Source organism: Pedobacter rhizosphaerae (assembly GCF_900111155.1).
Lineage (GTDB): Bacteria > Bacteroidota > Bacteroidia > Sphingobacteriales > Sphingobacteriaceae > Pedobacter > Pedobacter rhizosphaerae.
The window spans coordinates 147,368-262,710 of the sequence record NZ_FOGG01000002.1; the positions used below are offsets into that span (position 1 = coordinate 147,368).

Sequence of the window (115,343 nt, forward strand, 5' to 3'; positions counted from 1 at the left end):
GGTTGCTGGTTATTAACAAAAGGAGCATATTGCTCACTGGCATGAAATTCGGGAATCAGAGGGCAGGTATCAATAAAAACCATCAGTACTTTTCCTTTACCCTTAATCGAGATTTCCTTTGAATAATATCTCGAGGGCATCTTCCATCTTCTACTGATTTTGCTATAGCGTACCTGCGACTCGGGATCAGAAATATAATCGTGGTTACCTAAAATCGGATACCAGTCCCATTGCAAGGCAAACTCCGTATAAATATTCTCATAAGAATAATGCCATAAGGGATCATGTTCACTTACCACGCCCTTAGGATAAAAATTATCGCCTAAGGAGATTATAAAGTCATTTGGATTTTCGGTGGCCCACTTCCCCATCTGGCGGGCAACAGGAATTTGGTGGTCGGCACCGTTACGTCCCCAATCGCCAATGGCCAAGAAATGAATGGGATAATCGTCTTTTAACTTACTTCGTTCTGATAAATCTTCACTTTCCAGCTGCGTTTCAGGAACATCAGCAATAGCCTGTAAAGGAGCCAGCATGCTGGCTCCTAATGCTGTAAGGGCTGTTCCCTTTACAAAATCTCTTCTCTTCATTAATCTAGTATCCCGTGTTTTGTTTTAAATTTTTATTGAGTACCAATTCTGTTGCCGGGATGGGAAAAATATCGCGGGATGCGCCTTCGCCACCATTTTTAAAGCCCCATTTCCCCTGGTATTTACCAAAGCGAATCAAGTCATTGCGTCTCCATCCTTCCCAGGCCAATTCTCTACCCCGCTCCTCTAAAATTTGATCCAGGGTTAGAGTAGTTACTTCAGGAGCCTTTGCCCTAAGCCTAACTTTGTTAAACCATTTCAGGGCTTCTGTTAATGAACCTCCAGTTCTTAAAAGTGCTTCTGCTTTTAACAGATAAACATCTGCTAACCTGAAAATTGGCATATCATTGTTCTGGAATCGGGTACTGCTATTGGTATTGGGATCTGGATAGAATTTAATGGAACGAATACCTCTTGATACACCATTTACTTCCGGCCCCACATCCATCGTTTCCTGATTGGTAAGTACAATGTCTGCTGTAAAATCTAACTGTCCTGAACCATTCATAATTGGCGTTGTTCCATCATTTAAAAATTGTTTTCCTACTAACCAATTCGCATTGCGTACATCATTTGTAAGGTTAAACAGTGTATGAAATTCTTTTAATGTACATTGCGCATTACTCGGACTAAAAGGCAAATTGTATTTTGCGCGAAGTGCGCTGTGCAAGGTAAACCTGGTCATGGCATTTCCTCCCGAATAGTTAGCATCGTAAATGGCGGCAAAAATAGTTTCGGTATTGGCTCCATTATTTACTGCAAAAAGCGTGTTATAATCACTTACCAAAGCCATAGAACTATTTATGATCTTATCCGCATAAACATTGGCTTCAACATACATCGCTTTTCCAATATATTGCTCTGCGTTCATGTACAGTTTCTGAAGCATCGCATAAGCCATCCATTTGGTTGGTCGGCCATAAAATTCTGCAGTTACCGTTGCAGGTGCAGAAAGCCCTTCGGATACGGCTAAGAGTTCCTTTTCGATGTAACTGAACACTTCTGCGCGTGTAGATTGCTTAGGGCTTTCTGCCGTACCAAAACTGGTAATGGGCACATTACCAAACATATCCATCACATATAAATAGTATAATGCACGCATGGTACGGATTTCATTTAAGAATTGGGTTTTGGTTGGGCTATCGACCGATTTTTCTAAAATATTGAGTACCCGGTTACAATCGCTTATTCCAGCATAGCCCCATTGCCATGCGCTTAAGATAATCGGGTGATCCGGAGCCCAATTGTGTTTATGTAAGGTTTGATATCTTCCCTGATCGTAATATCCGCCATTGCGTGCAGTGATAATCACTTCATCGCTGGTTAGCTCGTACATACGCCAGATATCTACACCGAAGCCAGCATTAAATTTTTGATAAACCGTTCCGGTTGCTGCTACGAATGCATCAGGTGTTATTGGAAAATTTCCATTGGTTAATTGTGATTCAACATCAACATCTAATTTGGTGCAGGCGCCTAATGATAAGGTAGCTAAAAAAGCTGCTGCTATATATTTTTTCATTTGCGTTTTAATTTGAGGTTAAAGATTAAAGTTCAGTCCGAAAATTGCCGAGCGGGTTTTAGGATAAAAGTTACGGTAATCGATACCCGGTGTTTGTCCAGCCATATTAATTTCCGGATCTACTCCCTTATATTTAGTAATGATGAATAGGTTGTTGCCTGAAGCATATACACGAAGCGTTTTGGTTCCTTTAATCTTAAAGGTGTAACCCAATGTTGCATTATCTAAGCGCAGGTAAGAACCACTTTCCAAATAGCGATCAGATACAAACTGTGCCTTATCATCATTAATCGATTCGGTAAGTGTTTGCGCTGCTATATTGGTCTGAAATGCATAAATAGGTGCATTCATATCTGCAATGGTAGCATTGAGAATTTTATTTCCATATACACCACGGATAAAGAAGTTGAAATCAAATTGCTTATACCTAAACGTGTTGTTCCAGCCATACAACAATTTCGGCTGTGCCGAACCGGTTACCGTAAAATGTTCAAAGCCGGTGTTGGCTGTAGAAGCCACCCCATTTTTATCGTAGAAAGTCGATTTTCCATTAGCATCTTTTCCGGCATATCTCAAGGTGTAGAAAGTTCCCAAAGGCAAACCTTCTTTAATTACCTGGTAACCCAATGCACCTGATTGTCCCCTACCGCCAACATTAGCCGTATAAAATTCGTTGGCCTGGAATAAATCATTTGAAATTGAAGTAATCTCGTTTTTGTTATGGGATAAGTTAATCGCTGTATTCCAGCTAAAATTATTTGTTTTTACTGGTGTGGTATTTAAGCTTAACTCAATCCCTTTATTGGTCATTTCGCCCACATTGGCCGTTAGTACATTAAAAGGGTATTGGGTAGTAGACACCTGATAAGGGGCAATTAAATCGGTTGTTTTCTTATTATAAAAATCTAATGTACCTGATAACTTATTTTTAAATAAGCTAAAATCTAAACCAATGTTTACCGTTGCGGTACGCTCCCATTTCAAGTTTGGATTATCATTTTGAATCGGACCAATTGCCGTTAACCATTTGCCATTGGAGTAAAAGTATGAGCCACTTTGTGCTCCATACACTAATCTGGCTGTGTAAGCATCAAAACCTACAGAGTTTCCTGAAACGCCATAGCCCGCACGTAATTTCAAATTGTCTACAAAACTCACATTGCTCATAAAACTTTCACGATCAATATTCCATCCTGCAGATACTGAAGGGAACATTCCCCATCTGTTATTTACACCAAATGCAGATGAACCATCTCTACGAATGGTAGCTTGCAACAGGTATTTTCCTTTGTAATCATAAATTGCTCTTCCGTAAAAAGAGATTAACCTTAAAGTAGAGATATAGATGCTACCGTAATTCACTACTGTTGATCCGTTACCATTACTTAACCCGATATTGTTCCACAAAAGATCATCAGACACGAAATTTTGTCCCGAGGTTTGGAAACCATCGCCATTGCGATTCTCTTGCCACGAATAACCGGCAAGAAGCTTTAGGCCGTGATCACCAAAGTTCTTATCATAATTAAAATATCCTTCAAATACCTTTTGCGTATTTTTAATCGATGAGCGCTCAGCATAACCGTTAAAGCCCTGTTTGAGCATCGAATACCTGTTATTGTATAAGTTCTCATTAATTTGTTCGCTCTGCATAGAAACCATGGCATTGAAATCTAATCCATTAAGGATATTAACCTTGGCCGAGCCATTAATTAAATACAAATTGGTTTTACCCTGATAGGTATTGTTTTCGAGTAAAGCCACCGGATTATAATAACCACCTGTTCCAGTAGTTCTGGTCGGATCTTCATAGAAAGTACCATCAGCGTTGTAAACACCTACTGTTGGCAGGTAAGTAAACATATTATTATAAACCTGAGGTGCAATTCTATCATTTGTAGTATTGCTGTTGGTGAGGTTGATGTTCAATTTCAAGCGGTTATCAAATAAACGTTGCTCCATATTGGCCCGCGCAATAAAGCGTTCCAATCCGGAGGTTTTGATAATCCCCTGGTTATCCAGGTAATTTAAACTGGCTCCATAAGAGGAATTTTCGCCCCCACCATTAAAATTGAGGTTGTGGTTATGAGAAAAGCCTGTTCTGGTTACCTCATCCAACCAATTGGTATTACTTCCGTTATCACTTACTTTATCAAGCACTTTACCATTGTCTTTTAGGTATGTCCGCAATTGGTCGCCGGTAGCCATCTGGATACTGTTAGAAATACTTTCTGATGCAGCATAGGCACTGTAAGAAAGTTTTCCCAGACCTTTACCGGCATTTCGGGTAACAATCATAATTACACCATTGGCAGCTCTTGAACCATAGATTGCTGTTGATGAGGCATCTTTAAGCACTTCCATACTTACAATATCATCTGGTGCAACCAGATCTATTGAAGCACCGGGAACCCCGTCAATCACGTAGAAAGGTTCTTGTGCCCCCTCTCTAAAGCTTGATGGTCCTCTCAGGATTACTGCCGGCTTATCATTTGGATTTCCGCTGCGCGTGATGTTTAATCCGGCAACTTTCCCCTGTAATAGCTGACCTGGTGAACTAACCACGCCTCGGTTAAATTCATCTTGCTTAATAGAGGTTACAGATCCGGTTATTTGATTTCTTTTGCTCTTTCCGTAACCGATGGTTACTTCCTGAAGGGCATTTGACTGCTCTTTAAGCTTGATATTTAGCGCTACCTGTTGCCCTGCGGTTAACGTATAACCAGAGAGTGTATCGGCTTGGTAGCCAATAGAGGTAAAGATGAATCGGTACGGACCGCCCATGGCCAATCCATTAAAGCTGAACAAGCCTTTAGAGGAAGAGGTTGTAACGGCAGTTTTTCGGGTGTTTTCATTTTCAGCCTTAACGGTTACGCCAGGAAGGGGTTGTCCGGAGACATCCCTAACTAAGCCTTTCACAGGCGATTCCTGGGCAAAAACCGGGCTAACTGAGCATATTATGCCCAGGCATAATAAACTCTTCAGTAATTTTTGTTTTGTTGAGTGCATAATGTTCCTTTATATGTTTGGTTTCTATTGATTGCTTTTTTGGATGGTAAATTCTTGCTCCGATATTTTAATCAGCGTCATATTGTTAATCAGACAGATATCTGATAAAACCTGCCCGGCATCTTCTTTTTGTATATCTACCTGCCCGGTGTAAGTAATCTGTTTAATATCTTTTTCAGCTGCATTGATGCAAAGGCCATATGCTTCGTTTAACAAACCGATTACTTTTCGAAGTGGTATATTCTTCATTGTAATCAGACTTCCCTTACGGGATAAAAATGTACTTGGCAGCGTACCCCTTTCTGTTGCCTTGATGATTTTGCTGAGTTGCTGTGCCGAATCATATACCAATACGGTACCCACAGTAGAAATATAAGCAGGTGCCTTATTGGCATTTACCTGTGTAACCTTGATTTTTCCGGTGTGGAGTTTTACCCTAACGAAATGCTTTCGTGCTAATGTATTGATGGTAAATGAGGTTCCGAGTGCAGTTGTTTTTAAGCCGCCTGCGTATACACTAAAAGGTCTATTAGGGTTTTTCCTGACTTTAAACCTGGCTTTCCCATCAAGATATACGGTTCTTAACGGCCCTTTAAATTCAGTTTCGAATTTAATCTGTGATTTAGGATAAACCGTTGCCAGGGAAGAATCAGGAAGCCTAACCGTTTTAACAGTTTCGTGGTTATTCACCACTGTTTTCCAGATGGGCTTACTGTTGATGGTTTGACGAATTACAGGGTTACTGGCCTGAAGATGCTGTTGCTGCACTCTCTGTTTATTGGAACTGTAGGATAACCATAAAGCTGCTCCAACAAGCATCACAATTGATGCTGCAGACACATATTTAGCTAATTGTATGATTTTTAGCTTATGACTTTCCCGATTCCCTTCTATTTCGGTAATTCTCTTCAGAATATGCTGGTGCATCTCCTCCGATTTACCTTTTGGAAGTTCATTTTCAGACCGGAAGGCTTTCCAGTCTTCATCATTGAAATATTGATGTATAATTTGTTTCAGGTTTCCCAATCGGGAAAGCCTCCCTTTTTTAGGCTTCATATCAGTATTACGCACACCAATAACGCTACCCTTACGGCTTAACAATTATTTAATATTGAAAAAAATAAGTTTAGGCTTTAGAACAAAATATTGAACATATATTGCTTTAACCTGGAGAGTACTTTTCCGATGTGGCTTTCGACAGTTTTGGTAGATATGTCCATGATTTCTGCAATCTCTGCATAAGAAAGACCATTATTCCGGCTTAAATTGAATACCGTTTTTCTTATGGGTGGCATGGCGGCAATCTCTTGCTCAAACTGTTTCAACATATCCTTGCTCTCAATCATGTTCATCAGATTATCAGTAAAAGGATGTTGATCAGATTGTTGGTTATAGCGAAAGCGCGTAGCCTCCTTTCTAAGCTGATCGATCATGACCTGTCGAGCCATTCCAAAAAGCTGAATGTTTAATTCGAGGTTGTCAACCAGAGCTGTTCGCCGCTCCCACAACCGGATAAAGGTGAGCTGAACTACCTCTGAAGCAATGAAATCTGATTGTGTTTTGTAAAAAACAAAATCATAGATTGGCTTATGATAATTGAGATAGGCGTTATTGAAAACGGCCATATCTCCAGTTTTGATGCCATATATCATATCCTTCCCCATTGCGTGGGCAAAAATATCAGCTTTAACATCCTGCTAGTTTAAATTAACGTTATCAATACATGAATTTTTGTTAGGCTTTGATTGATGATTTCTCTTTACAAGGCAGGGGTACCGTATTAAGATGCTGAAACAAGTTCAGCAAGACGGGATTTTTAATGGGATTTATTATTAGATCTCTAATTATGCTCGTCACCCTGAACTTGTTTCAGGGCCTTACACTAAAGATGCTGAAATAAATTCAGCAGGACGATTATGAAGAAGTTCTCTTCTAAAATCCACTCCAAAATCCGTCACCCTGAACTTTTTTCAGGGCCTTACAACTAAAGGTGTTGAAATAAATTCAGCAGGACGATTGTGAAGAAAATCTCTTCTAAAATCAAATCCAAAATCCCGTCATCCTGAACTTGTTTCAGGGTCTTACACTAAAGATGCTGAAATAAATTCAGCAGGACGATTATGAAGAAGTTCTCTTCTAAAATAAAATTCAAAATCCTTCACCCTGAACTTGTTTCAGGGGCTTATACTAAAGATGCTGAAATAAATTCAGCAGGACGGTTGTGAAGAAAATCTCTTCTAAAATCCACTCCAAAATCCCGTCACCCTGAACTTGTTTCAGGGTCTTACACTAAAGGTGCTGAAATAAATTCAGCAGGACGATATGAAGAAAATCTCTTCTAAAATCAAATCCAAAATCCGTCACACTGAACTTTTTTCAGGGGCTTATACTAAAGATGCTGAAATAAATTCAGCAGGACGGTTGTGAAGAAAATCTCTTCTAAAATCCACTCCAAAATCCCGTCACCCTGAACTTGTTTCAGGGTCTTACACTAAAGATGCTGAAATAAATTCAGCAGGACGGTTACCGAGAATCGCCTTAGAGATTAAATTATATTAACGCAGGGTTTATATGGGGCCAGTAGTTTTGCGGCACCTAAGGGTTTAGGACAAATAAACTAAATCGGTTTACGAACCGAGAAAAACTAATTAATTAACAAATGAAAAAACCACTACTGCTCATGCAGAAAGTTGTACTTTGCTCGTCATTGGCTTGCTTTCTGACAAGTGCAATTACGGCTCCTGTTATGGCGGCCGAGAATTTAAAAGGCAACTTTGCTACATCAAATCAGCAAGAGTCTGGAACCATCAGCGGTAAAATTGTTGATGAAAAGGGAGAACCCCTTCCCGGAGCCAGCGTTTTAATTAAAGAACTCAATAAAGTTGTTCAAAGCGACCTCAATGGTAGCTTCAGTGTAAACGTACCTACCGGCACTTATAATCTGGTGGTAAGGTTTATATCTTACACCACAGTTACCTTCGATAAAGTTGTGGTTAAGGCCAAAGAAAACACGTCGTTAAACATTACCTTAAAAGGTGAAACAGGCACACTTAATGAGGTTTTGGTTGTGGGTTACGGTACTCAAAAAAGAGAAAATGCCACTGGTGCAGTAGACCAGATTACTTCTAAAAGCCTCGAAAACAGACCTATTACCAATCTTACCCAAGGTCTTCAGGGTTTACTACCTAACTTAAACCTTAAAATGCTAGACGGTAAGCCCACGCAATCGCCAAAGTACAACATCAGGGGTACAACTTCCATTGGCCAGGGTGGTAACGCCTTAATCCTCATTGATGGATTTGAAGGTGATCCAAGCTTACTTAATCCTAACGATATAGAAACAGTTTCTATTTTAAAAGATGCCGCTTCTGCAGCTATTTACGGTGCCAGAGGAGTATTTGGTGTAGTATTAATTACAACAAAAAAGGCAGAGAAAGGACGTACAAGCATTAATTATTCTACCAACTATGCGCTAAAGAGCCCTTTACAAGTTCCGGAGTTTGTAACAGACGGTTATACCTGGGCTAAAATGTTCGCCGAAGCTTTCGTTAACGGTGACGGGGCTTTTCCTCAAAATGCTAACAAAACACAAAAGTTTTCTCAAGCCTACTTAGATGAATTTAAGAGAAGATCCGAGTCAGGACAACCTTATAACCAAATCGAAGTAAACCCAACAACTGGTGAGTATACCTATTACGGTAGCACCGACTATTACGCAGAACTTTATAAGAAAAACACCGCAGCATTTGAAAATAACCTTTCGGTAAGCGGGGGTAGTGATAAAGCTTCTTATCTGGTATCGGGTAGATTCTTAAAGCAGGATGGCTTATTCCGTTATAACAGTGACGATTACGAAATGAAAAACATTCGTGCTAGAGGAACTATCCAGGTATTTCCCTGGTTGAGTATTGATAACAATGCCGATTACTCAGTAATGAATTACCACAACCCTATTAACGTTGGTGAAGGAGGCGGAATCTGGAGAAATATTGCCGATGAAGGTAAACCAACAATGCCTATTTTTAACCCGGATGGTTCTCTCACCTTTGCGGCGGCTTATACCGTTGGTGATTTTATTTATGGTAAAAATGGTATTGATACCCGCCGGGAAGTTTTCCGCAATATTACCGGATTGAGAAGTAATTTCTTCAACAATAAACTGAGGGTAAATGCCGACTTTACATTTAGAAACACCAATGAAGATAAAGATCAGAAAAGAGTTCAGGTACCTTATAGCAATACAAAAGGCGTTATTTCTTATGTAGGAACAACAACCAACGACTTGCTATTCGATCAGCGTGAAACCAATTACCTGGCCACCAACATTTATGCGGAGTTTGAAGAGCGCTTTGGTAGCGATCATTACCTGAAAGCAATGGTGGGTTATAACTATGAGCAATCTACTTACAACCGGGTAGCCGTTCAACGTAACGGTATCATTTTCGAGGATGCAACAGACCTTAACCTGGCCCAGGGCCAATCGATTACAACCGGTGGAGGCTATGAGCAATGGGCCATATTAGGTGGTTTTTCCAGATTGAACTATTCCTTCAAAGACAGATACCTATTGGAGATTAATGCCCGCTATGATGGATCTTCCAAATTCCCTTCCAACCAACGTTACGGTTTTTTCCCTTCCGTTTCTGCCGGCTGGAAAGTAACCAAGGAACCATTTTGGAAAGTGTCTGACAAAATCATCTCAGATTTGAAAATAAGGGGCTCATATGGTTCTCTGGGCAACGGAAATATCAACTCTTATGAGTTTCAGGAAATCTTCAATATTTCTCAATCCAATATTATTTTAAACGGTGTTAAGCCTCAAACCACGAGAATACCTCTGGTATTACCCGATGGATTAACCTGGGAAACTTCGACTACTACCAACTTAGGTTTGGACCTGACCATGTTCTCGGGCCGTTTATCTTTTACAGGCGATGCCTATATCCGTAAAACCACAGATATGTTCACCTTAGGGCTTACTCCACCAGCTATTTTTGGTGCTACCCCACCAAAAGGAAATTATGCCAATTTAACTACCCGCGGTTGGGAAGCTTCTGTGAGCTGGAATGATAGAATTGGTAAGGGAGACAAACCTTTACGATATAATGTACGGTTAACCTTGGCAGATAATAAAACGAAAATAGATAAATACAATAACCCTGATAAAGTGCTGACTGATTACTACGAGGGGCAAACTTTAGGAGAAATTTGGGGCTACGAAACCGAAGGTTTCTTTATTGATGATGCTGATATTGCGGCTCATGCCAAACAAGATCCGCAAATGCGGGCTTCTCCTAGTGGCAAATGGTTTCCTGGCGATATTAAGTTAAGAGATCTAAACGGAGATGGGTTAATTAACGTTGGCGAAAACAAAGTGGGCAAATCGGGCGATAGAAGAATTATCGGAAATTCTGCTCCAAGGTATATGTATGGTATTAATTTGGGTGCAGATTGGCACAATGTTTTTTTCTCAGTATTTTTTCAGGGTGTAGGAAAGCAGCAATGGTATCCAAGCACAGAAACTGAGATGTTTTGGGGTCAATACAACAGACCTTACAACAACATTCCTACTTTCCATTTAGGCAACATGTGGACACCTCAAAATACTGATGCTTACTTTCCAAGAACCATGTCGAGGGCAGCATCTAATAATACCAACCGTACTTTGGGGGTTGCACAAACACGCTATTTGCAAAACGTAGCCTACATCAGAATGAAAAACATTCAGGTTGGTTATACCTTACCAGACAAATGGGTACATCGTATTGGTGGACGAAGCGCCAAAGTTTTTTTCTCAGGAGAAAATTTATTCAGCTACTCACCTATGTATAAAGTTGTGAAAAACACCATTGATGTTGAAAATGCTGTTCCTTCTGATCAGGATTTGAATCCAAATAGTACAAATGGCGATGGGTATAACTATCCTTTGATGAAAAGCTTTTCACTGGGATTAAACATCGGATTTTAATCCATTAATAATTAAGAATAACATAAGATGAAAAAACAATATATACTGATGCTATTGGGTTGCTTAGGTTTTGCTGCCTGTAAAAAATTAGATCAGCAACCACAATCTTCAGCATCTAAACAAGCTATTTTTGGCACCGAAAATGGGTTAAAACTCTATACAAACTCCTTTTACAGTATGGATTTTCTCCCTAGAAATTCTACGAGCCAGGATGCCATGTCTGATTATCTTGCGGTAAGGGCTGTGCAAGACTTTATCCGTGAGGGTGGCTTTGGAGCCAATAACAGTTCTGGCTGGGACTGGAGAGACTTAAGGAACATCAACTATTTTATTGTCAACTGTAATGATCAGGCGGTTCCGGCAGCAGTAAGAAACAACTATTTAGGTATAGCACGTTATTTCAGAGCTTATTTTTACATGGAAAAAGTTAAGCGCTTTGGAGATGTTCCCTGGATAGGTAAACCACTTGATATTGATGATCCTGCCTTAAATGCGAGAAGGGATAAACGTGCTTTGGTAATGGATTCGGTTTTGGCAGATCTTAATTTTGCCTGTGCCAATATTCAGGCTACCAATGATCCTAGCCGTACAACCATCACCAAATGGGTAGCTTATGCTTTAAAATCGAGGATCTGCCTTTTCGAAGGTACTTTCAGAAAATACCACACTTATCTGAACCTGGCTTCAACGGCAAATAAATGGTTAGAGGAATCGGCTTCAGCGGCAGATGAAATTATGAAAAAGGGAGGTTATTCTCTTAATACAAGTGGTGGCCCTGGTTCATCATACCGTCAGGTGTTTACCAGCAACACTCCTGTGGCTTCAGAAGTTTTACAAGCAGCTGTATCTGATGTTAATTTAGGGGTATTAAATGAAGCTAACTGGTGGTGGACGAGTGGCACTTACGGTGCAAAAGCTAGCTTTACCCGTACTTTTATCAACACTTATCTGAAACTTGACGGGACACCTTTCACCAATGATCCGGCTTATCCAACCATGCTGTTTAAAGATGAGGTTAAAAATCGTGATCTCCGGTTAAAACAAACCATCCGTTTGGGCGATTACAAGCGTATCAGCAATGGTCAGCAGATTCCTGCACCACCAGTTTTCTCTTACACTTTTACGGGTTATCAGCCCATTAAATGGACGCTTGATGATATTTATTTTGATGCCGGCGCCTTAAATACCAATGCTATTGCTTTATATCGTTATGCGGAAGTATTGCTTAACTATGCAGAAGCAAAGGCAGAACTGGGAACTTTAACGGATGCTGATTGGGCTTTAACTATTGGGGCGCTAAGATCTAGAGCAGGTATTACCGGCGGATTGACCACCAAGCCTACAATTGTAGACAGCTATTTGGTCACCAACTACTTTCCAGGAATTTCTGATGCTACCCTATTGGAAATCAGAAGAGAAAGAGGCATTGAGCTCAGTCTGGAGGGTTTACGTTTCCCTGATTTATTGAGATGGAAAAGAGGCCCCTTGATGGAGCAGGAATGGAATGGCTTCTATGTGCCAGCATTAAATACACCAATGGATTTAAATGAAGATGGTATCCTGGATGTGGCTTTCTATCAAGGTACGCGTCCAAACCCAGGTGTGAGCGGTGTAACTTATGTAGATGTTTCAGCAACTGTTGGAAACGCTGTAAACTCTCAATTACTGAAAAACGGATCATCGGGCGAATTGACCTGGATGAAGGAAATACCAAGAAAGTGGAACGAAAGGAACTATTACTATCCTATTCCCCTAAGTGATCTTCAACGCAATCCGAATTTAAAGCAAAATCAAGGCTGGGAATAATACTTCCCTGATTGATCACAATTATTTTCCGCAAAGAAACGAGACCACGGTGTACACTGTGTGTCTCGTTTTTGTTTTATGAGGTTTCAGGTATACTAATGTACTTAAAAACAATAAGCTACTAATGCACAATTGCTCCCAGGTTAAGATGTGAACCCTCCAGATTTTTTATAGCCTTAACATCTACTGCCATTAAACCAGATTCAGTTAATTCGATTTCATACTCTACTACATCAAATTTATTCAACAGATCAAAAAGTTGTGACTGACGAAATCTGATCTTTTGATTATTGGGGTCTTTTATTATCCCAGATCCAGCAAATCCATTATAGGAGATAACTATTCCAGTTCTCATGTTGGGGATGATTTTAGGTTAATAATTCAATTTAGCTAAGAGGGCTCTATGAAGTTAAGAAGATCTTTTGGTCTTAAACGAATTAGGAATAAAATTGTAAACCAAGTTCACACAAGTAGCTTTTTATTATACAGGAAAAGTGAATGAGAGGATGAGTGAAGGATGGAATGAGTGAATGTGCAGGCGTAGTAACCATTCAAAACTCACTCATTCAAAATTCAATCATTAAAAAATGAGAGGATGAGAGAAGGATAGAATGCATGGGCGTACTTACCATTCAAAATTCACTCATTCAAAATTCAATCATTACCAAAATGAGAGAATGAGAGAAGGATGGAATGAGTGAATGTACAGGCGTACTAACCATTCAAAACTCACTCATTCAAAATTCAATCATTACCAAAATGAGAGAATGAGTGGAGGATAGAATGAGTGAATGTGCAGGCGTACTAACCAAATCATTCACTCATTCAAAATTCACTCATTCAAAATTCAATCATTAAAAATTAAAAAGTTACATCAACCAAAATTGGGAAGTGATCGGAAACAAACTTGCCATGATAAGTATCGGTTAGTATTCCCCAACGGTTGGCTACGATGCCTTTTGTTACGAAAACATGATCGATAATTTCGTAACCATCAACATTTTTCCCCCAGGCATTGAATGAAGAATTGTTAACATAGGGATTTTTAACCTGAGTATAAGTATCTGTTAATGAACCCGAATTAGCGAGGGTTAGATACCATTCACTTTTGTGTCCGCCATTAAGATCTCCGGTAAAAATAGCTGGGGTATTACCGGCAATTTCCTTGATTTTCTTAACCATCAACTTCCCGCTTTCCACCCGGGCAATCTTTCCCTGATGATCAAAATGTGCATTGAAGTAATAGAATTTCTTTTTGGTGCTTACATCTTCCAGATAAACCCAGCTACAAACTCTGTTGCAGCAGGTGGCATCCCAACCTAAACCTGGTTTATCTGGTGTTTCCGACAACCAAAAGTCTCCTTTTTTTAATAGTTTAAATTTATCTTTTTTATAGAAGATGGTCGAATGCTCGCCGGCATCTTTACCATCATCTCTACCTAAACCATAGTGCTCAAATTCGGGCAATAGCCTTTGTAAATCATCTACCTGATTTTTTAGTCCTTCCTGAATACCAAAAACATCATATTGATGAAAGCGAACCAAATTGGCCGCTACCGGCGCTCTTTGCTCCCAGCGGTTCCCGATATCGCCGGCATTGTCATAGCGGATATTGAATGATCCGACGGTGTAGTGTTGTGCAAATCCGCTCAAACCTATTGTACTGAGCAGTAATAAAGATATAATTAATTTAATTTTCATAATAGATACAGTTAATCGCAATGGCTTTTAAATTTTATGGATAAAGTGCTGAGGCATTTCTGCCGCCTCCAGCATCAGGTTATGTATTTCGTAATTCTTTATAAATGGCTTTAATTTCTCTGAACCCGGACCAAACATAGTGAGCTCAACATAATCTCCGGTATGGTTCATCCCTGCCCATTGCACATCTGTGTATTTCCCCATCAGTCTGCCATATTCGTAAAAAGGTAAGTTTGATTCGTTATAAAGTGCTCCAGGAACAATGTCCTTAAAATGAACCATTAGTGAGTTTACATCAGCTGAGCTCATCGCTATACCTTGATGCTCATAAATCAATTCTTTAATCTTTTGTTCTGAAAGTGATTGATTGAGCTGAGCAAGCAACCAGGTATTGCTGTGTTTAAAGTTTTGTAAGCTGTCAAATTTCTTATCGGCTTCATCAGCATAAAATAAACCAGGATTGGCATTTCCATGGTCTGTGGTGATGATGACCAAAGTTTCTCCATCCTGCTCAGCAAATTCAATTACTTTACCTACAGCCTCATCAAAAGCCAATTGATCGAAAATCAGTCCACTTACATCATTAGAATGAGCAGCCCAGTCTACCTTTCCACCTTCAACTTGAAGCACAAAACCTTCCTTATGCTCTTTCATCAATGAAATTGCTGTCATAGCCATCTCTGCCAAAGAAGGTACCGCATCCATTAACCTCTGATCGTGCTTACGGTCAACTTCGTAAGGTAATCCATCCTCGGCAAACAATCCTAATACGGGTTTAGATTTATCGAGTGCTAGCATTTCTTTTTTATTTTCGGCCACCTGAAAACCTTTAGCCAGGTAATCAGGAATAATTGTGCCATCCTTTCTTTTTGCACCAAAATATTTGCTTCCACCACCAATCATCACATCAAAACGAAGATCGAGATACATTTTAGCAATGATGGCCTGCCCGTCGCGGTCATCAATATTCACACAAAATCCGGCAGGCGTAGCATGGGTAATGGGTACCGTAGTTACGCAACCTACTTTTTTGCCTTGTTCTTTGAATTTCTGAAGTATAGGTTGTGGTTTTTCACCTTTAGCTCCAACATTGAGTGAGCCATTAGGTACACGCATACCTCCACCCCATGACGAACTTGCGGCAGCCGAATCGGTAACCATAGAACTGGCAGAAGCGGTATCCATTAAGGCACGAACGGCCTTATTTTCGCGATATAAGCCCAACCATTTACTGCCTTGGCCCCAAGCCCTGTTTGCATAGAGATCGGCCATGTTTAATGTTCCGGTACTCATACCGTCACTCACCATCATAATGATATTCTTAGCTTTCTTTCCTTTACCAACAGGATTTGCAATAACTTCTTTCAGGTCTAAAAATGGCAATCCAATTCCTGCCAGCAAACCTCCCTTCAATAAGGATCTTCTATTCATATGTATTGTGTTTTAATAGGAGGCGTTAAACTCCGGCGAAAATAGCCCTGCTATATTAGCATAATGTCTGGTGCAGAATACCTTATTATAAACTGTATGGCAAAACGATGGTTACTAGCTTCCGTAGCTCTTACGAATGCTTTCTCTTAACAGAATAAATTCTTGTGCAGTTTCCGGGACTGTTCTTCTTAATGCCTTCAATTTTTCGGGCAAAAAACGAAACTTCACTTTGTAATAAAGATCCTGATAAACGGCTACCTGGTCGCAAAGTTCCTGAATCAGTTTCTCATACTTACCAAACACCAGAAAGAGCTCTTCTCTAATTTCCTTTAACTGGTCGCCTTGTTCGCTTTCTACATCCATTGCAGTCTGCAATCGCTCCAAATAGTTAAGCGCCTCTATCAGGTGCTCAAAAGAATTTTTATTTATTCCCCGTATACTCATTAATGATCTCTAGCTTTTTGCAGCGCGCAACAGATACACCATTGACTTATTCGACATACAAGCTTAAAAACGAATTTAGAAATTATAGTTCCCCTGAAGGTTAATCCATTGTTATCATTAAGTTAATAATCCCCGCCAATTAAGGTTATACACGCAGAATTAGCATACATACAGCACATTACAATTTTTAATTACTATCCCTAACAAGCGGTTAAATGGTTAACTTTGCCAAATGTCGATTTCAGAATTAGAAGAATGGTTTGCAAATGCAGCCAAACCCCAAATGCCCGTTTATTTAAGTCCTGCCGATAAGGTAAACGATTATGCCCAATTCTTAGAAAGCCACTTTGAGCCTCTTCGCGCAAATCCGACAAGTAAAGTAAATGCCCCACTTTTAGATAGGCTGATGAAGATGAAATTGGTAATTGAGAGTAATGCTTAGGCGTTACGTTCATCACCAAGGCACCAGGGTTTAGTTACCTTCCATTTACCCAATTTACATTTTTAACCACCTTAGGCACCTAAGAAATCTAAGTTGGGCGAATAAGCTAATTTTCGTATTCGGTCCATCTTACATCCATCCATTTTACATTTCTAACCACCTTAGGCACCTAAGAAATCTAAGTTGGGCCAGCAGTAATTTTTAGCCTTCCGTCCATCTTACATCTATCCATTTTACATTTTCAACCACCTTAGGCACCTAAGAAATCTAAGTTGGGCCAGCAGTAATTTTTAGCCTTCCGTCCCTCTTGCATCTATCCATTTTACATTTTTAACCACCTTAGGTACCTAAGAAATCTAAGTTGGGCGAATAGCTAATTCCGTTTTCCCTGCATCTTACATCTATCCATTTTACATCATTCTAATTTCTTATACTATCGGTTATCTGAATGTCAAAACACATTTAAATGGCAAACATTCCGCTGAGATGCCGGTTAAAACAGTAAGATTTAACAACAATAAATTATGTCATTATTAAAAAATAAAGTGGCCTTGGTTTCTGGAGCAGGATCTGGAATTGGCCGTGCAATTGCCATAACCTATGCAAAAGAAGGAGCCAAAGTTGTAGTAGCCGATATTAACGAAGAACATGCCGATGAGACTGTTAAAATTATTAAAGAAAATGGTGGTGAGGCCATTACGGTAAAGGCCGACTCTTCTAAAGCAGAAGAAAACAAAAGATTGGTAGAAGAAGTAGTATCAAAATATGGTCGTTTGGATATTGCCTGCAACAATGCCGGAATTGGAGGCCCGGCTAAACCAACCGGACGATACGAGTGTGAAGAATGGGATCGCGTAATTGACCTGAACTTAAATGGTGTTTTTTATGCCTGCAAATATGAAATTGAACAGATGGAGAAAAATGGTGGAGGCGCAATCATTAATATTGCCTCTATCCACGGACAGGTTGCGGCTCCAAATAGTCCGGCCTACACCGCCTCTAAACATGCAGTAGTGGGGCTTACCAAAAATATTGCTGCAGAGTATGCCACCAAAAACATCAGGTGCAATGCCGTTGGGCCGGGTTATATAGAAACCCCTCTTCTTTCTGCTAATCTAAGTGATGAAGCGAAAAACGCAATCGCAGCAAAAAGCCCCATCAATAGGTTAGGAACTTCCCAGGAAATTGCAGATCTGGTTGCTTTTTTAAGTTCAGATAAATCATCATTTACCACCGGGAGCTACATTATAGCAGATGGAGGATATACCGCAATATAAATAGCGTTGGAAGCTGGACTAAACTTCGGTTGAGCTCCATCTTCCATCATACTCCCCTACGTTTAAATTAATGTAAAATGTAGTGATGGAAAATGGCCCCTGCACCCCCATCCCACACATCTTGCATTCTTAACGCGTTTGTACTTCTAACAATGGAAAATGTGGTGATGGAAAAGGGAAACTGCTATCGCTATTAAGTCCATCTTCAATCCTCCCATCTTACATCTAGCCCACCCTTTCCTCTTACATAATCTGCGTGATAGAAAATGGGCTTTGCAATCGCTAATAAGTCCATCTTATATCCTCCCATCTTACATCTAGCCCACCCTTTCCTCTTACATAATCTGCGTGATGGAAAAGGGATCCCGTAATCGCTATTAAGTCCATCTTCCATCCTCCCATCTTACATCTAGTTCGCCCTTTCCCCTTACATAATCTGCGTGATGGAAAAGGGATCCGGCGATCGCTATTAAGTCCATCTACCATTCTTCCCTCTTACATCCTTCCCTCTTACATCTATCCTATCAAAATATTTTTCTATTTTTTCAAACCTTATAGTTGTAAACTTCGTATATTAAGTTCAAAACTAAACTCTCCTCGCATGAAAAAAGGCAAAATACATTATCTATCCAGGTAGAATTCTGATTCCAGAGATTATTAATCAGGCATAACTTGGGTTGCCAGCCCTCATTATTTCACCTGCAGCATTTAAATTCATCCCATTAAATTATGCAAACAATTATTTCGCCCCTAAATCCGCTGATATCGTTTTTTAAACAATATGGCACCATTTCAAGTGAATTCATCCATAAATTAGAGGAAGAATGTAGCTTTGTTACGGTAAAAAAAAACAAGCATATTTTATCTCCCATTGATAGCAATGCAGCGCTTTATTTCGTTACCAGTGGTATTGTTCGTGGCTTTATTAAAGAGGGTAGAAAAGATATTACTACCTGGTTTAGCTTTGGCAACGAAATTATCGGAGCCATTCGTCATCCACATGAAAACCCCGGACACTCGGTAGAATATCTCCATGCCTTAGAGGAATGTGAACTGATCAGAATTCCTTATACGTTAATCGATTTCCTTTACGCAAACTTTCAGGAAACCAATTTAATAGGCAGAAAACTTCTGGCACTGCAATATCACGAGGCTTCAGAGCGCTCAATACTGGCCAGAATCCCTACAGCTGCCGGACGATACGATCGATTACTAAAAAATATGAGTGTTAATCTTAACCAAATCCCTTTGCGTTATTTGGCCAGTTTTCTGGGAATGCGGGTAGAAACGCTGAGTAGAATCAGGACTAAAAGCCACATGAACGATAAGGTAAAGCTGAATCAGGCCTAGGCATCCCCAGCTTTCAGAGTACCAACCTTTCACCTAAAATTAACTTGGTGTTATTTGGTGGTTAAAAATGTAAGATGGAGAGATGTAAAATGGAAAAAAACAAAGCTTAGTGGTAAAGTGAAACAACCTTATATTTCTTAGGTGCCTTAGGTGGTTAAAAATTTAATACTAGTAAATGTAAAATGGCAATTAACCTGTTTCAATTGTCAACTTAATACTTTCAAGCAAACAACTTTACCTAATATTAGGATAATTTTTATAGTTTTAGGCTTTACAAGTATAATCTACATGCCATTTACCCCATTGTCCAGAGCGCAGTTATCCGCCTTCAGAACTGAACTACAAGAACAGAAGAGCAGTCCGAGCGAGTGCTTTGCTACACTGCGCCGATTACAGGAGAGTTTTTCCAGAAATGTGGAGGAGCTGGCCATTATGGACTACAGTACATCGTTATTAGGTGCAGAAAGTCAGTACAACGAACTCAAGGGTGAATGTAAATCGGCATACCAAGCCTTAAAGCAGCAGCAAAAACAACTCGATGAACGAATATTAGCTGTAGAACAGAAACTTTATCTGGGCTTGCCTGAAGATTTGGTGGAAATGGAAAAAGTAATTACCGAGCAGGAATTTATCGTAGCGGATCAGGAAAGAATTAATCAGTTAGAGGAAAATATCCTGGAAGAAATGCGAAAGATTGATATTGATCATGGCAAACGCCTGGCAGTACTCGATCAATCTAAAGAGAACAGATCACTGCCTTTAAAATCCAAGCAAGAAGCTTTCCGTTTAAAGATTGATGGTGCAGAAAAGCAGTTGAGCTTTAAAACCAAGGTCTTTAGTTTGGCTCCAATTATTCTTATACCCATTTTAATTGATTTTATTGCTGTTAAAATTGGCATACAGCAATCGGGAGAAAGTCACTTCATTTTTTCACATTATGCATTTTTACTAAGCTTCCTCATCCTGGAGATATTTTTTGCAGAACGCCTTAAGCATTTTGCTGCCAACCGATTAAGCAAAGGGATTTGTTTAACTTTGCTATCAGAACTCGAAGCCTCATTAATAGAAAATGAACGTGAAATACAGAAGCTGGAGCAAAAATGCGGTATCAGCCTTCATGATGTATTAATGGCTTATGAGGATCATTAAATAAGCCTTCACTATTTAAAATTAAAGGCTTCAGAAAAATGAAGTTTTCATGAAGAAATAAAGAAAAAGCACTCAATTTTTGTAGGTATACGAAAGTAATGTTACCTTAGCGCTTGAGAGCGTTAATTTAGATACGGGCGGAAAGGCATTAGTCTTCTGCCCGTTTTTTGTTTCAACATATTTCCCAGCCTGATAACCACTACATCTCTAAATGCACGATCATTTATGCCTATTCTTCAGAACAAACAGGTAAACTTCTATTCATGTGCCAGCCAATCTAATCTCCATTCCGTTTTTTAGAGAGCCTGAATCTTACTTATTCTTAATTTCTTCCAGCAGTGCTGCAAGCGCTTTTACTTTATCTGGATGAGCTGTGGCCAGATTGTTCTTCTCCTCCTTATCCTTGCTTAAATCATATAGCTGTGCCGAACTCAAATTTCCTGTTTCAATGCCTACGAACTTAGCGTAAGCTGGGCCTGCTTGTGGGGTAATATATTTCCAATTATCTTTTATAATGGAAAGTGCCCCACCCTGCTCAACATATACCGATCTGCCTATCCTGTTTTTACCAATAAAAGCATCCCATTGGTTTTCGCTATCTGTAGCCATTCCGTTAGGAATATTTTGTTGAAAAAGTGCTGCAAAAGACTTTAGAAAATCAATTTGTGATACCAAGGCACCAGAAACAGCGGGTTTAATACCAGCAGGCCAATGAATGATAAAGGGTACGCGTGTTCCTCCTTCAAGCGCACTGTATTTTCCCCCTCTGAGAGTTCCGGTGGGCTTGTGTCCGTTTAAACGTGTTACTGCCTCATCCTGATAACCATCATCCAGTACCGGGCCATTGTCGCTGGTAAAGATGATCATGGTATTTTTAGCAATACCCCTGTTTTCCAATTCCTTCATAATTTCACCTACAGTCCAATCCAATTGCAAAATAGCGTCTCCCCTTGCGCCCAAACCACTTTTATCTTTAAACATGGTGGCTGGCATACGGGGAACGTGTGGCTCCGTTAAGGCAAAATAAAGAAAAAACGGATCTTGGTTTTTAGCTGCTATAAATTCCTTTGCCTTGGCTAAAAAGGTAAGGGAAAGTTCCTCATCTGTCCACCGGGCCATCTTGCCACCGGTCATAAATCCAATTCTGCCTATGCCATTCACAATGGTATTATCATGCCCTTGCTGTGGCGAGCTTTTCATTTTTAGTAATTCCGGATTTTCCTTTCCTGTAGGCTCATTACCAATCTTTTGCTGATAATTAACGGCAATTGGATCTGTTTTATCCAAAGCCAATACACGATGATCTTCTACAAAAACGGTTGGTACCCGATCGGCTGTGGCCGGAAAAATGAACGAATAGCCAAAGCCCACCTCGTTAGGTCCTGGTTTTATTTCTTCATTCCAGTTTTTCTCTACCTGCTCGCCCAAACCCAGGTGCCATTTACCTACAATAGCTGTTTGATAGCCAGCATCCTGAAAAACTTGAGGTAGAGTTTTACGGTTTCTGGGAATAATCAAAGCTGCATCACCCGGCAATATTCCCGTTCCCTTTTTACGCCATGGATATTCTCCTGTCATTAAAGCATACCTGGAAGGCGTGCAGGTGGCCGAAGTGGAATGTCCATTGGTAAAGCGTACTCCCCCAGCAGCCAGCTTCTCCAGATTAGGAGTTTTGATTTGGGTAGCCCCGTAGCAGCTCAGGTCTCCATAACCCAAATCGTCGGCACAAATTAATATGACGTTAGGCTTTTTCTGCGCGATGCCTTGCAGACAGAAAAAAGAGAGTAGAAGGAATAATGGAATTCTCATTTAATTCAGGTTAGGTTAAACATGACAACTACTGGACAGCGCTTTTAAAAAAAATTACCCCTCATAGGATAAATTACTCCTGGCCAATTCCAGTTGTTTACAACCAATATAAAGGATTCGCGGAGAATAAAACACAATGCAAACAGATAATTGCTGCGCAAACGTTTGATATAGAGCATGAGGAAGAAGGAGCAAGGAGCAAGGAACAAGGAGCAAGGAGCAAAGAGTGAGGAGGAAAAAGGAGAAATTCTGGCCGGAAGATCAGGTATTCAAAAACTGATAAATATGAATCGTGCAAAGAAAGAATTTTAACCTTTTTGAGCATCTTTGTTCATTATTAAAATTATTTGGAGATGATTAGAACATTCTCTAACTTTCTTAAAGAAACCAAACATTTGTTCACCCTTATTCTGTAAAAATTTGCATCCCATAATCGTTAGAAACAATGTAAACGTCATTGGTGAAGGAAGCCAAGTGATTGTTTTTGCTCATGGTTTTGGCTGTGCCCAAAACTCCTGGAAATTTATTACAGACGCTTTTGTAAAAGACTACCGCTTAGTATTATTTGATTACGTAGGTTCTGGAAACTCAGATGTAAGTCAATATGATTACCATAAATATTCTACCCTGGAGGGTTACGCTTGTGATGTGGTAGATATTATTGAAGCACTAGACCTCAAGGATATTATTTTTGTTGGACATTCCGTAAGTAGCATGATCGGCATGATTGCGGCGCTGCAAAAGCCTGAGATCTTTAAAAAATTAGTCTTTATTGGGCCTTCTCCCCGTTACCTCAATGATAAAGAATATGTTGGCGGTTTCGAGATGAGCGATATTGAAGCGATATTCATGCAAATTGCCCAGGACTATGTTGGATGGACCAAAGCCATCTCTCCTGCAGTGATGCAGAACCTGCATCGGCCGGAGCTTAGCGACTTTTTGCAGGAATGTTTTGAGGCTACAGACCCGAGCATTGCGCTCGCCTTTGCTATGGCTACATTTAAATCTGATAGCAGAGCTAAATTAAAACAGCTGAAAGTACCTAGCTTAACTTTACAGGGTGTAGATGATATTATGGTGCCACTTTCTGCGGGCGATTATATACAACAACATACCCCTAATAACTTTTTAAAAGTGATGAAGGCCACCGGGCATTTTCCGCATATTAGCGAACCAGAAGAAACCATTAGAGAAATTAAAAGTTTTATTGAAGGCAAATATGAAAAGAAAGCCAACAGAAATGTACTAACTTAAAAACCAGCAACTTTTAGATTCCATAAAAATTTAATCACCTCCATTTTTGCTGCTTCACAAATGTGATTGAGCTCGGATAATTTCAGACTAGCTTCTTGCCAGCTTAAATCCTTTTGACAGAGGTATTGAAGAATGATTTCTACCTGAATATCTAAACCCATAATATATAAGGTAGAGCGCAAATGATGTAGGGTTTTGTTAAACAATAAGTGATTTTCCTCATGTAAATATTGTTTGAGTAACTCCAAATCAGTATTTACATGGTGAATAAACTTCTCTGCCATCTCCCTTTCATAATTCCTGTCACCCAAACTCAACTCTTTCAAATAGCTTAAATTGATGGTGCTAAATGACTGATCAATCTCCTTAATCACAATTTCAGGATAGCCCAATTCCAAAAATTGAGTTAATACGCCTACAAAAGCAATTTTATCTATGGGGTAGGTAATGCAGGCATTCATACCAGCGATAAAGCATTTCTCCTTTGTTTCACTGATAGCATCGCGGGTAATCGCCACAATAGGCGTTACCAGTTTGTGCTTAAAACGTAAGCGGTTAGCTACAGCGTAGCCATCCCCTCCCCCTAATTCTGTGTTTAAAAATATCAGCCTGAATTGGTATATTTTCAGTGCATTTAAAGCTTCATCCTCACTGTCGACAAGTACAAAACCAGTTTCATATTCGGTCAAAAATCGGGATATAAACAACTGATCAGCAACATCATCCACAATAACCAAAACCTCTATATTCTTCTTTATCGACATCTGCCAGTTTGCACTAAAGTATTTGCATCCGTTTATTTAAAGCTGCCCTGTAAGCATCAGAAACAGGCACAAAACCCTTATTTATAATTACTGTACTGCCTTCCATGGTGTCAATTTTATTTAAATTGATGATGAAAGAGCGGTGTATCCTGAAAAAAATATCGGCCGGTAATTTTTCCTCCACAGATTTTAAGCTGGAGTATATGGTATAAGTTTGATTGGATAGATAAATTTTTACATGATCTCCTTTAGCTTCCAGGTAGTCAATATCCTTTAGCTTCAATCTTCTAATGGTTCCCGAATCACGAATAAAAACAAATTCATCCTGAACTGAACCTCCAAATAAATTTTGATTCCTGAATATTTCTTTGGCTTTAAATACGGCCTTCAGAAAACGTTCTGCGGTTACCGGTTTGGTAATGAAATCGACCACGTTTAAATCAAAAGCATCAGCAGCATAATCACGATTAGCGGTAATCAAAATAATTAGTGGTTTGTTTTGTCCTAAAGCTCCAACCAGATCCATCCCCGATAGCCTGGGCATTTCTATGTCAAGAAGCAATAAATCTATCTTAACCCTATTTAAAACCAGAAGCGCTTCGATCGCATCTTCACACTCGGCAACAAGATTTAACTCACTGTCAATCTTCATTAACTGTTTTAATATACTTCTGGCAACCTCATTATCGTCAACAATAAGACAGTTCATTTCTAGCGCGTTTCTAAAAATTAAATCTAAGTATATGTGATTAGTATTATTAGAATGAATAACAATGAACAAAATGAACAAATAATTATATTTGCAAAATCCAAATCACTCTCCACCACGTAAGTATGCCCTTTCACAGTGGCACAATGGCTTTACAATGTGTTTTAATGGCAATTCATTTTGTTCATCACTAAATTTATTCAATAAAAAAGAAAATTAAAAAACAGAGTACAATGCACTTATTCAAAACAATTTTATTATCCTCACTCACTGTTTTGGGCAGTTTGAGCGTAAAGTCACAGGAATTTAAAGAACCTGTAAACTTCAAATTAAAGAATGGAATGAACGTAATCGTTTCTGAGAACAAGCATTCTCCGAAAGCTTACGCCAGCTTCACCTTAGATGCAGCTGCATTCAAAAATGAGAAAGACGGAATCGTTGAATTATTAAATGCCGTATTGAATGAGGGAACTCAAAAAAAATCGCCCATCTCTTTTAAAGACAATAGCGGAAAACTGAACACTTCTTTCGCTGATTTCGATCAGGACTTCACCCATTTTGCTGCTTTAATTCAATCTGCAACAATCAATGAGCAATCTTTCAATAATGGAAAGGCGAAGTTACTGATGAGTTTAAAAGCTCAGGATTATGACTACGATCAACGTGTTAACGAGAACAGCATTGCCGCATTAACCATAGATGATGTTAAATCTTTTTATCATTCGATTACACCTGCTAAAACTTATTTAACCATCGCGGGGAACATTGAACTAGCTACTGCAAAATCTGCGGCTAAGAAAGCTTTTGGGAACTGGGCCGTTGCAGAAACAGAAACTTCAGTTTTAGCACATTCAAAATAATTGCCTTTTTTAAATATTAGTTCGGAAGCCTCTTGATGTTTTTCAAGGGGCTTTGTTTTGGCTATAAATTAAAACTCAATACTGAAGCGCAATTAAAGGCGAAGAGGCAAACATTTATTGCGTATCATTGTTTCTTGTTCCAAAATCCGATCATGAAATTTAAACCCGTAGCTTTTATCATTAACATAGCCCTTACATTGGGCATTGGAGCGCTTGCCAGCTATGCAACAGCATCATCTGTAAAAACCTGGTACCCCACCATCAACAAACCTTCTTTTAATCCGCCTAACTGGCTATTTGCTCCGGTGTGGACTACCCTCTATATTTTAATTGGGATTGCAGCGTATTTAGTTTGGATAAAAAGGGATAGCATTGTACACTATCCGCGTACAGTTGCCATCTACTTTATTCAGCTCATTTTAAATTTAGCCTGGTCATTCCTTTTCTTCTATCTCCATGAAATAGGACTTGCACTAGCAGAAATATCTCTATTATTGCTATCCATTATAATCAACGCCATTGTTTTTTACAAAATTGATAAGTGGGCAGGACTACTCTATATCCCTTATATTATTTGGGTAAGTTTTGCAACTTTTTTAAATTATAACCTATTCATTTTAAACTAACTTTAAAAGAAAAGCCTTATTTTTAGAAGGTGGTAACCTTTGATAGAATTTTGCTGATCCTCTTCGTTCTGTGCTGTACCCAATTACACGCGCAAAAGGTGGGCCTTGTTTTTAGCGGTGGTGGAGCAAAAGGCCTGGCACATATCGGAACATTAAAAGCACTTGAAGAAAACCACATCCCCATCGATTATATTACAGGGACATCGATGGGTGGAATTGTTGGGGCCATGTATGCTGCCGGATATTCGCCAAAAGAAATTGAAAAAATAGCCACCAGCAACGAGTTTCAAAATTGGGTAAACGGCCGCTATACCAGCGATTATACTTTTTATTTCCAAAAAAATGCGCCAAACGCGTCCATGTTGGCGGCCAAAGTAGCGATTGATACAGGTTTTCATTTTAGCTTCCGGTCCAATTTAATTAATGACATCCCCTTAAACTTTGCCTTTCTAGAGCTTTTCTCACAGGCTTCTGCTGTGGCAAAAGATAATTTCGACAATCTTTTTGTCCCCTACCGGTGTATGGTGGCAGACGTACTTTCTCAAAAAAGTATTACGGTTAACAAGGGGAGCTTAGCTGAGGCTGTAAGGGCCACTATGACCGTCCCAATTATATACAGACCAATTAAGCTGGATAACAAATATGTATTTGACGGGGGCCTTTATAATAACTTCCCTGCCGATGTAATGGAACGAGACTTTAAGCCCGACTACATCATCGGTGCCAATGTATCGTCTAAAACTTATAACGAATACCCTAAAAACATCGACGACAGATTAATGAATCGCTTTTTAATCTACATGTTTTTATCCAAATCAGATTCCACTATGATTGGCAAAAATGGGGTTTATATCCAGCCTGATTTGGCCAATTACAGCGTTACCAATTTTTCTCCTGTAGAAGACCTGATTAAAAAAGGTTATGATGCTACAATGGCTGATATGCCCCGAATTAAGGCACTGATAAAAAAAAGAGTTACTGATGAAGAACTTCAACTCAGAAGGGAAGATTTTAATTCCAGAAAGCCTAATTTAAAATTTAGCAATGTCATCGTTACCGGGGTAAACGATCAGCAGAAGAAATATGTAGAACGACTTTTTAAAAGCGACAGAAAGAGTTTCAATCTGGCAGACATTAAAAGAGGGTATTATAAATTGGTTGCCGATCAAACCTTCGAAACCGTTTATCCTAAAATCTCTTATGAGGCTGCTTCGGATAGTTATACTTTTGAAGTTGTAGCGCAGCCTAAAAAAAGCTTTAAGCTGGAGCTCGGGGGGAATATTTCCACCCGTCCAATCAGCAATGTCTTTTTGGGTGCGCAGTACAATTATCTAAATCGCAAATCGTACACCTTCGGAACCAGCTTCTATTCGGGGCGTTTCTACGAATCGGTACAAATTAATGGAAGAGTAGATTACCCCACTAAACTCCCGATATTTTTAGGCGCAGAACTCACTTATAACCACTGGAATTTCTATAACACCAGTCAGATATTCATTGAAAATCCAAAACCCATTTATATCGAACAATCAGATCGGAAGATTGACCTGATGATGGGAATGCCGCTCAATTACAATACTAAAATCGTTTTGCATGCTACGTTTATCAACAATAATGACCGATACAGCCCTAACAATACTTTTGCTGTGGGCGATGTGCTGGATCAAACCATTTTCAATGGCTTTAGGGGCTCTTTAAACCTGGAGAAAAACTCGCTGAACAGGAAGCAATACCCTACCAATGGCCAAAGCTTTTCATTGAGCTTTAATTACACCACCGGACGGGAGAACTACAATCCAGGCAATATTTTCCGCAATACCCCGGGCTTTGTTAAAGTTCCCGGTCAAAGTAATCTTCATCACTGGGGAAGCATAAAATTAACCCAGGAAAATTATTTCTTACACCTGAAGAAGTATACTTTAGGATACATTGTTGAAGGTGTAATTTCTAACCAGCCTTTGTTTAGCAACTATTACGCTACCCTGCTGGTTGCTCCAGCATTTTACCCTATACAGGATAGCCGGTCACTATTTTTAGATAAATTCAGGGCAACCACCTATGCCGCCGGAGGTTTAAAAAACATTTACAATCTGAAGAAAAATTTAGACCTTAGGTTAGAGGGATATCTATTTATTCCACACAAGGAATTCGAACTCAGTAATTTTCAAGACGTTAATTACGCCAAGGCGATTACAAAAATGCAATATGCAGGTACCGCAGGATTGGTTTACCATTCTCCCTTAGGTCCTGTAAGCTTAAGTTATAATTTATATAACGACGCAGTTAAAAGAAATGGTGTATTATTGCATATCGGATATTTAATTTACAATAAACGTTCTATCGAATGAAACGATCCTTTTTACTCTTATCACTCTGCCTAATCAGTTTAATTGGTTTTGCTCAAAATGCGGCCATCAATAACTTTCTGGTTAAGGAAAACCTGTTAAAGAATAACAAACTGGCCATTATTGCCGCCGATACGCTCAACAACCCAAATGAAAACATTAATGGAACCTATACCTTTAGTGTGAGTGGTTTTACGCAGATTTTAAAATTTCATGATGGAATTGCAGTACTGCCCTTACCTATTGATAAATCTACTTTTGTATATATCAAACACCAAAACGATACGGGCACACACAGCAAACTCGTTTATGTTTACAAAAAAGACACTGATCTAAGTCCTTATTCCATTAATAGTTTATGGCTTTTTATTATCCCAATTGCATTAATTATTGTGGCCATCGCCTTTCGGAAACTGATTATTTTTGTAGTTATCGCCTTCTTAATCTTTGTTTATTTCAATCACAGCAACGGGCTTAATATTTCTACTTTCTTTGAGAGTATTTTTGATGGACTTAAGAATTTGATTTGAAGGGGGTAGAGTGGGAAGTTGAAAGTGGAAAGTTAAAAGTTAAAAGTGGAAAGTTGAAAGTTGAAAGTTGAAAATGCAAGCGCCATTAAACAGGCTCGGTAGTAGAGCCAAGTGCAGGCACATCGGTCTTGCTACTCATTACTCGATACTAAATACTAACTACTCGATACTAAATACTTGATACTAAATACTCAATACTAACTACTTGATACTCGATACTAAAAAGGCATCCCAATACCAAAATTATATTGCACAAACCGGTAGTTATCAGGTCCGTGGGTGGCATTGTAGTTATTTTTAAAGTCTCTGGCTCCAGAAAGGAACTTACTAATTACCCATTGATCCGAGCCACTAAACTGCGGGTCTTTTAACTTCAATCCGATATCAAATCTGAACACAAAATACTGAACATCGTATCTTAAACCCACACCAGTGCCTACCGCAATCTGTTGTGCTAATTTACTAAACTTAAATAGCGTTTCTTCGTTATTTGTAGTAATACCATCTACAGTGGCAGTAGTCCTATTCACATTCCAAACGTTTCCAGCATCAAGAAAAGCTGCTCCCTTTAGAGTGGCTCCGAAAAACTTCTTGGTTAGGGTAAACCTATACTCCATATTCGCTTCAATACGCATCTCACCTAATTGATCCAAGCCAAAGAAAGCTCTTCGCTGTTCGTCATTGGCAAGCGTTTCTCTATTGTAGTTCCCTGGCCCTACTGTTCTGGCTTGCCAGGCACGTACACCACTGGATCCCCCTGCAAAAAACAATTTTTCAAATGGAATTCCAGAGGTAATTGAATTACCATAAGCTACCCCAATTCCCGCATTTAACCGGGCAACAAACTGTTTTTCACCAGCTATATGCTTATACCACCTAATATCAACTTCTGGTCGTACGTACTGATTGAAAGGAAGGCCCAGGATACGGGCATAGTCGCCATTTGCCGGATCATGTTTTTCGCCCGATAATCGTGAAATTCCCTGCAAAAGATTTCCCGCTATATCAATGTTCCCCCTGAAATACACAAAACTTCTAAACTGATTTAGTTTGTCGGCATTTAATGAATAGGTATATTTCATACCCAAAGTAAAGTCCTTACGATCTAGCAAGCGGATATAATAAAGGTTATTCTGCAAAATACTATCCGCTATATTAGCCCGATCCAGGTTACCGAAACGATACTCAAAATTTAACGGTGTGAAGGAGTGCAGCTTTGACTTCGTCTCAAACCAATCGTAGGTAATGGAGTTAATGAAAATCCTCCTTACAGATACATCCTTTTGCAAGGCGTAAATATAACTACTGGAAAAAGTGGTGTGTGGCATTCCATTTCCACCAAGTACGGGGTTATAAAAGGGAATCATTAACCTGGGCACGGTGATACTTGCACTGATGGAAAAATCACGCTGATAAATATCTTTAAATGGTGTTTGCCCACCACCGATTCTCGACTGCAAACCACCTTTAACCTGCAACTCAAATCGCTCTGCTCCCCTAAAAAGATTATTGTTGGTATAGGTATTACTTAAGTTAAAACCCACGGTACCGCCATTAAAAGGCACCTCTCCTTCTACCCGGTTACTCATCACCTTTTGTGGAATTAACTGGATTGCCGCATTGATCTTATTGGAAGTACTATCCCGGTTAAAGTAATCTATTTTAACATTCTTGAAAATATTAAGTTCGTACAGCCTATCGTAAGTTAAATTTTCGTTCCTGATATCGAAAACTTCACCTTGTTTAAGGAAATCATATCTTACGATGGGGTTTCTTCTGTATCGTCTGGAAAAATCAGTAAATATGATTCCATTTACCGTATCCTTACTTAATTTATAACGTGCAGAATCAGGAAAACCATCAGGGTTAGGTGCAATAACCATATGTGTGTAGCCAATGGTGTACTGTTTATGCGGTCCTGATGCAGGATTGGTTACATTTAATTTTACATCTACTTTGTGGGTTTTAGAACTGGCATCTGCCCCAATCACATCAAAGTTGATATAAGGCCTTAAAAAATAGAAATATCCATTTTCCTTCATTAGTCTGTAAATCTGCTCCCGTTCATAATTAAGTGAGTCAGAATCGTATTGCATGCCAGTACGTAAATGGGTAACAGCAGGCTTATTGGCATTGTATACGGCTTTAATATTGGCACTTGCTATAGAATCGCTTAGCTTATCGATAAAATAAGCAGGGCCTGGCTGTGCTTTGAAGTTAATCTCGGCCTTTTTATCCTTTACCTGAATATTCGCCGTAACCTTAGCCTGAAAGTACCCCTTATTGTTAAGGAATTTCTGAATCTGTGTTCTGGATATTTCTACCAGCGTACTATCCAAAATAGCAGGCGGTGTTCCAAATGGTTTTATATTATTGGTTTTGTAGCGCCCGTCTTTCGTATTGAATAAATTGTATAGCGGAACATTAATACTAAAGGCAGATACAGGACGGATATCTTTTTGAACATAATTGTACGCTTGCTCTTCAAATTTAGCATCTACGCTATCTATTGTAACTTTTTTAACAATGGCTTGGTAATCGGCTATGTACTTTGTTGATGAACAGGCCTGCATTAAAACAATAATTAATAGTAATATTGCAGGGCTTTTCAGTTTAATATTTATCAAGTATTGGTATGCTTTCAAAATCTCAGATTAGTTTTGTTAAATCGTTACATCAAAAAAAATATCGCAGGGAAAATGGTTTGTTTCTGGTTGAGGGCATAAAGTCAATTAAAGAATTTATCCAATCAAGTTACCAAATTCATACCATTTTTTACACAACCGAGCAACGCGAAGTGTTACCCCAACTGCCCGCAAATATAAACTTATTTGAAGTAAACAACGCTGAACTGGCTAAGATTAGTACTTTGCAAACACCTCAGGGTTTTATGGCTTTAGTTTATATCCCTAAAAATAAATCAGTCAGTACCGAATCATTGGCCAATCAATTTACGCTTGTACTAGATGGTGTACAGGACCCAGGGAACATGGGTACTATTATTAGAACAGCAGATTGGTTTGGATTTAAACAAATTATTTGCTCTGAAGATACAGTTGAAGCGTACAACCCCAAGACTGTTCAGGCAACTATGGGATCGCTGGCCAGGGTAAATATTTCATATGTAAATTTGCTAGATTTCATTTCTGAAAGTAAAATTCCCGTTTTTGGGGCCTTACTGGAAGGAAAATCTATTTATAAAATTGACTGGAAGAAAGAAGGGTTGATTATTTTAGGAAATGAAGGCAAAGGAATTACTCAGGAAGTGATTTCAAAAGTAAATCAACCAGTTACGATTCCAAACTTTGGCGAAGCTGAATCTTTAAACGTTGCGGTGAGTGCTGCAATCTTCTGTTCGGAGATTAGAAGAACAAAAAATTAACACAGAAAAATGCATTATTATTTGCGAGCTAATTATTAATTGCTATTTTTGCAGCCTGAATTTCAGGGTCGAGTGGCCGAGTGGCTAGGCAGAGGTCTGCAAAACCTTCTACAGCGGTTCGAATCCGCTCTCGACCTCCATTTGTACAAAATATAATTAATAAAAGGTTATTACCATGGCAGTTACCAGATTAAAAAGAAAAGACAGAAGAAATAAAAACTTTGCAAAACAAGAGGTTGATTTCTTAAAGAGAGCAACTAACATCGAATTAGGAAGTCGTTCTGCACAATCTAAAAAAGATCAGTTAGCTAAAAACAATGCTGTTTTAGCTTCATTGGCAAAATAATTTTTAGATCTTCTTCTAAAAGGCTTAAAGCATCCTTCTGATCAAAGGATGCTTTTTTTATGCATTAAACTTTATGTCACTGGTTTTAATACTTAACTTCAGTATCACAAAAAACCTCAATGAAAAAAGCCATCATACTCCCGCTCTTACTCCTATCGATTTCAACCTTCAGCCAAACATCCAAAGCCGAGCAAATTTTAATTCAAAAATTCCTCAGCATCCAATACTGGAATGATAAGCTACTCAATGAGCCAAAAACAGCGTTTAATGACTCACTGATCAGAAGCAATGAAATATTCAAGCTGAGCCTCTTAAAATACACCACCGAAGGAGCCAGTCTTAACTATCCTTTTAAACAATTACAAAAAGAGGGAGTGCACATCGCATCAGCTAAGGATGGACGTTTCAGAATATATTCATGGGACACGCTCACTGGTGGAAGCATGCACTTTTTCGACAATATCTATCAATTCAAGGAATCGGGAAAAACCTATTCAAAAACCATCGTTGCCCCACAGGGAGATGCAGGAGGATGGTACTCTGAAATTTTCAACTTCGAACGTAATGGCCAAACGTATTATTTAGGCTATTTTAATGCCATCTACTCTAACAGTCATTGTGCACAAGCCATCAAGCTTTTCGGAATAGACACAAAAGGGCTTCACGACGATGTTAAATTGATTCAAACAAAAACCGGTATTAAAAACTCACTTCGTTTCTCCTTCGATTTCTTTTCTGTAGTAGACCGACCAGAAAGACCTGTTAAACTAATCCACTTCGACTCAGAAAATAAAAACATAAAAATCCCTATCGTGTTAAACGAGGGATTAGGTAAGGTAACCAACCGGTTTATCACTTACCATTTTAATGGAGAATATTTTGTGAAATCGAACTAGTGTTCTACAAGATCTTTACAGATTTGCTTGATTAAGCCTGGCCCCTCATAAATAAAACCTGTATAAAGCTGTACCAAGCTTGCCCCTGCTTCCAGTTTTTCCCGGGCATCTTTTGCCGAATGAATACCGCCAACTCCAATAATCGGAAAAGCTTTATTTGACTTTTCGGCAAGATACTTGATTACTTCTGTAGAACGCACCTTAACAGGTTTTCCACTTAAACCTCCCATTTCAGCAGATAAAACCTTATCAGTGATCAGATTTTCGCGACTTATAGTGGTGTTGGTTGCAATGATACCCGCTATTTTGGTCTCTGCTACAATTTCGATAATATCATCAAGCTGTGCATCTGTTAAATCAGGTGCTATTTTAAGTAAGATCGGTCTGGAGATATTATTCTTAAGATTGCGTTGTTGTAGCGTATTTAAGATATTCTTCAGGGGTTCTTTTTCTTGCAGTTCACGTAAACCTGGTGTGTTAGGAGAACTCACATTCACCACAAAATAATCTACTACATCGAAAAGGCGGTCGAAACATTTGATATAATCGCTTACAGCATCTTCATTAGGTGTGGCTTTATTTTTACCAATATTTCCGCCTACCACAATATCAGGATGACGATCTTTAAGCAACCTTAATCGCTCAGCCATCACATCTACCCCTTTATTATTGAAGCCCATGCGATTAATCAGGGCCTCATCATTCGGCAAGCGAAACATCCTCGGTTTATCATTTCCCGGCTGTGGCATCGGCGTAACCGTACCTACCTCTATAAAGCCAAAGCCCAAATTACTTAAGGCCTCCACGTACTCACCATTCTTGTCGAACCCTGCAGCCAAGCCTACCGGATTTCTAAATTTTATTCCAAAAACCTCACGTTCCAGACCTTTAATATGTACATCAAAGCTGCTCCGGATAATTGTTTTGCCTAGTGGAAATTTATCATTAAACCATTTTAACCGCTTTACTACGAAGTAATGCACGTTTTCTGGGTCAAACTTAAAGAATATAGGTTTAATTAGACGATACATGCAACGAAGATAAATAAAATATGGAAAATGTAAAGCAGGAAAAACGTGGTTGAAGATGGAAGATGGCACAATGGAAGAGGCGCAGCAAGCTTTTCCATCTTACTTAAAATCCCTCTTCCATTCTTTCCCCTCTTCTATTCCCAGCTAGTATGCAGCTGTAAATTGCTCCTGATGGTAATTATTATTTTCCAATTCATCAGCGATAACGATGGCCAGGTCTTCTACTGATAAAATTGAACGGCCTTCCTCATTAAAAACAGGCGAAGTTTTACCTAAACGATACTCGCCTGTGCGACCGATGGTAATGCCTTGATGCATTTCGATAGCAGGGCTAAAAAACAACCAGTCTAACTCTTTTTCCTGCTTTAAGGTATTGAAATAATCTCTTACCGCAGTGGCTCCTGGCTTAATCTCTTCCGGGAAATCTGGCCCATCTACCAATTGGTTTCCGTCAATTTGCAAAGTACCTGCACCACCAATAAAAATATAGCGCTTAACACCAGATAATTTAACCGCAGCCTGAATAGCTTCTGCCCCTGCTATTGTATCGGCATAAAGATTGGGGTTTGTCCAACCGGCATTAAATGCACTTACAACCGCATCTGCGCCCTTCAAGGTGGCAGCAAGTTTTTCTGTATCTAACACATCCGCAGCAACCTTGGTTACCTTTTCACTGTCAATTTCAATTTTAGTAATGTCGCGGGCAATGGCAATTACCTCGTTACCACGACTAACTAATTCATTTAAAATGGCTTTGCCGACAAATCCTGTGGCGCCGATTAATGCTACTTTCATAATTTATGTTTAATTGTTGAACTGTTTAATTGCTTAATTGTTAGCGGCAAGCGCTTAACTGTAACTCTCGATACTTGTTACTCAATACTTGATACTTACACCTCGATACTTGCTACTTAATTCTTGATACTAAGCAGATTTGTAACATATTTCATTACAGTTATGAATAAATTTTTTTACTTAAACTTTCCCGTAAAATCTGCCAACGTCTGATTTCCCAGGCTCTTAAGCAATGTATCTTCCACCTCCTGATATAAATCCTTTAAATGAGTATTAATCTGTCTGCCAACAGGGCATTTAGGGTTGGGTTGATTTTTACTCTCACCCAAAAAACTTTTATCCTTTACAGCCAAATAAACATCTGCCAAATTGATATCTGCCGATTTCTTAGCTAAGGTAGTACCTCCGCCCTTTCCTTCCCTACTTTCTACGAAACCATGTTTACGCAGATTAATAATCTCTTTACGAACCAGAACGGGATTAATATTGATACTGCCAGCTATCAGATCAGAATTGACATATTGTCCCTTCATTTGATCTAAAAGGGTCAAAATATGCAGGGAGATCGGGAAACGGCTATTGTTCATTCTGTAATTATTTTTATTACAGTACAAAGGTAAGTAAAATTTTAGGCTATCAAAAAAATGTTAATTTTTTATTCCTAATTGTTCTAAAACATATCTTTGCATAATTTTTCCCGCCAAACAAACACATTGAAAAAGTTCTTCAAAATATTAGGCATTAGCCTGACTGCTGTAATCGCATTACTGGTAATCATCCCATATTTAATCCCTCAAACCATCAAAAAAGGGGTAACTCAGGTCATCAATCAAAATATAAAGGGCGAGGTGAAGTTTGAAAGCACCAGCATTTCATTTTTTAATCACTTTCCATCCCTCACACTCAATCTGAACGAGTTTTTACTTAAAGGCTCTGCACCCTTCCAAAGGGATACACTAATTTACACCAGGAAGCTGGCCTTAGGCATTAACCTGCTTTCCTTATTTTCTAAACAGGTTAAAATTGATGAATTTTATCTGGATGATGCCAGAATCAATATCCTAACCGACGAAAAAGGGCATGCGAATTACAATGTTTATGAAAGCAAGCCTGCCGAAAAAACTTCAAAAAACGAAAGTGAAACCGCTTTAAAAATTGAGGGGATCTTCATCAACAATAGCAATTTAACTTATAGTGATAAATCCATCCCCATGTTGATTCGTACTAAGGGTTTTAACTATACTGGAAAGGGAGATTTGAGCCATGCCATTTTTGATTTAAAAAGTAACCTCTCCATTGCAGAAATGGATGTGCTTTATGCCAACACGCCCTACCTGTTAAAGAAAAAAATTAATGCCAGGCTCATCACCAAAGTAAATACAAACTCGCTAAACTTAATTTTCGACGAAAACAACTTAGTGATCAATTCCCTGCCTATACGTTTTGTGGGTCATTTTTCCTTTTTAAAAGATGGATATGATATTGATTTCAGAACTACAGCAAAAGAAACAGATTTACACAATATTTTTACTGCCCTACCGCCCGAAATAGCCGATAGACTGGCGCGCACCAATATTAAGGGTTACGCGGAAATAGATGCCTCACTTATTGGTAAGTATATCGCCGCCACACACAAAATGCCTACCCTTTCTTTTAACATGAAAGTAAGAGAAGGCTTTATTTCTAATCCAAATGCTCCAGAACCCATCAGCAATTTGTTTTTAAACTTAAAGACAAAACTGCCTGGCTTAAATACCGACAGCCTGACCATTAATATGGATAGTCTTTATTTTTACATCGGGAAGGATTACTTTGCTTCTATTACAAGGGTTAAAGGTTTCAAGGAACCCTACATTTACACCGATACCCGTTCTAATATCGATTTAGAAAAGTGGTCAAAAGCAGTTAATTTAGATAGTTTAGCCTTAAAAGGCCGATTAAACATCAACCTAAAGGCAGATGGAAAATATGGTAAAAAAGTAGTTCATTCGGGCATCAGGCAGGTTGACACGACTACAACTGTACCTAAATTCTCGTTAAAAGCATCACTCAACAACGGCTATTTCAAGTACCTCGCCATGCCCACGGCAATTAGTAAAATAGATTTTAGGATCAACGGTGTAAACACAGATGGCGAATATAAAAGTTCTAAATTTTCGATAGAAAATATCAATATTGAAGCCCTCAATAACTTTATAAAAGGTTACGCCAAGCTGCAAACAACCGAAAATATGTCCCTGGATATCCAGCTCAAATCGCTGATTGACTTTGCGGATTTGAAAACCATATATCCGATTAAGGGTTATGAATTAAATGGTATTTTGAATATTAACCTGCAAAGTAAAGGCCCCTTTAATAAAGCGAAAAAGCTTTTCCCCATTACAACAGCGGCCATTAAATTGAACAATGGCAGACTCAAAACACCAAATTTCGACCAGCCTTTAGAAAAAATTGAAATTGATGCAGATTTAATCAACACAGACGGCACCTTAAAGAACACTAAACTCAACATCAAACCCATTTCTTTCCAAACGGCCAATCAGCCGTTTACACTTAGGGCCGATGTAAGTAATTTTGAAAATATTGCGTACCATGTTAGCTCAAAAGGAACTGTTGATATTGGCAAAATGTATCAGTTATTTGCCATTAAAGGTTATCAGGTTAGGGGATTAATTTTTGCAGATGTGGTTTTCAAAGGCCTGCAGAGCGATGCCATGAATGGAAGATATGCCAAACTACGAAACAGCGGCAGAATGACTGTTAAAGGCCTGAATCTTCAATCTGATTTGTTTCCAAAAAGCTTTTTGATCAAAAACGGTGTCTTCTCCTTTCATCAGGACAAAATTAGATTCGATGAATTTAATGCCAGCTACGGACAATCAGACTTTAAGTTAAACGGAAATTTAAATAATGTAATTAACTATGTGTTGAACGATAAGGCCAAACTGACCGGTAATTTTAAACTCAGCAGCAACAAAATTCTGGCAGACGAATTTATGGTTTACGCTGATCCTGCTCCAAATGCAGTCACACCGGCAGCAAGTGGCGTTATCCTTATCCCCAACAATCTGAATATTACTTTTTCTGCAAATGCCAATGATGTAATTTACAATGGACTAAACATTAAGCAGGCAAAAGGAACCATCGTGATTAACAATGGGACTTTGGCATTAAAGCAAACTGGTTTTAACATTGCTGGTACACAAGTGGGTATGGATGCCAGTTACAAAAGTACAAGTACGAAATCCGGGCTTTTTGATTTCCATTTAACCGCCAAAGAATTTGATATTGCAAGAGCCTATATGGAAATTAAACTATTCAGGGAGATGGCCAGTTCAGCGTCAAAAATTAAGGGGCAGGTTGGTTTAGACTATCAGCTTTCGGGAAAACTGAATGCTGAAATGTTCCCTGTTTTTCCTTCCTTAGAAGGTGGTGGTGTACTTAGCCTAAAAAAAGTAAGCTTAATGGGTTTCAAAATGATGAATGCGGTAAGTAAAGCAACTAAGCGTGATAGCCTGAGCAATCCAGATTTATCTGATGTCCAGATCAAATCTACCATCAAAAACAATATTATTACCATTGAACAAACCAAAATGAAAGTGGCTGGCTTTAGGCCCCGTTTTGAAGGGCGGGTAAGCTTCGATGGCCGTCTTAACTTAAGCGGTCGCCTGGGGCTTCCTCCTTTTGGTATTTTCGGCATTCCTTTAAGCATAACCGGAACACAGGAAAAGCCGATAGTAAAACTGAAGCGGAACAAGGCTTAAATTAGTCCTGAGTCTGAAGTCCTTAGTCCAGAGTCTTATAAAAGCGCCTGATTAACTTTGCTCAACCAATCCTGTCCGTCGAGTTCCGAAGGAGTTCTACGGATTGTTTAATGGAGGAGAGTCTTGGACTCGGTTTAAGTAATGTTGAGTTATGAAACTCAACGGTATGCTGTAATCCGTAGAGGCGCTGCGCTTAACTCTACGGACAGGGCAGGGCTTAAATTAGTCCTGAGTCTGAAGTCTGTAGTCCAGAGTCTTATCAAAGCGCCTGCTTAACTCTCCTTAATTCCTTAATGTTTGCTTAAAAAATGGAGAGTTGAAAGTTAAAAGTGTAAAGTTGAAAGTGAAACAGACTTAACTTACCTTAATGTTAGCTGAAAGAATGGCTTAAATTAGTCCTTAGTCCAGAGCCTTATAAAAGCGCCTGCTTAACTTTTCCTTAATTCCTTAATGTTTGCTTAAAAAATGGAGAGTTGAAAGTTAAAAGTGTAAAGTTGAAAGTGTAACCGACTGAATTTCCCTTGTTCCTTAATATGTGTTGAAAGAATGAAGAGTTGAAAGTGCTACACACTTAATCTAATTCCTTAATAATCGCTTCAGAACCAAATTTGGGTTAAAAAGCAAAGAAACAGAGGCTAAACCCCTATTTGATTTTAGAAATAAAAAGCCCTTTAAAATTCGTACTTTTGCAGCCGAAATGATTTCAATAAATAATTTAACATTTTTAATAGGCTCCAGAGCCTTGTACGACGAGGCGAACTGGCATATTAAACCAGGAGATAGAGCGGGGTTAATTGGTGCTAACGGAACAGGAAAGTCTACTCTTTTAAAACTTATTGTAGGAGAATACGCACCAAGTTCGGGTACCATTTCAATGTCGAAAGACCTCAGAATTGGCTATTTAAACCAGGATTTACTTTCTTACGAATCACACCACAGTATTTTACATGTAGCCATGGAGGCTTTTGACCGCCAAAACAAGTTACATGATGAGATTGAAGAACTACTCAAAAAAATTGAGACCGATTATAGTGAGGAGGTTTTATATAAACTGAGCGACAAACAGCAAGAATTTGAGGCACTTGACGGTTACAACATCGAATACAGAGCCAATGAAATTTTAGCGGGTTTAGGTTTCAGCACGGCAGATCAGCAGCGTCCGTTAAACACCTTTTCGGGAGGATGGCGTATGCGTGTAATGCTGGCTAAAATTCTATTACAAGATCCAGACATCCTGCTACTTGATGAGCCAACCAACCACATGGATTTACCTTCCATCAAATGGTTAGAAAATTATCTGGCAAGCTTTGAAGGAGCTATTGTCATCGTTTCTCACGATAGGTACTTCTTAGATAAAATTGTAAACCGCACGGTAGAATCCCGCAAGGGAAAACTGACTGTTTATGCTGGTAATTACAGCTTCTATGTGGAAGAAAAATCTTTAAGGGCCGAAATCCAAAAAGGAGAATTTAAAAACCAGCAAGCTAAAATTAAGCAGGAAGAACGTTTAATTGAACGTTTTAAAGCTAAGGCCAGTAAGGCAAAAATGGCCCAATCCAGAATGAAGGCCTTAGATAAAATGGAACGTGTTGAGGATGTAGATGATGATAACCCAACAGTTAACTTCAGCTTTAAATTCACCAAACCATCTGGCCGCCATGTTGTGCGTATTGAGCATGTAACCAAGCGTTATCCTAATGTTCATATCCTGGATGATGCCGAAGCAGTAATTGAAAAGGGAGATAAAATTGCCCTGATTGGTGCCAACGGTAAAGGTAAGTCTACCTTATTGCGGATTATTGCGGGAACTGAAAAAGCTGACGGAACCTGCGAAACAGGTCATAATGTAACTACAACCTTCTTTGCGCAGCACCAGTTGGAGTCGCTTCATTTAGACAATGCTATTTTAGAGGAGCTGCAAGCTTTTGCACCTAAACATACAGATACCGAGTTGCGTAGTATTTTAGGCTGCTTCTTATTTACGGGCGACGATGTTTTCAAAAAGATCAAAGTCCTTTCAGGAGGTGAAAAATCTCGTGTGGCCCTGGCCAAATCGTTAACTACAGATTCGAACTTCCTGATTCTGGATGAGCCTACCAACCATCTGGATATTCAGTCGGTTAACATCTTAATCCAGGCTTTACAACAGTTTGAAGGTACTTTTATTGCTGTATCTCACGACAGGTACTTCCTGGATAACGTAGCCAATAAAATCTGGTTTATCGAAGAAGAAAAAATTAAGCAATACCCAGGTACTTATGCCGAATATGAAGAATGGAACAGTAAACGTGTTGTTCCGATATCGAAGCCTATTCCAGTAAAAATGCCTGAAAAAGAAAAGCCTGCAGCAAAACCTGCCTCTACCCCTAACACCGCCAGCCAGTTGAAAAAATTGAACGACGAGCTTAAGAAAGTGGAAGAAAACATTGCGGAACTGGAACAAAAGGTTAAAGAAATTGAAACCGAACTGGCAGATGAGCAAGTGTACAGCAAGGCCGACAAATTAGCCGAAACAAACAAACGTTACTTAGCAGTAAAACAAGATTTGGATACCAATCAAACCAAATGGGAAACTTTAGCTGCAGATATTATGGAGTTAGAAGGTTAATCTAACCTTAAGTAATATAGATTTAGAAGCCGTTGATAAACATCAGCGGCTTTTATTTTTCATACAATTTAGCCAAAGTTTTGTGGCTTCGACTGAAACCTTTACTTTTAAAAATGCAAAAAATATTATTTCCGATCTTATTTTTCATCTCTACCTTATCCTTTGCACAAAGTAATGGCGCTTTCAGCTACGAGAATAAAATTTACCTACCCAATATTAAAACCGCCTTGTGCTACAATAGCAATAAGGAGCAAAGCTTACCGGTAATCCAATTAAACTCAGCAGAAACACTTAGCTTTTCTTTTGATGATTTATTGGGTGGTACCAAAAACTATTGGTATACAGTTGAGCATTGCACTTCAGACTGGAAGCCCTCCAAAATTTCGAGCATAGATTACCTGGAAAGTTTTAACGAAGACCGGATTATCAATTATAGATATTCTGCTAATACCACCAGAAAATATACCCACTATGAACTTACGCTTCCTAATCAGCAAGTTCAGCCTAAGATTGGGGGCAATTACCTGTTAAAGGTTTACGAAGATGGAGACATTAAAAAGCCTGTAATTTCTCAGCGTTTCTATATTGTTGACAGCCAGGTTGCGGTGGCGGCCCAAATTACCAACTCCATGCAGGTAGAATTTAGAAACTATAAGCAGAAAGTTAATTTCACACTCAATCATGCCATTCCGATTGCTAACCCTTACCAGGATTTAAAGGCTGTAGTGATGCAAAATTTCGACAGTAATACTTCACAAGTTAATCAACGTCCTTCTTTCGTAAAACCCAACCAATTAATCTACAACGACCTCAATACCAACGATTTTTGGGGAAACAATGAATTTAGAAAATTCGACACCCGCAGTCTGCGTTTCAAAGGTGACAATGTGCGCGACATTTTCCGTGATAATGAATCCGTAAACGTGATGTTATTCCAGGACATCAGTCGCAATAACAGTACTTTCGCCAATCAATATGATGAAAATGGTAATTTCTTCATCCGCAACACAGATGGCAGGGATGATAAAACAGAATCAGAATATATGGGTATTTTATTCACCTTGAATGCCCCTGCCCCTACAGCCAACGGCGAAGCTTATGTTATTGGCAGGTTTAATAACTATACCCTTAATGCAGACAATAAGTTGCTTTATGATGCTAATAAGAAGCAATTTTACGGCAATATCATGCTTAAGCAGGGTTTATACGATTATGAATATGCCTGGCTCGATAAAACTACCAATACCGTAGAAACCAGGCCATTTGAAGGTTCCTTTTTTCAAACAGAGAATAGCTACCAGATTTTCGTTTACTACAGAAGACCGGGAGCCAGATGGGAAACTTTAGTGGGATACACTAACCTAACTAATAAGGTCTCAGAAAGATAGACAACCGTTTGCGCAGAATTAATTGTCAATCATACCTTTATTGTTACAATATTTTTCTTCCCTTTTAAGCAGGGTTAATTACTTTAGTATTTCAGATTTGAAATAATAAAATTGCTTATCCCAAAATAAGCAGGCTAACCAAAAAATATGCTTAAACAACTCCTTGCTATAACGGCGATATCCATTTCTTGCGTGCAGCTAAATGCACAGACTAATCTTAAACCATATACGCAAAACATTGAAGGTACCAAGCTCAGTTTCGACATGCAGGCTATCCCTGCCGGAACGTTTAAAATGGGCAGTAACAATGGAAAAGCCGATGAAAAGCCAGTACATGAAGTAAAATTAGATGCATTTTGGATGGGTAAATATGAAGTTACCTGGAACATTTTTGAGCCTTTTCTCTATCGTGATTATGAACTGAAAGCCAGCGAAGGAAAAATACCCGCAGAAGTAGATGCGGTAACCCGACCTACCAAACCTTATCTAGACATGACCTTTGGCATGGGCAAAGAGAATCAACCGGCCTTAGCCATGACTCAATACAATGCCATACAATTTTGTAAGTGGCTATATGTGCGTACTGGAGTCTTTTACCGTTTACCAACAGAAGCGGAATGGGAATATGCCTGTAAAGCCGGTACCAGCACCAAATATTCTTTTGGAGAGAATGCTGCTGACTTAAAACAGTATGCCTGGTATCAGGATAATAGTGAAAACAAAACGCATCCCGTAGGACAAAAGAAACCGAATGCATGGGGCTTATATGACATGCACGGGAACGTAAGCGAATGGACTTACGATGAATACCTGGCAGATTTCTATGCTAAAAGTGATGGAAAAGTAGCTGTAAATCCTGTATCTGTACCCAGCAAACTCTACCCCAATACAGTTCGTGGCGGTTCTTATGATGAAACGCCTGAAAATTTAACTTCTACTGCCAGGCTAGCTTCAGACCCTGCCTGGAAGCAATTAGACCCACAAATCCCCAAAAGTAACTGGTGGTTTCCAGAAGCCCCTTTTGTGGGTATGCGTTTGGTTCGACCAGCCAAAACGCCTTCAAAAGCCGAAATTGATGCCTATTACAACAAACAACCTATAAAAGACCTATAATCTACCCTTAATCAAACTAATCCACAAATGAAAAAAGAACCAATTACCCAACAACGAAGAGATTTTTTAAAAGCTTCTGCCCTCATAGCAGGTGGCGCATTACTGAGCAGCATTCCATTAGCAGGAGCCTATGCATCAGGAAGTGACACCATTAAAATAGCGCTTGTAGGCTGTGGAGACAGAGGAACCGGTGCTGCTGTGCAGGCATTAAGTACTAAATTTAATTTAAAATTAGTGGCTATGGCAGATGCTTTCCAGGATCGATTGGAAGTCAGCTACACCAACCTAAAAACTAAATTTGCCGATAAGGTAGATGTTCCAAAAGATCGACAGTTTGTTGGGTTTGAGGGATATTTAAAAGCCATTGCTTTGGCAGATGTAGTATTATTGGCAACCCCTCCGGGATTCAGGCCCATGCATTTTGAAGAGGCCATAAAACAAGGCAAGCATGTGTTTATGGAGAAGCCCGTAGCAGTTGATGCTGCAGGGATCAGAAAAGTAATCGCTGCTGCTGAAGAGGCTAAAAAGAAAAAATTAAACGTGGTAGTGGGGCTACAACGACGCTATCAAACCAATTACCGCGAGGCCATAAAACGTATTCAGGATGGTGCCATAGGCGATATTGTTTCGGGTCAGGTATTCTGGAACAGTGGCGGTGTGTGGGTTCGTCCACGTGTTGCAAGCCAAACTGAAATGGAATATCAAATGAGAAACTGGTATTATTTCAACTGGCTTTGCGGAGATCATATTGTAGAGCAGCATGTTCACAATATTGATATTGCCAACTGGGTTAAAGGAGATCATCCGGTATCCATTCAGGGAACAGGAAGCCGTGCCTGGAGAACAGGAAAAGATTATGGTGAAATTTATGATAACCACGCAGTAGAATTAACTTATAAAGACGGTTCGGTGGTGTATAGCCAATGTCGCCATTTTGAAGGCATTAGCAACCGGGTAGATGAGACTTTTCAGGGTACAAAAGGTAAGGTCTATTTATCGGGCAGCAATCAGGCAGTATTGTGGGACGCCAAAGGCAATGAAATTTATAAGCACAATACCAAAGGTAATGCCAATCCTTACCAAACAGAGCACGATGAATTATTCGAAGCCATTGCTAACGGTCAGTATAAATTCGCTAATGCAGACTATGCTGCTACCAGCACATTAACCAGTATTATCGGCCGATTGGCCACCTATTCTGGTAAAGTTATCAAGTGGGATGAGGCTTTGGCTTCTGATGAAGTATTAATGCCGGATCGTTTGGCCTGGGATGCTACGCCAAAGGTATTGCCAGATGCGAATGGTTTATATCCTTACGCCATGCCCGGAAAAACCAAAGTAATCTAAGCCTGCTAAGATGTACATCCGTTACCTGATCTTGTTCATACCCTTTTTTATGGCCTTCTTCTTTAAAGAGGAATTTAAACCCTATAAAATTTCGGGGTATGCACAGGGTACGGATTACACCATTACTTACTACGCCAGGGATAGTATAGTAACCCAAAAAGGGATTGATAGCTTATTAGATGTGATCGATCAATCGATGTCTTTATATAAAAAGGAATCGCTAATTAGCCGGTTTAATGCCTCAAATAAAGGTATCCAGGTAGACGAGTTAATGGCGAATGTACTTAAAAGGAGCTTTGAGATTAATCAAGATACTAAGGGGATTTTCGACATTACGGTAGCCCCCTTGGTTCAAATTTGGGGATTTGGGCCAAAGCAACAGCAACAAGAACCTGATAGTGCTGCCATTAAGCAGATCTTGAAAAATGTGGGGATGCAGTACATCCATATGGATAAAAACCACCTCAGGAAAGCTAAAGCTGAAATAAAAATCGATTTAAATGGCATTGCACAGGGATATAGCGTAGACTTAATTGCTCAATATCTCGAACAAAAAGGGATAAAAACTTATTTAGCCGAACTGGGTGGAGAGATCAGGGTTACCGGACGTAAACCCGATGGCAGTTTGATGAAAATAGGAATTGAGGGACCAGATGAAAATGGAGTTCCCGGTATCCGACACATTGCCAGTCTAGATCAGGGTGCCATAACTACCTCCGGTAACTACCGTAAATTCCACCAGAATGGCAATAAAAAGATCACTCACCTCATTAATCCTAAAACGGGTTATCCCCTAGATAACGAAATGATCAGCGTTACGGTATATGCTCAAAATGCGATTACCGCCGATGGTTACGACAATACACTGATGGCCATGTCATTAGAAGAGGCTTTGGCCTTTGTTTCCAAAAGGAAATACCTTGAAGCTTACTTTGTGTATCATCGAAAAGATGGAACAGTAGCCGATACCCTGACCACAGGTTTTAAAAAGTTATTAACCGACCCAATTAAACCTACCACAACACCCTAATGAAAAGAAGTGAATTTATAAGAAATAGCCTGCTTACCGTTGGCGCAATCACTACCGGATCGGGAATAACAAGTGCCTTTGCAGCTGATCAGGTTTCTGCTGTAGCTGCCGATCAAACCTTCCATATGGATTATGCCCCACACCAGGGCATGTTTGAGCAGCATGCAGGTAAAAGCTTTTTAGATCAGATCCAGTTTATGTACGATAAGGGATTTCGATCTATTGAAGATAATGGCTACCTGAACCGCGCTGTTGAGGAGCAAGAAAAAATAGGGAAACTATTGGCCAAGCTAGGTATGCGCATGGGCGTTTTCGTGGTTGATGGGGGCGACAACTGGAAAACTTCCCTCACTACAGGGAAAAAAGAGTTTAAAGATAAATTTGTTGAAACCTGCAAAAAATCTGTTGAAGCCGCCAAACGTTGCAATGCCAAATGGTTAACCGTTGTACCCGGTTTTTACGAACGCAACCTACCTTATGGCAACCAGTTTGCCAATGTAATAGATGCTATGCGGGCGGGCGCAGAAATATTCGAGCCCCATGGCTTAATTATGGTATTAGAAACCCTGAGCGACACGCCAGAACTGTTTCTGCAAAAAACGAATGAAACCTATGCCGTGTGCAAAGCCGTACAAAGTCCTTCGTGTAAAATTCTGTACGATATTTACCACATGCAACGCACCGAAGGTGATTTAATCAAAACCATCGACCGCTGCTGGGATGAGATTGCTTATGTTCAAATTGGCGATAACCCCGGAAGGAAAGAACCTGGAACCGGCGAAATTAATTACAAAAACCTTTTCAAGCACCTGCACAAAAAAGGATATAAAGGCGTAATGGGTATGGAGCATGGTAATTCCAAACCGGGCAAAGAAGGCGAATTGGCCTTGATTTCTGCCTACCGCGAAGCAGATAGCTTTTTGTAAAACAAAAAGCTATCAAAACCAACGAAGTTTGCCTGGGCCCTGGGCTAGTTAAACTTCGTTGGTTTTAGCCTGGCCCTGAACCGATTGAACTTCATTTGTTTAAGCCTGGCCCCCGAACTGGTAAACTTCGTTGGTTTATTCGCTTTGAACCCAAACCGAAACGCTTTTGCCGTGGCAGTGAAATTCGGCAAAGCCGTTCTCATCAATTACAATTCCTTCAGGATGTTTTCCTAAGGCATCAACGAAAGTTTTGCCTGCGAAATGCTGGCCTATTTCCATTGTTTTCCATCCTTCTTCTCCAGTGCTCAGCAGTACTGCCAACCCACTATTAGGATGTTCCTCATCTCCTGCCCGGGTCCAGCCTACGCAATTTCCATGATCAAAATAATCACGCTGTTCTCCATAAGCCAAATTTGTTCTGATTTTACTCATCACTTCCAGTTCAGGTAAAATGGCAAGTTCAATATGAATATCTTCTCCCTCTGGATTCTTGTCATCGTAAATACCACCATATAAATCGGGGAAAAATAAACACGGAATCCCTTGCATCCTTAGCAAGATAATGGCATAAGCCAAAGGCCTGAACCAAAACTCTACATAAGATTCTAGTGCCTGCAAGGGTTGCGAATCGTGGTTATCAACAAAAGTTACTGCCAGTTCGGGAGTGATTTGAATTAGCGTATTGTCGAAAATAGTCCGCATATCAAAATTTGAATCTTCTTTACTGGCGAGGAAAAAATTATGGTGAAGCAGCGAGTCAAAAATTTGCGTTCTTCCTTCGGTAAGTTGAATATATTCTTCTTGTTCTGCCGTATTAACCACATCCCAATTTTCGGCAACCACAAAAAACTGACGGTTATACTTTTGGTTGAGGTGATCAATCCATTCTATAATAAAATGCGGATTAATGTGTTTTACAGCATCTAACCTGAATCCATCCACCTTGGTATGCTCCACAATCCATTCGCCCCAATAGTTAAGTTCCTCCACCACGGCCCTATTTCGAAAATCAATATCGTTGAACATAAGGTAATCGTAATTCCCTAATTCTGTTGAAGGAACCTCTTCAAAACCTTCACCGGCAAAATTCTGAATAGAGTAAATGGCTGTTTCTTTTAAATCCTCAGCCCAATCTACCCCACTGAAACACTGATGGTCCCAAATAAATTGCGAATACTGCCCTTTTCTGCCGGGGAAAGTAAATTTGGTCCAGGCCTCTATTTCAAAAACATCACTAGTAAATTCATTTCTGTTTTCCTCATTCACTGTTCTCACTTCAATTCGCTCTAATTCATCACCACCAGCTTTATGGTTAAACACTACATCAGCTAAAACGGCTATTTGCTGTTCATGCAGGGCATCAATGGCTTTAATGTATTCATCCTTTGATCCATACCGGGTATTCACACTTCCCTTTTGGTCAAACTCTCCCAAATCAAATAAATCATACACATCATAACCCACAGAATACCCTCCGGTACTGGCCTTGTATGCCGGTGGAAGCCATACTGAGGTTACACCAATTTCTTTTAAACGAGTAGCTTCGGTGGCAACTTTATTCCATAAATTTTGTTCTTCGTTATAATACCAATGAAAATATTGGATAATGGTTTGGTTTTGCATGCATCTATTTTTTATGCTAACATAACATCACTTTTAAAGAATTGTTCAGGAATCTACTTAAAATAAATAAGCACCCTTACCTCAACAGGCATTTATAGTGTAAATTTCCTTACTTTTGCGCCTAACTATGAGTTTGAAAAAGAAATTTGCGAAAGAGAGTTTTACAATTATGAACGAGTTGGTGCTTCCAAACGACACCAATACATTGAATAATTTAATGGGTGGCCGTTTGCTTCACTGGATGGATATTGCTGCTGCCATTTCTGCTCAAAAACATTGTAACCGCATTGTGGTAACGGCCTCTGTAGATAATGTTTCTTTCAAACAACCTATTAAACTAGGCGATGTTATCACTATTGAAGCTAAAGTTACCCGCGCTTTTAATACTTCAGTTGAAGTACGACTTGATGTTTGGTCGGAAAATATTCCGAGTGGATCACGCCAGAAGAGTAACGAGGCCTACTACACTTTCGTGGCGGTAGATCAGAGTGCCCGAACTATTCCTGTGCCGGAGTTAATCCCAGAAACACCAGAAGAATTTGAACTCTTTGAAGGGGCTTTAAGAAGAAGGCAATTAAGATTGGTGTTAGGTGGAAAAATGCATCCAGACGATGCTTTAGAGCTAAAGGCTTTATTCTCTAAATCATAATTTTTACAGAAAACGTTTACAGTCTTATTTTGTTTCTGTTATTTTAGCCGTTTAGACTAAACTAAGAAACATGACTACATATACCATCCTCATTATTTTAAGCGGATTAGTGATCTTCTCCTATCTGTTTGATTTAGTGGCCAGTAAAACTAAAATCCCCTCAGTTTTATTGCTGCTGATGCTGGGAATTGGACTGCGTTTTTTAGTAGACTACCTTAAAATACACACCTATAATTTCTTAAACATCTTACCTACTTTAGGTACCGTAGGGTTAATTTTAATTGTTTTCGAAGGTTCATTAGAGCTTAAATACGATAAGAATAAGAACAAAATTATAAAAAGTGCTTTTTTATCGGCGCTATCTATTCTGCTACTTACCATTGTAGTGATTACCTTTATTATCTATCAGATTACGCACCGAGATCTTTATACTTGCATAGCCAATGCTGTTCCTTTTAGTGTAATCAGTTCAGCTATTGCCATTCCATCGGCCGCCGCTTTGAATGGAAAAGATAAAGAGTTTGTTATTTACGAGTCTTCTTTTTCTGACATCCTGGGCGTAATCGTCTTCAATTTTGTAGTTAGCAATGCTTCGGTATCGGCTTATTCTTTTGTAAGCTTAGGATTCAGCACTTTTCTAATTGTGCTGCTATCGGCTGTAGCCTGTATAGTATTGTTATACATTATGGGAAGGTTGGTACATCACATTAAGTTCTTTCTGATCATTGCCATACTAATTCTGGTTTATGCAATCGGACAATCCTATCACCTCTCGTCGTTAGTGCTGATTTTAAGTACCGGCTTATTTCTAAACAATGTAGATACTATTCAAAATGCCTGGTTTAGGGGAGTTTTCTTATATAAAAACCTAACAGCAGATCTCTCGCAACTCTATCAGCTGTCGGCAGAGAGCGCCTTCATTTTAAGAACTTTTTTCTTCGTGATTTTCGGTTTTACCATGAATCTTTCTGAACTTAACGATCAGCCAGTTTTGGCCAATGGATTCTTCATTTTAGCGTCCATCTATATAATCAGATTGGTTTGCCTGAGATTCTTTAAGAAAGATAGCCCTATCCCTTTTCTTTACATCGCACCAAGGGGATTAATTAGCATTTTGTTGTATCTAAATTTACCTGATTCGCTAAAGTTACCGCAGGTGGGTACATCCTTTCTATTTTTAGTGGTACTGGGTTCGAGCATTGTTATGACGCTTGGCATTACCTTGAGCAAGCGTAAGGCAGCAGAAATCAGGGCTTAAAGGAAGCTGAAATGGCTTTCATCTTTTTAAGTTCCATTAAAACATCGGGATGTGTTTGGTAGTAAATTGAATAATAGGAGAGTTCGTTAAGCTTAGACCTATCCTTACGCAGATTAAAGTTAGCCTGATTGGGATTAATTTTATGGATAGGCCATACAAGCATATTCGCAATCCCTGTACCAATTACGGAAAAAAATGTGGCCGCCAGCTCCTCTTCAACGGTAGGTATTTCATGTCCGTTTTTATCGACCATTTTCCCATGCGAATTCATTTTATATTCCTGGGAATCGGATCCGATTTTCAGGAAATCTACAGTCTTGAAACCTTTTTTAGGGATACGAATCTGGATCCGCTTGATATCTGCAACAGCAATCTTATTAAAAGTACCTTCATCATTTAAAATAACATGGGTAGAATCTACCTTGTATAAAATCCCTTTTTGCTTATCCGATTGGGTTTTAACAACCGCCAGGTAGGGTTTGACATGCTGGCCCTTTGCGATATTCAAAATTAAAACGAGGATGATTGTAAAATAGCTGGCTTTCATATTAAGAATCGTTTCAAGGGCTTAACTTATTTCGTTCGAGGCAGTTAAAAAGAATGATCCTCAGAACAAGACATTAAAAAGGCAGTTAATTAACTGCCCATTTCTAAAATTTTATCAAATTCTTCTGCCTTCAAAGGCATTACCGATAAACGACCCTGGCGAACCAGCGAAATATCTTTTAGGGTTTCTTCTGCTTTAATTTGCTCTAATGAAACCGGATTTTTTAGGGAATGCACCGGAGATAGATCAACTACCACCCAATTGGTATCCTCTGTTGTTGGATCCTGATAAGATTCTTTAACTACTTTAGCTACACCAACCACGTTTTTACCTTCGTTACTGTGATAGAAAAGGACTAAATCTCCTTCTTTCATGTCTCTGAGGTTATTACGAGCCTGATAGTTGCGAACACCATCCCAAAAAGTGCGTCCATCTTCGTTAAACTTCTCCCAGCTGTATTTAAATGGTTCGCTTTTCACTAACCAATATTGTGTGTTTTTCATTATTAAATCTTGTATGGTGCAAAAATAACAATCTCTGTGAAATGGGATGTATCTTTCTACTGGCCTAATCCAAAAAAGAATGGAAACTGTGAGAGGGATTTGTTCAGTGTTTATGCGCGTAGAACTCTTGATTCCCTGCTCCAAAAAGGTTTAGCTGGCAAGGGTTAAGTTGGTGAGTTGGGCTTATAGGTACACCCAAGACCAGGAACACCTTGCGGAAGATTTATTGATAGGTTACATGCCCAGGACTCTTTCCCTAATGTTACAAAAGTACAAACAGGTTTATTCTAAAATTAATCTTCCACGAAAGATTATACTTTTATACTATTTTCCGGGAATTGTTTAGAAATGACTTCCTTAAGCTGATCCTGATGCTGATCTCCCCAAAGACCAATGGTATGGATTACAGGTATCAAAGTCTTGCCAAAATCAGTTAAATCATACTCCACTTTAGGCGGCATAACCGGAAAGATCTTTCTGGTAACCAGTTCATGCTCCTCCAGTTCCTTTAACTGGATATTCAACACCCGCCTTGATACATCTGGTATCTTTCGCTGCAATTCACTCGGGCGTTTGTGTCCCTCATGGATAAACCATAGAATGCGGAGCTTCCACTTTCCATAAAGCACTTCAGCCACCATGTCGAGCCCGCAATTCAGGTAAGGTATGATCTTTCTTGTATACATCAATACAAATATAGGGCAATGGCTATCAACGCGCAATAGGGATAAATTTCTCCCTATTTGAATCGTAAGCCCGTACTTGCTGGAACCTTAAGTACTACCGAGATTTGTACAAAACAATTAAGAAATGGAAAAGCAATTTAATTACGGTAACGAGCTAAGCGGCAAGATAGCGCTGGTAACAGGTGGCACAAAGGGTGCAGGAAAAGCTATTGCTGAACGACTGCACGAAGCTGGAGCAAAGGTTATTATTACAGCGAGAAATCAACCTGAGCAAAATGAGCACAACCTCTACTTTATCTCTGCCGATCTGAGTACACCGGCGGGGATCGAAACATTGGTATCCCAAGTGATGGAAAAATTCGGGAAGCTGGATATCCTGATTAACAACCTCGGAGGCTCTGAAACACCAGGGGGTGGCTTTGCAGCGCTAAGCGTATCAGACTGGGAATCTTCCATCCGCACAAACCTACTGGTACCAGTTAGTCTGGACAGAGGTTTTCTACCACAAATGTTAGATAATAAAAGTGGGGTAATCATTCATATTGCTTCCATTCAGGGCAGGCTTCCCCTGCACGATGCTACATTGCCTTACGCCGCAGCAAAAGCCGGCCTGATCAACTACAGTAAAGGACTATCAAAAGAAGTAGCTTCTCAAGGAGTACGCGTACTTACCGTATCGCCAGGCTGGATAATGACCGAAGCATCTGTACGTTTAACCGAACGAATTTCCAAAAGCGCTAACATTACCATTGAGGAAGCTGAAAAAAGTATCATGAATGCTTTGGGCGGCATACCAATGGGCAGGCCTGCACAACCGCAAGAAGTTGCCGAACTGGTTGGTTTCCTGACTTCGCCAAGGGCTGCCTATCTCAGCGGAACAGAGTTTATTATCGATGGTGGAACCATCCCTACAATTTAATCACTAAATACAGCATATCATGAACTTACCTGAAGTAATCAAAAATTTAATTAAAGCACAAAATGCTCACAACCCAGAGGACTATGCTGCATGTTTTGCAGAAACTGCTGTTGTTCACGATGAGGGTAAAACCCATCGTGGTAAAGTAGAAATCCGCCAATGGAACCAACACTCGAACCAGGAATATCAAACCTCTTTAAAACCCCAAGATTATGATCAAACAAAAAGAGGAGATTTGCTAACCGCCGAAGTATCAGGCGATTTTCCGGGTAGTCCAGCAATTTTGAAGTTCCATTTAACACTGGATAATAACCTAATCAGTTCTCTGAAAATTACGGGATAATTCCCGTAATCAATGACTTGCAATATTTCATAGAAAATAAAGGAAAGTTTGAAACATCATAAATATATTCTTCTGGTATAATTTCTTTGCATTACAGTGAAGAGTTGGAAATTAACAGTTTAAAAAAGCAAGGAAATTTTTGCATTAATGTTAGTTTCGTAAATTTATATTTAGACCTGAGGATTTACTGATGCCTATTGTTTACAAGTCTATAAATGATCATATTTAAATATTCATGATAAAATTCAAAGAACAGCATACTATTGTTGATCAGAAATACCTAATCATGCTAATGCAGTACCTGGCACCGAAGGGTATAAAATCCTTTAGTGGAAGGTTATCAAAATGATTAGAGGCAAACAGTCATGAAAACAAAATCAGCACTTCCAACGCATTTCCTTACGCAAACAAATTTTGCTGCCAGCGATTCGTCATTGGTATTTGGTGAGCATTACATAGAGCACCGGATTAATTTCTATGCAATAATCTGGTTTACGCAAGATCAGGATATTCATTTTATAGACTTTGAAGCCTATCCCATTAAAAAAAATACAGTTTATTTATTGGGTAAAAATCAAATACATGCTATACCATCTCAACAACTTCCAACAGCTAAAGTTTTGGTATTTTCGAGCGACTTTTTTGAGGAAATTGAAGAAATATGGTTAAGACAGCTTTTTCTTCCTTTCGATAATCATGGTATAGCCATACCTGATCATATGGTAGCCAATATGGAAAATCTCTTCTCACTGATATTGTCCGAATGTGCCGAAAATCAAGAACAGCGTTTAGTGGTTAAATACACCAGTGCCTTATTGCTATTGCTACATCGGTTTGCAAAATTTAATCAACCAAAATACAACATTGATCAGCGCATGGTTAAGCTTTTGCACCTTATTGAAAAGCATTTTAAAGAACAAAAGCCTGTTTCCTTTTATGCTGAAGAAGTTGGCCTTTCGGCAAAGCGAATTAATGAGATCCTGAAGAGAACCGCAAACGTCAACATTAGTCAACTCTGCCATCAGCTTCTACTGGTTGAAAGTAAAAGGGCGCTTTATCATAACATCCTTTCCATTAAGGAAATTGCCTATGATCTTGGCTTTACCGACCAGTCTTATTTCGCCCGATTCTTTAAAAAGCAAACCGGTACAACGCCTGAACGTTTCCGGATTAAGGAGATATCTAAACCGAACAACCTGAGGTGAATTTGTTAAAATGTTCGAATTGTGCTAAATTTTAGCCCAAAAGTACCACTCATTATCTACCTGTTTCCTCAACTTTATCGTCAACACATTGTTTATTTATAAACATGACGGATAGTGCCATAGGGGCAATATCTTATTGATTAAAAGAAAATGGAAAAGTTAAAGAATAAGGTAATTTTAATTACCGGTGCTGCAATGGGATTGGGATTCGCAAGTGCCTTAGTAGCAGCAAAAAATGGCGCATTATTATCATTGGTTGATTACAATGCCGAGTCGCTTGAGAAAGCTAAAAATGAAATTGAGTCGAAATACCCTGAAACTCAAATCATCACAGCTGTTGCTGATGTATCAGATGAAGAATCAGTTAAGAAATATGTACAAGAAACAGTGGCAACCTTCGGCAGAATTGACGGTTTTTACAACAATGCAGGGATTGAGGGAAGACAGGCTCCACTGGTAGATTATGATTTAGATGTTTTTAAAAAAGTAGTAGACATCAACCTGATGGGGGTTTATTACGGTCTTAAGTATGTGATACCTGTAATGCAAAAGCAGGAATTTGGCAGAATTGTTAATGTGGCTTCTGTTGGTGGCATTCGCGGCGTAATGAATCAAACTCCTTATGTTGCTACCAAACATGCTGTATCGGGCATTACTAAAAATGCGGCACTGGAGTATGGTAAATTCGGTATAATGACCAATGCAATCGCGCCTGGAGCTATATTAACCCCTATGGTAGCGGAGGCTTTCAGACAAGTTAACCCTGCCGATCCACAAGCTGCCGAAGATAACTATGCGCAAGCTAATCCAACCAAAAGACTAGGTAGACCTGAAGAGGTGGGTAATTTAGTTGTTTTCTTACTGAGTGAAGATTGCAGCTATGTAAACGGACAAGTGATTGCTATAGATGGTGGCCAGTCTAACGCCTATGGAAATGTTTAGGGATAAAGAATAGTTTGCATGTCTAAGCGCATTTTAGCCCTGAGAGGAAAACAAGTGCATCAGGTAGCAAAGTCATCAGCTTATAATGGTAATGGTTTTAATTATTAAAGGGGCATTTCGTGCGGAAATGCCCCTTTTTTATAACCAGATAGAACCTGTTTGTGTATTTGACTATTAGATCAAAACACATTATTTCTTTGAATACCTCATAAAACAGCCCGTTAGTCACAAGCGGGACGCTTGCGCCAGAGAGGTATATCTTTTATATGCAAGCAGCAATAAAGTTAAAAGGCCATGAAACCTGGACTTGAGTTGGAGATATATTATCCATAATCTAGCTAACGATTATGGAGTTAAAATAAAGATACAAATAATGGTTTAAATATTTATCCGTCGCTAATTCGACGTGTGTTTTAGAGTTTCATACCATTACAATAGATATATTTAATGATTTCCGCCTGTGGATGTCAAAGAAGTCCAGCCCAGCACACGCTACAATACTCATTAAAAAATGTTATGTAAAATTACATAACAACATCTTTAATGTTAATTTATTAAGTATATTGTTATGTAATTTTAAAGTATGAGCGAGAACGGTTTTATCAACGAGTTTTATAAACTGCTAAATCCTGCAGATCCCTGGACTGGGGATGAGCAAAGCTTGAAGGCGCTATTCGAGACCAAGCTTCTACAGTACGGACTAACGATGAACCAGGCTGAAAAATTGCTTTCCATGCAGAAAAGAACATTGGAGGGCATTCTGGATAAATCTGCGAAGCGAATAGATGTGGTGAGCTTACTGAAGCTCGGGCAATTTCTTGGACTAAATACCGATGCCCTGTTTAAACTGTACCTAAAAGAAGCTTCACATGACATTATTGGCGAACTTGAGGATGCAAAACGAAAGAGCTTTATTGTATCTAATTTCGATACCAAAAATTTGTACAAATCAGGTTTTATCAAATCAAAGACAGATTTTGATGAAATCGAGAAGAGGATTGTCTCTTACTTCGGAATCAATTCGATTTATGAATATGGAACCAAGAGCTATATTCCCGCCTTTAGCAGAACGAAAAGAAGTGCAAATATTTTAATGAAAGAATTCTGGGTACGTTCTGCGTATTCACATTTTGAGAAAATAAACAATCCTAACGCATTTGATCGGGAGGCACTGGTAAACCTTATACCAAAGATCAGACCTTATACGATGAACGTTGAGTCGGGCTTGAAGATTGTTAGCCAGGCATTGTACAATGCCGGGGTCACCGTTATCTATCAGCCGCATTTACCCACTACCCAGGTTAGGGGTGCCACTTTTGTCATCAATGGCAAGCCCTGCATAGTGTTGACCGATCTCAATAAACGCTATGCCAGCATCTGGTTTGCGCTAATGCACGAACTCTATCATGTGCTATATGACATGGAAGAGATTGAAAAACAGGTATTTCATTTGACCGGTGAACCAGATCTATTTCTTTTGCAGGAAGATCAGGCGAACGATTTTTCAAGGGAATACTTATTTGGTAAGGACAAAGTAAAATACATAAAGCCATACATCGATAGCCCGGTTGTGGTGAAGGAATTTGCCAGAAAAAGCCAAGTCGATCCATCTTTGGTCTACGCCTATTTCTGCTACGATATGGAAGCAGAAGGAAAAGGGAATTTTTGGGCAAGATATAACAGTTACCAGCCTGATGTCAAAAAGGCACTTCGAGAACTCAATGTTAATACTTTCGATAAGGAGAGTATTGATGAAACTATTAAATATCTAAATGACCACGTTTTTAACATTTAAATATGGCAAAACAAGAAAAAAGTACAGGTAAAAAAACAAGGCCGAATTGGCTAAGGAGGAAGAAAAACTAAGGATTCTTGCTAAGACCGATGAGACCAAAGGTGAGCAGCTAGTCTTTACCGCAGAAGGCAAAGCCAGCTCGCAGCCAGAAATAAAGGATTTTAACATCCCAAGCATTGAAAATCCTGAACTAAAGTTTGACCTTTATTATAAGGGAATTCAGCGCCTGTTGATTGCTAACCTACCCAAAGGCAAAGAACATAAAAAATCCAGAAATTATATCTACGAGGAAAAAAACACATTTCTAACCCGAGGAAAACGGATCAATGAAAAAGGAATTCGTGGAGGAGATGGTCGAATGGGATACATTATTGATGCAGAAGAAATGTTACAGATCGTGATGGACTGGATTATGCAGAATGGATCGATGGTGGAGCTTTACAATACCTTGAGAGACCTCAACGTTCAGAGAGGGCATGGTACATCGCGACTTTAAGTTTTTAATTCTTCGCAAATGACGAAAACTGATATTTTTTTTCACAATCCCAGTAAAGAGGAGAGATTTAACTTCTAGCTTAACCATTACCTTATCAATTTGCTGCAATACTATCACCCAAAATACTAAAAGTAATAAAGCCAGGCTAAAATTTCTGTTTAGCCTGGCTTATTTATTTAGGACGATTTGTTATATTTTATTTGTTTATAAACATCAAGAAGACATAGAAAAACATTTCATGACATAGAACGCACTCAAGTCTCAAACAAGTTACGCAACACGGTTGCATTTAATAAAAATCTTTTCAATCTTTGCTGCATACTTAGGTTGAGTTGATGTTCGGGGGAGAGTGGTTCCTCCCCCTGTTCTTTACAACCTGGCTTCTTAGTCAAATACCCCACTACCAGTTTAATACCCCATCTTCCATTTCTCCCTTTTAAATTAATTTCCTGGCTTACAAAGCACTTCCAGGGTACCACCTTTTAATGATTTGCCTGTTACCTTTAACTGGGCTGTTCCCCCTTTTTTATCTGCCTGCACCACAACCACCAGCTTGCCGCTAAACAATTTCATGGTAGGTTTAACAAACGATTCTAATGAGGTGGCATCGCCATTGCATACGGCTTTAAATTTTCCTGCGCCTTTCACCTCAAAATTGAGCTGGTTATCTGCTGTCGGACATACATTTCCATTTTTATCCACTACTGAAACCGTTACATAAGATAAATCCTTACCATCGGCAGTTATTTCCTTACGGTCTGCGGTAAGCACAATCTGATGGGGTTTTCCGGCAGTAACTACCTGCTCTTCAGCTACAGGCTTTCCGTTGCTATCCAAAGCCACAACCTTTAATGTTCCAGGTTCGTATTTTACATCCATCCACATCAGTCTGTAACGATTCTGGGGAGAAGATTGATCTTTTTTCCTTATGCCTAAGCTCTTACCATTTAAAAACAGCTCGGCACTCTCGTAATTGGTGTATACAAAAACCGGAGTGGTTTGCCCCTCTCGTCCTTCCCAGTTCCAATGCGGAAGAAGGTGTAGCGTTGGCTTTTCCTTGTTCCAGCGGCTTCTGTATAAGTAATAACGGTCTTTCGGCAAGCCTGCCAAATCAGAAATACCAAAATAAGAACTCCTCGAAGGCCAGCTGGTATCATAAGGTGTGGGTTCGCCTAAATAGTCAAAGCCTGTCCAAACAAACTCCCCTATTACCCAGGGTTTATCATCCTGCATTACGAAATCATCGTCTGGCAGATTGGACCAGCTGCAATATTCCAAATCGTAAGACGAAGACTGAAAATCGCTATACTGCTTATCTATGCCTTTCACTACGGGAAATTTATAAATACCCCGGGAACTTACCGTAGAGGCTGTTTCTGAACCCAGGATAAATCCCTGCGGAAATGCCTTATTGGCATCTGCGTATAAATGTACCCTATAATTTAGACCTGGAACATCGAGTAAGGCGCCAAAACCCGATTGCATGGTGGCTTTAACCTGATCCATCCCTACAGTTACCGGGCGGGTTGGATCTTCACGGTGGAAAATTTCCTGAAGCCACTTGGCTCTTTTTACACCTTCGGCGCCAAATTGATCCGGCACTTCATTTCCCGAGCTCCACATCACAATGCAAGGATGGTTTTTAGTGGCACGAACCAGGTTAACAATATCCTTTTCTGCATCGGTATTAAAGTATAGGTGATAGCCATTTTCTACCTTGGCCTTGGCCCACTCATCAAAACTTTCGGCCAGGAACATAAAGCCCATTTCGTCGCACAGTTCCAGTTGCTCTGGCGAGGGCATATTGTGCGAACTGCGGATGGCATCGCAACCCATTTCTTTTAAAATGGTCAATTGTCTTCTTAATGCAGCGGTATTAATTGCCGTTCCCAATGGGCCAAGATCGTGGTGTAGGCACACCCCCTTAAATTTTCTCACCTCGCCATTAAGGCTGAAACCTTTTCCTGCCAGATAACTGATGGATCTTACCCCAAACCTGGTTTTTACTACATCCTTTAATACATTGCCCTCGTATACACTGGAAACAGCAGTATAGAGATAAGGACTTTCGGGGCTCCAGAGATGTGGATGGCTAAGCTGGATATTTTGATCGGCCTCATTGCCGAAGGTCGTTTTGGCCGTATCCAGAGCAACCTGTTTTCCAGATCTGTCTAAAACCTGGGTAACCAAACGAATGTTATTACCACTGAGTTTAGTTTTGATGTTGAGCTTGGCAAATTCTTTATTCACCACAGGTGTAGTTACCGTAATGCCCCACTGATCGATACTTTTTTCTTCCTTTATAATCAGATGTACATTTCGGTATAATCCAGCGCCAGGATACCAGCGTGAAGATTTCGCCATATTCCGGAGGTGAATAGCCAATTGATTCTGTCCAGGCTTCACCTCGTTGCTCAAATCAAGATAAAAATAATTATAGCCATAATTCCATTGTCCAACCAATTTTCCATTCAGGTAAACCCGGGGTTCACTCATTGCCCCGTCTATTTGAAGCAACACTTTCTGGCCCTGCTTAAGTACAGGAATATCCAGTTTTTTCCGGTACCAGCCCTCGCCAATATAGGGCAATGCGCCCGTTCTACCCGTTTTTTCGCTCGGACGGGTTTCTCCATTTTGCGTAATGGCAGTTACCTGTTTATCTATTTCTTTATCAAAGGGGCCGCTAATGGCCCAATCGTGAGGAACGCTAACGGTTTCCCAGCGGGTATCATTAAACCCTGTCTGGGCAGCATCTGTAAAGTTTCCTTTGGAAAATTTCCAGTCTTCATCCAGGAGTATTTCGGACCTTTGTGCAACGGCATTTAAATAAGCGCAAGCGGCTATTAAAAGGCTGAGGTATGTTTTTTTTGATCGAAGCATGTATTTTGATAATTATTTTAGATAAATAGATTCTATAACAACACTGATGGGCATTTTAACCTGCCCGTAGCCAAAAGTAAATTCAAACTTCTCAGTATTTTTTAAATTAAAGGTATTTTGTTGTGGCGATTGGTAATAAAGAGGTAAAAAGCCTGGATATGGCCTGGGCAGTAAAAGCTGGCGATCACTCTCCAGCTGGTTAAACGGAATATCGAGTGTTTGAAATCCTGCCTTCAAGTTTAGCGTTTTAGAGAAAAAGCTACCATCCCTATCAATTAAACCAATCTTAACCTTTGTCTGGTCAACATCTGATTTAATTTTAACCACCAATGTTTTAAAGTTTCCTATCTCCGTTTCTCTTCCCGACATTTTATCGGCAAAGAAACTTTGAAAACCCATCAACTGGGTGGCTTTGGGCTCATTAATGGTAAGTTTTAGATTTAACTGAGCTGGATTTTCTTCCGAAACATATGTTACTTTATTGTGCGCCCAATCTGGATTATAAATATTGATATTTTCGCCATCAGTCCCGGCATTGAAAATCTCGAGCATCGCATCCTTTCTGGCTACATAAGTCTGATAACTAGCTGATTCAAGTCTATCCCAGGCGTAAGGACTTCCTTTTATATTTGCTGGAAAGGTGATGTAACCGCCTCCAGACTGGTGAACAATAATCTGATATTTCAACAAGCCATTTTTAACCCATTCGGCCGGAACTTCGGCCAGATAATTATAGGCTTGCATTTTCCGCATCTCAATATTTTTCCAGCGGTTAGCTGCATTCACTTGAACAAAAACAGAATCATTTGGCCCTAAGCCTGCAATTTCTGCATTGATTTTTAAGGGTACGCCTGCTGTAACGGTTGATAATGCCTGGTGCTTCAGCACAACTTCTGAAACAGCTGCTTTAGGGGCAACAAACGCTCCAAGAGTTATATCCTGATAAATGCTTTGTGCATTCAGGTTTGTTTTCAGGTTCTTTCGGCTAAGCAGATAAGTGCCTGGTGAAACCTGAAACTGACCTTTGTCTGCGCTACTGACCAAGGTATTCCCCTGGTTTAAGCCCTTCACGCTAAAATCTAAGCCCAAATCTGGCAAATGTATAGCTATGGGCAGGTTAGCCCAATAAATGGCTGTTACCGCCTTTTGTGGTGATGCTTTTTCAAAAGGATCTTGCGTCTGAATAGCATCAGGCATTACCTCTAACCGCCAAATGCCCGCAGCAACCTGATCTATAAAATATGCGCCCTTTCCTTCATACTGAATAATTGGAGAGCTTCCAACACCGGCAATATGCTTTAATTTTTTAATGTTTAATACCTTTGAGGAGGTAGAACTGGTATAATAAAAGTGCTCATTGCTGTTCATCTCGCTTAGCTCATGATGGTAGTCTATCTTAAACGGACCAAAGGTTTTATCACCACCCAAACTGTCTAATCGATTGTGCAAATGGAAAACCTTTGAGGCGATTAACAGACTAATGGCTTTTGCAGGTGTATAAGCCAAATTAAGGTAATGCGTTTGGTATTCTGTATTGGCGTAAGCGGTAGCCATGGGGTCGTAGGCAAACTGGGTTGCCCATTGAAATCCGGCAGTCCTAAAACTTCTGGCCATTGCCGGATACATTACCGGTGCCATTACATCTCCGGCATCAAATTCATACACTACCTTTGCGCGCTTATTGAATGCAGGAATCGTATCAAACGGAATTTTATACTTCGCTACATTTGGCAAATAATTACCCTTTAAAGTATGTCCTGCCACTAGCCCTGTTGGGTACCACTGAAAACTATGTCCGCTTACCCCGGCCTTTACGATAGCATCGGCATACCATGGCGATTCACTGATATTGTAAAAGATGGGCTTGGTCCAGCCCGTACTTTTTATGGCGGCCACCATGCGGTTAACATAGGAAGTAACCTGTTCTTTAGGGCCACTGTGCTGTGGCTCGTTATTCATTTCGGTAGCTAAAATACTTGCATCTTGCTGATAGGTTAAACCAGTGTAAGGGTTTTTATGCTTAAAAAATTGTTTTAGGTAATTCTCCTGTGCTTTAAAGGCTTCCTCAGTTACCAGGGCCTTTTGTTTGCCATATTTATTGGAAAAGCTTCCGGTTAGGCTATCTTTTTCGGGATAACCATTTCCCCAAAAGGCGATTGGGGTTACAAGCGTTTTTATCTTGCGTTTCTTAAGTTCAGCAATCAGAAAATCGAAAAGGCGCAGGTGCTCGTTATTGATTAAATTTCCCTCGGCATCAGATATTTCCTGGTCCCAAACATGAACCCGAAAGGCATCTAAACCCAGCCGAGAAAAGTGATAAACATCATCCTGAATGGCCTGCTCTGGCGTTTGCCCCGTTCTGATAATGGCCCGATAGCCATAAGCAAAGGGAGCAGTATAATTGGTACCGAAAAATGCAGCTTCTTTATTGTCCTTTTCCCAGCGAATTACACCCTTCGCATCCACATAAATTCCCTGTTCATTTTGTGCTGAGGAACACACAGCATATAGCATCAGAACAGTGAACGCATAGTATCTTAACAGGTGTATTGGCTTTAAAGGCCTGAAGTAGAATTTCATAAAGGCAAGTTGGTAAAATACATTTAATTTTAAAGCCCTGATGAACAGATTTCAGTAGATCAGGGCTTTTTTTATGGCATCAGTTTTAAGGTAGAAAACCATCCATGGCAACCGTTGGCTTACCAGAATCGTCAAAAGCACCCAGTTTATAACCACTCCAGCTGTTGTAAGATTGTGGCTCCCAATAGAAAACGCCCAATCCCTTATTATTCGGCAATGATTTATTCTTGGCAATCAGATCTTTAATGAAGGCTTTACAGGCCACAGCCTCCGAAACCGGCATTCCTAATTCGCAAATCATCACTTCTGATCCATAACGTGTAACCATATCGGTCATATTTGCCAGGCATTGTGTATTCTTTGCCGACCAATCTGTTGCCGAGGGGTACATAGACATGCCCACTACGTCCCATTTTGCGCCATTATTCTTCAGTCCATCGAATATCCACCTAAACAAACTGTTATCATACCCGTTAGAGATATGTACCACTACTTTTGTTGCCGGATTTACCGCCTTTACTCCGTTGTAGCCGGAAAGTACCAAATCTGCAAAGTTCTTCATATTTACTGATGCCTTACCCTCATTCCACAGCATCCCGTTATTGGTTTCATTACCCACCTGTACCCACTCCGGAATAATTTTGTTCGTTTTTAAAACGTTTAGTACCTCTACCGTATGATTATAAACAGCGGTTTTTAAGGTGGCAAAATCATGATTTACCCACGCGGCAGGCTTATTTTGTTGCCCCGGATCTGCCCAGGAATCGCTATAATGAAAATCGATCAGCAACCGCATATTCATTGCCTTTGCCCTTTTTGCTTTGGCCAGAACATCTGCTGTATTGCAGTAGCCCGAAGCCGGATTTACCCAAACCCTGAGGCGAATGGTATTGATGCCCTTATCTTTTAATATTTTGAGTAAGTCCTGCTGTTCGCCAGCAGCATTATAAAACTTCTTTCCGTTGGCCTCCATTTCTGTTAACCAACTTACATCGGCACCCAGTGCATAGGTTCCTACCGGATCTGGTAAGGGGTAAATTTGTGTTTCGCCTTTTACTGATTTTTTGCAACCACTGCCCGTTAAAATGAGTAATAAAATCAGGCTTAGCCATTTCATGCTTTTCAATTCTATTTTTGTTAACATTGCTACCTTATTTAATTGAATATGTATAGTTTCCATCACCTGCACTCAGATCTAAAGTAACGGTGAAAACGCCTGTTTTAGTAACGGGGATATTAATACCGCCCCAGGTAGGTGCTCCTGCAAAAACCAGCGCACCACTTCCATCTACCTTATAACTGATATCGTAACCACCATTTGCAGTAAACACAAATGTTTTTCCTGCTGTTAATGCTACATTAGCGGCTACCCATTTCATGGTAGTGGCATTGTAAATCAGTGGTGTAGCTGAGGTACTCCAACCATTATCATCACCAGAAATAAAGAACTTAACTGGAGTATACGTTATCGTCAGCGCATCTACATCGGCATTTACCTTCATGTAGGCAGGTGCTGGTGTAAGGTATAAATTACCTCCGGTAAGGCTCATGGTTGTTGATGTTCCGCCCCAGCCATAAACTTTAGATACATCTTTGGATGATACCAGCTGAAAGGCATCACCTCCGTACCCATCGGCATTTGGCAGGTTTAAATAACCTTCATACTTGCCATTAAATTTGGCAGAGGTTAACACAAAACCATTGGATCTGGCTGCAGGAGTTTTCCACGAATTACCACCCTTAACTATAAGCGCTGGGTATTCTATGGTTGCCTTGTAAGGGTTTACCGTCATGCTGAGGCTCGAATAGATGGGTTTAATGGATGAACCTGCACCTGTATTTTGCGTTACTTCTGCCTTTAACCTGATGGCCAGGGTGCTGGCCACACCGGTTGGCAACATGAGCTGATTGGCTAAAAGAGAATTAAAGTCTGCACCTAAATAGGTTTTTGTCAAGGTACCTGCCGGAAGTTTTACCACAACGGCATTTGCCCAGGCGTTTGCACCCGTAGTATCAGCGGGCAAATCAAACTCCAGTGAATAGGTAGGCACTACCTGAACGCCGAATTTTGCAGCATTAAAACTAAAAGTAACCACATTGGCAGCATCTGTAGCAGCTGTTAAAACTACGTTTGCAGCAGAACTTTTAAAGGCCAGTGAACCTGCACTTGGTGGGGCAACTATATTCTTGCTTGCCTCTTTCTTGCAGCCTAGAAACAAGGCAACAAACAGAAAGGCATGTATGATTGGAAAGGATATTTTTTTCATTTTGTTAAGGATTAATAGCCTGTATTCTGACGAAGATTAGGGTTAGCCGAAAGATCGGTTGGTGGCAATGGAAAAAGATTGTATTTGGTATTTACTGACGTACCTGCCCTAACACCACCTTTCCAGGCCCATAAATAGGCTGCTGTGGTAAACTTACCAAAGCGGATTAAATCTGTTCTGCGGGTAGCTTCATACCAAAGTTCACGCCCGCGTTCATCTAAAATAAAATCTATTGTTAAGGCACTCGAAGTAATATTCCCAGCCAAACTACCATTGTATGCCCTTGTACGCAGTTTATTGATGTAATCTAATGCAGTTATTAAATTGCCTCCAGAACCCCCACGTAAAACCGCCTCAGCATAGGTGAGATAGGTCTCTCCCAAGCGAAAAAGTGGAAAATCGATATCAGAAAAGTCTTTGGCTACATCCTGGTGAGGTGCCGGGCCACCAGATCTGGTTTTGTTCCTGAACTTTGTACTGGAATAGCCATCATTGGATACATAAAGATCATTTACTTCCAGGTTCTGTCCTGTCATGTAAAACTGTGCCCTGGTATCTGTTAAACCAGTTTTATCGGTAAAAAGATTGACAAACTGCTGGGTAATCCTCAGTCCGCCCCAATCGCCGTTAGAGCCCGAAACGTCTGCCGGAACATGTGCCGGACCGTGCATCAGGTAGGTTGTACCACCAAAATTTTGAGTGCTGGTACCATCGTAGTTAATGGTAAAGATATTTTCATCGGTATTTAAATGATTATCGGCTATGGTGAGCTCACGGTAATTGCTATGGAGCGTATACCCTGCAGTGATAATCCTGTTGCAATAGGTGATGGCATCGGTATACCTGGCCGTTCCAGTATATACTTCAGCGTTTAAATAAATTCGGGAAAGTAAAGCCCATGATGCTGCACGGTCTGCACGGCCATATTCATTTGCTTTTGGTGCTGCTAAATCATTTTCTATGGCTTTAAGTTCTGATTCAACATAAGCGAACAAATCTTTACGGGCAATCTGTTTAGGCAAATCTTTTCCCCCAATCTCGGTAGTTTCGGTTACCATTGGCGGATTACCATAAATATCCATTAGCACCGCGTATTGGTAAGCCCTGATGAAACGCGCTTCGGCCCTAAATCTGCGTACCTGATCGGCATCAGCACCCACAATCCCTCTTTTGCTTAGGTTATCGTCTGATGACTGATTAATAAAATCGTTGCAAAGCGTGATCTGGAAAAATGAACGATAGTATAAGCCGTTGATGATGGAGTTGATGGACGACCAACTTAATTCGTGCAATCCCTGGATACCCGCATCATTCTGCCATGACCATACCGCCTCATCGGTAGTCAGTTCTTGTAAATTCCAGTATAAGCGCAAAAAATCTGAGTTTCCCTCATCTTTAATTATCTCTGCCGGAATATCGCCCTGCCCAACAGAGGCATTTCCTGTTAACGCAAAGGCACCGTAAACCTTTGCTAAAGCTTGTTTGTACCCTGCGGCCGAGGTATAAACCTTATCGGCTGTAAGATCGTTAGTGGGTACAAGATCCAACTTGTTGCACGATGAAGTAATGATCGCTACTGTACAAGTCAGCATAAATAGTTGTAAGACACGTAGTTTCATATATTTTTTGTTAAAGCAATCCATAATCTTAGAAATTAACATTTAGGCCCAAAGAGAAAATACGGGGTCTTGGATAGATGTTATTATCCACACCTGAAGATACTTCCGGATCTAATCCCTGGTAATTGGTAATCACAAATACGTTCTGTACACTCGCAGTCAGCTGTAAATTTGCCCTGGTTTTTAAGATCTTTCCGAAAGCATATCCCAGATTAACATTATCCATTCTCAGGAAAGAGGCATTCTGCACATAATAATCGCTAAGCAGTTGCTGCGCTTTAAAATTTGTAGTGAGGTAGTTTGGCGAAGCATTTAAAATGACTGCCGTACCCAGGATCTGGTTTAAATTACCGCTCTGGCTGTAGTTATTGTTATAAACATAGTTACCCAGATTGGCTCTTAGCGTAAAAGATAAATTCCATTTTTTGTAGCTCAAATTATTGCTAAAACCCAGGAAGAGCTTGGGGTCTGCCTGCTTTCCTTTTTTGAAATCACTTTCATTAATTATCCCGTCGCCATTTTGGTCTACATAAACACCTTCTATTGGATTGCCGTTACCATCATATGTTTGTTCGAATAAGTTGAAAGTGCTTTTCGGCCCGCCAACGGCATTAATGAATGCATTCTGACCGCCTACTCCACCTGCAATGGTTCCACTTGGGAAACCAGCATAATTTGGATCATTCGGTACCACGGTTAAATTGGTAATGGTATTTTTGTTGTAAGTAGCATTGAAACTGAAATCCCAGTTAAAATCCTTTTGCTTTACCGGGTTAAAGCCTAAAGTAAGCTCAACACCCTTATTTTCCATATCGCCTACGTTGATAATGGCATTGGCTGCAAAATTTGTTCCCGCCGGCTGAGGAATCAGGTTTAATAAATCGCTGGTCTTCTTTTGATAAAAATCTACACTACCGGTAATGCGGTTATCTAATAAACCGAAATCTAAACCAATATTTGTAGTAGCAGTTTCTTCCCATTTAATATTAGAAATGTAAGCACTTGGCCGATACATCTGATAGAAAGTATTGCCAAACTGATAAGAGGCGTTTAATGAACTCAGACCGTAGGTAGACATATAACTGTAATTACCAATACCGTCCTGCTGTCCGGTTATACCATAACTGGCACGTAATTTTAATGCCGAAATGGTTTTATTTTCCTTTAGGAAAGATTCATTTTTAACAGTCCAGGCTAAGGCTACCGATGGGAAAACCCCATACTTAAAGGCTGGTCCAAAGCGAGAGGAACCATCGCGACGGATTGTACCTGTTAACAAAAACCGATCATCATAGGTATAATTTAATCTTCCGAAATAAGAAATCAATCTGTATTGGGGCTTATTAAAGGCAAAAGCGGGATCAGAATTGGCCAGTTTATTTCCGTAAGCATCAAAAACAGGATAGTAATATTGGGTAGTTAAATAATCGTTGTAGGAGTAACCAGCTGTTGCATCTACCCTACTTTTAATTGATTTAAATTCTTTAACATAGTTGAGGTAAAAATCAAGAACTGTATTCCGTCTGTTTTGCTTGTATTGATTGTTTACACCATTGCTTAAAATAGATTCTGCGGCATTTGGATCTACATAAACCGTTCCCTTACCTGTTGCTACATCGTAAGCAGCATTTAAGTTGGCGTGCAACTCGGGCAGGAAATGGAATTTATAATCCAGCTGAACGTTACCGATACTACGCATAGGCTTGGCCCTGTCTTCTCGTTGCTCCAGTAAACCTACCGGATTACGGCCTACCAGGTTAACCAATCCTGTTGGTGTACTTGCATCTAACCATTCCCAATATCCATTATAATCTGACCTGTTGGTATAAGTGGCTTGTGTTGGATCGAAGCTAACTGCCCCACCAATGGCAGAGGTATTGGCAAAACGTGTTTTCTGTATACTTCCCTTTAGGTTAACATCCAGTTTGAGATGGTTATCGAAAAATCGGGGATTAAACACTACCGCAGCAGATGTTTTCTCCAGCTGATCGGTTCTTAATACGCCTGTTTGGTTTTGGTAACCGATAGATAAACGGTAAGGGAGTTTTTTCACTCCGCCACTAATGCTGATATTGTTATCTGTAGAAAAGCCATCCTGATAAATCAGATCCTGCCAATTGGTATTAAAGCTACCCAACTGTGCCTTTTGTGCAACCGTTCCCTTGGCGTTTACAATGGAACGGATTTCATCGGCACTTAACACATCAAGTTGTTTGGTTAGTTTAGAAACCGAGTTAACCGAGTTGAAACTTATTTTCAGGGCATCGCCCAAACCTTTTTTTGTGGTGATGATAATTACGCCATTCGCAGCTCTGGCACCATAAATTGCGGCTGCCGAAGCATCTTTTAATACGGTGAAACTTTCAATATCATTTGGATTGATAAAGCTTAAGGGATTAGCTGCTCCAGAAACACCCCCATTTTCTAATGGTACACCATCAATAACAAACAAAGGATCGTTACTTGCATTTAATGAAGAACCACCACGAATACGAATGGTACTTCCGCTTCCGGGTTGCCCGCTATTGGAAGTAATGGCTACACCCGAAACCTTGCCCGATAACATTTGCTCTGGCGTGCTGATGCTTCCCTTCTGGAAGTCCTTAACACTCACCACTGCTACCGAACCTGTTAAGTCTTGTTTTCTGGTGGTACCGTAACCCACAACTACCACATCGTTTAAAGTAGATGCGTCTTCATTTAAGGTAACATTCAGTGTGGTGCTTACAGACACCGGGATTTCCTGCGTTTTATAACCTACTGAGGTAAATTCTAAAATTCCTGCCCTGGCCGGAACCTTAATCGTAAATTTTCCTGATCCATCTGTAGAGGTTGCAATAGTAGTTCCCTTTAACCTCACGCTTACTCCCGGCAGACCCAAATTGTCGGGCGCAGTTTTCACTACTCCCGTAATGGTAGCCTGCTGTGCAAAAAGATATCCGGTGCTAAAGATCAACAGTAAAAGCATTACCGTACGCTTGTTACTCTTGAGAAAAGATGTAAAAATGTGCATATAATATATGGTTAGAATTAACAGTACAAATCAAGTCTATTTCTATATTTTCCACTTGTGCTATCGTTCATTTTTTTAGTGCTATCTGACTTTTATCTTGCTCAAATGCCCGTTAATTGCATTTCCACCTCTTTTGTAAAATAAAACGCATAACTTTATACGCCCTTAAAAATTTAATGACTGTACTATCCAAAACACTGCTGTTTTTCTTTTCGCTGCTTGTTATTGAGCACGCGGCTGCGCAAGATTTAAAGTTCAGGCACATCAGTTTAGAAGATGGTTTGTCTAACAGCACTATCGAATGTATCTTTCAGGATCATCGTGGGTTTATCTGGTTTGGTACGCGAGATGGCCTGAATAAGTACGATGGAAACCAGATTACGGTGTTCAAAAACGATGGAAAAGCAGGCAGTTTAAGTGACAATTTCATCAGGTGTATTTTTGAAGATAGTAAACACAGGCTCTGGGTAGGTACCTCTGATGGGCTGAACCGGTTTAATGCCGAGAAGAACAACTTTACCGCATACAGGGCTAAAAAAGGAAATAGAAATACCATTACTGCTATAGGAGAAACCCAATCGGGTGTTTGGATTGGCACCAATGGTGGAGGCCTAAATCTGCTAGACCGAGATACCGACACTTTCAGTCCTTACCCCTTCCGTTTAGCTATAGGCGCAAACAGATCTGCATTTATCCAGGCCTTGTATACCGAGCCCTCTGGAAATATTTGGCTAGCTACAGCGGCCGGAATGCAGGTACTAAACCCCAAAACAGGCATTTCCCAACCCATAAAAGGATTGGAGAAATATACCATCAGGGCAATTAAGAAGGCTGATGATGGAACTTTCTGGTTCGCAACAGAGGAAAGTGGGCTCATCCGTTTCAATGCTGCATCAAATTACATCAAAGTATATCGCTATCAGGGTAAAAACAAAAACAGCATTGGAAGCGACCTGGTGAGGGCAATTGCTTTTGACCGGCATAAAAAGTTATGGGTTGGTGGTATTAATGGTGGCCTGGATATTTTAGATCCCGTTTCTGAACAATTTAGCCATTATCAAAACCAGCCTGGAGATGCCTCCAGTTTATCGCAGCGAACGGTATCTTCCATTTTTGTAGATAGGCAGGGGAACTTATGGATTGGTACGCACCGCGGAGGAGTAAACCTTTATAGTCCACAAGCAGAGAAGTTTAAATTATTTCGCCAGGAGCCCAATAGAAACAGTTTAAGCTATAACGATGTCAGGGCATTCTGCGAAGATGACCGGGGAAATATCCTGATTGGTACGGATGGTGGCGGGTTAGATCTCTATAACCAGGCCAGCAATACCTTTAAGCACCACCGAAATAACCCTTTTGATGCTAAAAGTATTGGAGCAGATGCCGTGCTGGACATTACGCAACTCCGTAATGGAAAAATTTTTGTTGGCACCTGGGCTGGCGGGCTAAACTTAATGAATAAGGATGGTTCTTTTACCCGTTATAAACACAGTGCAGCTCCAGGTACAATCTCTTCAGATTATGTACAGAAAACTTTTGAAGACAGCAATGGAAACATTTGGATTGGAACGTACTACGGAGGATTAAATCTTTTCGACCAGCAAACCGGGCAGTTCAAGCGTGTAGAAACAGGGAAAAACGGCACTAAACTGAGTGGAAACAACATAGTTTCTATTGCTGAAGACCGGCAAAAAAACCTCTGGATTGGAACCGATGACGGTGGGCTTAACTGCTATAACCTCCATACACAAACCTTTAGCCATTACTTTACCAAGGGAGGTAAACTACCTGATTTAAGGATTATATTTTTAGATAGCAGAGGAGATTTGTGGATCGGGCAAACGGGGCTTTATCGGTTCGACCGGACAAAAAACAGTTTTTACCTGTATACCAGCAAAGCAGCACTGAACACTGAATTTATTAAAGGTATTACTGAGGATGATAATGGGAATTTCTGGATAGCAACCTCACAAGGATTAACCCAATTTAATCCCCAAACCTATAAATTTAAAAAATACAACACTGGTGATGGTTTGCAGGGACTTGAATTTGAGACCAATTCTTACCTGAAGACTAGAAAGGGTGAAATGTTTTTTGGTGGAGTAAACGGTTTCAACTCTTTTTATCCGGATGATATTGAGACGAATAGATTTGCTCCTCCAGTTTATATCACTGAGTTTCAAATCTTCAATAAGAAGATCAGCCCAGGTGAAGGATCTGTTTTGGAAAAAGACATCAGCTATACGCAGGAGATAGCGCTTGATTATGATCAGGCCACCATTTCTTTCCGTTTTGCGGGCCTAAACTACGTTTCTAGCGAGAATAACAATTATGCCTACAAATTAGAGGGTGAAGATAAAGACTGGATCAGTGTTGGAAATGTGAGGCAGGCTTTTTACACCAACTTAGATCCGGGAAGCTATACCTTTCGGGTAAAGGCATCCAATAACGATAATGTATGGAACAATGAGGGAACAGCGATAAAAATTTTAATTTCTCCACCCTTTTGGTCTACCTGGTGGTTTAGGATTTTTGCTGCTGTACTGGTATGCTATACGGTTTATTTGGCCTTAAGCTTTAGAAGAAAGTTAGAACTAAGAAAAATTGAGGAAGAAAAACGGGAGGAAATCCATCAAACACAGCTTCAGTTTTTCACCAATATATCACATGAATTCCGTACGCCGCTATCCCTCATATTGGGCCCAATTGAGCGTTTGCTTAAAGAAGACGGCAGGGAATCTTTTTTGAGTTATTACAACACCATCCACAGAAATGCCAATCGCCTGTTAAGGTTGATAAATGAACTGATGGATTTTGGTAAAACGGCCACAGGCGCTTTAAAACTGAATGTGAGCAGCGGAAACCTGAACCTGTTTATTGAGGAGATTGCAGAAGAGTTTTCAGAGATGGCGCTAGAGAAAAACATTGGTTTTGTTGTTGAAAAAGAGAACCTCCCCACTGATATCTGGTTTGACAGGCAGGTTATCGAGAAAATTATACTCAATCTGGTAAACAACTCCTTAAAGTATACCCAATCTGGTGGTAAGATGAAACTTCAGGTACTCAGCTCATTGGAAAATTTTTCACCTGCATTTGAAAACAGGATTACCATCAAAAGCGATTATCAGGCGAGTGCCTACATCTATTTCAGGGTTATTGACAGTGGTATTGGCATTTCCAAAGAATCTATTGAACACTTATTTGAACGCTATTACCGAATAACAGAAACCCACCTGGGATCGGGCGTTGGATTGGCATTTGTAAAGAGCCTGACGCTACTGCATAAAGGATTTATTGATGTTTCCAGTGAAAGAAACCAGGGCACAGAAATTATTATCGGCATTCCGGCTAAGCGCACAGATTACACTTTGGAAGAACAGTTTAGCCAAAATGCAGCGCCTGGCGGTACAAGGTTAGAAAGCATTAATTACAATTCGGAAATAGTAGTTAACAAACCCTTAATTGAAGAAAAAACCGAAAGACCTGAAACTACAATCCTTATTGTTGATGACAATGAAGAATTAAGAGCTTTTTTAAGAGAAACCTTAAGCCCATATTATAAAATCATTGAGGGTACCGATGGTAATTCGGGGTTAGACCAAACCAGAAAAGCATTACCCGACCTGATTATCAGCGACGTGATGATGCCCGGAATGAGCGGTACGGAATTTTGCAAAATGGTCAAAGATGATATGGAGATCAGTCATATTCCCTTTTTAATGCTAACAGCCAAAAATGGCGTTGAAGCGGAAATTGAGGGTGCCATATCTGGTGCAGACCTCTATTTCACTAAACCCATTAACATCGACTTGCTACTCATAACCATCAAGAACATATTTGAGCAACGGCAGAAAGTAAAGGATCATTACCAAAAAGACAAGGAAACCGATCCACGGGAGCTGGCCTATTCGGAGAAAGATAGAATTTTCATTACTAAACTGCAGGCGATTATTGATGATCAGATGATTAATCCAGAGATGGACATTGATTACCTGTGCAGGGAAATTGGTATGAGCAGAACGAAGGTTTACCAGAAGATAAAAGCCATTACCGGGCAATCTATTGGTGAATTTGTGAGGTCTGCCAGGTTAAGGAAGGCTGTTGAAATCATGAAATCTGAGGATGTGCTGCTCACGGAAGTGATGTATCGAATAGGTATTCAAACACAATCCTATTTCACCAAGGCTTTCAAAAAAGAGTTTGGAGTTACACCCACTGTTTATTTGCAAAAAAATAAAGGTAAGGCAGAATAATATTTAAGGATAACCAAATGATGCTGTCCAGTAGTTATGGCTAAAGCCAAAGCCTGCTTCTCTGCTCGCACTATCCATCATTGCCTTGCAATGGCTAACACTGTTTTTCCAGGCTAAAAGCACGACTTCTGGGTTAACATATCCCCGTCCAATATTTTCCGATCTAAAGTGCCCTTGGTAGCCTGCTTTCGCTGCCCGTTCTGCAGGAGTAGTTCCCTCAGGCGATAAATGGTCGAAATAAGCCCGCTGATACATATCCAGGACATGTTTGGTAGCCGCAGCCCCCAATTGGCTATTTAATAACAAAGGTTCAACCGGAGGCATATAATCGGCTCCGCACTGGCAGCCATTTAATCGGAGCTGATTAATTTTTTCAAGTAAAACATCACTGTTCAGCTCGGGAATATCAATTTCATCCTTTTGGCATCCCGTAAAAAGCAGGCATACCAGCAAGGCCATCAGCCAGGAATTTCTATAAGGGTGCCCTATTTTCATAATTTAAAAGAAAAGGAGGCAGCCAATATCTGCCTCCATATTAACTCTACCAACACAAAATTAGAAAGCCCGCTCTCTGCCCAGGTAAATATTCTTGGCGGTATATAAGGTATTTCCAGCCGGGCCTGGCGAGCCGCTGTCTCCTTCCATCTGCATATTAATAATTAACCACATGGGCTTATTTACCGAGTTGCTCATTACATGTCTGGCCACCCAGGCATTATCGATGTAATAATGACACTCTACATCTGTGGCATTGATTTTATTGTACCAGCATTTATAATTGTGGTAGTTGCCGGCATTTGAAACATTGGTTAATTTATTCTCCCAACCACCATCGTAGGTATTCTGCCAGTTGGTGGTGCTTCCCTTAAACTCCATAATATCACTTTCGGGCGGCCATGAATTAACGCCTGTAATCCAGAAAGCCGGCCAGGTTCCCCTCACTGTAGGTACAGCAAAATCGCCGCTAATGGTATAGCTTGGAAACTGGTCATTGATTAGTATCTGCTGTTTAGCATGGCAGGCACCAGAATTATACCAAATGGCTACATTCGTAAAACCATTGGCAGTACTGTTACCAGGAGAGCTACTGAGCCGCGTTGCTTTAATGGTTAATACTCCAGCACTTAAGGAAAGCTGATTGTGATTGGTTGGACTTCCAACCATACGGGCGGAACCATTGTGATCGGTACCCCAGGGATAATTGTAATTCCATGCGGCTTCAAAACTACTATAACTGGCCAGCGAGTTTCCATCAAGTAAGGTCTCCCATGCCCGTACTTCCCTTTTTTCTGTTTGCTCTGCTTCTGCATCTTTTTTACACGACAGGAATGCCAAAGAAAGACACATGATCAATAGCATTGATTTCATTTTTTGATTGCTCATTGTTTTAAATTTTGGTAAATATTTGGTTATTTATAACTGATGGTGTGTTAACCAAGCAGTTTTATCGTTACTATAATTGCTATCTCAGCAACCTATAGTGCATACTTCAGCCTTACTATCGTCTACTTAAAGCACATTAAATGAATATTTAATTAGCAATACACGTATTCAAATGTAGCTATACACAGTATGATTAATAGGGGTATAAATAGTAAAAATGCAGGGGTAAATTAACAATGTGTATTAAATATAAACCCATCGTATAAACTTTATCCATGATCTCTTAAAAGCAGGATATCCGGGCATTCCGTTGATAAAATAATAAGGTAAGCCAGATAATTTTATGAAAAACTTAAAAAGCTCCAATCATAAATGTATCTTTGTTGCATTGAAGGCTAGAAACAATAAATATCGAAAAACCAGCTTCATCCAGATTTGGGCTGCTTTGCTATTGGTCTTGTTTTCCAGCGTCTTTCTTTTTGAAAGTTTACACCATCACGATCAGGATTGTACCAATACTGAAAAAGTACAGGCGAGTTCACAGTTAAAAATCGCCAAAATAAAGTGTAGCTTTTGCGAACTGATTAAGCACCAGTCGCATCATTATATTGTCCCAGAAAACGACTTCATTTCAGTAAATACGGATGTTCCACAAAGCGGTCTATCCTTTTATAGCATAAAATATCCCCTGGCCTATATCCTTGCTGCGACCAATAAAGGACCGCCCAGCATTTAGCCTAAAATTCCAAAAGGGATTTTTTTAAACCTGTATTCTAAATTAGATTATCATCAGGAAGCTCAACCTGACTACGTTGAAGAGGTTAATTGATTAATGATCTAACCTGGTTCAATGAGTAGACATGTTTGGGCCACATCTTTTTACTTTTTATTTTTTTATGCTTCAAGCTATTTCACTATCCAAAAATTATGGATCGTATCAGGCATTAAAGCAGTTAAATCTTACTGTAAATGCAGGAGAAGTTTACTGTTTGCTTGGCCAAAACGGTGCCGGAAAAACGACGACAATTAATCTCTTCCTGGGTTTCATAACCCCTAGCGAAGGAAAAATCCTGATCAATAACGAAGAAGTTTCGGCAGCAGATGACTTGCGCAGGCAGCACCTTGCTTACATCCCGGAGGTGGTTATGCTATATGGAAACCTCAGTGCAATTGAAAACCTTAACTACTTTTCAAGGCTGGCAGGTTTTGAGTATACCGAAGACAAGCTGATTGATTTCCTGAATGCCTGTGGTTTACAGGCTAGCGCACACCGCAAGCCTCTTGCTGGTTTTAGTAAGGGCATGCGCCAAAAGGTTGGTATTGCCATTGCCGTGGCCAAGGATGCCAAAATCATATTAATGGACGAACCCACCAGTGGACTAGATCCTAAGGCAACAGCAGAATTTACCGAACTGGTGAAAAAGCTGGCCAGTGAAGGCAGGTCTATCCTCATGGCTACGCATGATATTTTTAATGCGGTGAGTTTGGGTACCCATATTGGAATTATGAAACAAGGAACATTAATCCACACCCTTAAAGCAAGTGAAATTTCTGCAACGGATCTTCAGGAGCTTTACTTACAAACCATTTAACTCAACCATTTAATGTATCACCTATATATATCCCGCATTATCTTGCGGACAGGCTTTCTGTTTTTGATCTTCTCGCTATTCACTACACTTGCCATGGCACAGGTTAGCGTGAAGGGAAAAGTAACCGATAAACAGGGCAATGCCATTCAAAAAGCGACCATCAGATTCAAAAGCGGTAAGGATTTACTTCATACCAGCAGTGACACTTCAGGGAATTTTGCAATCATACTCTCCAAACCCGGCAATTATCACATTACCCTATCTGCTATAGGCTTCAGCACTATTTCCGAATCTCAGGTAATCACGGAAACCGGAGAGCAGACATTAAATACCTTTGTTATGCCTGTTTCCAGTGAAGAACTTCAAACGGTAGAGATTGTAGGTACCAATGGAAAAAAGTACTATGGAAACTATTCTTTTTCGGCTACTAAAACCGCTTCATTAAACAAGGATATTCCTCAGGCTATTGCTTCCATATCTAAAGAATTAATTGCCGACAGGCAAGCAGCCGTATTAGCTGATGCGATAAAAAATGTAACCAGTGTATCTCAGAGCAGTTTTTATAATCAATTCGCCATCAGGGGGATTAATCAGAATGAAGAAGGCGTAATTATAAATGGTATGCGTACGCGCCAGTATTATTTTAATCAACCCTTAACCAGTAACCTGGAGCGTATCGAAGTGATAAAAGGCCCTGCTAGTGCAACCTTCTCCAGCGTTGATCCCGGGGGAAGCATTAATCTCGTTACCAAAAAACCCCTTGCGCAAGACCGGAAGGAAATCAGCCTGTCTGGAGGAAGTTTCAGCACTGTGCGTGGCGCACTGGATTTTACTGGTCCGTTGAATGCGGATAAAACCCTCCTTTACCGACTTAATCTGGGATATGAAGACAGCAAAAGCTTTAGAGATTTGCAATACAGAAAAGGATACATCATTGCACCTTCCTTTTCTTACATTCCCAATGACCGAACAAGCCTAAATGTAGAAGCGATCATAAACAACAGCAATTCCAGATTAGATCGCGGTCAGGCCATATTTGGCGCTGTTGCAGGCCAGACAGATTTGAATAGCACGCCCATCAGTTTTAATATGGGCGCCAGTAACGACAGGTTTAATTCTCAAGACCTGATGCTGATGGCCAATCTTGCCCACAAAATCACGCAGCACATCTCGTTTAATGTTGCTTATATGAAACAGAACTGGACGGAAGATCTGCTGGAGCACCGTACCAACAATGCCTTTGCTGTAGACGAAAATAATCAGCCAATACGAACATTGGCCGGTATGATTGCCGTTCAGCGTCAGCAAAAATTTAGCACCGACAACCTCAGTACCTATCTGAGTATCAACACCCATACTGCTGGTCTGGAACATAAAATTGTAGTGGGTTATGACCGCATTTCAACCCAAAAACTTAGAGGTGGTGGTACAAATACGGCCCAGGGCTACCGCTTAAAAGACGGAACAGTGGTTGCCAGATATGATGCAACAAAAAAAGATTTATACCAAATGACAACTGTTAATGGGGTAAGCGCCCCCGTACCTAACGTGGAGCATTTTAACCTCTCCAATCCTGTTTACACCCTCAAAAACTTAAATGATTACGTGTTTACGAAAGTGGAGATATTGCCCGCCTATTATCTGGTAAACGGCGTATACCTGCAAGACCAGATCAAATATGATAAGGTTACGCTTACGCTGGGTGTTAGACAAGAATGGTACGAAGATTACAGTAACTATAAGCTCGTTACGGAAAAGAAAATATACCAGCATAAACTATTGCCAAGAATTGGAATTACCTATGCGGTAACCGGCAACATTAATATCTACGGTACTTACCTTCAAGGGTATCAGCCACAGGGCAATACCTCGAGTCTGGTAATTGTTCCTCCGCCTGCAGGAACAAATTTTAAACCTTTAGAGAGTAATCTTAAAGAAATAGGTGCTAAGTCTGAGTGGCTTGGTGGCAACCTGATGGTTAACCTTTCTTTATTTGAAATTAACCAGAAGAACCTTTTAATGAATGCCAATGACCCCTTAGATGTTAACCGTTTGGTTGAACGTGGCTCGCAACGCAGCAGGGGAATAGAAGTAGAGTCATCAGGCTTCATCAGACCAAACTGGCAGTTTAATGTAGGCTATAGTTATGTTAAAGCCATAGTTACCAACGATTTTAATCCCGCGGTAGTGGGTAGCAGGGTACAGAATACCCCAGAACACAGTGCCAGTTTATGGACGCGATACAACCTGGAATCAAAAAAACTCAATGGATTTGGTATTGGAGCCGGCGTACAGTTTAGCGGAAATAAACTCCCTTTGTACATCAGAGACTTTCTCCTTCCGGCTTATACTATATTTGATGCGGCCTTGTACTACGCTCCATCATCGTCAAAAGTTCAGCTCTCTATGAATATCAATAATATTTTAAACAAGACATATTGGGTTGGCGCACAGAATTACCTGCGTCTTTTCCCTGGTACTCCACGAAATGTAATGTTTAATGTAACGTATCGCATATGAAATCGGGAATCATTTTTACCATAACAAAACACACTTATAAAACGGCATTCGCTAACCGGGCAACATTCGCATTAACACTGTTGTTAGGTCTTGCACTTTGTTTAGCCACCTATATAGGCTGGCAAAATTTTAAGGAACAGAACAACCAGCGCCTGCATTACAAACAACTGGTTAGGAAGCAATGGCTGGCCAAACCCGATAAGCATCCTCACCGGATGGCGCACTACGGGTACCTTGCCTTCCGAGAAAAGCACGAGCTTAGCTTTTTTGATTTTGGCATTGAAAGTTTTGCCGGAGTTTCCATTTTCCTGGAGGCACACAAGCAAAATACTGTAAATTTTAGCGAGGCTGGATTTTCTAACGGCATGCTCCGCTTTGGAGAAATCAGTATTGCCATGGTATTGCAGCTTCTGGTACCACTACTCATCATTTTTTTGGGCTACGATTGCATTTCTGCCGAAAGAGAGTCGGGAACACTTAAAATTCTGCTTTGTCAGAATGTAAGCTGGAAGAAGTTATTATGGGGTAAAACATGGGGCATCATTGGTGTTGCACTCACGATATTTATTCCCTTAATTCTGCTAACCATTCTGTTGTGGGCACAGCTTAGCGATTGGAAAATTGGAAGCGATGCGACTTTGCGATTAATTACCCTGATTATCAGCTACGCCATATACTTCTTCATTGTTTCGGCCATAACCGTGCTGGTATCTGCCTTTCAGCGCAGTTCCAAAATAGCCCTTACCGCGCTACTATCGGGATGGATATTCTTTACTATACTCATTCCACGCATTTCACAGGCTATTGGCACTAAGATATACCTTTCACCCTCTAAAATAGAATTTGCAGATGCAATTTCCAATGATGTTAAAAAACAGGGCGACAGCCACGATCCCAATGATCTGCATTATGCCGCCATTAAAGATTCGCTACTCCGCAAGTACGCTGTGGATGATGTTAAAAAGCTTCCATTTAATTATGGCGGCTACATCATGGCTGAGGGTGAAAAAATCACTTCCCAAATTTATAGTAGCCACCAACAGGCACTAAATAAGACTTTTGAGCAACAGAACAGCGTAATGGGCATGGCAGGGCTATTTAACCCCTACCTGGCACTGAAACAAATTTCTATGGCGCTAACGGCATCTGATTTTAACACCTATATCAATTTCCAAAAACAGGCAGAAAATTATCGATATGGGCTTGCTCAGAAGATGAACAAACTCCAGATTGATAAGATCAGCAACATCGCCCCTGGCGAACATGAAAAACCCCTATCCATTAACCGTGCAAACTGGGCAGAACAACCCGATTTCAATTATCAGTTTGATACCCTGGGAGAAGTAATACCTAAGGAGTTACTGTCTTTGCTGTCTGTTTTTATTTGGTTAATGGCCAGTATACTTTTACTTCAATATTCATCAAGGTGGATTAAAACTATATAACGAGATGAAAACAAGCACCTATAATTTAGAAATCAAACTGTTTTTTAGAAGCCGATCGGCCTGGATCGGAATTGCCATATTGTTTTTTACGGGTATTGCAGCACTATATTTCGGGAAATCTTTTATTGCTGAGCAACAAACAGTAATTGAAAAGGCTGCTCTATTACAGCAAAAAAACACTCAGGAAAATGTAGCACATTTTGGTAAAGATGTTGGCCTGTTTTTTTATCATAATAAATTTTCTACAGCTAACATACCCGGGCAATGGGCGGCCTTTGCCAACGGGCAACGCGATGTTAACCCCTACCTCATTTCGGTAACCATGCTGGCACTGGAGGGACAACTTTACGATACTGAACTTACCAACCCCGTAAGCATGCTTTTGGGAAACATGGACGTTAGTTTTGTTTTCTTATTTCTTTTTCCGCTGGTTATTATTGCTTTTAGTTACAATCTGATCTCAGAACAACGGGAAAGTGGGGTTTGGTCGCTGCTAAAATCACAATCTGGTAATCTTTTTCAGGTGATTTGGCGGAAGTTTCAAATCCGAATTGCGGCTATTTATGCTGTAGCGATCTTGCTAATGGGCATAGCTGTGTGGTACCTTAATTTACCATTAGATCAAACCTTGCTTTTGGTATTTGCAATGATTGTACTTTACCTGGCATTCTGGTTTGCTTTATCATTTTTCATTATCTCCTTAGGCAAATCGTCAAGCTACAATGCTTCTGCACTTGTGGCGTTCTGGGTAGTGCTGTGTATTGTTATTCCGGCCACCTTAAACTTATGGCTAACGCAAAGGTTTTCGGTGCCAGAGGCCCTGCAAAACGTGATTAACCAAAGAGAGGGCTATCATGAAAAATGGGATATGCCTAAAGAGGTAACAATGAAACCATTCTTTGAACATTATCCACAACTGAAGCAATATCCTTTTCCGGAGGATAAAACTTTTAGCTGGTTTTGGTATTATGGTATGCAACAAATGGGCGATGACCAGGCCAGAGAAAGTAGAGCGGCCATAGAAAGAAAACTTATTGCCCGACAGCACTTTACCAACATGGCTGCTCTTTTTATTCCGACGATACAAACTCAATTGGGTATTAATGAAATGGCCGGATCAGACCTGGATTCTCATCTGGATTTCCAACAAGCTGTACGCAAATATCATGAACAAATCAGACTTCGCTTTTATCCGAGCATTTTTCTGGAAAAGCCTGTCTCCTCAACAGCTGTGGAGAAAATACCACTAAAAAGATTTGAAGCTGAAAAGCGTTATCCTTATGGTAGGTTAGTTTCTATTTTTATACTAATCGTTATTTTGTTGGTTATATCCAAGAGAAATTTATCGAATAAGCGATTGGCGAAGTTGAGTTTTTAATTGGTTCAATAGTTCATTAGACAGTAGTTCATTGGGGCTTCTTTACAACCTAGCAATCTGGCCGGTGGTGACACCAACCAATAGATAATAAAATACCGTCTTGCTAACCTGGAGCGTAATGGAAGAGCTACGCAGTAAATTTAGTTCAGGATCTTTAAGGTAAGGCCCTGAAAGAAGTTCAGGGTGACGAGCGTGTTAGAGATCCATTGAAGCTGGTAGGTGGTGACACCAACCAGTAGAGAAATCTGCGCTAATCATTTGAATCTGCGGGACCAAATAATTTCCCGCAGATTTAAGGAGATTCCCGCAGAAAACCCTTGCTATCTGAGGGTTCCCAATACATTAGAGGTTTATCTTAACAGACTGAGGTATCTAAACCCGATTTAGCGAGATGCCGATTTTTCATCGGCAGCAGCGATATCAATCTCGGGTAATAACTTAGCGCTTAAACAACGAAATCACCCACTTAACGAAAGCAATACCCGCCAACATCAAAATGCCGCCAAGCACCCCTGCAACAAATTCTTTAATAATTGATGGGATACCTGGAAAAAGGTGATGCAAATAATCTATGTTATGCACAAAAATACCTCCAGCAACCAAGAGCAAGGCAATTGTACCCACTACAGCCAGAATTTTGATGATAACCGGAAGCGACTTCACTAATAAATTTCCGAGTGTAGAAAGGAAGCCAACGTTTCCAGAACGCTTAATCATTTTATATCCGGTATCGTCCATTCTAACAATGAGCGCTACTATGCCATAAACGCCTACGGTAGCCACAAGTGCAACAAACGATACAGTTACGATTTGTAGACTCAAACTTTTATCCAAAACGGTTCCCAAAGCGATAATCACGATTTCGACAGAGAGTATAAAATCGGTGGTGATAGCAGACTTAATTTTGGCTTTTTCCTTGCCTGCATCATCCAATATTTCAACTGAATCTTTTCCGGTTTCTGGTTTAGGGTGTGGAAAAAAGTACTCATAAATTTTCTCCACTCCTTCATAGGCGAGATAGAATCCCCCCAATATCAATATCCACTCTATGGCAACAGGAAAAAATGAATTGAGTAATAGGGCAATAGGAACAATGATGACCTTATTGATGAAAGATCCTTTGGTAATAGCCCATAAAACCGGCAGTTCTCGCGAAGAAAGGAAGCCTGTGGCTTTTTCGGCATTTACGGCTAAATCATCGCCCAATATACCTGCCGTTTTCTTTGTAGCTATTTTTGCAGTTACTGCTACATCATCCATAAGGGCAGCAATATCATCTAAAATTGCAAAAAAACCTGAAGCCATAGTTGTCGATCTTTAATGTTGTGATTAATTATTGTATAAAAATTTATGTTGTGATGTTCTACCGCCGTGAATAATTCTCCTTTTAAACCCAAATCTATTAAAATAGTTTTGATGCGAATAATACAAACGATTTTCTCGTATTTGAAGATTTTAAAACGGCTAAGCTTTAGCGCTAAAAAAAATCATTTTTTTCTTGGAAGAAATGTAACAAACCTGTTATATTTATAATTCAATACTCCGGATGGATATGGATGACAGATGCGGGACCAAAACGGCTCGCATCATTTTTTACCAGGAAATACCGAATAAAAATAAGTCTAAGCATTTGCAAGTTTAAATTCGGGATTTTGAATAAAACCGATAACATTTCCAAAAGGATCAAAAATACTTCCTACCCAAATAGGACCTCCAACATTTTTAGGTTCCTGGTGTGTTTCAACGCCAAGTTCTTCAAACTTCTTAAAAACCTGAACGATATCTGCTACGCCCCAGTAAGTAATAGAATGATTTCCTTTGCTATATCCTGAATCATCCGGATCTAAGCCTAATTCATATCCTCCAATGTTATAGCCAACGTAGAAGGGCTCATCAAAATAGGGTTCTATTTCGAAAACTTGTTTATACCATGCTTTTGCGGCAACTAAATCGCCAACATAATAAACTATTGTTCTTAATCCTTGTAACATTTGTTCTATTGCTTAATTGTTCTATTGTTTAATTGACTAATTGTTACATTGTTTAATCGATCTTTATCCTGAGTACTTTGTTGTTTATTCGTGCTGGCAGTTCTCAGTTAAACAGTTAGACGATTAAACAGTTAACCGCCAAATAAACAACAAACCCTAATGTACCATCTTAAAAACCAGCTCTTTCAGCAGTTCGCCATCATCTACATTACCACTGCTGTCTAGCCCCTTACTTTTTAAATCGTACTCCCTTAGTAAAGCAATAACCTGAAAAACTTTACCCGTATTGTAGTTTCTGGCCGCCACTTCGTAATCTTTTACAAAGAATGGTGGTATGCCCAAGGCAGAGGCAGCCTCTGCTTTATTGGGTAAGTAATGGTAACGCAATAACTTGGTAAAGTAACCACCCAGGTTAGCCAAAACCATTACCGTTGGGTTGGCTTTAGGGTTACTGGCAAAATAGTTAATAATTCTATTGCACTTTAGTACATCGCGGATGGCCAATGCTTTTTGCAGTTCAAAAACATTATACTCTTTGCTAATCCCGATATTCTTTTGAATATGGTCGGTATTAATGGTTACTTCCTTTGCTACATTCAGCATGAGCTTTTCGGTCTCATTCGAAATTTTAGAAAGATCCGTACCTAAATACTCCGCCATCAGGGCTGATGCCTGAGGATCTATTTTATAGCCTTTCTCTTTAACGAAATCGTCAATCCATGCCGCAATTTTGTAATCCCGTACCGGATCCGACTGAAAAATCAATCCACTTTTACTAATGGCTTTATAAATTTTCTTCCGTTTATCGAAATTGGCATATTTAAAAGCGAGCACTAAAATGGTGCTTGGCAAAGGTTTTTCGAAATAATTGAGTACAAATTCGGCCTCTTTACTTCCGGCATCTTCCTTTCCCCATTTTAAATCCTGCGCCTCCTTTACTATCACCACCTGATAGTCTGACATCATTGGGTAGCGCTTAGCGGCCCCTAAAACTGTGGCCATATCGGTATCCTTACCGTAAAGCACCGTTTGGTTGAAGCCCTTCTCGGCATCACTCAATAGTTTATCTTCTATATAATCGGTTATTTCATCAATATAGTAAGATTCTTCACCATGTAAAAGATACACAGGTTTAAACTTTCGGGCTTTAATATCCTTGATGATTTCGGCAGCAGTCATTGCCTGTAAAATTACAATTTAGCTTTTAGGATTTAAGAAATTAGATGAATTGTTTATTCACAAATATTAACTTTGGCCTTCTGGTAATTTTTAATAATGATAAGCCTCAAGTCAATACAATGATTCAGGAAAACAATGAAATATTGGATATCAACTTTTTAAATGCTCAATTGGTTACGATTCCAAATGGTGAAATTACCTTGCGTGATGATCGGTTAAAACAGATTTGGACCGTTGAAATAAAGTCTTTTTTGCTCAGTAAATATGCCGTAACACAAGCATTATATTTTCAGGTGATGCAGGTATGTCCCAGTACTTTTTCTGGAAATAATCTACCAGTAGAAACTATTTCATGGAGAGATGCCATCGGCTTTTGTAATCAACTCTCCAGTATTTCGGACTTAAATCCTTGCTATATTTTTAATCTTGATACCGACGATTATCAATTTGATAACCTGGCCAATGGCTACCGCCTGGCTACCGAAGCCGAATGGGAATATGCTTGCAAAGCTGGTACACAAGGCATTAGATATGCAGATTTGGATGAGATTGCCTGGTATAAAAATAATGCCAACGGCTCTACACATCCGGTAGGCTTAAAAGCTCCAAACGCCTTCGGACTTTACGATATGCTGGGCAATGTTTGGGAATGGTGCTCAGATATTTATGATGAAACTGTATATGGTTCTTACCGTATTATACGTGGCGGCGGCTGGTGCGACGAAGAAAGAGGCTGTATGGCTACTAATCGCCGAAGGAGTCATCCTAAATCTTTTAAAATTGATGATCTCGGATTTAGAATCGCTAAAAACCTATAATTATTTAACAGCTAACAACAGAAATACTAAATGTTTACCCCTACCCCTTTAAATCTTCCTCCTTATCCTTTTAAACTGACCCAAAAAGATAATGTTTATTATATTTTCGATGAACTCAGGAAGAAACATCTGGTTTTAACGCCAGAAGAATGGGTACGCCAGCATTTTATCCAAAATCTCATTGCCAGCAAGAAATTTCCTAAAACATTAATCCAGATAGAGGGCGGCCTGGTATTAAATCAGCTTCAAAAAAGGAGCGATATACTGGTGTACAACACTGCCGGAGAGAAATTGGTATTAGTGGAATGTAAAGCACCAAAGGTAAAAATTACACAGGCCGTTTTTGAACAGGCAGCCAGGTACAACTCTATCCATCAGGCTAAATGGATTGTGTTAACCAACGGACTTCAGCACGTTTATGCCAAAATGGATTTGGATAGAGGAAGCTTCGCATTTACACCAGAAATCCCGGAATACCCGGCTTTGTAGCAAGTTTTACAGATAAGATTGCTTCATTATTTACTGGTTGTTATCACCACCTACCAGCTTCAATGAACCTCTAACACGCTCGTCACCCAGAACTTGTTTCAGGGCCTTAACACAAATGATGCTGAAATAAATTTAATGTGCAACTTTCCAATACGGGTCATGCTTATGGTAAAGATGCTGAAATAAATTCAGCAAGACGAGATATGGAATAGGATCTCTTGTCTACTGGTTGGTGTCACCACCTACCAGTTTCAATACACCTCTAACACGGTCGTCACCCTGAACTTGTTTCATGACCTTACCTTAAAGATGCTGAAATAAATTCAGCAAGACGAAATTTTCTAACACACTCGTCACCCTGAAATTGTTTCAGGGCCTTACCTTAAAGATGCTGAAATAATTCAACAAGACAAGATTTTATTATCTACTGGTTAGCTGCTTTTCTAATAAATAATTTTCAATTTATTAGTGGTACTACTTCAGAATCCATGAATCCCAACTACTAAACCTCGTACGCTTTTTTCCAATGCTGATTATTCCCCGAATAAATGGCCTCATTACACATAGCCACGCAAATCGCCGCTTGCGTTCCCGTGTCAATATTGGAAGCAGGAGTTTTGCCCGTGGTAATGGAGCGGTAAAACTCATCTAAGGCATAGTTCGTTCCATCTTTAGTTGGCTTGTCTAAAATCGGAATCCCACCATCCTTGTTTACCACTATTTTAGTGGCTCCGGTTACGCCATCTACAATGCCCAGATCTTTTTTTGTACTTTCTTCTGGATAGAACAACCCGGTATTAGTGAGCAGCGAAACAGATCCCTTGGTGCCTTTTATTTTGAAAAGATAACCATCATGCGCATTGCCACAGGTTGCCCCGAAATTGCCAATCATTCCTTTCTCTTTATAGCGTAAAATAGCCTGAATGTTATCATAAGTTTCCCGTCCGTCGTTAAAAATATCGATGCCACCACTTCCCATTATTTCATCGGGTTGTGTTTCAAATGCCCAATTGATAAAATCAATCTGATGAGACAACAGTTCGGCAGCGAGGCCACCCGAGTACTCCCTATACATCCGCCAGTTAATTTTGCGTTCTAAGGAAGGTTCTGGCACCGCCCTTCTCCATGTTCCATTTCTATCCCAGCGACAGTCTATTTGAGATACTTTACCCAGATAACCACTCTGAATCATATCTTTCACCTTAAAATAAAGTGGCGAGTAGCGGTATTGATAACCTACCTGAAAAACCTGATTGGGATATTGCCTAACCAGCTTTTTAAGTGCTAAGGCCTGAGCAATGTCATAGGTCATAGTTTTCTCTACATATACATGTTTTCCTGCCAGCACCGCGTCCTTGGCTATTTTAAAATGCTCGCTTAAAGGTGTGGCAATAAAAACAGCTGCTATACTTTTATCATCTAAAATTTTGTGGTAATCCTTTATTGCCTTTGCTTCGGCAGGAACATATTTTTCGGTTTCTTTTAGTCGAAAATCGAGTACATCACAGTAAGCAGCAATGCGGTATTTAGCCGACATGGATTTGAGTACTGAGAGTACCCCCTTGCCCCTATCTCCACAACCAATCATGGCTACCGGGATGATCTGATCGCGATAAACATCGGCTAAAACAGTATTCCCGAACAAAAGCCCTGAACCTAAAAATGCTGAATTTTTAACAAATGAACGACGGTGCATTAGAGTGTTTTCAATTTTATGGTCCTAAAACTTACTGCATTGCCATGATCTTGAATTAAGATATGGCCTTTAGGCGCTTGTCCAAAGTTTTTCCAGTCTTTATACTTACTAATGGCGACAATCTTTTTAAATTCTTCTGACCCCCTTACATACTCTACAACTTTAACTCCGTTTAAGTAATGTTCCACTTTGTTGTTGGGATAAACCACTACCCGGCCATTGTTCCATGAGCCAATTGGGCGAAGGAATCTAGCCTCTTTTTTAGCGGTTATCAAATCGTATAACGATCCCAATGTACGGTTTCCATCTCTACCTAATTTAGCATCAGGATGCAGTACATCATCCAAAACCTGGTATTCCAAACCAATTGCCGAGCCAGAATTATTCTCGCTCAGGGTTACGAAGTATTTCACACCACTATTTGCACCCGGAGTAAGTTTAAATTCGAATGAAAGATCGAACGCAGTGTACTGATCTGTGGTTACAATATCTCCTCCATTGGTAGATTCTGCACCATTAGAAGACTGTACGCTTAACACGCCATCGGCAATTTGCCAGCCCTTTGCCGGGAAAGCATTTTTATATGCGCCTACCCAACCCTTATTGCTTTTCCCATCAAACAATAATTTATAGCCATTAGCTTTTTCATAGGCTGAAAGCGTGTTGGGGGTAAGATTTACGGCATATATTCCTTTAGGAAATGCTTTAGGTTTTAAACCTTCTGTTTGAATGGTTATATTTTTAAAGTAAACCTTTTTACCATCATTTTCGAAGTTTGAACCAATTCCATGAACCTGCAAACCAATAAAACCAGATTGATCTAAAGTATCAATGACGTAGGCTACCGGGGATCCATTTACCCAGGTTTTAGTTTCATTACCAATACATTCAATTCTATAATGGTTAAATTCTTCCTTTTTGTAAAGTGGCTTCGCTGCCGTATTCAATTCTAGGGGGTAAAGCCATAGTCTTCTCGCCTCATCGTAAATACCGCCTGTCCAGGCTCTTGGTGTAGGATCTATTTCCATCTGGCGACCATAAACTAAGCCTCTTCCATTATTGGCTTCAGGTTTAATGTGACTACGGGTTTGAACACCGGTATTCGTTGTTGAACCTTCCAGTTTCACATCTAATTCTAAAACAAAATCGCCATATTCCTTTTCGGTAATTAAAAACGAATTGGGAGTTCCCTTAACCATGGTGCCTACAATCATGCCGTCTTCTACTTTATAAGAAGCTGCACCCGCAACAGATTTCCATCCGGTTAGGGTTTTTCCATCAAAAAGGGGCTTGGCTTTTTGCGCAGCAGCAGATAAACTAATTAAACAGAGCGAAAGCAGGGTATATTTTTTAATATTGATTGACATTTGATTTTTTTTAACTGGTTCTGATTAATATTTAAAGATTTTGCCGTTGGCCATTACTTCTTGCTTGCCCTCATCGAATACTGCTTTTGCACCTGTGCGTACGGCAGCATTGGTCATGATATTGGCAATAGAGTGTGAATAGCCTGCTTCTACCGGTGCATTAGGCGTTTTTCTACTGCGTACACACTCCATCCAGTTTCTCATGTGGCCTGAGGTTAATGAATCGCCACCCATACTGGCACCGGTGGCCGTTTTAATTTCAGTTTTCGATAAATCAAACGTTGGTAACAGGTTGGATTTCATGCCCATGGCCGCAGCCTCTTTTTCTTTTAATCCGCCTTTAGGCGAAACTTTGTTGGTAATGAGATTTAGTTCCCCGCCGTTTGAATAGTAAACCTCGCCCACATCGCCTACACTATTTTGCATACGGGAGGTAAAGGTTACCTGAAAGCCATCTTGACTTTCTGGTTGGCCATAATCAAAAACAGCAACCATCGAATCCCAGTTTTTACGACCATCTTTCCAGGTGTAAATGCCACCATTAGCCACCACACTGCGTGGATGTTTTAAATTGGTAAACCAGTGAACGGTATCAATCTGGTGCGACATCCATTGTCCTGGCATGCCCGAAGAGTAAGGCCAGAATAAACGGTATTCTAAATATTTACGCGGATCGAAACTATCATTTGGACGATTCAGTAAAAAGCGCTTCCAGTCGACATCTTCCTCTTTAAGCTTGGCAACCAGGTCTGGTCTGCGCCATCTACCCGGTTGGTTAACATTCCATACTAAATCTACAGCGGTAATAGGCCCAAATTTTCCATTCCGGATAAATTCTGCAGCATTTGCATAATTCTCACCACTTCTTCTTTGAGAACCAATCTGAACAATTTTATTACTCGCCTTTACCGCTTTTAATGCCGCTTTAGCATCATCCATCGTTTCGGCAAATGGCTTTTCAACATAGGCATCGCAATTGGCTTTAACAGCCTCAATAGTATGTAAAGCATGTTGAAAATCGGCTGTACTGATAATCACCGCATCCAGGTCTTTCATGGCATACAGCTCGTCGTTATTTCTACAAGCTTTGATGTCATGTCCGAATTTTTCTTTCAAATGCGCTATTCCTAAATCTCTTCTGTAATTCCAAAGATCGGAAAGCCCTACCATATCGAAATTGAGTTCCTTGTTGTGGTTCAGAAAACAAGGAAGTAGGGTTTCTTTAAAGCGATCAGAAAAGCCGACAACGCCAACTCTTACCCGATCATTGGCACCTAAAATTCGCCCGTAGCTTTTAGCGCTCATACCCATGGTACCGGCATAAGTAGCCGCAGCAAAAATGGCAGACTGTTTAATAAATTTTCTTCTGGAATTCTCCATAGAATGTTTGGTTTAAATAAGGTTAGATTAATGTTTCGATTAAATATCATGATGACAGTTAATCGATTCCAAAATAGTATTTTAGTTTGAAGATTAAGAGGTACTTGAGTAACAATTTCGTGTATGGAAGCGCAAGAACTTTTGCCACAATCCAGCAAAAATACCTCATAAATTAACGGTCTGAGGTGATTAGATAACATAAAAAAGCCCTTTAGAAAATGAATTTCCAAAGGGCTAATATTTGAGGATTTTATCCTTTATAGTGATTAAGCTAGCATGGCCAGGCTTTCTTCAATAATCTTAATTTTCGCTTCAGCGTCGGCCTTTTTATTGCGTTCGTTATCAACAATTTCTGGCTTGGCATTCTGAACAAAACGTTCATTGTTCAATTTAGCATCTACTGCCTTCAAAAATCCTTGAAGATAAACTAAATCTGCATTTAAACGCTCCCGCTCGGCATCTACATCAATATTATCTGCCAAAGGAATGAAGAACTCATCTTTACCAGCCATAAATGCCGCTGCACCAGCAATTTTATCGTTAACCAACTCTGCCTCGCTGATGTTCGCTAATTTGAAAACAATATTTAACCACTTCTCGTAATCTAAATCTGAATTTACTTTGATACTCAATGGAAGTGCTTCTTTTGGAGAAATCTGTTTCTGATTACGAACATTTCTGATCTCAGCAACAACGGTTTTAACAATTTCTGCATCTTTGAGCAAAGCACTGTCAAAAGATCCAATTTTTGGATATTCTGCAACAATACAGCAATCCATTTCAGCACGTTCGCCAAACAATTCATCGTGCCACAATTCTTCGGTTAAGAAAGGCATATATGGATGCAATAAGGTTAATATTTTTTGGAAATAGTTAACCGTTGCCTGATAGCTTCCCGCATCAATTGGCTGCTGATAAGCTGGTTTAACCATTTCTAAGTACCAGGCACAGAAATCATCCCATACCAGTTTATAAGTGGCCATTAAAGCTTCTGATAAACGATATTGCTTGAAGTTATCTTCTATTTCTACTAATGCTTCGTTAAAACGACTTTCAAACCAGGCAATTGCTTGTATATTCGGGTTTTCGAGGTTCTGATCTACTTCCCATCCTTTTACCAAACGGAATGCATTCCAAACTTTATTGGCAAAGTTTCTACCTTGCTCGCAATAGCTTTCATCGAACATCAAATCGTTACCCGCGGGTGAACAAAGTAACATCCCAACCCTTACACCATCTGCACCATATTTTTCAATCAAACCAATTGGATCAGGTGAGTTACCTAATGATTTAGACATCTTTCTGCCCAACTTATCGCGAACGATACCGGTTAAATAAACATTGGTGAATGGTTTTTTACCCATAAACTCATGTCCTGCCATAATCATACGCGCTACCCAGAAAAATAAAATTTCAGGAGCCGTAACCAGGTCGTTAGTTGGGTAGTAATAGTTAATGTCTTTATTATCCGGGTTTTTAAATCCGTCAAATACAGAAATAGGCCATAGCCACGAAGAAAACCAGGTGTCCATTACATCTTCATCCTGTCTTAAAAATGGTTCCAACTGATGCTTGAAACCTGCTTTTTCGGTATCCGAACAAGTTTCGTCCAAATGTTTTTTCTTCCAGAATTCCTCTAGTGCCTCTTCCTTGGTTTTGGCTACAACCCAGTTTCCTTTTTCATCATACCAGGCCGGGATTCTTTGTCCCCACCATAACTGACGGCTAATATTCCAATCGCGAACATTTTCCATCCAGTGGCGATAGGTATTTTCAAATTTATTAGGGATAAGGTTTACATCACCATTTAAAACATCGTCTAATGCCGGCTGAGCCATTTCCTTCATCTTCACAAACCACTGCATAGAGAGTTTAGGTTCAATAGCAGCATCTGTACGTTCAGAAAAGCCTACCTGAGATTTGTAATCTTCTACTTTTTCCAGGTGACCCGCTTCTTCAAGCATTTTGGCAATTTTCTTCCGGGCAATGAAGCGATCTTCCCCAACTAAAATTACAGCCAACTCGTTTAATGTTCCATCATCGTTTAAAATATCGGTAACCGGCAAATTGTGTTTTAAACCCAACTCATAGTCATTCAGGTCATGCGCCGGTGTAACTTTTAAACATCCTGTACCGAATTCCATATCCACATATTCATCCTGAATAACCGGAATTTCGTGATTGACCAAAGGAACAAAAACCTTTTTGCCCTTTAAATGGATAAAGCGCTCGTCATTAGGATTTATACATATTGCGGCATCGGCCATAATCGTTTCCGGACGAGTAGTTGCAATGGTGATGAACTGGTCTTCAGTACCTGAAATCAGGTATTTGATATAATAAAGTTTCTGGTTTACTTCTTTACGGATAACCTCTTCATCAGAAACAGCAGTTTTTCCTGCCGGATCCCAGTTAACCATCCGGATACCACGATAAATCCAACCTTTCTTGTGCAAATGGATAAACGAGTCGATAACCGCTTCAGAAAGATCTTCTTCCATGGTAAAACGGGTACGATCCCAATCGCAACTTGCTCCCAGTTTCTTCAACTGCTCTAAAATAATGCCACCATATTTCTCTTTCCACTCCCAGGCATATTTCAAAAATTCGTCTCTCGAAAGGTCTTTTTTATTGATTCCCTGCTCCTTAAGCATAGCAACCACCTTAGCTTCTGTAGCAATTGATGCATGATCGGTTCCTGGCACCCAGCAAGCATTTTTGCCTTGCATCCGTGCTTTACGAATTAATACATCCTGAATAGTATTATTAAGCATATGCCCCATGTGCAGCACCCCGGTAACATTAGGTGGAGGAATGACGATAGTATAAGGCTCGCGCTCATCAGGTTCTGAGTGAAAAAACTTTTTGGAAAGCCAGTAGCTATACCATTTATCTTCTGTTTCTGCAGGATTGTACTTGGTGGATATACTCATGAAAAATTATTCAATATCAATTTGAGTGGCAAAAATACGTTTTTAAGGGCAAAATTTAAAGTAAAACACGACGAATTGGTTGTAATTAGTCCAGAATCGGGGTCTTCAATAATTAATGAGAGAATGATAGGGTGATTGAATTATAGAATTAGGGATTTTGCCATTTACTCAGTTAAATTTTAACAATTCTCTACTCACCTCAGTCACGACTAAAATTTCAACTTCTGAATTCTTACCGCATTCAAAATGGCTAAAAAAGCAACGCCAACATCGGCAAAAACGGCTTCCCACATCGTGGCTACTCCTCCCGCTCCCAAAATCAAAACCAGCGCCTTAACGGCAAAAGCCAGGATAATATTCTGAAGCACTACATTTCTGGTGGCTTTGCCAATTTTAATTGCTGTTGCAATTTTTGAAGGCTGATCGGTTTGAATCACCACATCTGCAGTCTCAATTGCGGCATCACTTCCCATGGCCCCCATGGCTATTCCGATATCACTAATTGCCAGGACTGGTGTATCATTAATACCATCTCCAACAAAAGCCACTACTTTTTGCTGGTCTTTCTTAATCTCTTCTAATTTGGCAACCTTATCTTCTGGTAATAAATCGCCATAGTAGGCATCAATACCCAACTGTTGCGCAACTTTTTTTACAATAGATGATTTATCGCCACTGAGCATAACTACCTGTCTCACTCCATTATCATGGAGCTGCTTAATCGCTTGCTGTGCATCTTCTTTAACCTCATCGGCTATCAATATATAACCAACGTATTGCCCATCTACTGCAACCACCACAATACTTTCCTCAATATCTTTTAAACCGGCATCAAAGCTGATGTTAAATTTCTCCAGTAGCTTAACATTTCCTGCCAGTACCTCTTTGCCGTTTACATTACCCTTTAACCCCATTCCAGCTATTTCGGTAATATTTTCTGCCGGATGAATAGCTGTTTGGCCAATATACGCTACAATCGCCTTGGCGATCGGGTGAGTCGATTTCGCCTCCACGGCGGTTAAGACATTTAAAAATTCCTTTTCATCAATACTACTTTCTATCCTCTGAACATTAAATACCCCTTTAGTTAATGTCCCGGTTTTATCCATTACTACAGTATTCAATTTGGTAATGAGATCTAAAAAATTAGAGCCTTTAAACAAAATGCCCTGTGCTGAAGCTGCACCTATGCCACCAAAATATCCCAAAGGGATGGATATAACCAAGGCACATGGACAAGAAATAACCAGAAAAACCAGTGATCGGTACAGCCAGGTCTGAAAATGATAATCTGACCTCAGTACAATTAGCGGAATAATAATTAATGCCAGTGCTAAAAAGAATACGATAGGCGTATATATCTTGGCAAACTTTCTGATAAAAAGCTCAGTTTTCGCCTTCCGCGCGGTTGCATTTTGTACCATTTCCAGAATACGGGATAGTGCGCTATCTGCAAAGGCCTTGGTTACTTTTACCTCAATTACCTGATCCAGATTAAGCATTCCCGCTAATACAACTTCTCCTTTACTTATGGTTTTGGGTTTACTCTCCCCGGTTAGTGCGGCTGTATTAAAGCTCCCTTTATCCGATTGCATTTCCCCATCCAAGGGAATCTTTTCCCCAACTTTAACCTGTATAACCTCTCCTATTGCTACTTGATCAGGGTTTAAACTGATGTAATTTCCATTACGAAATACATGTGCAATATCCGCCCTAACATCAAGCAATGCTTTTATATTTTGTTTAGCGCGATTTACAGCAGCCATTTGAAACAACTCTCCAATGGTGTAGAAAAGCATTACCGTAACGCCTTCCGGATACTCGCCTATACAAAAAGCACCAATAGTTGCTATAGACATTAAAGAAAATTCTGTAAAAAAATCTTTGGCCTTGAAAGTCTCCCAAACCTCTCTCAATACCGGAACCCCAACGGGCAGATAAGCCAATATGTACCAGTAGGGTCTGATTAATTGGAAAGCCACTACCTTAAATAAATGGTCAAAAGCGATCCCCAATAGGAGCATAACCAATGTAACCAATGCAGGAATATAGGCACTAAATGCCGAAGGATCTCCCGCATGATCGTGATCATGATCCGCTGAATCCTCATGATCGTGGCCATGCCCAGTACCATGTATATGCTCAGAATGTACTTTACTACTGCAACAGCTCTCTTCTTTTTCGTGAGAATGATTCATAATCCTAAATTCAAAATATCAGCTAATACCAACTTAATCGAGCATTGTCCCAAAATTAGTGAAAATATAATGCTTTATCCTGAATCGTTCTTGATAGTAAAAATTTTTACAGCAACACAATAAATAATGTTAAAAAATGTTAATAGTGTATAAGATTCAAATAATCATGAAATCGATCAAGACCCTATTTTCACCCGCTGAGTTTATCCGAAGGATTGGACTCGCCAAAATCTATTATTGGTTCTACAAGTAATATTTCTAATATATTACCCTACTATTAACGAGTATTTCATAAATTTCGCTAAACTAACTTTTAAGCGAATGAATTACCCAAATTTGAAAAGATATTTTGCTGCACTTGGCATTGTAGCAGCCGGCTTTTCTGCAAATGCGCAAGCACCCAAAAAATTTATCGACCCATCCAACATGGACTTATCCGTTAAGCCCGGGGATGACTTCTATCAATATGCCAGTGGAAACTGGATCAAAAACAATCCCGTTCCTGCTAAGGAAACCCGTTGGGGAAGCTTTAATGAACTTCGTGATTTTAACATCAATGCTGTAAAAACACTCGTTGAAGATGCTGCAGCAGACAAATCGGCTCCTGCCGGATCCGTTAAACGCAGGGTAGGTGATTTTTATACCGCTGCAATGGATAGCGCAACCATTGAAAAACTAGGCTATACCCCTATCAAGGCTGACCTGGAAAAAATTAAACAAATCAACGATCTTCAAGGCGTTTTAGATCAGGTTGCCTATATGCGCACCAATGGCATTGGTGGTGCAATGTTCGGGATTAGCGTTGGCCAAGACCGTAAAAATGTAACCAAATATATGGTTAACCTAAGTCAGGGAGGAACAACCTTGCCCGATCGTGACTATTATTTGAAAGATGATGACCGCAGCAAGAAAATCAAAGAGGCTTACAATACCTACATCACTACACTCTTTACCTTAACAGGAAGTACTCCAGAAGCCGCGCAGCAAAAAGCATCGGCAATTTTAAAGATCGAAACTGCATTAGCCGAAGCGCAAATGTCGCGCGTTGAAATGCGTAACCCTCAGGCCACCTATAACAAATTCGTCGTAGCCGATTTTAATAAATCTACACCAAACATTAACTGGAGTAGCTTTTTGCCTAAATTTAAAATCAACGGGCAGGATACGGTATTGGTTTCTTCACCTAAATTTTTCACAACCTTAGATGGACTACTGAAATCAGTTTCTGTTGATGACTGGAAAACCTACCTGGAGTGGAACGTTTTAAAAAGTTCGGCATCCAGCCTGAGTTCTCCGTTTGTAAAGGCAAGTTTTGCATTTACACAAGCACAAACAGGCCAGAAAGTGCAAACACCACGCTGGCAGCGTATGTCGCAATTAACTGATGGAACAATTGGTGAGTTGCTTGGACAACTGTATGTAGCCAAATACTTCAAACCAGAAGCAATGGCCCGGATGAATGAGCTCATTGCGAATCTTCGTAAGGCATTCGAGATCAGAATTAATGGTTTAGATTGGATGAGTGCAGAGACAAAACAAAAAGCCCTGGCTAAACTTAATGCCTTCACTCCAAAAGTAGGTTATCCTGCAAAATGGAAAACTTACGATGGTTTAGTCATCAATAAAGGAACTTATTTCCAAAACCTTCGAAATGCAGGCGTTTGGGGATATAACGAAATGGTGGATCAGCTTGGCAAACCATTAGATCGTACCCGTTTTGGTATGACTCCCCCAACAGTTAATGCGTACTACAGTCCAACACTCAACGAAATCGTTTTCCCTGCCGGAATCCTTCAGTTCCCGTTCTTCGACCCCAATGCTGATGATGCAGTAAACTATGGTGGTATTGGTGCTGTAATTGGCCATGAAATGAGCCATGGTTTCGATGATAGTGGCAGTCAGTATGACGCAGCCGGAAACTTAAAAAACTGGTGGACTGCAGAGGACCGCAAGAAATTTGAAGAGAAAACTAAAGCATTAGGAGAGCAATTTGATGCTTACACTGTAGTAGATACTATCCATGTAATTGGTAAACTCACAATGGGTGAAAACATTGGCGATTTAGGTGGTTTAAATGCAGCCTACACCGCATTTAAAATGACTAAACAAGGCCAAAGCAATGAAAAAATTGATGGTTTTACTCCTGATCAAAGATTTTTCTTGGCCTGGGCACAAGTGTGGAGAGGTAATATTCTTCCGGAAACTGCCGCACAATTAATTAAAACAGATCCACACTCTCCGGGCCCATACCGTACCATTGGTGCCCCTGTAAACATGGATGCCTGGTATAAAGCATTTGACGTTAAACCAGGCGATAAATTGTACAAAAAACCAGAAGACAGAATTAGAATGTGGTAACACAAAACTCAAGATAATCATCCGAAAAGGAAAGTCAACCCAACAGGCAAGCGCCCCGAACATTCGGGGCGTTTTGCTTTTATTAAAACAAGGTCATGAGTTTGAAATTAATCGCAAAGCCATTCACCAATTTCTAATTATCATTCTATCTTTGAAAAACTTAAGCATCTCTCCCATGAAAAGCATTATCAAAGCATTCACTATAGTTAGCCTTAGCCTATTTTCGATTACTGGCTATGCACAGAATAAAATGCAAAGTGTAGATGAGTTAATCAATAAAACCGATCCTGCATGGCCATTGGTAAAGAAATGGATTGATTCAGCGAAAAATAAAGTGGAGATTTTAGAATTAGACTCTGCGAAAGCCAAAGATGCCTTATATAACGCTCAGGTTTCAACCTACTCTACCCTAGGCTCTATTATTTATAATACCGGAGGAATCATGGTAGACAACGGCTGGATCAGAATTTTAGGTTCTGGTAGTGCCAGGCTTAACCGGTCGGTACCTGAATGGAACAAAGGAAAAACAATTACAGAATTTGGCGATAAACCTGACTACCTCTTAGTTGCAGATGATGCCGCAGGTGGTTTTTTCGCTATCAATTATGGGGCTTTTGGCGCTGACCTAAAGAATGTTTATTATCTCGCCCCTAACAGCTTAAACTGGGAACCGCTAGGTGCAGGCTATAGCGAATTTATTTTATTCTGCTTTGACAGCGATCTTTCTAAATTTTATAAAGGCTTAAGATGGAGCTCCTGGGATCAGTTCATTGCCAATTTGGATGGCAATAAATCATATAGCTTTAGACCATACCTTTGGGCAAAAGAAGGTACAGATATAGAAAAATGCACCCGTAAACTGGTAACCACCGAAGAACTATTCAAATTCAATATCGGAAAACAAAAAGAATTGCAAGCCGCAGCAGCCGATCAAAAAACTGAAAAGCAATAAATACAAATCAGGCTTGAAAAACAATTAGTTTTTTTAACCACATAAGAAAGTGTAAGGCTGACTTTGTGTACTCTGCGTAAAACTTTGTGAACTTTGCGGTTAGATATAATTCTTCCCTGTAAAGCAATCGTATTATTTTTTCACCATATAAGCCAAATAAGAAAGGTAAGCCTGGCTTTGTGGCCTCTTTTAATTGCGAAGCTATCTCCGTTTACTCTGCGTAAAACTTTGTGGCCTTTGTGGTAAAATATAATTCTTCCCTGTAAAGCAATCGTATTATTTTTTCACCATATAAGACAAATAAGAAAGGTAAGCCCTGCTTTGTGGCCTCTTTTTATAGCAAAGCTATCTCTGTGTACTTTGTGTAAAACTTCGTGCCCTTTGTGATTAAATTGGATTTTAGCTCTTCCATTGGGCAAAGGAAACCAAACACTCAATCTATGTATATTTAGCCTGTATTTTTTTAGACAACTTACTCAACACCATCCCTCTAGAATCCGCTACACGCTGTTTAAGTTCTGTATCATTAAAAACCTCTAGGTTATCTACCAATATCCATTGACGCTTGGCCATGTGCCTTGCCTGCTGAATTCCATCACGAGCGGCCAGCTGATCAAATTCCTCAGGATTACATTTAATAGAAAAACTGTTCCCTTCATCAATGGCGATGATCACGTATATCTTTTCCTCAATCATAAAGCACAGATGCTCCCATTTCATACCCTCTGTTGTACCGGGTAACTGCAAACAATATTCTCGAAATGATTCTATATCCATAATGAAGCGATGATTTATCATCAAAGCTAAGGAAAATAGTTTTTAGTTGTCAGAACCAAAATGACCAAAATTACAGGTTGAAATACCTGACTATACCATAACTGCTAACCCTTATATTCATTTAGCCAACATGTTTGAAAACGATAGCAGAATAGCGAACAACCATAAATGAAATATTAGTAATTTTGGCACCATATGAATATCATTACGCAAACTGCCGACGGCTCTAATACACTTTACAATGAAACCATTGGAGAGCATTATCATAGTAAACACGGTGCCCTGCAAGAAAGCAAGCATGTTTTTATTGAAGCCGGTTTAAAGTTCGCGAGTTCTGATCGAAAGGAAGTTTCGGTTCTGGAAGTTGGTTTTGGTACGGGACTGAATTTTATACTGAGTATGGAATATTGTGAAAAAAATGCTATTCAATTAACTTACACCAGCATAGAGGCTTTCCCCCTGGATTTAGCTACCATCCAACAAACAGGTTATGCGGCCTACGTTCCTATTGATATTTGGGAAAGTTTCAACACTTATTACAATGAAGCATTAAAGCAACCTCAACAAATAACCGCACATTCTAGGCTAGAGATTCCGCATACCACGTTAGCGGCTTATCACACCGAACACAAGTTCGATGTTCTCTATTATGATGCCTTTTCTGTTCAACATCAGCCAGAAATGTGGACTGACGAAATTATCAGCCATGCATGTAGCTTTCTAAAACCCGGTGGTACCTTCGTAACTTATGCCATTACAGGGAAACTAAAACGAGCAGTTAAGGCAAACGGCTTCACCATAGAAAAACTCCCTGGTGCGCCAGGTAAAAGAGAGATGCTCCGTGCAATAAAAGAATTGTAAATTCGAATAACCTCAGGTAATTTATGCGAAACACCAACTAAGAAACCTATGGTGATTTTTTATGTACAATTTGCCTGCAGCCCATCGTACAAACCACACTCTTAGGTGCTTAGAAGCCTAAGGTGGTATTTTTTTTATATACAATTTGCCTGCAGCCCATCATACAAACCACCTTCTAAGACGCCTAAGGTGGTTAACACCACTTAAAAACTAATAACAAACTGACAAAAATTCGACACCACTGGCAAACTGCTTCCTCCTGGTTTTGTTTGGTTAGTATTAATCACTCATATTATGGAAAAAAGAATTTTAGGCAAGTCAGACCTCAATATTGTTCCTATCGTTTTTGGAGGCAATGTTTTTGGCTGGACTATAGACGAACAAAAATCATTCGAGATACTGGATCATTTTGTAGCAAGCGGTTTTAATTTTATCGATACTGCTGATGTGTACTCCAGATGGAAACCAGGGAACAAAGGTGGCGAGTCTGAAACCATCATTGGCAACTGGCTAAAAAAGCAAAACAAAAGACACGATGTGATTTTGGCCACCAAGGTTGGTTCGGACATGGGCCAGGGAAAATCACTTAAAAAAGATTACATCATTGATGAGGTAGAACATTCATTAACAAGGCTTCAAACAGATTATATTGACCTATATTTCTCTCATTATGATGACGAAAGCACCCCTGTAGAAGAAACACTCAGTGCATATGAAAGCTTGATTAAAGCCGGAAAGGTACGGTGGATAGGCGCTTCTAATTTCTCTCCCGAACGTTTAAAGGAATCTTTGATCTCCGCTAACGAAAATGACCTGCCACGTTACCAGGTTTACCAGCCGGGATACAACTTATTTGACAGAGCCGAATTTGAAAGCGACCATGAAAAAATTTGTCTCGAACACGATTTAGGTGTAGTGTCCTATTATTCATTAGCCAGTGGATTTTTAACAGGAAAGTACCGCAGTGATGACGATTTGAAAAAAAGTCAACGAGGAGCTGGAGTAAAGAAATACCTAAACGAAAGAGGTTTTAGAATTTTAGATGCGCTTGATCAGGTAGCAGACCAACATCAAACCGAACCAGCTGCTGTGGCCTTGGCCTGGCTTATTTACCATCCATCAATCACTGCACCAATTGCTAGTGTAACCGATGTAAACCAGCTTAAATCATTTACAGATGCGATAAACCTCAAGCTAACCGCTCAGGATATATCCCTTTTAGATAAAGCAAGCATATATTAATAGGTAACCCCTGGTCCGTGACTCACGGACCAGCAAATTATAACTTACGGAGCAGCAATTTATAACTCATCAACCAGCAACTTTAAGCTTTCAACACGAGTTTCTCAAAATCCTGCTTATCCTCGTGTTTCAGAAAAAGAGTCATAGGCTCATTCAAATCGTGAAACTTACGCTCAAATTCCCTCGACAATTTCTGAATATCAACATCTTTATTCAAGATAACCGTTAACGCTTCTGCATTACCCCTAACCTCGATGATTTTATCGGGATAAAGTTCTTTAAGTTCATGTGGGAATTCCATATTTATCAAACATTTAAAAGAGTAGAAAGTTTCAGATTTACGGCAATAAAAAAAGGTTACAACACTCGCTGTCGTAACCTTTTTATCTAAATTAACGCTCTCAATCTTATAGATTGTTGCAAGGCTCTCACCCCTTGCTTAATTCAAATATAGAATTAATATTCATTTAAAACGCAGTTAAATTGTAATAATTGATATAAATCATGTGCTTTTGTTTTAACCCCATAAAAATCAGTCAATTTAAGTAAGGTTCATATCTATTAAAATATTCTGTTATATTTAAATGCCTTGCCAAACATTTAACCAAGCATTTTGTATTAACAGCATAAAAAATTATATGAAAGATAAACTCTCATTTTTACCTAAACTGGCCCTGGTATTATTCTGTTTAATCAGCCTCACCTATATCGCTATTTTAGGGCAGTCGCTTCTTGCTCCCTTGCTGTTTTCATTCTTAATGGCTTTATTGTTATTACCTGTAGCCAACACTTTGGAGCATCGTTTCAGATTTAAACGAAGCTTATCCACGCTGGTATCAGTTATCTTAATGATTTTGATCGTTGGCGGAATTATCTATTTTTTTGGCAATCAACTGAGTGATTTGTGGGCCGATTGGCCTTTACTCAAAGAAAAAGCCAACGTATCTTACCACGAATTACAGCATTGGATATCTAAAACCTTTGGGGTAAACTCTCAAAAGCAATTGGACTACCTTAATGATAGCACTGAAAAAGCATTAGCAACAAGTGCCACCATAGTGGCAACAACTTTAGCTACTTTATCTTCCACCCTCTTGTTTCTGGGTTTTACGCTTTTGTTTACGTTCTTTTTAATCAATTACCGCCGCATTCTATTTACTTTCTTAACCTCAGTATTTAGAGAAGAGCATAAAGAAAAGGTGGCCGAGATTGTAAGTCAAATCCAGGTGATTATCAAAAAATACATCATTGGTTTGTTCTTACAAATGCTCATTGTAACCCTATTAATGATTACGGTATTGAGCCTGTTAGGTGTGAAATATGCTGTTTTATTAGGACTGGTCGCAGGTATTTTTAATGTTGTACCCTATCTGGGGATATTCTTTGCGCTGCTCGTCAGCTGTTTGATTACTTTTGCAACTGCCGGTGCGGGTAAGGTGCTGTTAGTATTGATTGCCTTTGTAGGGGTACATGCAATTGATGGTAATTTACTGATGCCTTTGGTGGTGGGTTCGAAAGTAAAAATCAATGCCTTGGTAGCCTTTATCGGAATTGTGGTTGGAGAAATGATATGGGGTATTTCAGGTATGTTTTTATGCATTCCATATCTGGCTATGCTGAAGATTATGTTCGATAGAATTGAGACCTTGCAACCGTGGGGAATACTAATGGGCGAAGAACACAAACCGGAGAAAAAGAAAAGGGTGTACAGAATTACCAAGAAGATTAAACTAGAAGAAAAAGATTAGCATGCCTGAGAAAAGAGCGCCTCATATTTTAAGCACCTCTGCCAATTTATTGGGCATTTGCTTCATAGTATTAACTTCCTTAAAAAAGTTCAATCTTTCCGATGGCTCACTAATTGATGAGTTTGCAGTTGCAGCGGTTATTATTTTTATGGCTAGCTGCATCCTTTCTTTTGTATCTATGAGGCAGGCATCGAAGGCAAGCCAAAGACTGGAGCAGGCGGCAGATTTCATCTTCTTATCGGGCTTGGTGGTCTTGTTTTTGGCCACACTTCTCATTGCATTTAATTTGATCAAATAACGAAACGCTATCATCCTGTTCATGAAACCCCTCCTGGTACTATTAATTACCTTCGTTTTACTGGTTGGCTTCAACCGTTACCTCGATGCACAAGAAAACCACATCTTTGCCGGTAATATAGCCATGGGTGTAATGCTATTGTTTACAGCAATGGGACATTTCAAGTTTAAAACATCTATGGCTGCAATGGTTCCGCTATTTATCCCTAAAAAGGTAGAAATTGTTGTGGCGACAGGTATCCTGGAAATACTCTTCGCAATTGGGCTGGGTATTCCAGCCATCCGTTACCCTGTAGGCATTTTGCTCATCTTATTTCTGCTAGCCATTTTACCGGCCAATATTTATGCAGCCAAACACAGCATCAATTATGAAAATCTTTACAAACAGGGGCCGGGATTAAAATATTTATGGTTCAGGATTCCCTTTCAATTTTTTTTAATAGCATGGGTTTGGTATTTTAGCGTTCGATAATTCTGTCTAAAGAAAAGAGAAGTAAAGATGCCTAATAATCCTATTCCTGTTACTGCCCACAATCCAGCCGATGCTTTTTTACGTCTGCTTAATGTTTTAGATACCCTCCGTACACAATGTCCCTGGGATAAAAAGCAAACCATGGAAACCCTTCGCCACCTCACCATCGAAGAAACTTACGAACTTTCGGATGCAATTTTAGATGGAGATATCCAGGAAATAAAAAAGGAATTAGGCGATTTAATGATGCATCTGGTTTTTTATTCACGAATCGCTTCCGAAACTGATGAGTTCAACATTACTGATGTATTGAACGGTGTTTGTGACAAACTGGTCAATCGTCATCCGCACATCTATGGAGATGTGGAGGTACAAAATGAGGAAGATGTAAAACGGAACTGGGAGCAGATTAAACTAAAAGAAGGTAATAAATCTGTACTCGCAGGCGTTCCGTCATCCCTTCCAGCCCTGGTAAAAGCATCCCGGATACAAGAAAAAGCGCGTGGAGTAGGTTTCGACTGGGAAGATAAAAACCAAGTTTGGGAAAAAGTAGAAGAAGAATTGCAAGAATTTAAAGCAGAATTTAATGTGTCAGACCAAATTGCAATTGATGTGGAAAAGGCAGAATCAGAATTTGGAGATGTACTCTTCTCACTAATTAATTATGCACGATTCATCAACATCAATCCCGAAAATGCCTTGGAGAAAACCAACAAGAAATTCATCAAACGCTTTCAGTACCTCGAGAGCAAAGCTCAGGAGAACGGCAAAGCTTTATCAGATATGACCCTGGCCGAAATGGACATTTATTGGAATGAGGCTAAAAAAACCCTTGGTCCGTGACCCACGGACCAATAACTCTAACCCACAACCCACCCAATTTAAATTTACGCCTAATAAAACTTACCATCTAAATAAAACCACTTCCCCTCCTCTTGCTTAAAGTTCGATTTTTCATGCAATACCTCCGCCTGAAACTTCCTGTTCAGATAGTAAGCTTTAAATTCCACTACATCAACATCGGCAAAAACAATTTCTAACTTAAGCCAGGTGGTATTTTTTGCACTACTTAGATATCCCTCTTTACTAAACCCCTTCCGTTTACTCACATGGGTGGTATTCCATAAATAATCGGCATTCTGAACCACAAAGGCAGAATACCTCGAGCGCATTAACGCTTCTGCTGTAGGTGCTACCTGGGTATTTAGATGATAAGGCTGGCAGCAGTTCAGGTACACCAATTCGCTACCGCAAGGACAATTAACTATATTCATAATGATTCACAGATAAGCAAAAATAGTATTTAATATTTCCTCTCCTAAAATTTCCGTAAAATTGCAGTCCAAATAATGAGATACTTCTTCCACATTGCCTATCAAGGTCAGCATTACAACGGTTGGCAAAAACAACCTGGCGCCATTAGCGTTCAGGAAGCCATTGAAAATGCCCTTTTCAAGATTTTCAAGTTTCCTGTACCCATTAACGGCTGTGGAAGAACGGATGCCCATGTACACGCAAGTCAGTATTTTTTTCATGCAGATATAGAAACAGACTTCGACTTTGATCTCCTCTATCGCTTAAATAAAGCCCTTCCACAAAACATCGCCATATTTGATATTATTAAAATGGAGGGCTTGCCACATGCCCGTTTTGACGCTGTACAAAGAAAATACGATTACTTTATCCATACTTATAAAGATCCTTTCTTAAATCACCAAAGTTCTTTTTACCTCGAACCCAAAATAGATTTAGCCAGTATGAAGGCTGCCGTTAACCTATTGCCTAAATACAAAGATTACCGGGCTTTTTGCACCCAACCCAATAAATATGAGCACACCATTTGCAATGTGAAGGAAGCCGATTTATTGACCAATGCCAGTGGCGACCGCATTAGGTTTCACATTGCCAGCAATCGTTTTTTAAGCAAGATGATCAGAATTTTAATGGGCAAGATCTTAAAGGTTGGAAAGGGTGAACTTAGCCTTGACGAGTTCGAAAGTCATTTTATTACCCTCGAAACACCTAAAACTTTAGATCCAGCTTATCCTACAGGATTATACCTATCGAAGGTAACGTATCCATACCTCAACCTGGCACCCCGAACCGAGTTTTTATCGGCCATGCAGGGTACCGACTGGAAATCTGTATAATTTCTGAGCGGTATGAATTTCGTTGTAGCGTTCCCGGCAGATGTTTCGTTTTACAAGTATGAAAACAACGATCTTAACTTTCTTATTAGCAGTTACACTTTTTTGTGGCTGTAAAAAATCAAGCAGCGTAACAATCATCCAGGATGGTGCCTTCTCTGGAACCTTTACCATCAAAAATAGTATCAATACCTATACAGAGAGCATTCCGGTTTCGTTGACTTTAAACCAGGGTGAATTCACGATAAGCCTGAATACTAATAGCAAACCAGTTGGAGGCAACGGAACTTTTTCAGTTAAAAATGGTATTGCCACCTTTGTTGATGAAAATACCTGGACTGGCGAATTTGATCGGAATAGAATTTTAAATGGCGAATACGATATGGAAATTAAAGGCCGCGATTTAATCTTTACCAGACGTACGCAACCACAAACCAATATCCATTCTGCTACTTCTTACGTACAGATGTCGTACCAATACGTCCTTAAAAAGGATAACTAATGCCTATGGCTATTTAAATCGAATAGCCTTTAATGGAGACACTTTACTGATTAATAGTGATGGAATCAGTAATACCAACAGACAAAGTACTGCAGTAGTAATATTCAGTAAAAACACATCCATAAAGTGAAATTCTATGGGGGCATAAGCTAAAAAGTATGACGACTGGTTAAGTTTAAAAATATGTGTAGCTTGCTGAAAAAAGCCCAAACCTAAACCCAAAATATTACCCAACAGCAAACCAATCCCAATTAGATACGCTGCATTGTAAAGAAACACCTTCATTATACTCCAGTTACTGGCGCCAAAAGCTTTAAGCATGCCAATCATATTGGTGCGCTCCAGGATCATAATTAATAAGGCCGTAACCATGTTGATTACCCCTACAATAAGCATCAGAATGAGGATAACCCTGGTATTCACATCTAAAAGCCCCAACCAGGTAAAAATATTAGGGAAATTTTCCTTTATAGAAAACGATCTCAGGTTTCTGGGTAACTGATTGTAAATATCATCTGCCACTGGCTTCAACCTATCGAAGTTCTTGATTCTAATTTCAATCCCACCGATTTCATTTGGCTTCCAATTATTTAAGCGTTTAATAATGTTGAGATTACCCAATACAAAACCCTTATCTATATCTTCTACTCCAATATCATAAATACCTACTATTTTAAATTTTCTTGGCCGTAACTGATTTTGAACAAAATACATGATAAAATCATCGCCGGTTTTAAGCTTTAAACGCTTAGCGGTATAGTTAGAAATAAGCAATTCCTGCATCGCAGCAGCACTATCGGCAAAGTTGATTATGGTACCGCTAATAATATGCTTTTCAATGTAATCCCAGCGGTAGGTTTTATCAATTCCCTTGAAATTAATCCCTTCAATTTCATTATTTGCCGATATTATTGCAGGCTTTGTGGCAAAAGGATAGAAAAAATCAATGTTTTGATTCTTTTTCAGCTGTCTAACAGTTTCTGCATCTAACACAAAGGGAGAGTGTTCAAAAGAGTTATTTAAATCATATCGGGTAACCTGAACATCCCCTAAATAGCCCCGTACCTTATCCTGAATCTCTGTTTTAAAGCCTTTAATGATGGCAATAGAAAGAATCATCACGGCAAGGCTTAACATAACCCCCGCAATAGCAATGCGCACGATAAGCTTAGAAAAGGTTCGCTCAGATTTAATGGCTATTCGCCCCGCTATGAAATATTCGAAATTCAATTTGATAATTTTACTAACTTAGCAAAAATGCTTATTTCCTTTTAAATAAAGGCATTTTTTAAAAATAATCCGTCTGTAATACCAAATATATAAAACAGCGTAATTGTTTTTAACCTTAAACATTTGGAGACATTAGTTTAACTACTTTAAAACACTATGAAAAAGTACATCAGCCTTGCATTAACCTGTTTAATTGCCATATCAGCCTGCGGTCAGGGGCCAAAATCTTCTACAGATGCATCTGGAATAGTAAAAGCTACAGAAAGCAAAACCATTGAGCAGGCTGAAAAACCATACACCAATAAAAATTCGATTAAGACAGGTGCTGAACAAACGGAAAAGTATCTTCCCCTTTTAAAAGGTAAACGTGTAGGCATGGTGGTAAATCCAACTTCTGTTATTGGAAATGAAACCACTGTAGACAGCCTTTTAAAATTAGGGGTTAAAATCCAGAAGATATTTGGCCCGGAGCACGGTTTTAGAGGCAATGCCAGTGCAGGCGTACACATTGCCGATGATGTGGATACTAAAACAGGTATTAAAGCGGTATCCCTTTACGGTAAACACAGTACCCCAACTGCCGAAGACCTTGCCGATATCGACATCATGATATTTGACATCCAGGATGTGGGTGTTCGTTTTTACACCTACATCAACACGCTGCAGCATGTGATGGAAGCGTGTGCAGTAAATAAGAAAGAAGTACTAATTCTAGACCGTCCGAATCCAAACGGTTATTTAATCGACGGGCCAATCCTCGATCCTAAGTTTAAATCTGGCATCGGCATACAGCCTATCCCAATTGCACACGGATTAACCGTAGGCGAATATGCACAAATGCTAAATGGAGAAGGTTGGTTAAAAGACAAAGTGAAGTGCAAAATAAATATCATTAAAGTAGCCAACTACAATCACGATATGGAGTATACGCTTCCGGTTAAGCCCTCACCAAATCTTAACACCCAGCAATCAATCATGCTTTATCCAACTACCTGCCTGTTCGAAGGCACCTATCTTAATCATGGTAGAGGTACAATGTTTCCTTTTACCATTGTGGGCGCACCATATCTTAAAGGCAAATTCGACTTCAGCTTCACACCGAAGAGCATCAAGGGCATGTCTGAAACACCGTTATTTCAAGATCAGGAATGTTATGGATTGGATTTGAGGAATTATGATATTGCCGAATTAAGAAAAACTAAAGCCATTAACCTGAGCTGGCTGATTACACTCTATAATGCATCACCAAGAAAAGCCGATTTCTTCAATACCAAACTAAGCAAAGAAATGGGAACGATAGAAAGATTAGTTGGCGTGGCAGATTTCAGACAACAGATTATAGATGGTAAGTCAGAAGCCGAAATCAGGTCCAGCTGGCAGCCAGGCTTAAATGCCTACAAAACCATGCGTAAAAAATACCTGCTCTATAAGTAATGACAGGATGATCGAGGGATTGAATGACTGAATGAACCTGGCGATAACCCAAGAAATGATTTTCAGTCATTCAATCATTCACCAATTAATCTTCAAAACAAAAGCTCGATTTATCTTGTTCTACTGGAGAATGGGTTTTCAAATTCACTCATTCAAAATTCATTCATTTAATCATTAAATCATGAGCGGCCCAAAAGTTAAAAGCGATAAACCAGGAAGCAACTACGAGAAAGAAGTACCAGAAGGTAGAGAACCTGTAGATCATAAAACGGTTAGAAAACCAAACGATAGCCTACCGAACAAGCCTCCTAAGGCTAAAAATCCGGCACAGCAAAGAGAACTTGAAGAACAACCGGTACACTCTATTAAGAAAGCACCAAAGGAGTAAGGTAAATGTGCTAAATTTTTAGCGAGAAGAAGAATGTAGCGCCTTCTCCTTCTTCACTTTCCACCCAGATTCTACCGCCCTCACTTTTAATAATTTCTGAAGAAATATAAAGTCCTAAGCCCAAACCTGGATAAGTATGTTGTAACTTACCGCTTACGCGATAAAACTGATCAAAAACTAGGTGCTGTAAATCTCTAGAAATCCCGATTCCAAAATCCCGCACACTGAGTAAAACTTCATTTTCCTTTAAAAAAGTTTTAACCTCTATATGTTCTGAATCTGTTGAATATTTTATTGCATTGGTGAGGAAGTTAACAATCACCTGCCCTATCCGCTCCCTATCTGCAAATACACGCGTTTGTGCATTTAAATCCACTATTATTTCATGCTTTGAGGTAGTGTGTTGTATTTCCTCTACCATCTCAACTACCAAAGCATCAAATTCGAAGTTGATAGGATTAAAAGTCATTTTTCCCGATTGAATCTTGGTTACATCTAAAAGATCTCCAATTAATCCCGTTAGGCGATTAATCTGAATATCCATTCTTTTAACCATTTCGGCCTTCCGTTCATTTCCTTCATTGCGGATCATTTTTTCCAACACCTGGGTGTAAGCCTTAATACTGGTAACCGGCGTTTTAAGTTCATGACTGGCAATGGCTAAGAATTCATCCTTTTGCCGCTGAAGCTGCACCTGCTTGGTCACGTCAATTGCGGCATGTAAAACGCCGTAAGTTTCACCTTTTGAATTGCGCAAAGGCTTGTAGGTAAAATTAAACCAGCTTTTCTTATATTCACCGTCTACCATCAACATGGCCTCTTGCTGGTCAGCGTGATAGGCGACACCTGTTCTACAAACTTGTTGTAATAAAGGAATAAATGGCTGCCCAACCAGCTCAGGTATAGCTTCCGCCATAGGTTTTCCAATAACAGACTCATCCTTGCCCCAAAGCTTAAGCATTTCCTGGTTGGCGAGCTTTATCACAATATCCTCAGTTTCATATAGGGCTGTTGGCATCGGGTTGTCAAGAACCAATCTTTTAAACCGTTCTTCACTTTGTGCCACTTCATTTCTATATTTTACCTGGTTGGTAACTTCATTTGCAACAACCATAATTCCGGTCACTACATTATCTTTATCTCTTATCGGATCGTAAACATAGTTGAAATAACAATCCTCCAAAATATCATTGCGCTCCAACTGGGCTAAAGCTTCATAACCATGATGAGCTATTCCTGTTTGATAAACTCCTCTTAATAAATCTGGAAATGGCTGATCTTTTATTTCCGGTAGTCCTTCCAGAAGCTGAAGTCCGATTACAGCCTCGGTTTTACCCCAAATCTTTAACAAATCGGCATTGGCCTGTTCGATAATAAAATCCTTTCCCCTTAAAATCCCAATGGCTACAGGCGCATCCTGAATCATCTTCCGAAACAACGTTTCGCTTTCCTTCACTTTTAATCTGGCATTAACCAGTTCGGTCACATCTGTAGCATTGTTCAATATGGCCCAAACCTGGCCTTTTTCATCCTTTAAAGGCTTATAAATAAAATCGAAATAATAGGTTTGTAAAGCTCCATTATGCAGCAATTCCACCCTATCTTCCTTGGCATTGTAAGCAACCCCGGTTTGGAAAACCTCATCCAGTATTTGAAGAAAGGGCTGATCCTTTAGCTCAGGGAGTGCATCTGCAAGATTTTGTCCTATTACGGATGCATCACGCCCCCAGGCATTCAAAATTGCCGCATTTGCAACTCTAATCAACATCTCCTTTCCAACGTATAAGGCTATTGGCATGGGCGATTCTTCAATCAGGGTACCGAAAATGGTAGAACTATCTGCTATATTTAGTGACATATGGGATTAAAGGACAAATATAATTTAGCTTTGCGTTGATTTCAGAAAGGACAACAATATTTTTTCATCCTGCTGAAGTTCGGTTCCTAAGTTTTTTTTGCCGGTGTTCATTTTCTTCATAAATTTATCCAGCTTCTGTTCTTCGTAGGCATTCAACAATAAAGGATATACGTAAGAACTCTTACATACGGCTCTTGTATTGCCTAATTTTTTTGCCACACAATCCAGTACACTCACGATCATCTTTTTGGGATTTATTTCCCGCTCATCATCAGTAGTATGGCAAAGTGCAAATTGACGTAAGGCTTCCAGTGTTCCTCCCCAGGTTCTAAAATCCTTTGCGGTAAAGTCATCACCAGTAATTTCCTTAATATAGTTATTTATTTTACCCGAATCTATACTTCTATGGTCATTATCCCTAGTGTAAAATTGAAAAAGATCTTGCCCGGGAATATCCCGGCATTTTTTAACCAGCTTCGCCAGGCTTCTATCGTTTAATTCCACCTTCTGTTTTACACCTTTCTTACCCACAAAATCCATCTCAATTTTGCTTCCATTAATTTTAACATGCTTATCCCTGAGGGTGGTTAAACCAAATGAGCCATAAAGCTGCTTGTAACTCTCGTTTCCCACGCGAATCAGTGTTTTTTGTAGCACATCCACACAAATGGCCAATACCTTTCTTTCATCAAACTCTTTTCTGCGCAGGTCTTTGGCCAGCTGTTTTCTTGCAGCAGGCAAGGCCTTCCCAAATTCCAACAACCTAAAATACTTATGATCAGACCTTCGGCTGGTCCATTTAGTATGATATTTATACTGTTTTCGCCCTGCAGCATCAATTCCGGTTACCTGTAAATAAGCATTGGGTTTATTGGCAATCCATACGTTTTGCCAAGCAGGGGGAATAACAAGTGCCTT

At 39.8% G+C, this 115,343-nt stretch carries 92 protein-coding genes and 1 tRNA gene (2 of these 93 running past the window's edge); 51 read left to right on the top strand and 42 right to left on the bottom strand.

The window, feature by feature from the left end:
* The 5 genes from BMX11_RS02235 to BMX11_RS02255 all read right to left on the bottom strand — a co-directional run.
* On the bottom strand, positions 1-590 hold the 5' portion of the coding sequence (locus BMX11_RS02235; RefSeq protein WP_090880750.1) for a metallophosphoesterase. 412 nt of this gene lie to the left of the window's left edge; only the first 590 of its 1,002 coding nucleotides appear in the window; its start codon is at positions 588-590; its stop codon lies off the left edge, out of view.
* A gap of 4 nt (positions 591-594) precedes the next feature.
* Positions 595-2,112: a RagB/SusD family nutrient uptake outer membrane protein gene (locus BMX11_RS02240; protein ID WP_090880752.1), complete on the bottom strand. Its 1,518-nt coding sequence runs from the start codon at positions 2,110-2,112 to the stop codon at positions 595-597.
* 18 nt (positions 2,113-2,130) lie between these two features.
* Positions 2,131-5,121, bottom strand: coding sequence for a SusC/RagA family TonB-linked outer membrane protein (locus tag BMX11_RS02245; protein ID WP_090880755.1), 2,991 nt, complete (start codon positions 5,119-5,121; stop codon positions 2,131-2,133).
* Positions 5,122-5,145: 24 nt separating this feature from the next.
* Positions 5,146-6,177, bottom strand: a complete 1,032-nt coding sequence (locus BMX11_RS02250; RefSeq protein ID WP_139180114.1) for a FecR family protein — start codon at positions 6,175-6,177, stop codon at positions 5,146-5,148.
* A gap of 77 nt (positions 6,178-6,254) precedes the next feature.
* Positions 6,255-6,746, bottom strand: coding sequence for an RNA polymerase sigma factor (locus BMX11_RS02255; RefSeq protein WP_245738557.1), 492 nt, complete (start codon positions 6,744-6,746; stop codon positions 6,255-6,257).
* A 1,034-nt stretch (positions 6,747-7,780) separates the two neighbouring features.
* On the opposite strand from BMX11_RS02255, the gene BMX11_RS02260 reads away from it, so the two are divergent.
* Both BMX11_RS02260 and BMX11_RS02265 read left to right on the top strand, forming a co-directional pair.
* Positions 7,781-11,089 carry a SusC/RagA family TonB-linked outer membrane protein gene (locus tag BMX11_RS02260; protein WP_245738558.1) on the top strand — a complete coding sequence of 1,103 codons (3,309 nt, stop codon included), beginning with the start codon at positions 7,781-7,783 and terminating at the stop codon, positions 11,087-11,089.
* Between the two features lie 27 nt (positions 11,090-11,116).
* Positions 11,117-12,895 carry a RagB/SusD family nutrient uptake outer membrane protein gene (locus BMX11_RS02265; protein ID WP_090880767.1) on the top strand — a complete coding sequence of 593 codons (1,779 nt, stop codon included), beginning with the start codon at positions 11,117-11,119 and terminating at the stop codon, positions 12,893-12,895.
* A 121-nt stretch (positions 12,896-13,016) separates the two neighbouring features.
* Here BMX11_RS02265 and BMX11_RS02270 read toward each other — a convergent pair whose 3' ends face one another.
* From BMX11_RS02270 to BMX11_RS02285, 4 genes are all read right to left on the bottom strand, one after another.
* The gene (locus BMX11_RS02270) at positions 13,017-13,250 is read right to left on the bottom strand and encodes a hypothetical protein (RefSeq protein WP_090880770.1); all 234 of its coding nucleotides are present in this window, start codon (positions 13,248-13,250) and stop codon (positions 13,017-13,019) included.
* A gap of 506 nt (positions 13,251-13,756) precedes the next feature.
* Positions 13,757-14,596, bottom strand: coding sequence for an endonuclease/exonuclease/phosphatase family protein (locus BMX11_RS02275; RefSeq protein ID WP_090880772.1), 840 nt, complete (start codon positions 14,594-14,596; stop codon positions 13,757-13,759).
* A 27-nt stretch (positions 14,597-14,623) separates the two neighbouring features.
* The gene (locus BMX11_RS02280) at positions 14,624-16,027 is read right to left on the bottom strand and encodes an alkaline phosphatase (protein ID WP_090880775.1); all 1,404 of its coding nucleotides are present in this window, start codon (positions 16,025-16,027) and stop codon (positions 14,624-14,626) included.
* Between the two features lie 114 nt (positions 16,028-16,141).
* On the bottom strand, positions 16,142-16,471 hold the full coding sequence (locus tag BMX11_RS02285; RefSeq protein WP_139180115.1) for a hypothetical protein: 330 nt from the start codon (positions 16,469-16,471) through the stop codon (positions 16,142-16,144).
* A 232-nt stretch (positions 16,472-16,703) separates the two neighbouring features.
* On the opposite strand from BMX11_RS02285, the gene BMX11_RS02290 reads away from it, so the two are divergent.
* The 4 genes from BMX11_RS02290 to BMX11_RS02310 all read left to right on the top strand — a co-directional run bounded on the left by BMX11_RS02290 (position 16,704) and on the right by BMX11_RS02310 (position 20,689).
* Positions 16,704-16,913 carry a DUF6965 family protein gene (locus tag BMX11_RS02290; protein ID WP_090880781.1) on the top strand — a complete coding sequence of 70 codons (210 nt, stop codon included), beginning with the start codon at positions 16,704-16,706 and terminating at the stop codon, positions 16,911-16,913.
* A 524-nt stretch (positions 16,914-17,437) separates the two neighbouring features.
* On the top strand, positions 17,438-18,190 hold the full coding sequence (locus BMX11_RS02295; protein WP_090880784.1) for an SDR family NAD(P)-dependent oxidoreductase: 753 nt from the start codon (positions 17,438-17,440) through the stop codon (positions 18,188-18,190).
* 729 nt (positions 18,191-18,919) lie between these two features.
* Entirely contained in the window at positions 18,920-19,540 is a 621-nt protein-coding gene (locus tag BMX11_RS02305) for a Crp/Fnr family transcriptional regulator (protein WP_090880790.1), read from the top strand.
* A gap of 288 nt (positions 19,541-19,828) precedes the next feature.
* Positions 19,829-20,689: a hypothetical protein gene (locus tag BMX11_RS02310; protein ID WP_090880793.1), complete on the top strand. Its 861-nt coding sequence runs from the start codon at positions 19,829-19,831 to the stop codon at positions 20,687-20,689.
* A gap of 312 nt (positions 20,690-21,001) precedes the next feature.
* Here BMX11_RS02310 and BMX11_RS02315 read toward each other — a convergent pair whose 3' ends face one another.
* Complete coding sequence (locus tag BMX11_RS02315) at positions 21,002-22,498, bottom strand: sulfatase family protein (RefSeq protein ID WP_090880796.1); 1,497 nt, start codon at positions 22,496-22,498, stop codon at positions 21,002-21,004.
* 177 nt (positions 22,499-22,675) lie between these two features.
* Between BMX11_RS02315 and BMX11_RS24720 the strand changes: the two genes are divergently transcribed.
* Positions 22,676-22,810 (top strand): hypothetical protein, encoded by a 135-nt coding sequence (locus BMX11_RS24720; protein WP_262502413.1) that lies wholly within the window; start codon positions 22,676-22,678, stop codon positions 22,808-22,810.
* Between the two features lie 108 nt (positions 22,811-22,918).
* Positions 22,919-23,752 (top strand): alpha/beta fold hydrolase, encoded by an 834-nt coding sequence (locus BMX11_RS02320; protein WP_090880799.1) that lies wholly within the window; start codon positions 22,919-22,921, stop codon positions 23,750-23,752.
* On the opposite strand, the gene BMX11_RS02325 is transcribed toward BMX11_RS02320, so the two are convergent.
* Positions 23,749-24,516: a response regulator gene (locus tag BMX11_RS02325; RefSeq protein WP_090880802.1), complete on the bottom strand. Its 768-nt coding sequence runs from the start codon at positions 24,514-24,516 to the stop codon at positions 23,749-23,751. The genes BMX11_RS02320 and BMX11_RS02325 overlap by 4 nt on opposite strands.
* Before the next feature lie 13 nt (positions 24,517-24,529).
* A complete protein-coding gene (locus tag BMX11_RS02330; RefSeq protein WP_090880805.1) occupies positions 24,530-25,225 on the bottom strand; it encodes a LytR/AlgR family response regulator transcription factor in 696 nt (231 codons plus the stop codon).
* Between the two features lie 233 nt (positions 25,226-25,458).
* Here BMX11_RS02330 and BMX11_RS02335 point away from each other — a divergent pair, with 233 nt between their 5' ends.
* From BMX11_RS02335 to BMX11_RS02350, 4 genes are all read left to right on the top strand, one after another.
* Positions 25,459-26,085, top strand: a complete 627-nt coding sequence (locus BMX11_RS02335; protein ID WP_090880809.1) for a peptidase M16 family protein — start codon at positions 25,459-25,461, stop codon at positions 26,083-26,085.
* A 152-nt stretch (positions 26,086-26,237) separates the two neighbouring features.
* Positions 26,238-26,711 carry a TspO/MBR family protein gene (locus tag BMX11_RS02340; protein ID WP_090881196.1) on the top strand — a complete coding sequence of 158 codons (474 nt, stop codon included), beginning with the start codon at positions 26,238-26,240 and terminating at the stop codon, positions 26,709-26,711.
* 98 nt (positions 26,712-26,809) lie between these two features.
* Positions 26,810-29,059 carry a patatin-like phospholipase family protein gene (locus tag BMX11_RS02345; protein ID WP_245738559.1) on the top strand — a complete coding sequence of 750 codons (2,250 nt, stop codon included), beginning with the start codon at positions 26,810-26,812 and terminating at the stop codon, positions 29,057-29,059.
* A complete protein-coding gene (locus BMX11_RS02350; RefSeq protein ID WP_090880811.1) occupies positions 29,056-29,586 on the top strand; it encodes a hypothetical protein in 531 nt (176 codons plus the stop codon). Before BMX11_RS02345 ends, BMX11_RS02350 begins: the two co-directional genes overlap by 4 nt.
* Positions 29,587-29,804: 218 nt before the next feature.
* Here the strand turns inward: BMX11_RS02350 and tamL are convergent, their stop codons facing one another.
* The gene (tamL, locus tag BMX11_RS02355) at positions 29,805-32,231 is read right to left on the bottom strand and encodes a translocation and assembly module lipoprotein TamL (protein ID WP_090880814.1); all 2,427 of its coding nucleotides are present in this window, start codon (positions 32,229-32,231) and stop codon (positions 29,805-29,807) included.
* Between tamL and BMX11_RS02360 the strand changes: the two genes are divergently transcribed.
* From BMX11_RS02360 to BMX11_RS02375, 4 genes are all read left to right on the top strand, one after another.
* On the top strand, positions 32,222-32,968 hold the full coding sequence (locus tag BMX11_RS02360) for a TrmH family RNA methyltransferase (protein WP_090881202.1): 747 nt from the start codon (positions 32,222-32,224) through the stop codon (positions 32,966-32,968). The two genes, tamL and BMX11_RS02360, sit on opposite strands and share 10 nt — an antisense overlap.
* 66 nt (positions 32,969-33,034) lie before the next feature.
* A tRNA-Cys gene (locus BMX11_RS02365) sits at positions 33,035-33,108 on the top strand.
* A 35-nt stretch (positions 33,109-33,143) separates the two neighbouring features.
* Entirely contained in the window at positions 33,144-33,314 is a 171-nt protein-coding gene (locus tag BMX11_RS02370; RefSeq protein ID WP_090880817.1) for a spore protein, read from the top strand.
* Between the two features lie 119 nt (positions 33,315-33,433).
* Positions 33,434-34,210 carry a hypothetical protein gene (locus BMX11_RS02375; RefSeq protein ID WP_090880820.1) on the top strand — a complete coding sequence of 259 codons (777 nt, stop codon included), beginning with the start codon at positions 33,434-33,436 and terminating at the stop codon, positions 34,208-34,210.
* Here the strand turns inward: BMX11_RS02375 and BMX11_RS02380 are convergent.
* The 3 genes from BMX11_RS02380 to BMX11_RS02390 form a co-directional block, all read right to left on the bottom strand.
* Positions 34,207-35,241, bottom strand: coding sequence for a quinone-dependent dihydroorotate dehydrogenase (locus BMX11_RS02380; protein WP_090880823.1), 1,035 nt, complete (start codon positions 35,239-35,241; stop codon positions 34,207-34,209). The genes BMX11_RS02375 and BMX11_RS02380 overlap by 4 nt on opposite strands.
* Before the next feature lie 144 nt (positions 35,242-35,385).
* A complete protein-coding gene (locus BMX11_RS02385) occupies positions 35,386-36,036 on the bottom strand; it encodes an NAD(P)-dependent oxidoreductase (protein WP_090880826.1) in 651 nt (216 codons plus the stop codon).
* 176 nt (positions 36,037-36,212) lie between these two features.
* Positions 36,213-36,623 (bottom strand): Rrf2 family transcriptional regulator, encoded by a 411-nt coding sequence (locus BMX11_RS02390; protein WP_090880830.1) that lies wholly within the window; start codon positions 36,621-36,623, stop codon positions 36,213-36,215.
* 126 nt (positions 36,624-36,749) lie between these two features.
* Between BMX11_RS02390 and BMX11_RS02395 the strand changes: the two genes are divergently transcribed.
* The 7 genes from BMX11_RS02395 (at position 36,750) to BMX11_RS02425 (ending at position 48,212) form a co-directional block, all read left to right on the top strand.
* Complete coding sequence (locus BMX11_RS02395) at positions 36,750-39,800, top strand: AsmA family protein (protein WP_090880833.1); 3,051 nt, start codon at positions 36,750-36,752, stop codon at positions 39,798-39,800.
* Between the two features lie 697 nt (positions 39,801-40,497).
* Positions 40,498-42,408: an ABC-F family ATP-binding cassette domain-containing protein gene (locus BMX11_RS02400; protein WP_090880836.1), complete on the top strand. Its 1,911-nt coding sequence runs from the start codon at positions 40,498-40,500 to the stop codon at positions 42,406-42,408.
* Positions 42,409-42,521: 113 nt separating this feature from the next.
* Complete coding sequence (locus BMX11_RS02405) at positions 42,522-43,796, top strand: type IX secretion system plug protein (RefSeq protein ID WP_090880839.1); 1,275 nt, start codon at positions 42,522-42,524, stop codon at positions 43,794-43,796.
* A 147-nt stretch (positions 43,797-43,943) separates the two neighbouring features.
* The gene (locus BMX11_RS02410; protein WP_090880842.1) at positions 43,944-44,909 is read left to right on the top strand and encodes a formylglycine-generating enzyme family protein; all 966 of its coding nucleotides are present in this window, start codon (positions 43,944-43,946) and stop codon (positions 44,907-44,909) included.
* A 27-nt stretch (positions 44,910-44,936) separates the two neighbouring features.
* Positions 44,937-46,256, top strand: coding sequence for a Gfo/Idh/MocA family protein (locus tag BMX11_RS02415; RefSeq protein WP_090880845.1), 1,320 nt, complete (start codon positions 44,937-44,939; stop codon positions 46,254-46,256).
* Positions 46,257-46,305: 49 nt separating this feature from the next.
* The gene (locus BMX11_RS02420; RefSeq protein ID WP_245738560.1) at positions 46,306-47,286 is read left to right on the top strand and encodes an FAD:protein FMN transferase; all 981 of its coding nucleotides are present in this window, start codon (positions 46,306-46,308) and stop codon (positions 47,284-47,286) included.
* Positions 47,286-48,212 carry a hydroxypyruvate isomerase family protein gene (locus BMX11_RS02425; protein WP_090880850.1) on the top strand — a complete coding sequence of 309 codons (927 nt, stop codon included), beginning with the start codon at positions 47,286-47,288 and terminating at the stop codon, positions 48,210-48,212. The genes BMX11_RS02420 and BMX11_RS02425 overlap by 1 nt, the downstream gene beginning before the upstream one ends.
* A gap of 135 nt (positions 48,213-48,347) precedes the next feature.
* On the opposite strand, the gene BMX11_RS02430 is transcribed toward BMX11_RS02425, so the two are convergent.
* Positions 48,348-49,835 (bottom strand): alpha-amylase, encoded by a 1,488-nt coding sequence (locus BMX11_RS02430; RefSeq protein WP_090880853.1) that lies wholly within the window; start codon positions 49,833-49,835, stop codon positions 48,348-48,350.
* 127 nt (positions 49,836-49,962) lie between these two features.
* Here BMX11_RS02430 and BMX11_RS02435 point away from each other — a divergent pair, with 127 nt between their 5' ends.
* Entirely contained in the window at positions 49,963-50,484 is a 522-nt protein-coding gene (locus BMX11_RS02435; RefSeq protein ID WP_090880856.1) for an acyl-CoA thioesterase, read from the top strand.
* 70 nt (positions 50,485-50,554) lie between these two features.
* Positions 50,555-51,742 carry a cation:proton antiporter domain-containing protein gene (locus BMX11_RS02440; protein WP_090880859.1) on the top strand — a complete coding sequence of 396 codons (1,188 nt, stop codon included), beginning with the start codon at positions 50,555-50,557 and terminating at the stop codon, positions 51,740-51,742.
* Here the strand turns inward: BMX11_RS02440 and BMX11_RS02445 are convergent.
* The 3 genes from BMX11_RS02445 to BMX11_RS02455 form a co-directional block, all read right to left on the bottom strand.
* Entirely contained in the window at positions 51,732-52,289 is a 558-nt protein-coding gene (locus BMX11_RS02445) for a hypothetical protein (protein WP_090880863.1), read from the bottom strand. The genes BMX11_RS02440 and BMX11_RS02445 overlap by 11 nt on opposite strands.
* Positions 52,290-52,378: 89 nt before the next feature.
* Complete coding sequence (locus tag BMX11_RS02450) at positions 52,379-52,792, bottom strand: EVE domain-containing protein (protein WP_090880866.1); 414 nt, start codon at positions 52,790-52,792, stop codon at positions 52,379-52,381.
* Between the two features lie 311 nt (positions 52,793-53,103).
* Entirely contained in the window at positions 53,104-53,478 is a 375-nt protein-coding gene (locus BMX11_RS02455; protein WP_090880869.1) for a winged helix-turn-helix transcriptional regulator, read from the bottom strand.
* 124 nt (positions 53,479-53,602) lie between these two features.
* Here BMX11_RS02455 and BMX11_RS02460 point away from each other — a divergent pair, with 124 nt between their 5' ends.
* The 6 genes from BMX11_RS02460 (at position 53,603) to BMX11_RS02485 (ending at position 59,178) form a co-directional block, all read left to right on the top strand.
* On the top strand, positions 53,603-54,397 hold the full coding sequence (locus BMX11_RS02460; protein ID WP_090880872.1) for an SDR family oxidoreductase: 795 nt from the start codon (positions 53,603-53,605) through the stop codon (positions 54,395-54,397).
* A 19-nt stretch (positions 54,398-54,416) separates the two neighbouring features.
* Entirely contained in the window at positions 54,417-54,740 is a 324-nt protein-coding gene (locus BMX11_RS02465; protein ID WP_090880875.1) for a nuclear transport factor 2 family protein, read from the top strand.
* A gap of 365 nt (positions 54,741-55,105) precedes the next feature.
* A complete protein-coding gene (locus tag BMX11_RS02470) occupies positions 55,106-55,945 on the top strand; it encodes a helix-turn-helix domain-containing protein (RefSeq protein ID WP_090880878.1) in 840 nt (279 codons plus the stop codon).
* Positions 55,946-56,095: 150 nt separating this feature from the next.
* The gene (locus BMX11_RS02475; protein ID WP_090880881.1) at positions 56,096-56,887 is read left to right on the top strand and encodes an SDR family oxidoreductase; all 792 of its coding nucleotides are present in this window, start codon (positions 56,096-56,098) and stop codon (positions 56,885-56,887) included.
* 583 nt (positions 56,888-57,470) lie between these two features.
* Positions 57,471-58,682 carry an ImmA/IrrE family metallo-endopeptidase gene (locus BMX11_RS02480; RefSeq protein ID WP_090880884.1) on the top strand — a complete coding sequence of 404 codons (1,212 nt, stop codon included), beginning with the start codon at positions 57,471-57,473 and terminating at the stop codon, positions 58,680-58,682.
* A 46-nt stretch (positions 58,683-58,728) separates the two neighbouring features.
* Positions 58,729-59,178: a hypothetical protein gene (locus BMX11_RS02485; protein WP_090880888.1), complete on the top strand. Its 450-nt coding sequence runs from the start codon at positions 58,729-58,731 to the stop codon at positions 59,176-59,178.
* A gap of 441 nt (positions 59,179-59,619) precedes the next feature.
* On the opposite strand, the gene galB is transcribed toward BMX11_RS02485, so the two are convergent.
* The 6 genes from galB to BMX11_RS02515 form a co-directional block, all read right to left on the bottom strand.
* The gene (galB, locus tag BMX11_RS02490; protein ID WP_090880891.1) at positions 59,620-62,058 is read right to left on the bottom strand and encodes a beta-galactosidase GalB; all 2,439 of its coding nucleotides are present in this window, start codon (positions 62,056-62,058) and stop codon (positions 59,620-59,622) included.
* A 12-nt stretch (positions 62,059-62,070) separates the two neighbouring features.
* Positions 62,071-64,638 carry a membrane or secreted protein gene (locus BMX11_RS02495; RefSeq protein ID WP_090880895.1) on the bottom strand — a complete coding sequence of 856 codons (2,568 nt, stop codon included), beginning with the start codon at positions 64,636-64,638 and terminating at the stop codon, positions 62,071-62,073.
* Positions 64,639-64,723: 85 nt separating this feature from the next.
* Complete coding sequence (locus BMX11_RS02500; RefSeq protein WP_090881205.1) at positions 64,724-65,782, bottom strand: glycoside hydrolase family 53 protein; 1,059 nt, start codon at positions 65,780-65,782, stop codon at positions 64,724-64,726.
* Between the two features lie 7 nt (positions 65,783-65,789).
* Positions 65,790-66,905 (bottom strand): SusE domain-containing protein, encoded by a 1,116-nt coding sequence (locus BMX11_RS02505; RefSeq protein WP_090880898.1) that lies wholly within the window; start codon positions 66,903-66,905, stop codon positions 65,790-65,792.
* An 11-nt stretch (positions 66,906-66,916) separates the two neighbouring features.
* Positions 66,917-68,524, bottom strand: coding sequence for a RagB/SusD family nutrient uptake outer membrane protein (locus BMX11_RS02510; RefSeq protein ID WP_090881208.1), 1,608 nt, complete (start codon positions 68,522-68,524; stop codon positions 66,917-66,919).
* A 28-nt stretch (positions 68,525-68,552) separates the two neighbouring features.
* Positions 68,553-71,537, bottom strand: a complete 2,985-nt coding sequence (locus BMX11_RS02515; protein WP_090880901.1) for a SusC/RagA family TonB-linked outer membrane protein — start codon at positions 71,535-71,537, stop codon at positions 68,553-68,555.
* A gap of 176 nt (positions 71,538-71,713) precedes the next feature.
* On the opposite strand from BMX11_RS02515, the gene BMX11_RS02520 reads away from it, so the two are divergent.
* On the top strand, positions 71,714-75,790 hold the full coding sequence (locus BMX11_RS02520; protein ID WP_090880904.1) for a hybrid sensor histidine kinase/response regulator transcription factor: 4,077 nt from the start codon (positions 71,714-71,716) through the stop codon (positions 75,788-75,790).
* 3 nt (positions 75,791-75,793) lie between these two features.
* Here the strand turns inward: BMX11_RS02520 and BMX11_RS02525 are convergent, their stop codons facing one another.
* Complete coding sequence (locus BMX11_RS02525) at positions 75,794-76,285, bottom strand: CAP domain-containing protein (RefSeq protein WP_090880909.1); 492 nt, start codon at positions 76,283-76,285, stop codon at positions 75,794-75,796.
* 60 nt (positions 76,286-76,345) lie between these two features.
* Positions 76,346-77,173, bottom strand: a complete 828-nt coding sequence (locus BMX11_RS02530) for a glycoside hydrolase family 16 protein (protein ID WP_090880912.1) — start codon at positions 77,171-77,173, stop codon at positions 76,346-76,348.
* Positions 77,174-77,516: 343 nt separating this feature from the next.
* Between BMX11_RS02530 and BMX11_RS02535 the strand changes: the two genes are divergently transcribed.
* The 5 genes from BMX11_RS02535 (at position 77,517) to BMX11_RS02555 (ending at position 84,108) form a co-directional block, all read left to right on the top strand.
* Complete coding sequence (locus tag BMX11_RS02535; RefSeq protein ID WP_090880915.1) at positions 77,517-77,909, top strand: hypothetical protein; 393 nt, start codon at positions 77,517-77,519, stop codon at positions 77,907-77,909.
* 160 nt (positions 77,910-78,069) lie between these two features.
* Positions 78,070-78,765: an ABC transporter ATP-binding protein gene (locus BMX11_RS02540; RefSeq protein WP_090880918.1), complete on the top strand. Its 696-nt coding sequence runs from the start codon at positions 78,070-78,072 to the stop codon at positions 78,763-78,765.
* A 12-nt stretch (positions 78,766-78,777) separates the two neighbouring features.
* Positions 78,778-81,285: a TonB-dependent receptor gene (locus tag BMX11_RS02545; RefSeq protein WP_090880921.1), complete on the top strand. Its 2,508-nt coding sequence runs from the start codon at positions 78,778-78,780 to the stop codon at positions 81,283-81,285.
* The gene (locus BMX11_RS02550; protein ID WP_090880924.1) at positions 81,282-82,730 is read left to right on the top strand and encodes an ABC transporter permease; all 1,449 of its coding nucleotides are present in this window, start codon (positions 81,282-81,284) and stop codon (positions 82,728-82,730) included. The genes BMX11_RS02545 and BMX11_RS02550 overlap by 4 nt, the downstream gene beginning before the upstream one ends.
* A 4-nt stretch (positions 82,731-82,734) precedes the next feature.
* Positions 82,735-84,108, top strand: coding sequence for a DUF3526 domain-containing protein (locus tag BMX11_RS02555; protein ID WP_090880927.1), 1,374 nt, complete (start codon positions 82,735-82,737; stop codon positions 84,106-84,108).
* Between the two features lie 438 nt (positions 84,109-84,546).
* On the opposite strand, the gene BMX11_RS02560 is transcribed toward BMX11_RS02555, so the two are convergent.
* The 3 genes from BMX11_RS02560 to holA all read right to left on the bottom strand — a co-directional run bounded on the left by BMX11_RS02560 (position 84,547) and on the right by holA (position 87,278).
* Entirely contained in the window at positions 84,547-85,413 is an 867-nt protein-coding gene (locus BMX11_RS02560; RefSeq protein WP_090880930.1) for a DUF808 domain-containing protein, read from the bottom strand.
* Between the two features lie 317 nt (positions 85,414-85,730).
* On the bottom strand, positions 85,731-86,099 hold the full coding sequence (locus tag BMX11_RS02565) for a VOC family protein (RefSeq protein WP_090880933.1): 369 nt from the start codon (positions 86,097-86,099) through the stop codon (positions 85,731-85,733).
* Positions 86,100-86,255: 156 nt separating this feature from the next.
* Entirely contained in the window at positions 86,256-87,278 is a 1,023-nt protein-coding gene (gene holA, locus BMX11_RS02570) for a DNA polymerase III subunit delta (RefSeq protein WP_090880936.1), read from the bottom strand.
* Positions 87,279-87,322: 44 nt separating this feature from the next.
* Between holA and BMX11_RS02575 the strand changes: the two genes are divergently transcribed.
* Positions 87,323-88,096, top strand: coding sequence for a formylglycine-generating enzyme family protein (locus tag BMX11_RS02575; protein WP_217643794.1), 774 nt, complete (start codon positions 87,323-87,325; stop codon positions 88,094-88,096).
* A 30-nt stretch (positions 88,097-88,126) separates the two neighbouring features.
* On the top strand, positions 88,127-88,585 hold the full coding sequence (locus BMX11_RS02580; RefSeq protein ID WP_090880939.1) for a type I restriction enzyme HsdR N-terminal domain-containing protein: 459 nt from the start codon (positions 88,127-88,129) through the stop codon (positions 88,583-88,585).
* A gap of 502 nt (positions 88,586-89,087) precedes the next feature.
* Here the strand turns inward: BMX11_RS02580 and BMX11_RS02585 are convergent.
* The 5 genes from BMX11_RS02585 to BMX11_RS02605 all read right to left on the bottom strand — a co-directional run bounded on the left by BMX11_RS02585 (position 89,088) and on the right by BMX11_RS02605 (position 98,159).
* Positions 89,088-90,281, bottom strand: coding sequence for a Gfo/Idh/MocA family protein (locus BMX11_RS02585; protein WP_090880942.1), 1,194 nt, complete (start codon positions 90,279-90,281; stop codon positions 89,088-89,090).
* Entirely contained in the window at positions 90,281-91,648 is a 1,368-nt protein-coding gene (locus BMX11_RS02590; RefSeq protein WP_090880945.1) for a 3-keto-disaccharide hydrolase, read from the bottom strand. Before BMX11_RS02590 ends, BMX11_RS02585 begins: the two co-directional genes overlap by 1 nt.
* A gap of 24 nt (positions 91,649-91,672) precedes the next feature.
* Entirely contained in the window at positions 91,673-93,028 is a 1,356-nt protein-coding gene (locus tag BMX11_RS02595; protein WP_090880948.1) for a Gfo/Idh/MocA family protein, read from the bottom strand.
* Positions 93,029-93,294: 266 nt separating this feature from the next.
* Entirely contained in the window at positions 93,295-95,961 is a 2,667-nt protein-coding gene (locus BMX11_RS02600; protein WP_090880951.1) for a valine--tRNA ligase, read from the bottom strand.
* A 209-nt stretch (positions 95,962-96,170) separates the two neighbouring features.
* Positions 96,171-98,159 carry a heavy metal translocating P-type ATPase gene (locus tag BMX11_RS02605; protein ID WP_394332666.1) on the bottom strand — a complete coding sequence of 663 codons (1,989 nt, stop codon included), beginning with the start codon at positions 98,157-98,159 and terminating at the stop codon, positions 96,171-96,173.
* A gap of 321 nt (positions 98,160-98,480) precedes the next feature.
* Between BMX11_RS02605 and BMX11_RS02610 the strand changes: the two genes are divergently transcribed.
* Together BMX11_RS02610 and BMX11_RS02615 are read left to right on the top strand one after the other, a co-directional pair.
* Positions 98,481-100,517 carry a M13 family metallopeptidase gene (locus tag BMX11_RS02610; protein WP_090880954.1) on the top strand — a complete coding sequence of 679 codons (2,037 nt, stop codon included), beginning with the start codon at positions 98,481-98,483 and terminating at the stop codon, positions 100,515-100,517.
* Between the two features lie 175 nt (positions 100,518-100,692).
* On the top strand, positions 100,693-101,469 hold the full coding sequence (locus tag BMX11_RS02615) for a DUF2625 domain-containing protein (RefSeq protein ID WP_175474450.1): 777 nt from the start codon (positions 100,693-100,695) through the stop codon (positions 101,467-101,469).
* 438 nt (positions 101,470-101,907) lie between these two features.
* Here BMX11_RS02615 and BMX11_RS02620 read toward each other — a convergent pair whose 3' ends face one another.
* Complete coding sequence (locus tag BMX11_RS02620) at positions 101,908-102,246, bottom strand: MmcQ/YjbR family DNA-binding protein (RefSeq protein WP_175474451.1); 339 nt, start codon at positions 102,244-102,246, stop codon at positions 101,908-101,910.
* A gap of 195 nt (positions 102,247-102,441) precedes the next feature.
* Between BMX11_RS02620 and mnmD the strand changes: the two genes are divergently transcribed.
* A complete protein-coding gene (gene mnmD, locus BMX11_RS02625) occupies positions 102,442-103,107 on the top strand; it encodes a tRNA (5-methylaminomethyl-2-thiouridine)(34)-methyltransferase MnmC2 (RefSeq protein WP_090880961.1) in 666 nt (221 codons plus the stop codon).
* Positions 103,108-103,401: 294 nt separating this feature from the next.
* Positions 103,402-104,349 carry an aldo/keto reductase gene (locus tag BMX11_RS02630; RefSeq protein WP_090880964.1) on the top strand — a complete coding sequence of 316 codons (948 nt, stop codon included), beginning with the start codon at positions 103,402-103,404 and terminating at the stop codon, positions 104,347-104,349.
* A gap of 82 nt (positions 104,350-104,431) precedes the next feature.
* On the opposite strand, the gene BMX11_RS02635 is transcribed toward BMX11_RS02630, so the two are convergent.
* Positions 104,432-104,650: a hypothetical protein gene (locus BMX11_RS02635; RefSeq protein ID WP_090880967.1), complete on the bottom strand. Its 219-nt coding sequence runs from the start codon at positions 104,648-104,650 to the stop codon at positions 104,432-104,434.
* A gap of 337 nt (positions 104,651-104,987) precedes the next feature.
* Here BMX11_RS02635 and BMX11_RS02640 point away from each other — a divergent pair, with 337 nt between their 5' ends.
* Genes BMX11_RS02640 through mazG form a run of 4 tightly spaced genes read left to right on the top strand, consistent with a single transcriptional unit; the run spans position 104,988 to position 107,709 of the window.
* Positions 104,988-106,097 carry an AI-2E family transporter gene (locus BMX11_RS02640; RefSeq protein WP_090880970.1) on the top strand — a complete coding sequence of 370 codons (1,110 nt, stop codon included), beginning with the start codon at positions 104,988-104,990 and terminating at the stop codon, positions 106,095-106,097.
* Position 106,098: 1 nt separating this feature from the next.
* Entirely contained in the window at positions 106,099-106,395 is a 297-nt protein-coding gene (locus BMX11_RS02645) for a hypothetical protein (RefSeq protein ID WP_090880973.1), read from the top strand.
* A gap of 21 nt (positions 106,396-106,416) precedes the next feature.
* Positions 106,417-106,866, top strand: coding sequence for a DoxX family protein (locus BMX11_RS02650; protein ID WP_090880976.1), 450 nt, complete (start codon positions 106,417-106,419; stop codon positions 106,864-106,866).
* Between the two features lie 27 nt (positions 106,867-106,893).
* A complete protein-coding gene (mazG, locus tag BMX11_RS02655) occupies positions 106,894-107,709 on the top strand; it encodes a nucleoside triphosphate pyrophosphohydrolase (protein ID WP_090880979.1) in 816 nt (271 codons plus the stop codon).
* A gap of 50 nt (positions 107,710-107,759) precedes the next feature.
* On the opposite strand, the gene BMX11_RS02660 is transcribed toward mazG, so the two are convergent.
* A complete protein-coding gene (locus tag BMX11_RS02660) occupies positions 107,760-108,140 on the bottom strand; it encodes a YchJ family protein (RefSeq protein WP_090880982.1) in 381 nt (126 codons plus the stop codon).
* 75 nt (positions 108,141-108,215) lie between these two features.
* Here BMX11_RS02660 and BMX11_RS02665 point away from each other — a divergent pair, with 75 nt between their 5' ends.
* On the top strand, positions 108,216-109,016 hold the full coding sequence (locus tag BMX11_RS02665) for a tRNA pseudouridine synthase A (RefSeq protein WP_090880985.1): 801 nt from the start codon (positions 108,216-108,218) through the stop codon (positions 109,014-109,016).
* A 58-nt stretch (positions 109,017-109,074) separates the two neighbouring features.
* Positions 109,075-109,515 carry a hypothetical protein gene (locus BMX11_RS02670; RefSeq protein WP_090880988.1) on the top strand — a complete coding sequence of 147 codons (441 nt, stop codon included), beginning with the start codon at positions 109,075-109,077 and terminating at the stop codon, positions 109,513-109,515.
* Positions 109,516-109,524: 9 nt separating this feature from the next.
* Here the strand turns inward: BMX11_RS02670 and BMX11_RS02675 are convergent, their stop codons facing one another.
* Positions 109,525-110,745: an ABC transporter permease gene (locus BMX11_RS02675; RefSeq protein ID WP_090880991.1), complete on the bottom strand. Its 1,221-nt coding sequence runs from the start codon at positions 110,743-110,745 to the stop codon at positions 109,525-109,527.
* A gap of 156 nt (positions 110,746-110,901) precedes the next feature.
* On the opposite strand from BMX11_RS02675, the gene BMX11_RS02680 reads away from it, so the two are divergent.
* On the top strand, positions 110,902-112,179 hold the full coding sequence (locus BMX11_RS02680) for an exo-beta-N-acetylmuramidase NamZ family protein (RefSeq protein ID WP_090880995.1): 1,278 nt from the start codon (positions 110,902-110,904) through the stop codon (positions 112,177-112,179).
* Between the two features lie 181 nt (positions 112,180-112,360).
* Positions 112,361-112,567 (top strand): hypothetical protein, encoded by a 207-nt coding sequence (locus BMX11_RS02685; RefSeq protein WP_090880998.1) that lies wholly within the window; start codon positions 112,361-112,363, stop codon positions 112,565-112,567.
* A 10-nt stretch (positions 112,568-112,577) separates the two neighbouring features.
* On the opposite strand, the gene BMX11_RS02690 is transcribed toward BMX11_RS02685, so the two are convergent.
* Together BMX11_RS02690 and BMX11_RS02695 are read right to left on the bottom strand one after the other, a co-directional pair.
* On the bottom strand, positions 112,578-114,425 hold the full coding sequence (locus BMX11_RS02690; protein ID WP_090881000.1) for an ATP-binding protein: 1,848 nt from the start codon (positions 114,423-114,425) through the stop codon (positions 112,578-112,580).
* A 24-nt stretch (positions 114,426-114,449) separates the two neighbouring features.
* On the bottom strand, positions 114,450-115,343 hold the 3' portion of the coding sequence (locus BMX11_RS02695) for a DNA topoisomerase IB (protein WP_090881003.1). It continues 153 nt past the right edge of the window; only the last 894 of its 1,047 coding nucleotides appear in the window; its start codon lies off the right edge, out of view; its stop codon occupies positions 114,450-114,452.

What these genes read in the sequence shown, in the direction of transcription:
- BMX11_RS02240 (WP_090880752.1), bottom strand. Translation starts at nt 2,112, where the DNA reads ATGAAAAAATATATAGCAGCAGCTTTTTTAGCTACCTTATCATTAGGC.
- BMX11_RS02245 (WP_090880755.1), bottom strand. Translation starts at nt 5,121, where the DNA reads ATGCACTCAACAAAACAAAAATTACTGAAGAGTTTATTATGCCTGGGC.
- BMX11_RS02250 (WP_139180114.1), bottom strand. Translation starts at nt 6,177, where the DNA reads ATGAAGCCTAAAAAAGGGAGGCTTTCCCGATTGGGAAACCTGAAACAA.
- BMX11_RS02255 (WP_245738557.1), bottom strand. Translation starts at nt 6,746, where the DNA reads ATGGCCGTTTTCAATAACGCCTATCTCAATTATCATAAGCCAATCTAT.
- BMX11_RS02260 (WP_245738558.1), top strand. Translation starts at nt 7,781, where the DNA reads ATGAAAAAACCACTACTGCTCATGCAGAAAGTTGTACTTTGCTCGTCA.
- BMX11_RS02265 (WP_090880767.1), top strand. Translation starts at nt 11,117, where the DNA reads ATGAAAAAACAATATATACTGATGCTATTGGGTTGCTTAGGTTTTGCT.
- BMX11_RS02270 (WP_090880770.1), bottom strand. Translation starts at nt 13,250, where the DNA reads ATGAGAACTGGAATAGTTATCTCCTATAATGGATTTGCTGGATCTGGG.
- BMX11_RS02275 (WP_090880772.1), bottom strand. Translation starts at nt 14,596, where the DNA reads ATGAAAATTAAATTAATTATATCTTTATTACTGCTCAGTACAATAGGT.
- BMX11_RS02280 (WP_090880775.1), bottom strand. Translation starts at nt 16,027, where the DNA reads ATGAATAGAAGATCCTTATTGAAGGGAGGTTTGCTGGCAGGAATTGGA.
- BMX11_RS02285 (WP_139180115.1), bottom strand. Translation starts at nt 16,471, where the DNA reads ATGAGTATACGGGGAATAAATAAAAATTCTTTTGAGCACCTGATAGAG.
- BMX11_RS02290 (WP_090880781.1), top strand. Translation starts at nt 16,704, where the DNA reads ATGTCGATTTCAGAATTAGAAGAATGGTTTGCAAATGCAGCCAAACCC.
- BMX11_RS02295 (WP_090880784.1), top strand. Translation starts at nt 17,438, where the DNA reads ATGTCATTATTAAAAAATAAAGTGGCCTTGGTTTCTGGAGCAGGATCT.
- BMX11_RS02305 (WP_090880790.1), top strand. Translation starts at nt 18,920, where the DNA reads ATGCAAACAATTATTTCGCCCCTAAATCCGCTGATATCGTTTTTTAAA.
- BMX11_RS02310 (WP_090880793.1), top strand. Translation starts at nt 19,829, where the DNA reads ATGCCATTTACCCCATTGTCCAGAGCGCAGTTATCCGCCTTCAGAACT.
- BMX11_RS02315 (WP_090880796.1), bottom strand. Translation starts at nt 22,498, where the DNA reads ATGAGAATTCCATTATTCCTTCTACTCTCTTTTTTCTGTCTGCAAGGC.
- BMX11_RS24720 (WP_262502413.1), top strand. Translation starts at nt 22,676, where the DNA reads ATGAGGAAGAAGGAGCAAGGAGCAAGGAACAAGGAGCAAGGAGCAAAG.
- BMX11_RS02325 (WP_090880802.1), bottom strand. Translation starts at nt 24,516, where the DNA reads ATGTCGATAAAGAAGAATATAGAGGTTTTGGTTATTGTGGATGATGTT.
- BMX11_RS02330 (WP_090880805.1), bottom strand. Translation starts at nt 25,225, where the DNA reads ATGAACTGTCTTATTGTTGACGATAATGAGGTTGCCAGAAGTATATTA.
- BMX11_RS02335 (WP_090880809.1), top strand. Translation starts at nt 25,459, where the DNA reads ATGCACTTATTCAAAACAATTTTATTATCCTCACTCACTGTTTTGGGC.
- BMX11_RS02340 (WP_090881196.1), top strand. Translation starts at nt 26,238, where the DNA reads ATGAAATTTAAACCCGTAGCTTTTATCATTAACATAGCCCTTACATTG.
- BMX11_RS02350 (WP_090880811.1), top strand. Translation starts at nt 29,056, where the DNA reads ATGAAACGATCCTTTTTACTCTTATCACTCTGCCTAATCAGTTTAATT.
- BMX11_RS02360 (WP_090881202.1), top strand. Translation starts at nt 32,222, where the DNA reads ATGCTTTCAAAATCTCAGATTAGTTTTGTTAAATCGTTACATCAAAAA.
- BMX11_RS02370 (WP_090880817.1), top strand. Translation starts at nt 33,144, where the DNA reads ATGGCAGTTACCAGATTAAAAAGAAAAGACAGAAGAAATAAAAACTTT.
- BMX11_RS02375 (WP_090880820.1), top strand. Translation starts at nt 33,434, where the DNA reads ATGAAAAAAGCCATCATACTCCCGCTCTTACTCCTATCGATTTCAACC.
- BMX11_RS02380 (WP_090880823.1), bottom strand. Translation starts at nt 35,241, where the DNA reads ATGTATCGTCTAATTAAACCTATATTCTTTAAGTTTGACCCAGAAAAC.
- BMX11_RS02385 (WP_090880826.1), bottom strand. Translation starts at nt 36,036, where the DNA reads ATGAAAGTAGCATTAATCGGCGCCACAGGATTTGTCGGCAAAGCCATT.
- BMX11_RS02390 (WP_090880830.1), bottom strand. Translation starts at nt 36,623, where the DNA reads ATGAACAATAGCCGTTTCCCGATCTCCCTGCATATTTTGACCCTTTTA.
- BMX11_RS02400 (WP_090880836.1), top strand. Translation starts at nt 40,498, where the DNA reads ATGATTTCAATAAATAATTTAACATTTTTAATAGGCTCCAGAGCCTTG.
- BMX11_RS02405 (WP_090880839.1), top strand. Translation starts at nt 42,522, where the DNA reads ATGCAAAAAATATTATTTCCGATCTTATTTTTCATCTCTACCTTATCC.
- BMX11_RS02410 (WP_090880842.1), top strand. Translation starts at nt 43,944, where the DNA reads ATGCTTAAACAACTCCTTGCTATAACGGCGATATCCATTTCTTGCGTG.
- BMX11_RS02415 (WP_090880845.1), top strand. Translation starts at nt 44,937, where the DNA reads ATGAAAAAAGAACCAATTACCCAACAACGAAGAGATTTTTTAAAAGCT.
- BMX11_RS02420 (WP_245738560.1), top strand. Translation starts at nt 46,306, where the DNA reads ATGGCCTTCTTCTTTAAAGAGGAATTTAAACCCTATAAAATTTCGGGG.
- BMX11_RS02425 (WP_090880850.1), top strand. Translation starts at nt 47,286, where the DNA reads ATGAAAAGAAGTGAATTTATAAGAAATAGCCTGCTTACCGTTGGCGCA.
- BMX11_RS02430 (WP_090880853.1), bottom strand. Translation starts at nt 49,835, where the DNA reads ATGCAAAACCAAACCATTATCCAATATTTTCATTGGTATTATAACGAA.
- BMX11_RS02435 (WP_090880856.1), top strand. Translation starts at nt 49,963, where the DNA reads ATGAGTTTGAAAAAGAAATTTGCGAAAGAGAGTTTTACAATTATGAAC.
- BMX11_RS02440 (WP_090880859.1), top strand. Translation starts at nt 50,555, where the DNA reads ATGACTACATATACCATCCTCATTATTTTAAGCGGATTAGTGATCTTC.
- BMX11_RS02445 (WP_090880863.1), bottom strand. Translation starts at nt 52,289, where the DNA reads ATGAAAGCCAGCTATTTTACAATCATCCTCGTTTTAATTTTGAATATC.
- BMX11_RS02450 (WP_090880866.1), bottom strand. Translation starts at nt 52,792, where the DNA reads ATGAAAAACACACAATATTGGTTAGTGAAAAGCGAACCATTTAAATAC.
- BMX11_RS02455 (WP_090880869.1), bottom strand. Translation starts at nt 53,478, where the DNA reads ATGTATACAAGAAAGATCATACCTTACCTGAATTGCGGGCTCGACATG.
- BMX11_RS02460 (WP_090880872.1), top strand. Translation starts at nt 53,603, where the DNA reads ATGGAAAAGCAATTTAATTACGGTAACGAGCTAAGCGGCAAGATAGCG.
- BMX11_RS02465 (WP_090880875.1), top strand. Translation starts at nt 54,417, where the DNA reads ATGAACTTACCTGAAGTAATCAAAAATTTAATTAAAGCACAAAATGCT.
- BMX11_RS02470 (WP_090880878.1), top strand. Translation starts at nt 55,106, where the DNA reads ATGAAAACAAAATCAGCACTTCCAACGCATTTCCTTACGCAAACAAAT.
- BMX11_RS02475 (WP_090880881.1), top strand. Translation starts at nt 56,096, where the DNA reads ATGGAAAAGTTAAAGAATAAGGTAATTTTAATTACCGGTGCTGCAATG.
- BMX11_RS02480 (WP_090880884.1), top strand. Translation starts at nt 57,471, where the DNA reads ATGAGCGAGAACGGTTTTATCAACGAGTTTTATAAACTGCTAAATCCT.
- galB (WP_090880891.1), bottom strand. Translation starts at nt 62,058, where the DNA reads ATGCTTCGATCAAAAAAAACATACCTCAGCCTTTTAATAGCCGCTTGC.
- BMX11_RS02495 (WP_090880895.1), bottom strand. Translation starts at nt 64,638, where the DNA reads ATGAAATTCTACTTCAGGCCTTTAAAGCCAATACACCTGTTAAGATAC.
- BMX11_RS02500 (WP_090881205.1), bottom strand. Translation starts at nt 65,782, where the DNA reads ATGTTAACAAAAATAGAATTGAAAAGCATGAAATGGCTAAGCCTGATT.
- BMX11_RS02505 (WP_090880898.1), bottom strand. Translation starts at nt 66,905, where the DNA reads ATGAAAAAAATATCCTTTCCAATCATACATGCCTTTCTGTTTGTTGCC.
- BMX11_RS02510 (WP_090881208.1), bottom strand. Translation starts at nt 68,524, where the DNA reads ATGAAACTACGTGTCTTACAACTATTTATGCTGACTTGTACAGTAGCG.
- BMX11_RS02515 (WP_090880901.1), bottom strand. Translation starts at nt 71,537, where the DNA reads ATGCACATTTTTACATCTTTTCTCAAGAGTAACAAGCGTACGGTAATG.
- BMX11_RS02520 (WP_090880904.1), top strand. Translation starts at nt 71,714, where the DNA reads ATGACTGTACTATCCAAAACACTGCTGTTTTTCTTTTCGCTGCTTGTT.
- BMX11_RS02525 (WP_090880909.1), bottom strand. Translation starts at nt 76,285, where the DNA reads ATGAAAATAGGGCACCCTTATAGAAATTCCTGGCTGATGGCCTTGCTG.
- BMX11_RS02530 (WP_090880912.1), bottom strand. Translation starts at nt 77,173, where the DNA reads ATGAGCAATCAAAAAATGAAATCAATGCTATTGATCATGTGTCTTTCT.
- BMX11_RS02535 (WP_090880915.1), top strand. Translation starts at nt 77,517, where the DNA reads ATGAAAAACTTAAAAAGCTCCAATCATAAATGTATCTTTGTTGCATTG.
- BMX11_RS02540 (WP_090880918.1), top strand. Translation starts at nt 78,070, where the DNA reads ATGCTTCAAGCTATTTCACTATCCAAAAATTATGGATCGTATCAGGCA.
- BMX11_RS02545 (WP_090880921.1), top strand. Translation starts at nt 78,778, where the DNA reads ATGTATCACCTATATATATCCCGCATTATCTTGCGGACAGGCTTTCTG.
- BMX11_RS02550 (WP_090880924.1), top strand. Translation starts at nt 81,282, where the DNA reads ATGAAATCGGGAATCATTTTTACCATAACAAAACACACTTATAAAACG.
- BMX11_RS02555 (WP_090880927.1), top strand. Translation starts at nt 82,735, where the DNA reads ATGAAAACAAGCACCTATAATTTAGAAATCAAACTGTTTTTTAGAAGC.
- BMX11_RS02560 (WP_090880930.1), bottom strand. Translation starts at nt 85,413, where the DNA reads ATGGCTTCAGGTTTTTTTGCAATTTTAGATGATATTGCTGCCCTTATG.
- BMX11_RS02565 (WP_090880933.1), bottom strand. Translation starts at nt 86,099, where the DNA reads ATGTTACAAGGATTAAGAACAATAGTTTATTATGTTGGCGATTTAGTT.
- holA (WP_090880936.1), bottom strand. Translation starts at nt 87,278, where the DNA reads ATGACTGCTGCCGAAATCATCAAGGATATTAAAGCCCGAAAGTTTAAA.
- BMX11_RS02575 (WP_217643794.1), top strand. Translation starts at nt 87,323, where the DNA reads ATGAATTGTTTATTCACAAATATTAACTTTGGCCTTCTGGTAATTTTT.
- BMX11_RS02580 (WP_090880939.1), top strand. Translation starts at nt 88,127, where the DNA reads ATGTTTACCCCTACCCCTTTAAATCTTCCTCCTTATCCTTTTAAACTG.
- BMX11_RS02585 (WP_090880942.1), bottom strand. Translation starts at nt 90,281, where the DNA reads ATGCACCGTCGTTCATTTGTTAAAAATTCAGCATTTTTAGGTTCAGGG.
- BMX11_RS02590 (WP_090880945.1), bottom strand. Translation starts at nt 91,648, where the DNA reads ATGTCAATCAATATTAAAAAATATACCCTGCTTTCGCTCTGTTTAATT.
- BMX11_RS02595 (WP_090880948.1), bottom strand. Translation starts at nt 93,028, where the DNA reads ATGGAGAATTCCAGAAGAAAATTTATTAAACAGTCTGCCATTTTTGCT.
- BMX11_RS02600 (WP_090880951.1), bottom strand. Translation starts at nt 95,961, where the DNA reads ATGAGTATATCCACCAAGTACAATCCTGCAGAAACAGAAGATAAATGG.
- BMX11_RS02605 (WP_394332666.1), bottom strand. Translation starts at nt 98,159, where the DNA reads ATGAATCATTCTCACGAAAAAGAAGAGAGCTGTTGCAGTAGTAAAGTA.
- BMX11_RS02610 (WP_090880954.1), top strand. Translation starts at nt 98,481, where the DNA reads ATGAATTACCCAAATTTGAAAAGATATTTTGCTGCACTTGGCATTGTA.
- BMX11_RS02615 (WP_175474450.1), top strand. Translation starts at nt 100,693, where the DNA reads ATGAAAAGCATTATCAAAGCATTCACTATAGTTAGCCTTAGCCTATTT.
- BMX11_RS02620 (WP_175474451.1), bottom strand. Translation starts at nt 102,246, where the DNA reads ATGGATATAGAATCATTTCGAGAATATTGTTTGCAGTTACCCGGTACA.
- mnmD (WP_090880961.1), top strand. Translation starts at nt 102,442, where the DNA reads ATGAATATCATTACGCAAACTGCCGACGGCTCTAATACACTTTACAAT.
- BMX11_RS02630 (WP_090880964.1), top strand. Translation starts at nt 103,402, where the DNA reads ATGGAAAAAAGAATTTTAGGCAAGTCAGACCTCAATATTGTTCCTATC.
- BMX11_RS02635 (WP_090880967.1), bottom strand. Translation starts at nt 104,650, where the DNA reads ATGGAATTCCCACATGAACTTAAAGAACTTTATCCCGATAAAATCATC.
- BMX11_RS02640 (WP_090880970.1), top strand. Translation starts at nt 104,988, where the DNA reads ATGAAAGATAAACTCTCATTTTTACCTAAACTGGCCCTGGTATTATTC.
- BMX11_RS02645 (WP_090880973.1), top strand. Translation starts at nt 106,099, where the DNA reads ATGCCTGAGAAAAGAGCGCCTCATATTTTAAGCACCTCTGCCAATTTA.
- BMX11_RS02650 (WP_090880976.1), top strand. Translation starts at nt 106,417, where the DNA reads ATGAAACCCCTCCTGGTACTATTAATTACCTTCGTTTTACTGGTTGGC.
- mazG (WP_090880979.1), top strand. Translation starts at nt 106,894, where the DNA reads ATGCCTAATAATCCTATTCCTGTTACTGCCCACAATCCAGCCGATGCT.
- BMX11_RS02660 (WP_090880982.1), bottom strand. Translation starts at nt 108,140, where the DNA reads ATGAATATAGTTAATTGTCCTTGCGGTAGCGAATTGGTGTACCTGAAC.
- BMX11_RS02665 (WP_090880985.1), top strand. Translation starts at nt 108,216, where the DNA reads ATGAGATACTTCTTCCACATTGCCTATCAAGGTCAGCATTACAACGGT.
- BMX11_RS02670 (WP_090880988.1), top strand. Translation starts at nt 109,075, where the DNA reads ATGAAAACAACGATCTTAACTTTCTTATTAGCAGTTACACTTTTTTGT.
- BMX11_RS02680 (WP_090880995.1), top strand. Translation starts at nt 110,902, where the DNA reads ATGAAAAAGTACATCAGCCTTGCATTAACCTGTTTAATTGCCATATCA.
- BMX11_RS02685 (WP_090880998.1), top strand. Translation starts at nt 112,361, where the DNA reads ATGAGCGGCCCAAAAGTTAAAAGCGATAAACCAGGAAGCAACTACGAG.
- BMX11_RS02690 (WP_090881000.1), bottom strand. Translation starts at nt 114,425, where the DNA reads ATGTCACTAAATATAGCAGATAGTTCTACCATTTTCGGTACCCTGATT.